Source organism: Bergeyella zoohelcum ATCC 43767 (assembly GCF_000301075.1).
Classification (GTDB): Bacteria; Bacteroidota; Bacteroidia; order Flavobacteriales; family Weeksellaceae; genus Bergeyella; species Bergeyella zoohelcum.
The window spans coordinates 973,426-1,088,768 of sequence record NZ_JH932293.1 but is presented as its reverse complement, the minus strand read 5'-3'; the positions used below and the strand labels follow the sequence as shown (position 1 = coordinate 1,088,768).

Sequence of the window (115,343 nt, the reverse complement as noted above, 5' to 3'; positions counted from 1 at the left end):
GAAATAAATAATAAAATCAATCTTCTATGCTAAAAAAAATCATGCCTAAAGCATTGGTATTGCTTTCGGGATTAGTAGTACTGAGCTGTGAGCCAGAAGTAGATCGGCTTGGGGAGCAATTTTTTCCTAAAACAGATGTTGAAGAAGCTCATTACGATATTGTCGGGTATAATATTAACAATAAAGATACACTGAGAGCCGATAATTTAGAGCTGGGGAACCTTATGCTAGGTGCCTTTAGAGAGCAGGTGTTTGGAACGCAAAAAGCAGCTTTCGTTTCTCAGGTTCGTTTAGAAAATTATGCACCGGATTTTGGAGAAAATCCGGTGGTAGATTCAGCAGTATTGGTGCTTAAACCGCTGTATGATGTTCGTAAGCCTGATGAATATGAAGATGGGGACTATGTTTTTCCTGATGGAGATGTGGCTGCAAAGAAAAAGGTAATTTCATATCCAGTACATAAATACGGTAAGGAAACTCTACCCAATGGAGAATTTACCATTAATGTTCAAGAAGTTACAGATTATTTAGGAATGGTCTCTTCTCCTAAATTTTCTAATAAGGTGGTTGGGCTAAACTCTACTCTTATTGGTACTAAGAAGTTTAAAGGAACCGTAAATGAAGTTAATATTACCAAAGATGAGGATAATTCTACACTCTATTCTCATGATGCTTCTTTGAGAATTCCTTTGGATAAGGCGTTTATCCAATCAAAAATCATTGACAAAGAAGGTACTTCAGTACTTGCAGATGCAGCGAGTTTTATCCGTCATTTTAGAGGGGTAAGAGTTTCTGTAGAGGAAAATGATGGTTATCTGATGAGTCTAGATTATAGTGCCATGCACATCATGGTTTATTATAAAAATGATAAAACGGAAAACGGAACTACTACTCGTGTAAGACAGAATTTTAAGATGTCTTTAGGGGCTGGGAATGTGCGTTTTGGTCAGTATGAATATGATAGAGCGGGTTCAGCCGTGGCTACAGCAATGTCTAATATCAATACCGTTTATGGAGATAATCAGCTTTATCTTCAAGGAATGGGAGGACCTAGCGTAGGACTTAGAGTTCCAGCATCAGCCATTAGTGATTTAAAACAGAAATTCCAAAATGACAAAGTAGGGATTATGGGGGCAAAAATAAGATTGTACCTAGATGACTCTTGGGAGAATGATTATGAATTGCCAACTCGTTTTGTTTTCTATCAGAAGGATAAAAATGACTTTATTCCTGATATGAAGGTTTTCTCTTCCATTGAAGATTTTTCGATCTTTGCATTTCAAAATAAAACTCCGAAATATTATGATATCGTAGTAACGGAGACATTAAAGAGAATCGTGGAAAAAGAAGCAAAGAATCAAGATTTTATTCTTGAAATAGGAAACTGGAGAGTAAATACTCAAATAGGTCAATTGTATGGCTTTCAGTATGATACTAGAGCATACACACCTCACCGAATGGTTTTTACGGGTACTCAGCCAGGAAATGATAAAAAAGTTCAACTTATAGTAACTTACGCTAAAAACTAAATACATTATATAAAATATGTGCGGAATTGTAGGATATACAGGTTTTAGAGATGCTTATGATATTGTTATCAATGGGCTTAGAAGATTAGAATATAGAGGATATGACAGTGCGGGAATAGTTACTGCTGAGAATAATGGTCATTTTAATGTGGTAAAAACCAAAGGGAAAGTAGATGATTTGGTAGGTATTTCCGAAAATATGAAGGGAAGAGCTTCTTTCGGAATAGGACATACTAGGTGGGCTACACATGGCGTGCCTAGTGATACTAATTCACACCCTCATGTTTCTAATAATGGGAAAATAGCTTTGGTACATAATGGAATCATTGAAAATTATGATACCATAAAGACTATGCTCATTTCTAAAGGATATACATTCCAGTCAGAAACAGATACAGAAGTATTGGTCAATCTGATTCAATACATTATGGAAACACAGACGGAAATTGATTTTCCTACTGCTGTTCGTTATGCACTCAATGAAGTGTATGGTGCTTATGCTATTTCTGTAATGCATGAAGACTATCCAGGAATCATGGTAGTAGCTCGTTTGGGTTCTCCTTTGGCAATAGGACTAGGGGAAAAAGAGTATTTTATTGCTTCGGATGCATCACCGTTCGTGGAATTTACTAAAGAGGCTATTTATCTAGAAGAAGGGCATATGGCAACCATTAGCCTAAAAGATGGGGTAGATATTCGTGTCATTGTGGATAATACCAAAGTGGAAGCTCCTATACAAGAATTGAAATTGAGTTTAGAGCAGATAGAAAAAGGAGGATATGAGCATTTTATGCTGAAAGAAATTTTTGAACAGCCTAAATCTATTCAAGATACGCTTAGAGGAAGACTCTTAGTAAATGAAGGAGTTATTAAGATGGCTGGGATATGGGACCACCTTGAAAGATTTAACAATGCAGGAAGAATCATTATCATTGCTTGTGGTACTTCTTGGCATGCAGGCTTGGTAGGAGAATACCTTATTGAAGAGTTTGCAAGAATTCCAGTAGAGGTGGAATATGCTTCGGAATTTAGATACAGAAACCCTATTATTACAGAGAAAGATGTGGTTATTGCTATTTCTCAGTCGGGAGAAACGGCAGATACTTTGGCAGCACTTCGTTTAGCAAAAGAAAAAGGAGCGTTCATCTATGGTATATGCAATGTGGTGGATTCTTCTATAGCTCGTATTACGGATGCAGGTTCTTATACGCATGCAGGACCCGAAATAGGAGTAGCATCTACCAAAGCATTTACTGCTCAGCTTACTATACTTTCTTTAATAGCATTAAAATTAGGAAAGCATAATGGTAAACTAGGTAATGCCGAATTTACTCAGCTCGCAGCAGAATTAGATGCAATTCCTAAAAAGATAGAAGAAGTACTTAAAAACAGTCACAATATCTGTAAAGAAATTGCTAAGCAGTATGTAGATGCTACCAATTTCTTATACTTAGGTAGAGGGTATAATTATCCTTCGGCTCTAGAAGGAGCTTTGAAGCTCAAAGAAATTTCCTATATTCATGCAGAAGGATATCCAGCAGCAGAGATGAAGCATGGACCTATAGCATTGATAGATGAAAATATGCCTATCGTAATTGTAGCTCCTAAGAGAGGACACTATGATAAGATAGTGAGCAATGTACAAGAGATTAAAGCGAGAAAAGGACAAATCATAGCTATTGTAAACCCAGGAGATGAACAGGTAAGTAGCATAGCAGATCATGTTATTGAAATTCCAGATACTTCCGAGTGTTTCTCTCCTATAGTAGCCGCTATTCCTATGCAAATATTGGCATATTATATAGCAGTATTCAGAGGAGCAAATGTAGATCAGCCGAGGAATTTGGCAAAATCAGTAACAGTGGAGTAAGGCTCAAAATATAAACGGAGTATTAAAAAATGTTAATGATTTTTTAATACTCCGTTTTACAATGTATATATTGATTAATATTTTGTAAATCAATAATATAAAATAGTATTAGTGGATTGTAAGTAAAAAAAATAAAACAATTATTTTTAGAAGTATTTATTTTTTTTAGAAAAATCTATTAATACATATCAGAAAAAATTATATATTTACAGCTAAATAAGAAAAATTAACATGAAAAGGATATTTCACATTGTAGCAGGAGCATCATTAGTTGCTGTTGTTTCATGCTCAGGTGGTGGCAGAGGATCCGCTGGTAAACCTGGTGTGAGAGGGGAACTTATCCCTCGAGAAAAATCAAAAAGTTTCGTGGCCGAAAGACCGTATGGAATGGTATCCATTCCGGGAGGATCTTTTGTAGTAGGACTTGCTGACCAAGATTTATCAGATACTCCAGAAAAAGCAAATTTAAAAACGGTTACCGTTTCTTCTTTCTTTATGGATGAAGCGGAAACTACTAATGGTGAATACCGAGAGTTTATTAAATATGTAAGAGACTCCATCGCAAGAACTTTATTAGCAGAAGCTGCTGGTGAAGGTGGTGAAGAAGCAGGAAATGGACAAAGTATAGGAGACTATGCATATCTGATTCGTGAAGAAGATGAAGAGCTAAGCCCTTACCAAGAGTGGCTAGAATCTCAAGGAGGGAGAGGAGATGACTCTGGCTACGATCCTAATAAAAAACTGAACTGGAGAGTACCACTTCATTGGAATACCAATAATTACCCAGATGTAGAATATGCAGAGGTAATAGAGTCTATGTACATTCCTGTGGCTCAAAGATACAGAGGAGAAAGAATGATAGATGCTTCTAAATTGAAGTATTCTTATGTATGGGAAGATCATAATACGGCAGTTCAAGAAAATTCTCGTTACGGAGGCTTCCTAAAAAGAGAAAGTTTGGCCATCTATCCAGATACTACGGTTTGGGTGAAAGATTTTAAATATACTTATAACGAACCATTGTTTGAACAATACTTCTGGCACAAAGCATACAAAGATTATCCTGTGGTAGGTGTAACTTGGGATCAAGCCAGAGCGTACTGTGATTTCAGAACGAAACTTAAATCGGACTATAATGAAAGTCTAAAGAAAAAGAAACAAAGACCAATGCGTTTTAGACTTCCTACCGAAGTAGAATGGGAGTATGCAGCAAAAGGTGGAAGACAAAATGCAAGCTATCCATGGGGAGGTCCTTATTTAGTGGACGATAGAGGATGCTATTTGGCTAACTTTAAGCCGAAAAGAGGAAACTATGTAGAAGATGAGAAAACAGGAACCTATACATTCACCGCACCAGTGAAAAAATTCCGTAAGAATGATTATGGACTTTTTGATATGGCAGGAAATGTAGCAGAATGGACTGATTCACAATATGATAATTCTTCATATCAGTTTACTAACTCATTGAATCCTACTACTAAAAGAAACAATGATACGCGTAAATCTGTGAGAGGTGGCTCATGGAAAGACATAGGCTATATGCTTATGACTGGAACTCGTGATTGGGAAAGAAAAGACTCTGCAAGAAGCTATATCGGTTTCAGAACAGTACAGGATATCCCTGAGGGAGCAGTAAAGTCTCGTAGAAGATAGATAAAAAACAAATACACTATTTCATAACAATTAAAACTCAAAACTATGTTCAAAACAAAAGAAGCTTGGATGAACTTTTTTTACTCCATGGGTGCTGCAGTAGTAATCTTAGGAGCATGGCTTAAAATTACACATATTAACTTGGGACCAATTACAGGTAATGCGGCATTAACCATTGGACTAGTAACAGAAGCTATTATTTTTATCATATTTGCTTTTGACCCTCCGAAATCCGAAGAATCTTACGCATGGGAAAATGTATATCCAGAACTTTTAGATAAAGATGCTACTCCTAATCCTGCACACTCTACATTGGGGGCAAGAAGTAGTAACAATACTTTGGTAGCAGAAATGAGAGATGGACTTTCAGAAAAACTAGATAAAATGCTGGAAGAAGCCAAGCTAGATGTAAGCCTTTTCGAAAGATTGCGTACAGGAATAGAAAAGTTCTCTGGTTCTGTAGATCAAATTAATCAAACGGTAGATGTATCTGCTTCTACACATAAATACAATGAGCAGCTGAACCGTGCAGCACAGCATATGGAAGGAATGAACCAGCTGTATGCACTTCAGTTAGAATACGGTCAAAAACAGGCGGAGTACAACCAAAAATATGTGGCTGACCTTGAAAAATCTGCAGCTCAATCTGAAAAATTCAATGAAGAATTGGCGGGGCTTACCCACAATCTTAATAATTTGAATAGAGTGTACGGTGGTATGCTTTCAGCAATGAAATCATAAATAGTCCTTGTTTCATTAATAAAATTGTAAAAATATGGCACAAGGAAAACAGACACCGCGTCAGAAGATGATTAACCTCATGTATTTGGTTTTCATCGCGATGATGGCACTCAATATTGATGCAGAGATTATCCGCTCTTATTATGAATCTACCAAATCTCTTAATGAAACTCGTCTATTGACAGAGGAAAAAAACACAGGGATTTTTGAAGAAACATTAAAAGCGAAAGCAGAAACAGTACCCGATACTTATGCTGAACCTTATGAGCAGTATAAAGTATTGAAAAATAAGATAGATGCTTTGGTAGGATATGTGGAAAATATTAAAACTACTCTAAAAAAAGAGTCTGAGTTTTCTGAAAAAACTGAAGATGGAAAACCGATAGATCTTTCTGAAAGTTTTTCTCAGCTGAATAATAATGAAATTCCTACAAGATATTTCTTTGCAAAGGGAGAAGAGGGGAAACCTACTGATAATGCTAAGAAAATGATGGCAATGATGGATGATGTAAGAAATTATATCAACAAAACTTTTGCTAATAACGGTAATCTAAAATCTTTGGTGGATAGAGCGAATAAATCACTCATCACAGAGTATAAACAGAAAAATCCTATTGAAGATAAGTCTTGGTTACAGAATAAATTTTACCATCAGTCATTAATCGCTACGCTTTCTAATCTTGAAATCATCCAGAATGATGCTAGAAATGTACAGTCAGATGCATTGGCATTAATGCTTAGAGAAAAAGTAGATGCTACCATTAAGTTTAATAATTATGACGCTGTGGTAAAAGCCCCAGTAGATGTGGTGCAAGGTACTAAGGCAGAAGCTACTGTATATCTGGCATCTTACTCTAATAGTGATAAAATCAAAATTTCAGGAGTAAGCCAAACTGAAAATGGTAAAGGAATCATTGGATTGAATACAAGCGGATTGGGAACCAAAACACTTAGTGGTACCATTACGGTAAGTATGGCAGACGGAAAACCATTAGAAATTCCATACACGCATACTTATAATGTAATTGCAGGACAGAAAGAAGTACAATACGAAACAGGAGCAGTGGTAACTGCAGATAAGATGAATGTAATGTATCGTGGATTAGAAAACCCAATTTCGGGAGCTATCCTTGGAGTGGACAATTCTAGACTTTCATTAACTGCACAGGGAGCGAAGGTGAAAAGTACTGGACCAGGAAAATGGACGGTAGTTCCAGGAACTGGAAATTTAGTGAAAGTAACCATTTCAGGAACAGGACCAAGAGGAACAACGAGCAAAACTTTTGATTTTAGAATCAAAAATGTACCTCCACCAAATGGACAGATTCGTGGTAAAAATGTACTTAGTATGCCAGCATCTTCTATTGCAAATCAAATCGTAGCAGTAGCACTTCCAGATTTTGACTTCCCAGTTTCATTTAATGTAACCAGTTTCTTGCTGAAAGTTCCAGGAAGAGCTGCGATACCGGTAACCGGAAATTCACTGGAATCTGTAAGAGGTGCAGTAAGCAATCTAAGATCTGGAGATGTAGTATCCATCTATGCGATTAAATATACCGCTCAAGGTATTCCTGTAGCACCTGGTCGTGAGGCTTCAAGTATTCAAATTAATGTTCAATAATAATTAGGAATAAGAATTATGAAAAAATATGTAAGTACCCTAATGGTTTTTGTAGCAGGATGGGCTTTCTCTCAATCTATTCTCAATGCGAAATCTCCAGAAGAGTTTAGAAAACAAAGAGAAGAAAACTCTAAAGCTAAAGCAGATGGAAAATCAAATAGGATTACTCCATTGTCTTACGGCTATATAGATGAGAAGGATATTTTCAAAAGTGTATATGTATGGGAGGTAATAGATTTGAATGATAAAATTAATCAGCCTTTCTATTACAACATGGAAAATAGCTTTTCTAGGCAAAATAAATCATTGTATAATGTACTTTTAGATGCCGCACTTAGCGGAGAAATAAAAGAGGTATATGATGATGAAGATTTTACTATGAAGCTTTCCCCAGAGGGTATCCGTCAGCGTTTGGTGTACGAAAGATTAGATGATGCAGCATTGGATATCTTGGAATCTGGGAGACAATTGACTCCAGAGGAAGTGCGTCAGTACACTGATATCAGCGAAACTAAAACGGATAAGGTGAAGATGATTAAAATCTTCGGAATGTGGTTCATAGATACCAGAGATGGACAGATGAAATACAGACCACTTGGTATTGCTGCAATGGGACCAGACCCTACAATTCAAGGAAGAGTAGGTCCTGACGGACAACCATTGGCTGGGGCAAATGAACTTATTGACCTTTTCTGGATTTATTATCCAAGTGCGAGGGAAGTGCTTGCCAATAATATGATTTACAATGGTAAAAATGCTTCCGCAGATATTAGTTTTGATGATGTAATCAATGCAAGGAGGTTTTCTTCCGTTATTTATAAATCATCTATCGGTGTGGGAGATGGTAAAATAGAGGATTATGTGCCGAGAAATGCAGAAGAGCAAATAGAGGAAAGTAACAGAATCCGTGAAGCTATTCTCGCTATGGAAAATGAAATGTGGAATTATTAACATCTTATAATAAACCACTTATCTAAGAGAATATACCATTCAATAATAAAAACAGTACAAATTCTAATATTTGTACTGTTTTTATGTTTTTTAGAGGGGATAAATAATTGAGAAGTTAGAGATTTGTTTTCTTATACGATGTACAAAGTAAAAAGTATAATGATTCAGGGATTTGAAAAAGTGATAAATTAGAAATGGTGGAGAGACGATTTCCTGTCCTAGAAAAAACAATATTAGACACCGGATGTTGGAAATTAGAAACAGTCCCAACAAGTAATTCGCTAACAGCCAATAGATTCCTATGGTAAAACTAAATTATCTCCTTTTTTGTATCCAAATGGTATAATCGGGAAATAATTTTTGAAGTCTTCTCCTTTCTTTGGGATTGGTGAGCATCAGCGTGGTGCTAAGGAAATTTGCAATGACAGCATCTTTGCCTTTTACCGAAACACTACTGACTTCCGTGGAGGGCATTCCCGTTTTGGGGTGAATGATATGTCCATACTTTTTATTTCCGATAAGTGCGAATTTTTCATAATCTCCACTGGTTACTATGGCTTCATTTTTAAGATGGATTTTTTTGTATTTTCTTTTTCTATAAGGACGGAAAATACCCACTGTCCATGCTTTTTTCTTTGGTGGATTTCCTATTGCCATGATATCGCCACTGCCATTTACTAAAGCACTTTCTATTCCGAAACGCCCTAATACTTCCATGGCTTTTTGTACCGAATACGCCTTTCCAATAGACCCAAAGCTTATTCTTGTTTTAGGATGCGTGAGAAATACGGTTTTATTGGATTTGTTGAGTTGTAAATATTGACTTCCTACTCCTTCTAAGGCTTTTTTGATTTGAGTATCAGTAGGGATTTGAGACATGGAGCCATCGTACTTCCATATCCTTTCCATTCCGGCGTAAGTAATATCAAAAATTCCTTCCGAAGTTTCACTATATTTTTTAGCTATTACCAAAAGATGAAACAGTTCATCATTAACTGCGATGGCTTTTTTTCCAGCGTACCGATTGATTTCGGATACGGGAGTATTGGGTTGCCACTCTGAAATGAGATTTTCTATCCGAATGATTTCTTTGATGGATTCATGTATGGCCATTTTTCCATAATTCTCATCTTCATGATACACTACTATATGAAACGGAGACCCCATCAAAATAGTGTCCACGTTGACTTTCTTCTGCCCGAAAATGGTATGGAAGCACATTAGAGAAAAGAGGAATATCCCCCTATTCCCCAAAACAGAAATAGAAAATGTTCTTTTCATGATAATGATTTGGGTATTGAATTTAATAACAATCGGCTTTCAATACTTTCCTAAGATATAAATCTTCTATAGTGATAGTGCTTTTTTGTTTTTTTAATTCATTAGAAATAAGTGTTTCTACTTCATTTTTTAGTTCTAACGCTCCACAAATCATCACGGGATACCCCTTGCAGAGGTGGGAGATAATGGACGCTATATCTTTTTCAATGAAGGCGGTGATTCTTTGCTGTTGCTCATCTCGTGAGTAGGTCCAGTAGAGTGAAGAAAGAAGCCCGTCTTTTTGTTGATTTACCAGTCTTTGGCGTAGTTTTTCCGTGCTTTCTTCTTTAAATCGGAAACCAGCATACAGCGTAATAGGTATTTTTTGGAGATTATGTGCAATCATTCCAATGAATGGAGCGATGCCAGTACCATTGCAAATCATAATGGTAGGCACATTTTCAAAATGAAATGTATCATTTTTTTCTATGGCTACTGATAATGTTGCTCCTTGAGATAATGATTTGAAATATTCAGAACATAAACCATTTGGAATGTATTTGGTTACTAAGTCAATGGTATTTTTATTCTCGGATTGGCTGATGGAATAATATCTAAATAGCTCTGAGTTTGGGAGCTGTACTCTCAATAAATCACCGCTTTTAAATTTCTTGTCCGTTTGTATATTTAGCATCGTGTATCCATTTCGTTCAGAAATATCGGTTTTACCTATGAGTTTTGCATCATGGTATTGAATTTCTATTTCTTCTTTTGTATTAGAAATCACCGCAAGGTCTAAATGTCTTCTGATTTTTTCTTCAGCCGCTTGGATTTCCGCTGTATTTTTATCATTGATGGCATCAAAAAATACAATTTCTCCTTTATTCTGAATTTGGCTAAAAATAGTTTTTGCAAAAGCATTATAATGTTCGTAATCCTTAGAACCAAAACCTATGATACCTATTTTTACAGCTTTATTCGGTGCCTGTTGTTCTAACTTTTGTAAAAAAGAATCGGCACTGCTCGGAGCTTCTCCATTACCGTAAGTAGAAGTGAGTAGGAGTATTTTTTCAGCATTGGGGAAGACTGTCCATTCATTGAGCGTTCCCAGAAATACTTTATTTCCTTGTTGGTGGATTTGTTCAGCATACTGGTAGGCGATTTCCCTTGTGCTACCGTTTTCAGAGCCGTAGAGAAGGATGACTTTTGCCTCTTGAGAAGTAGAGAAGCGTTTTGTAGTAGGTTTTCTTTTCTGTGCAAAAAGCATAAACCCTGTGATGATAAATCCTGGAATACTCAGTGCAGCAAGGGAAATGACCCACGCCCAAATATTGCTTGATTTTCCTGTATGCAAATTAAAAGAAAGCGTTTTCCACTGCGTAGCTGGGGTATTCACTTCTTGGCTTACTACTGCTCCAGAATGGTAGTCTAATTCGTACTTTCCTTCGGTAGTTTCTATTCTATAATTTTCAGATTCATCAAAAGGTAAATCAAAAGATACTAACTGATTTACAGTGGTTTTTTGCAGGAAGTCAAAATCTTTTACGCTTTTGTTTTTTGTTTTTTCAATGGTAAGTTTTTGCTCTGATGCAGGGGTTTCTTGGAGGATATTGAATCGGAAGAAAAAAAGCACAGCCCCCGTAATTCCTATGATGAAGAGCGGAATGAAAACCAATCGAGATACGGAATGATGGAAAGTCATAGGGAAAGAGCCATAGTTCCACTTGGTAAAGAGATGTTTTTTCTTTGGAATGATTCTTAGCATGTAGAAAAAACCTGTAATCATCTCGATTACAAATAGTAGAGTAAGTATTCCTACCAGCATCCTACCCTGATTGTCTAGAAATAAGGAACGATGGAGGACTGTAATCCACTCTATAAATTTATTTTTTTCTATTTTTCCCTCGGTGATTTTTCCTGTCTGTGGGTTAATAATTCCCTTTATTTCGTCATAATCTTCATTATACGCCTGAATTTCCAACTGATGTTCTCCATTTTTCTTTATGGAAATTATTTCAGCATAGTTTTCTTGTGCCTTTTCAATTACCGTACTGATAGGGAAATCCTGAAATTTATCCGAAGGTTTCAATGCCTCGTGTACACCTAAAATAGCGCCTGTAATAGACGCTATAAATAAGTAAATAAAAATGATAACAGCCACAGCAAGGTGGCTGTATCTCCATATTTTCTTTGTCATTAAATACTATTTATTTTTACAAAACGGATGTATCCTTTGCCATCTACTTTTTCTTCAATAGTAGCTTTATCCAAAGGAATCTCTAATTCAGAAGCCACATATTCTCCATGTTCCACTGCACTTTCAAAACGGATTTTATTCCCCTTATTCATCAGGCTTTCATCTATTTGAATGGTGAATATATTTCTTTTTCCACCTGAAACGGAAGCTCCTGTAATGGCATCTAGTTTTTCTGCTTTTTTATTTTGTGCATTATGCCATGTTTTGAGGCTATCATACCATCTTTCGTCATCACCCATCACTTGTAAGGTTTTTACAAATTGTCCTTTACCATTTACAATGTAGGCCGCAATGTAAGCCCCTTGTCCTGGGTAATTTTTCATTTGTACTAAGCATTTGTATTTATTCTGTCCGAAGGCAATACTTGCCATTAACAATGCACCAACTGCGAAAATTTTCTTGATATTCATTATAATTATTTTAAAAAGCTAAGATTGATATTTTTAGATTGTAAAATTTCATTTTCAGAAGCCAGAGCATGAGCAGTTTCTCCAAATTCATTTTCTATTTGGGTATTGGCTCCTGCTTCTATGAGTAGTTTCATAATATTTTCAGAGGTGGCTACCATTGCATTATTCATCAGTGCGGTATTGCCTTGGCTATTTTGGGCATTGACCTCTTGAGAGAATTGCAAGGCTATTTTCATCAGCTCTATATTGTCCGTTTCTGCTATCAAATGAAGAAGTGTATTTTCATTTGCATTTTTTGTTCCAAATTGGAAATGATTCTTTTTCAGGAGAGTTAGTTTTTGTGAGATATGCTGTACACTTTCTTTTCTTCTTGGAGAATAACTTTGTGTAATATAGTACAATAATCCATTTCCTTTATTGTCTTTTACATCGGTTTTCGCTCCGTTTAGGATGAGGTACTCCATCATTTCTGGGGTAGAATATTGGGCGGCCATCATCAGTGGGGTTTGAGCGAGGTTATTTCCCGTATTGATGAGGTTTTTATTCCTTTCGGATTTAAGTAATGCCGTGATATTTTTTAAATTTTTGCTTTTAGCTGCCGAAAGAAATGGAGAAGCTCCTTCAGTGTCTATCTTTCCTGTATTTATTTTTTTGCTCAGTAGAAAAGCTACTTGTTCTTCACTATTGTCTTTTCCTGCAAGGTAGTGGAGTGCATTTTTACCCTCTTTATCCGTAGTATCAGGGTTAATTTTTAATGTTTCTATCAGATAAGTAAAAATAGGGAGACTATTGGTGGCTCTTATTCCCATAGCAGCCATGATCAGAGCTTGGTCTGTATAGGGATAGCCTTTTTTTACCATTGCCTCTACGGTTTTTACATTTCCTGCTCTGGTAGCATAATCCACAATGGTTCTTCCGAACTTATCTTTGTCTTTTACGCTAAGTCCTTTAGAAATGAGATACTCCGTGGTTTCTAGTTTTTCATTATCCCTTGCAGCGGCTATCATCAAGGCATTTGCACCATTGTTATCTAATTTTTTTACAGGATAACCTGCGTTAAAATATTTTTCAAAAGTAGCTTTGGTCATTCCTCCAAGTGCTCCAAAATCAAAGGGCGTCCTTCCACCTGTATCTTTTGCGTAGAGGTCAGAGCCTGCTTTGATGAGGTATTCTACCAGTTCGGTACGGTTTCTAAATGATGCCCAGTGAAGATAAATTCTACCATCATGAGTTACTTTATTCACCGCGTTCCCGTCTTGAGACAGGAGATAAATAATAGTTTCATAAGGTGCATCATTATTGATGGCAAGGGTTACAGGGTCAAATAGCCCATCATTAAATTCAGAAGGTGAATGTCCTGCAGATATATCTGCTTTGATTGTTTCTACCGTAGGCTTTGCTTTCCAGTAATTTTGATTCAGAAATTTATTTTGCCCTAATAAAAAGGCATTGACGAATAGTCCACTGAGTATGAAAATTCTTTTCATAGATTATACTTTATTTTTTATTGAAACAGCGATTTTGCTTTGGCTGAAAATCTATTTTTTAGATTAAATTTAAATAATGGGGCAAATGTACTTTTTTTTATTTAATCGGCAATGGTTAATTATAATAATTCTAAATAACATGCATTCATTTAGATGAATTTAACTTTGTACAGTTTATATTATCAAAGATAATGCAACTGGAATGAATTCGTTTTTTGATTGTCAAAGAAATCATAAAAGTAGCATCATTATAAAAACAAATTAAGAATGAGAAAACATTTGGTGTTATTAGCTACTGTGGTAAGCACATTCGCTATTGCTCAAACGGGAAAAATAACTATTTCTATATATGATGATTTTTCTAAACAGCCACTTGCTGCAAAAGTACAAGTACTGAACTCCGAAAAGGAAGTGATGGGAGTAGGAAGTGTGGAAATAGATGGCTTAGAGGCAGGAGATTATTCATTTATCATTTCGGCAGAGGGATATGAAGTAGGCACACTGAATGATATTTCTGTGTTACCTGAGCAGAATATCTTGCATTCCATTGGGCTTAAGAAAAATAATACCAGAGCCATAGGAGAAGTAGTCATTTCCAGAAAAGTATATAAAACTACTCCTGAAAGTCCTGTCTCTCTTAGAAATATTTCTAGTGAAGAGGTGCAGAAAAATCCAGGTTCTAATCGTGATGTTTCCAAAGCAATGCTTTCTCTGCCAGGTGTAGGAACTACGGCAACTTTTAGAAATGATTTATTCATCCGTGGAGGTGCCTCATCAGAGAATACATTTTTTGTAGATGGAATAGAGGTCCCTGTGATTAATCACTTTCAAACCCAAGGAGCAAGTGGTGGGCCAAGAGGTATTCTTACCGTAGATTTTATTAAAGATGTGGATTTTTATAGCGGTGCTTTTCCTGCCAAAAGAAATAGAACACTGTCTTCTCTTTTTGAGTTTAATCTTAAAAATGCCCGAAAAGATAAGATGGGCTATAAAGTGATTTTAGGGCTGGATGATATGCAAATCATGGCAGATGGTCCTTTGTCTAAAGATCAAAGCTGGACAGGACTTTTCTCAGTAAGAAAATCTAATTTACAGCTTCTTTTTAAAGCCATCGGTTTGCCATTTTTGCCTTCGTATTATGATACGAATATTAAGATTGCTAAGAAATACCAAAGCGGAGATGAACTTTATTTCATCGGTATAGGGGCAATAGATGAGTTTACTTTTAACCAAAATGCAAAAAATACGCCTTATAATCTCTCTTTGATAGAAAGACTGCCCGTTACACCCCAATGGAATTATACCATAGGAGCAGGATATAGACACCTTACAGAGAATGGAAACTGGCTCTTTACCATGAGTAGAAATATGCTGGATAATAAAGCAAAAAAATACTACCGAAATAGAGAAACTCCTGAAAATCTTTTGTTAGATTATGATTCGCAAGAGGTGGAAAATAAAATGCGTATAGATAGAAATTTCCGTCTCGGAGATTATCAGATGAGTACAGGGACGAATGTTAATTTCGCCAATTATAGAAATACTTCTTTGGTCAATAGGGTAACTGCTACGGGGGTCTTAAAAGATGAATATCAAACCGATGTAGAATTGGTGGAGTACGGGGCTTACTTTCAGGGGAATACTAAATTGTTAGATGATCAGTTGCAGGTTTCCGTAGGGTTAAGGGTAGATGGGAATTCATATTCACGGATGATGAATAATCCTTTGAAACAGTTTTCACCAAGGCTTTCCTTAAGATACGCACTTTCTCCGAAATGGAGCCTGAACTTTAATGCAGGGCAGTATTTTATGAAACCTGCATATACCGCCATGGGATTCATGCAAAAGGGTGTTTTGGTGAACCAAAATACATTGAAATACATCCAAAATGCTCAAGTGGTAGCAGGGCTAGAGTACAAGGGGAAGAACCAGCTGAGAATTACGGCAGAGACTTATTATAAAAAATATAAAAACTATCCTTTCTCACTTAGAAATGGTGTCTCTATGGCAAATTTAGGCTCTGATTTTGGGGTCATTGGTGCCGAAGCATTGGATAGCCGAGGAGTGGGAGAAACCTATGGAGTGGAGATTTTAGCACAAAAAAGAACGGTAAATAATTTTTATGGTATTGCGGCCTATACTTTTGGCTATTCTAAGTTTAGCGATGCTGTGGGGAATTTATTGCCATCGAGCTGGGATACAAGGCATATCGTATCTTTAACGGCAGGAAAGTATTTAGGTAGAAATTGGAACTTAGGTGCCCGATTTAGAATGCAATCAGGATTTCCACAAACGCCTTATGATATCATGACCAGTGGACTGGTGAATATTTGGAATATCAATAATGCTCCTGTATATGACTACTCTAGACAAAATTCTTTGAGAGGAAACGCCGTGCATCAATTGGATATTCGTGCTGAAAAAAAATGGATATTTTCCAAGTGGCAACTGACAGCTTATATGGACATTGTGAATGTATATGGCTCTAAAAATCCAAGTATATTACCTGTAGTTTCATTAGAACGAGATACACAAGGGAATGGTATTATTGCCAATCCTTCTGCATTACCTTCCCAGCAACGCTATCAGCTGAATATGGATACACCAGATCGTACCACACCTTTGCCTTATTTTGGGATAATTGTGGAATTTTAATTATTCCACAATTTCGGTGTAGTTTTCAATTACCTCTTGGATGAGTTCTTTCATATCCGTAAGGGTATCTATTTCTAAGAATCTTTTTTTGTATGCTTTAAAATGAGGAATCCCACGGAAGTAATTACTATAATGCTGACGCATTTCCAGTAATCCTGTTCTTTCGCCTTTCCATTCGGTGCTCCACTCTGCGTGCTGTTGTACGGCGAGAAGTCGGTCTGCCAATGTAGGTTTAGGGAGGAGAGTTTGGTCTTTGAAAAACTGTTTTATTTCATTAAATATCCATGGATAACCTATGGCAGCTCTTCCTATCATGATGCCATCGCATGCGTATTTTTCACGGTATTCTTGAGCTTTTTGGGGGGAATCTATATCGCCATTCCCGAAAATAGGAATTTCAATATTCGGGTTTTGTTTAATGCGGGAAATATGCTCCCAGTCGGCTTCTCCTTTATACATTTGAGCTCTGGTTCGGGCATGGATGGTGAGTGCTTTGATGCCTGTTTCTTGTAGTCTTTCAGCCACTTCATCTATATTAATAGAGGCAGTATCCCAGCCCAATCTTGTTTTTACGGTTACAGGCAAATCGGTAGAGTTTACCACAGCTTTGGTCAGTCTCACCATCAGGTCAATATCTTTCAGTACGCCTGCACCAGCACCTTTACATACTACTTTTTTTACGGGACATCCGAAGTTAATGTCCACAAGGTCTGGCTGTACGGTATCTACTATTTTTGCAGACATTGCCATAGCCTCTTCATCTCCCCCAAAAATTTGTATGCCGATGGGTCTTTCATAGTCAAAAATGTCTAATTTTTTTCTAGATTTTATTGCATCTCTGATGAGTCCTTCTGAAGAGATAAATTCAGAATACATAAGGTCTGCACCGTGCATTTTACATAATTTTCTGAATGGAGGATCGCTCACATCTTCCATCGGAGCGAGGAGAAGTGGAAACTCTGGAAGTGAGATATTACCTATTTTTACCATGTTGCAAAAATACGATATTATCTCTTGTGATGAAATTCGTAAATTTGCAAATTCTTAGATGATTTAAAATGACCAAAACTGCTGCTTATCATACACTCGGTTGTAAACTTAATTTTGCGGAAACATCTACCATAGCTCGTACGCTGACAGAAGCGGGGTATGAAAAGGTGAGCTTTGATGAAAAGGCTACCGTATATGTGATTAATACCTGCTCTGTAACGGATAATGCAGATAAGGAATGTAAATTTCATATTAAACGGGCCATGAAAGCCAATCCAGATGGTTTGGTGGTTATCGTGGGATGCTATGCCCAGCTAAAGCCCGAGGAGATTTCTAAGATAGAGGGAGTGGATTTAGTTTTAGGAGCAAAGGAGAAATTTAATATTTTGTCTTACCTAGATGATTTGCGTAAATCTGAAAATCAAGGAACGGTTCATTCTTGTGAAATAGAAGAGACAGATTTTTTCATTGGTTCTTATTCTATTGGGGATAGAACGAGGGCTTTTCTGAAAGTTCAAGATGGTTGTGATTATAAATGTACCTATTGTACCATTCCTTTGGCAAGAGGGATATCTCGTTCGGATACCATTGAAAATATTGTGAAAAATGCGAAAGAAATTGCTCAGAAAGACATTAAAGAAATCGTGCTTACAGGAGTAAATATTGGGGATTATGGTAAGGGAGAGTTTGGTAATAAAAAACATGAACACACTTTTCTTGATTTAATCAAGGAATTAGATAAAGTAGAAGGTATAGAGCGAATTAGGATTTCTTCCATTGAGCCTAATCTTCTAAAGGATGAAAGTATAGAGTTGGTATCGAGGAGTCATCGCTTTGTGCCTCATTTTCATATTCCATTGCAGTCTGGGAGTGATGATTTGCTCAAAAAAATGAAACGCCGTTATCTCACAAAATTATATACGGATAGAGTAATGAAAATTCGTGAAGTGATGCCCGATGCTGCTATTGGGGTAGATGTCATTGTGGGGTTCCCAGGAGAGACGGAAGAAAAATTTTTAGAAACTTACCATTTTTTGAATGATTTGCCTATCTCTTATCTTCATGTGTTTACTTATTCTGAAAGAGAAAATACAGAAGCGGTAAAGATGGACGGTGTAGTGCCTGTGCCCGAGAGAAAGAAAAGAAATAAAATGCTGAGAATTTTGTCCGAAAAAAAGAAAATGGCATTCTATGAAAAACAGCTGGGCAAATCTCTGCCTATTCTTTGGGAACATGAGAATAAAGATGGGAAAATGTACGGATTTACAGAGAATTATGTGAGAGTGCAGAAACCTTTTGATAGTAATTCGGTGAATAAAGTAGAAGTATTGAAACTGAATAGAATAGAAGAAGATGGCAGTGTGTCTGTTCATGCAGATTTTGACCTTTTTTTAGAAAAAATATAAATTAATATTAGAACTCATCTTGACTTTTTATTTTACTCAATTCTCACTATTTCAAAGCAGTTCGCCAAAGTTTAAAACATCGATAAAGTATCAAAAAATAATGAAATTCATTGGGCTAAACATTTCTCATAATCCCATTTATAGATTTTTAATAAAAAGATTATTATACTTAATTTTCTTTACTTGTTAATGATTATTGTTATCAAATAAGTCGAGATAGCTTCTTAGTAACAATTTTATAATCAATTATTCGTAACATTATGAGGAAACAATTTCTTGTACTGGGTCCCATTGTTATTGCTTTTACTTTGGCAATAGCATGGCTTATCAAGGCGCATTATTGGATACCGATATTGCTCACTTGTGTTTATATTTTGGGACTGTATAATGCTTTTCAGGCCAAGCATGCCATACTGAGGAATTTCCCAGTTTTAGGCTATTTTCGTTATTTCTTTGAGAGTATTTCTCCAGAAATTCAGCAGTATTTTATAGAAAGAGAAACCGATGGAAAGCCTTTCCCTAGGCATCAGCGTTCTGCAGCGTACAGAAGAGCGAAAAACATTAGCGATACGGTAGCGTTTGGTACTCAGCTGGACATTAACCATAGAAAATATGAAGGGATAAAACATTCTATCTATCCTAAAATTCCTAAAAAAGAATTACCGAGAATCATGGTAGGAAATGAGCAATGCTCAAAGCCTTATAGTGCATCATTGTTTAATATTTCTGCTATGAGTTTTGGTTCTTTGAGTGATCGGGCACAGATTTCACTAAACAGAGGGGCTAAAAAAGGGAATTTTTACCATAACACGGGGGAAGGAGGTATTTCTCCGTATCACCTTAATGGAGGAGATTTATGTTGGCAAATTGGTACCGGCTACTTTGGTTGTAGAGATGATGAAGGTAATTTTGCCCCTAAAACTTTCGCGGAAAATGCCCAAAAAGAAAGCGTAAAAATGATTGAGATAAAAATATCTCAGGGAGCTAAACCAGGGCATGGAGGAGTACTTCCAGGACAGAAAAATACGCCAGAAATTGCTAAAATAAGACATGTACAACCAGGGAAAACGATTCTTTCTCCACCTGGACACAGTGCTTTCTCGGATGCAGCAGGATTGCTCCGATTTGTGCAACAATTGCGTGAGCTCTCTGGGGGTAAGCCCGTTGGGTTTAAGCTATGTGTGGGCGATACTAAAGAGTTTGAAGATATCTGTAATCAGATGAATGTACTGAAAATTTATCCCGACTTTATTACCGTAGATGGTGCCGAAGGAGGAACAGGGGCTGCACCGCCTGAATTTTCTGATGGAGTAGGGATGCCATTAGAGCCTGCATTAATCTTTGTAAATAGAACTTTGACCAACTATGGCTTGAGGGATAAAATGAAAATTATTGCCAGCGGTAAGGTGCTTACAGCATTGGATATCCTCAGAGCTATAGCTATGGGAGCGGATATTTGTAACAATGCTAGAGGATTTATGTTCTCTTTGGGATGTATCCAAGCACTGAGATGTAATAATAACACATGCCCTACGGGAGTGGCCACACAAGATAAAAAACTCATCAAAGGATTAGATATAACTGATAAAACAGAACGAGTGTACCATTTCCATAAGAATACCCTTAAGATGTGTAATGAATTAATAGCAGCTGCAGGTAAAGATAGCTATGACCAAGTAGATGCGGATATGTTTATGCGTGGAGATGAATTTGACCATCTTTCAGATCAATATTTCCCAGATATTTTAAATAATGTGAAAACAAAAAGAGGGTAAACATAATTTTATTTCTGCCTTTAACCTTATTACCCCTTTCAGAGGAATGCCTCTGAAAGGGGGTTTTTTGTGTTGAAAAATTAAATGTGAATAATATGGTATAGTTATAAAAAATCCATATTTTCATTATTCTAATGATACTAATGAAAGTACTGTTATAAATAGTGTATGTAATCGTGTTAATTTGTTATGAAAATTTGAATTTAAGCAAGTGATTTGTCTCATACATTAAACTCAAATGAAATTTAGTATATATTCTATTTTTGCCTTATTTTAGGCGTTATTTGATGATTATTGATATGGTATTAAAGTTTTTTATTTGATATTTTTTATATTTATTTTTGAATAAAATTTTGCTGATATGAAATAAATCTATATATTCGTATCAAGTTAAAATTAAAACATTATGAAAAGAATTTTATTATCTGGGCTTTTACTAGGCTCTGTGTGTGCTTCAGCACAAATTTTAGTGAACGAAAGTTTTGAAGGGACTACTTTACCAGCTGGCTTTTCTAGTTTTAGAAATGAAAATCATACTTCCACTCGGAGTCCATTGTATGGAGACAAAGCTGGTACACCGTGTGATGGTACAAAAGCAGTTTACATGAATATTTATGGAGTATATTCTGGACAATGGTATTTTGTTTATTCATCTAATTTATCAAACGGAACAGATTTAAATTACTCATTCAAGTATTTAGCAAAAAAATTCAACTCTTCAAAAGTAGTAAATGGTACACTTTCTGTGGAATATTCATCAGATGGAGGAAATACATGGATGGTATCTGTGCCAGATATTTCTCTTACAGATGATATAGCATGTACAGCTGTAACAGGAACGATACCAGCAGCAAATATTCCTGTGGGAGCAGATTTTAAAATGAGAATAGTTTCTAAGGTAATTGGTTCAGGGGATTACTACATGGGAATAGATGAGTTTTCCCTACAGCAAGAGGTTGTTGTTCCTCCTAGTTGTACTACTATTACAGCTCCTACAGATGGACAAGTGGTTAATATTGCAACGCCTGTTATTTCTTATAACGCGGTGGGAGGGGCTACTGCCTACAAGATTTCTATTGGTACTACACCAGGTGGTACGGATATCATTGATAACGAGATTAGTAATTTTTTAAGCTATCAAGTGCCTAGCTCTGCGAACTTGCAACATAATACTACTTATTATGCTACTGTGGTTCCGACTAATGCCATTGGAGATGCAACAGGATGTACCAGTATAAGTTTTAATACGGGAGTTCCATTTAATGATGACTGCACTGATGCTTTAGTTGTGTCTAATTTTCCATACACTTATGTACAAACCAATGCAGTACAATCCACCAATAATGCAGGTTTTTTAAATAATATTTGTAGCGATGGAATGAATGATGGATTATGGTATAGGTTTGTAGGAGATGGCACTCAACATGAAGTGGATATTACTGATGTTCAGGATAATTTTGATGTTGAAGTGCAGGTGTACTCTGGAAGTTGTGGTGCGTTTACTTGCGTGGCAAGAGCCGATAGTAGAGGCGAGGGAGGAAATGAAAAGGTAAGTTTTGCTACTACTGCGGGTACGGAATATTTCATCAATGTAGGACATTTTAGCTCTACTCAAGATAATCCAGAAGGAGATTTTACTATTCATATCACAAGAGAACAATTGTCTACAAGTGAAGTAAACACTAAAGTGAAAGGAATCACTATAGCTCCGAATCCTTTTGTGGATGTGGTGAGATTTGATGGAGCGGATGTAAAATCAGTTGTAGCAACGGATGTTACAGGAAGAAAAGTGGCAGAGTTACCGGTAGAAGGGAATGTAGCAAATCTGGGAGGGCTTACTCCAGGAATGTATGTTCTTGTACTGAAACATAAAGATGGCTCTACATCTTCTGTAAAAGCAATTAAAAAATAATAGATTTTTAATTAGTTGTGATAAAATCGTCTCACCTGTGAGGCGATTTTTTATTATGTATCTTTTCTTTATGTTTTGTGGAAAGATTTTGGACTTCAAATTACTTTGAACCAAAACTAAGCGTTTTTTTTAAAAATCATGCTAAGCAGTACAAATACATAGTGTTTTACTATCTTATGAGTTTTTATTTTTTATGGTAAATATATTGAAAATAGATTATTTATAAACAATAATGGAAATACCTGAAAAATTAAGACAATCTCTTGATAATAATATATATAGGAAGATGGGTGAAATTGACAATAAAAAAGATGTTAAGCGATTTTTCGGACTGTGTGATTATCAAACTATAAGGCTTAAAATTTTAAGCTTACCCTTGGTGAGAGTTTCAAACTTTGGAAAACAGAGGTAGTAAATCCAAAATATAAATGATATAAAATTCCATTAGAAATGAATAAAAAATAAAAAGCTGTCCTTTTTCGGACAGCTTTTTTAGAATATGAGAGCGTTATATTATTTTTCGGTTTTCTTAAATACATTTTTCTTCTTTTTCAGCAAATCATAAGACGCTGCTGATGCTACGAAGATAGACGAATAAGTACCAAAACCTATTCCTAATAAGAGTGCAAAGATAAAACCTTTTAGCCCGTCTCCTCCGAAGAAGAAAATAGCCAATAATACCAAAATAGTAGTAAATGAGGTATTAAATGTTCTTCCTAGGGTACTAGAAATAGCTCCATTAAATAACTCTTCTAAGTTCATCGCTTTTCTCTCACGGAGGAATTCTCTAATTCTATCAAAGATAATCACGGTATCATTAATAGAATACCCTACTACAGTAAGTATGGCCGCAATGAAATCTTGATTGATTTCCATATTAAACGGCATAAAATTATGAAGCAATGAATATGCACCCAATACAATGGAAGCATCATGGAAAAGAGATAAAACCGCACCCGCTGAAAATTGCCATCTGCTAAATCTGAAAAGAATATAGATAAAAATTCCAATCAAAGCACCTAATACCGCCAATGAACCTCCTGTTTTGATGTCATCTGCCACAGTAGGTCCTACTTTTGTGGATTGAATGACACCATAGTTATTATCTTGAGAGGACTTGAAAGACTGTACGGTAGCATCTTTCGGAAGCCAAGTTTTTAACCCTTCAAATACTTTTGCTTCTACCTCTTGATCCGCCTCTATAGATTCGTCATTGATTTTATAGTCAGTAGTAATTTTCAGTTGAGATGGATTACCATAGGTTTTCACATCTACAGACTGATTAATTCCATTGGCCGTTTTAAACAGTGGCTCTAACTTCACTTTTGCCGTTTCTGCCTGTACTGGTGTCGTCAGTTTCACGATATAGTTTCTTCCCCCTTCAAAATCTACCCCAAACTTAAATCCTTTGGTAAAAATAGAAACAAGAGAAATCACTGTAAGGGCAATAGAGAAAATGTAAGCATACTTTCTCTTCCCAATAAAATCTATCTTTACATTTCTAAATAAATTTTTAGAGAAAGAAGTAGATACAGTAAGATTTTTCCCTTTTTGCAATCTAGAGAAAATCATGGTTTTAGAAAGTACTACGGCAGTAAAAAATGCCATGAGAATACCAATGATAAGCGTTACCGCAAAACCTTTGATAGGCCCCGTACCGAATACATAAAGTACCACTGCCGTAAGAATGGTAGTAAGCTGTCCATCTACAATAGCAGAGAGAGCATGCTTAAATCCATCAGAATACGCTTGCTGAATATTCTTCCCGAGTGCAAGTTCTTCTTTGGTTCTTTCATAGATAATTACATTCGCATCTATCGCCATTGCCATGGAAAGCACTATCCCTGCAATCCCTGGAAGGGTAAGCGTAGCATCTATAGAGTCCATCACCCCAAAAATGTAGAAGAGATTAATGGTCATCGCGATTACAGCATATATCCCAGCACCGCCATAGTAGGCAATCATATAAATAATGATGAGCAAGAAAGCTACAGCAAAAGACCAAAGCCCTGCATTAATAGACGCTGCTCCCAAAGAAGGCCCTACTACTTCAGACTGTACCACTTTAGCACTTGCTGGGAGTTTCCCTGCCCCCAATACATCCACTAAGTCTTGTGCTTCTTGCTGTGTAAAAGTTCCTGAAATTTGCGTTCTTCCATTAGGAATGACTTCGTTCACATTAGGAGCGGTATAAACGATGTTATCCAAAGAAACTGCAACAGGTTTGCCTACATTCTTCTCGGTCATGGTTTTCCATTCCTTTGCACCTTTAGAGTCCATCTGCATATCTACCACTACTCTACCCAGCTGGTCATAACCGATGTTTGCAGATTCCACCGCTCCATCTACAGGTGCTTTATTAGCGGCATTACTACGAATAGCATAGAGGGTAAGTGCATCAGGTGTTCGGGTTTCAGGTTTATATGCCCACATGAACTGTGTATGCTGTAAGTTAGTAGGTCTTGCTTTTTTAGCAATAGTACTATTAATAATTTTATTCACCACAGCAGTATCAGAAAGTTTCACATTTCCTACCGCTGTATTGCCCATTTCACCAGGGTTTAATAGTTTCTCTAAATTAATATTCTTAGCGATGCCAATGGAATCACTTTTAAGCTGAACAATGGTATTCAGCTGCTGAATATAAGGATATACCTCATCCAGTTGCTGCACTTCCCAGAACTGTAATTTTGCCGAAGACTGGAGCATTTTCTTCGCTCTATCCACATCTTGAAGTCCTGGCATTTCCACAGAAATTCTTCCTGTTCCTGGCACACGCTGAACATTCGGCTGGGTAACCCCCATTTTGTCAATACGAGTACGAATCACCTCATAAGCAGACCCTGTAGAAAGCTCTATTCTGTTTCTTACGATTTCTTTCACCTGCTCATCGGTAGAGTTGTATTTAATTTCTGAAAGATTGGTATTACCAAAAATTTCAGGATCAGCAAGTTTCAGATTGGCTCCTTTTTGTTTATTGATGATAGCAAACTGGTCAAAGAAATTATCAATGTAATTTCTTGTAGAGTTCTTTTGCACTTCATCTGTCTTATCGAGTGCTTCGATGAGAATAGGGTGCGTAGAATAGTTGGTAAGATTGTTTACCAAATCTCTTTGATTGATTTCCAAAAGTACATTGATCCCCCCTTTTAAATCCAATCCCAGCTTCATTTCCTTCTCCTTGGCTTTAGAATAATACAGTTTAGTAAAGCCCAGATTCAGCGTGTCTTTGGATAATTTAGCGATTTCTTTTTGGTACTTTTCTGTGTTCTCACCAGCTAAGGCTCTTGCCTCTTTCTCTATCTTGCTGGCATACCAACTTGGGAGCAATTCATTCAAGCAAATCAGCCCGAGTACAATGGCTACCAAGGTAACAAATCCTTTTCCTTGCATTGTTTACACTATTAAATTAATGGGCAAATATAGTGATTTCATGGATAATACGAACGCATTTTTTTCATTGTTTTTTGTTTGATTTCTTATCTTCGCCCAATGAAAATAAAAATTGCCTACATAGAACTAGACACCCACGCAGAAATAGCCGATGCTTTCTACTCAATAGCTCAAAAATCAGAGCTATTTTCAGTGGATTTTCTTTTCTCCCCAAAAATTCAGCAAAGAATTCCTCATATCCCCTCTACCTTAGTAGAAAACCCTAAAGCAATTTTTAGTATTTTAAAAAATAATCATTATCAACATATTATCATCGGGACAGCTCACCGATATTTTCATATTTGGAACAAAATTGTTTCACATTACTCTACTTCTATCATCGTTCATAATCAAAATTTTGCTGGACTCAATTCATTTCAGTTATTGACCAAAATTTTCAAAGAAGATTGGAAATACCGACTCAAATTATTACTAAAAGAAAACTTACTTTCCGCTCCTAAAATACATTCATTGGCAAAAAGGAAATGGGTATTAGACCGAGGTTTAGAACAGAAAGATTTTAGCTACTTGCCTATTTTCTGCACCAATGAAAAGAGCAAAATAGATAAAAATTTTAAAAATAAAAAGCACAAAAATGAAGAAAATGAAGAAAAAAACATCATTGTGATTCCAGGGGCGGTACAACAAACGAGAAGAGATTATGGAAAAATTTTAGATGCCCTCAAATATTTCACTCATCCTACAGAAGTGGTTTTACTAGGCAAAGCCGAAGGAAGTGAATTACAAGGCATCTTCAGCGCTCTTCCTTTTCTCCCAGAGCATATTGATTTAAAATATTTTACAGAGAAAATCTCCAAGGAAATTTTTGATAATTACCTCTCTAAAGCCACTGTTCTATGGTGTCCCATTCAGGAAAAAACTTCTTTTTTCAGCAATGAAGAATACTATGGCAAGACCAAAATGTCGGGCAATATTTTGGATGCCATTCGTTCTGAAAAGCCTATCATCATACCTCAGCATCACCCATGTACACATAATTTTATGTTCCATGAAAAGGAAAATATAGAAACGCAAATTTCATCCCTCCAGCAAAAACAATTTGATTTTTCGGAATTTACCATAGAAAGAAAAGTAAAAGATTGGGAACTAGCGATCATGGGTTTGGTAAACACTTCACTCAAAACGATAAACCCTATATAATAACTTGAATATAATATGAAAATTATTTTGAACTCCTATTAAACTTTGTGAGTTTTTTTCAAAGCATTTTGCTTTTTTTAATACTTCAGCAAAGCCAGAGACACTAAACTCATTTATAGATTTTTAACATAAAAATAATTATACTTCATTTTTTACTCCCTATTAGATATTTTATCAAATAAGCCGAAGTAACTTATTTATTATCAACTTTACTAAAATTCCCTATTTCCAAATCACTTATTAGGATACGCCACTTTGAAATCCATGTGGATAGGATTTTGTTTTCTCAATCTATTTCTAATCATTTCTTCGCTTGATTTGAAATTCTCCTTGGTCAGTAGTGTGCCATCTTCCAAACGAATAGGCTGATAACTATTTCTCAAACCTTTAGTGATGTTTCCAAAAGGGTCATTATAATTTTGAAGAAGCAACTTCTTAAACTTATCAATGGAAATAGCTACCGAATTTGTTTCTAATGTGGTTAAAAAATCAATCGTTTGAGTTGTAGAGAAGTTTTGAACATCAATTAATTCAAAATGGAAATGATTTTGTGTATCCTTCAGCTCTACTATAAGCCCAGGCAAACCACCAAAAAGATAAGGTCCTATGTCAAGAGGAAAATCATAATTCCACCAAGCTTCCCAATATCTTCCTCCATAATTTATCATTGCTTTTTGCAGTTTCCTATTGCCTTCTATCCGAATATCTTTTGTTATATTCCAATTTTTTGATTTTTCTATATTGATTTTAAAAACATCTACATTCAGCGTTTTATATTCTTCCGCATCATGATTGTTATCTAAATTGACTTTTACAAAATCGGTCATTTTAAAGTCTGAAAAACCAAACATTCCTGTCTTTTTAAATATAGAATCATTTACAAAATAGTTCCTATTATAATAAATTGCAGTTTTCTTATTGGTATCTACATCAAGATAGTAAATATCATCCACTCTTTCAGAATCAGCTACTGATGACACCTTGTACACTAACCTCGTAGTCTGAGCATGAATGAAAATACTGGAAAAAAAAATAAGGGCATATAAATATTTCATATTTACTCTTTTCTTTATATCACGAATATATGTTTTTTTTCAATATATTCTCAAAATAATAAAAATAAGACCATAACTATATCTCTTTAACATAAATCACTCACCTTTCTCGTAATACATTAGCTGATAGAGGGATATACTTAATTCATTTCACTTTCATATATTGAATAAGAAATTGTTTTTCGGCTTCTTCATTAGGTATTACTTGTACTCTCACTCTAGCATCGGGGAATAAAAAGGGAGTACTTGGATTTTTTGCCCGATGAATTCCCTTTTGTACCATTTCATCCAAAATGAATAATCCTATCTTGGTTCTCCTTGCATTGATTCTGGCAAAATTTTGTATAATTTTTTCATTTTGTTCGGGGGATCTATTTTCTGGATAATAAAATTTATTGATATAGCAACATTCTAAATGCTCCACTTTCTCACCCAAAACTACATGATGGGTTTTAGATCTCAAATCATGAGCATCGGTAATAAAAAAATTAGTACCATTATTCAAATCCATTAAAAAAGTAGCATATTCTGGTATAATTTTCCCTTCGTTCAATGCTTTCTGCAAGTAAGGAAAAAAATTTACCCGCTGCGGACTATAAGCGTTTCCTGCAGATTGATGCCAAATAATAAAATAAAACTTATGCAAAAACTTAGGTCTTATACCCGCTAATCCTATCTCATATTCCGTTGGAAAACCATATTTTTCAATGAGCTCCAGAAGACGCGTAGAAGCAATACTATCTCCTAAGGTCATTTCTTTTTGTACTTTTTTATAATCCCCTTTGGAAAGTAAACGATATTTTTGATCAAGTTCAAACAAACTATCCAATTTTACTATAAGCGCTGCATTGAGTTTATTTTTACATTTCTTATTTTTAGGTGCTATAATTCCTTTATTTTTTGCTAAAAAATCTTCCTCAAACGGGTATTGAAAACATCTCATAACTTCATATTGCTTATTAGCAAAATCTTTGTCCTTCAACTCAATAGCTACATGCATACTATTATAAATATCCTTTGCGGGAGGCTTAGCATTCATCTTAAAAGCTGTTTTGTACTGACTAAGTGCTTCTCTCATTTCATTTTGGATAATATGTTTCTCAGCACTATGAATGGTTTGGTAATACAAGAGAAGCTTATCGTTATCCAATGTAGGATAAGTCTGTCCCGAAAAAAAATAAGATAATAAGCCAAAAACTAAAAAAATCAATGCTTTCATTATCAGTAACAATTTTACAAAACAAAAAAGGAATCCCCTACAAGTATATAAATAATTTCCCAACTATCAAGAAAAAAAAGAAGCTTTGCGTTTCTATTATCGCATAGCTTCTTTTCTATTAAAAACCCATTTTATTTTTTCTACATTATCAAAAGAGATGAGGTTTCAGTCTTCACTCGGTTTCTAAATCCCCTATATCTTTAGCCATTTTTATTGGCCAATTGCCCACAGGCTGCATCAATATCCCCTCCTCTACTTCTTCGGACGAGTACCGTGATTCCCGCTTGCTCTAATGCCTGAATATACCTTTGTTCTGCCTCTTCTGAGCGGTGATCAAATTTTCCTTCACCTATGGGGTTGTATTGGATGAGATTTACCTTAGAAGGCACTTGTCGGCAATATTTTATAAGTGCTTTAATATGGGCTTCATCATCATTAATCCCCTTCCAAACACAATATTCAAAAGTAATTTCGGATTTGGTTTTTCTGTACCAATATTGGAGTGCTTCCATAATATCGGTCAATGGAAATTTAGTAGAAAAAGGCATGATTTCGTTCCGAGATTTTTCTACCGCAGAGTGTAAAGAAAGTGCCAGTTTCACTTTCAGCTCTTCATCTGCCAGCATCTTAATCATCTTAGGAATCCCAGAGGTAGAAACGGTAATTCTCCTTGGCGACATGCCCAGTCCCTCGGGCTGAGTAATCTTCTTAATGGTTTCCACCACATTGGGGTAGTTCATCATAGGTTCTCCCATGCCCATAAAAACGATGTTAGACAGCGGTCGGTCAAAAAATTCTTTACTTTGTCTATCAATTAGTGCCACCTGATCTACAATTTCCGCCACTTCTAAATTCCTCATTCTTTTCAGTTTTGCGGTTGCACAAAACTCACAGTTCAGTGAGCAGCCTACCTGCGAAGACACACAGGCGGTGGTTCGGGTTTCGGTAGGAATAAGTACCGACTCCACCATGAGCCCATCATGGAGCTTCACGCCATTTTTTATGGTACCATCTTTGGAGTGCTGTACCACATGAGCCGACACGGGGAGAATGGTAAAGTCAGATGCCAACTGCGTTCTCATTTTCTTAGAAAGATTGGTCATCTCCTCGAAGGTGTGTAGGTTTTTAGACCAAATCCAGTCATAGACTTGCTTGGCACGGAAAGATTTCTCGCCATGTTTTTCAAAATAGGCAATGAGCTCTTCTAAGGATAGCGTTCTGATGTCTTTCATCAATATTTTTAGAGGTTATAAATTTGTAAAAAGTACTAAGTACAAAGTATAATGACAGAAATTAGAAAGCTAAAAGGTGATAAAGCTAATTGCTATCAGCGAATCATCAGACACCAACAGCCTCCTGCTTCCTGCTTATTGAAATTTTGATATGAATAAAAGGCTTTAAACGACTTTCTCATCGCTTAAAGCCTATTTTCTTATGCTGATTTTCTCTGCTTACAAGATGAGCATGGCATCTCCATAAGAGTAAAATTTATATTTCTCCTTAATGGCTTCTTCATAAGCATGCATCACGAAATCTTTTCCTGCAAAAGCCGCAATCATCATAATAAGTGTAGATTTTGGGGTATGGAAATTGGTAATCATAGCATTGGCTACACCAAATTCATGCGGTGGATAGATAAATTTATTCGTCCAGCCAGAGTATGCAGAGATTTTTCTATTAGAAGAAACAGAAGTTTCCAAAGCCCTCATAGTAGTGGTTCCCACGGCACATATTCTCTTTCCTGCCTCCGATGCTGCATTGATTTTTTCTGCATTAACCAAATCAATAATAGCCTCCTCACTTTCCATTTTATGTTTAGAGAGGTCTTCCACCTCTATAGGATTAAAAGTACCCAACCCTACATGTAATGTAACTTCTGCGAAATCTATTCCTTTTATCTCTAATCTCTTCATCAGATGCTTAGAGAAGTGAAGCCCTGCGGTAGGTGCTGCCACCGCTCCTTCTACTTTGGCATAGATGGTCTGATATCTTTCTGCATCTTCTGGTTCCACAGCTCTTTTTATATACTTAGGCAATGGAGTTTCTCCCAGCTCTTTCAGTTTGGCACGAAACTCTTCGTAAGAACCATCAAATAAGAACCTAAGGGTACGCCCACGGCTGGTGGTGTTATCTATCACCTCTGCCACCAAAGATTCATCTTCTGTAAAGAAAAGTTTATTCCCTATACGGATTTTTCTTGCGGGGTCCACCAATACATCCCACACTCTGGTCTCTGCATCCAGTTCTCTGAGGAGGAAGACCTCTATTTTAGCTCCTGTTTTTTCTTTATTTCCATAAAGACGAGCTGGAAAAACTTTGGTATTGTTAAAAACGAATAAATCTCCATCATCAAAATAGTCTATCACATCTTTAAACAATCTATGCTCAATGGTTTCATTTTTTCTGTTAAGTACCATAAGCCTTGCTTCGTCACGATGCTCTGATGGGTGTTCTGCTAACAATTCATCAGGAAGATGAAAGTTAAAATCGGATGTTTTCATAAAATTTACGGATTTTATTTAAAAATGGGGTGCAATATCGGCAAAAAAAAACAAATTTCAAAGTTTATTTTTCAGTCCTCTGGAAATTTTGATTTCCTGTACAAAGTTTTACGATTAACAATTGGCGTATTCTTTAAATCTTTGAAATATTTCCGATTTTTTATTTCTACAATCTTTCTTTTTCTTCCTCATTACTTTGGTTTACTTTTTTTGTATCGAAAGATTTTCCAAAACTATAAGTAACGGAAAGCCTTATTTTTTGACTATCACGATAGTCAAAATTCTCTTGCTTGATGCCATTTACAGTTTGGGTAAAGGTAACCTTATTGGTTCTGAAAATATCCATACCATTGAGGGATACATTCAGTTTTTTATCAAACATAGAATAACGAATTCCTGCATCTACATAATACCATACTGTAGTGGTATAGCTTCCTGCAACAGAAGGAGCATGATAGTAAAATCCTAATTCCGCTCTTAGCGTTTTGGCATCATTAAGCACAAAACTATTATTAGAAGAAAAATAAGCGGTTATTTTGTCCAGTATTGGAAGGGAGGTGTTTTCTAGCTGTGGTGTAGTTTTCACATATTTCACATTCAGCATATTGCTGCTTTCCCACCATTTCCAAGGCTTTAATGTATAGTGATGCACTGTGCCTAATGCAAACTGTTTATAAAAATTAAAAGGAATTACCCTCTGCACGGTATCATCGGGAGATACAAAAGTTACTTGGTCAGACCCGTTTTTGATAAGTGATACATCTACCGAAGCGAAATAATTTTTATAACTCCAATTGATTTCAAAGTTATCAATGAAATAAGGCTGTAAAAATGGATTCCCTTCAGAATAATTAAACTGTGAAGAGTAGAGTCTAAAAGGATTTAGGTCACTATAGCTTGGGCGGTGGATTCTTCTGCTATAGTTCATTCCATACTGCCTATTTTCTGTAGCATCATAAGTAAGATAAAGCGTGGGGAATAGTTGGGTATAATTGTTTTTATGTGTTTTCTGTAGCGTCTCAGAATAACCTTTGGTCTGGGTAGTTTCTAATCTTAGTCCCAATTTCATCTTCCATTTCTCTGACCAATTTTTATTTCCCGAAATGTACAAGGCTTGGGTATTTTCTTTGTAATCAAAAACATTACTCCTCGTAGGGTCCATAATTGGATTTTGAGCTGATGTATCAAAATAAGCTACATTACTACCATTGTCTATGAATGAGACTTTTCCTCCTAAGGAAAACTGTGCCCATTCTAAAGGCAATTCATAATCAGCACTTGCTGAGTAGATATGTACACGCTGGCCACTGATATTATCTGCCGATTGGTAACTTCCCCCAAAAGGCATTCCATCTGGTAAATACTTTTGGGTACTGAACTTATTATTCCCACCAGACTGGTATTTAAAATAATTCGCATTGATAGAAAGCTGCTCCCCTTTATCATTGATTTTGGTAAAACTATACAAATTTACCGCATCAGATTGTATATCTCTTTCCACTCGGTTAGGGGTTATGATATAATAATCCATCTCTCCATTAGGTAGAGTAATAGTAGGACGAAATTCTCCTTTTGCCAATACCTCAGCATCAGAAGCAGCGTATTCCACGCCCATTGTAGTCTTAGGGCTTACTTGGTAATCTATCCCTACTTTTCCACTTACGCTATTCTGAAAAACACGCCTTTTATTAGTTTCTGACCAAATAAAATTAGGATAAAATAAAGTGTATTCTTGGTAAGGTGCATAGCTTCCATTCGTATAATTGAGATTAGAGGTAATCGTCCATTTATCTTTCTGAAAATTTAAAGCACCACCCCAATTTCCCAATAAATGCGTGGCTTGGGTATAACTATTTGTAATATTTCCGCCCCAGCTATTTCGTTTAGCCTTTTTCAGTTGAATATTGATAATTCCGCTATCTCCCTCCGCATCATATTTGGCAGGAGGTGCAGTAATGACTTCTATTTTCTGAATATCCTCAGATTTTATTGTTTTTAGAAAATTGGCAAGTTCATCACCAGATAATCTCAAGAGTTTATCATTGACCATGATAGATGCTCCATTTTTTCCTACCATAGAAATACTTTCATTCTGAACTATTACGCCTGGAGTTACTCTCAGGGCATCCAAGGCATCTCCTCCTTGTGTAGATACAGATTCTCCTACATTAAACACTAATCTATCTACCTTTCTTTCTACCAATTTTTTCTTCGCCACCAGCTCCACAGCTTCTATTTGTTTTTCTACCGTTTGAGGGATGCTGTCCGTTTTTTGTGCGAAAAGGATACCGGTACAAAGCACCGATAATGTTACGAATTGTTTTTTCATGGTATCTCTTTTATTACTTACTCAAATGTAAGTATTAAAATTAAACTTTTACCAAGTAATTCCAAAAAAAAATCCCCAAAACTGGGGATTTAATTATTTTATAATCGGAGCGTAAGCAAACTGGTGAAAAAATAAATCGGGGAAGATTCCTAAAATAATAATGGTAAGAATAATCACCACGCCCACGATATTATAAGTGATAGATACTGTCTCTGAAGTCTTAAAGCTAGACTCTTGGAAGAAATACATGGAAATAATAAGCCTCAAATAATAGGCAATGGATATTGCCGAGCCAATAATCGCCATGAGTACCAAGAAAATACTTCCATTGATTGCCTGAGCAAAGAGGCTAAACTTAGCAATGAACCCTGCTGTAATAGGAATTCCCGCCATAGACAACAAAGACACTGTAGATACCAATGCCAACACAGGCGAAGTTTTTGCCAGTCCCTTGAACGCATTGTATGAAGTTTCTCTCTTAATTTTCTCTACATAAATCATCGTCATAAACACCCCTATGGTGCTTAGCGAATAAGCAAATAGGTAAAATGCCAATACATTAGTAGAGTTTTCATTCACTCCAAAGAAAATTAATGCCAAATATCCTGCATGAGAAACAGAAGAGAAAGCAAGCATTCTTTTCGCATTGCTCTGTGCCAATCCCATGGTATTGGCAATTAAGAAAGTAAGGATAATGAGTACCCCCACAATGTTTTGCCAACTTCCCATGATACTACCAAAAACCTGCGTCATCATCACGAAAAAAGCATATACCGCAGAAGTTTTTACCACACTCGCCATGAATGCCGTAATAATAGTAGGTGCCCCTTGATACACATCAGGACTCCAAGTATGAAATGGTGCTAAAGATACTTTAAAAGAAAAAGCACTAAGCATCATAATCATTCCGAGAATGATCATCGGTTTACTTTGATGAAGAGTAACAAATTCTCTGATTTGTGCCAAATCAAAACTTCCTGCTGCACCATAAATCATTGCAATACCAAAAAGCAAAAACCCTGTAGCAAAAGCACCCATCAAAAAATATTTTAATGATGCTTCATTGGAACGCAAGTCATTTTTATTCGCCCCTGCCAATACATATAGGGGAATGGAAAGGATCTCAATCCCTAGAAATAGCGTAATAAGATTTTGGAACCCAAAAAGTACGAAGCCACCACAAAGTGCGAATAGCATTAGAGCATACAGTTCTGACTGATGATTACGATGATTAGAAAACGCAAAACCACCCAAAAAGAAAATCAAAAGCGTAGTCATAATGGCTATTCTAGAAAACAAAACAGCCGATGCACTTAACGCATACATAGAGTGATATTGCTCAAAGAATACAGGCTCTGGCTGAAAACTCAATGCTAATGCCAAAAGTAATCCCGCAATTCCAGTGTATCTCGCATATTTACCTTGGTTAAAAACGCCCGTAAATAATACAATTATGGCAGTGATAAAAACAGTTATTAAAACAATCATGAGGTTATCTTTATAAAAATAAGATTAAAAATTTAGTGAGCCAAAGCATTATAAATAAACGATAACGATGGGGTTACCATATCAATAATCGGCTGAGGATACACTCCAAATACCAAGACTAAAGCGGCAATGCTTCCCAAAACGATGAATTCACTGGTAGAGACATCTTTCATACCGTCTAATTGCTCTGTATTTCCTTCCGTAAACATGGTTTTTCCGTACATTCTTAGTAGGTATCCCGCCGCTAAGATGATAGAAACTCCCGCAATGATAGCTGCCAAAGTATCATATCCGAATACAGATTTTAACAAAATAAATTCACCGATGAAGCCATTGGTCAAAGGAACTCCTAAAGAACCTAATAAGACAATGAGAAAAACCACTGCAAAAATAGGAGCTACCCTTGCCAGTCCACCCATATTCCGAATATCTCTGGTACCGAATTTTCTCTCTAAAATTTCTGCACATATGAAAAGCCCTACCACATTAAAGCCATGAGCAAATGCCTGAACCATGGCTCCCTGTCCTCCCTCAATGGTAAAAGTACCATTCAGTGTTACCATAGCAGAAGCAAAAATCCCCGCCACCATGAGTCCTACATGCGAAAATGAGGAATATGCTAAAATTCTTTTGATATCATTTTGAATCAAAGCGATTAACGCTCCATGTAGCACCCCTACAATAGCTAAAATAAGTACGATAAATCCTGAAATACCTACAATAGCCATTGGTGTAATAGGTAACAACCATCTTAATACTCCAAAAACCGCCATTTTTAGCATGATTCCTGAGAGTAACATCGTTCCCTGAGCAGGAGCATAAGTATAAGTATCTGGCTGCCAAGTGTGAAAAGGAAAAACAGGTAATTTCACTGCAAAGGCAAAGAAAATAAACCAAAATACAATGATTTGTTGCGTTTCTGTAAGATTCGCATTGTACATATCTGTCAATGAAAAAGAAGCCGCATGGCTGTACACGAAGATGAACGCACCAAGCATAAATAATGAACCTACAAAAGTATAAACAAAGAACTTGGTAGTAAACTGAAATCGCTTATTCTCTTGTCCCCAAATCCCACAGATGAGCCAAATAGGAATAAGAGTAACTTCCCAGAAAATATAAAATAAAAGTCCGTCTAATGCGGTAAACACCCCAATAAGTCCGAACTGCATGAGGAGTGCCAAAGCATAAAAAGTATGCGTATAATGCTGCGTACTTTTAATAGAAGATATTAAAATAAGCGGCACCAAGATATTAGTAAGTAATACCATGAGCATACTCATTCCATCCACTCCAAAATGTATGGTAGAATTGATTCCTTGCATCCAAGGATAATTAATCTCATACTGAAGGGCACTATCCACGGTAGCTGTGCTATCAAAATTACATAGCATACACAAAGTAATGACCAACTGCACCAATGAGAATCCTATCGCTATATTTCGGCTAAAAGCACCTTTCGCAAAGAACAATACCAATGCACCGAACGGTGGCAATAATAGTAATGATAATAATTCTATAGACATTATGAAGCAAAATAAAATTTAACAATCAATATAATTCCAATCGCCAAAGAAAGAAGAAGTACATAGTTTTCTACATTTCCATTCTGTAATCTCTTCAGTAGATTACCACTCTCTTCAGCACCATCTCCTACAAATTCCACCGTGTTGTCTAGTACATTTTTATCAAATGCTTTTCCTCCACGGCCCAATCCTTCTGCCGTACGAACAAAAAGTGCATGGTACAGTTCATCGATATACAATTTTTTGGCTGATAATTTCTCCCATCCTTTCAGTTCCTCTTCCGCCTTTGGAAGTTTCCCTTTTGTTCCATAGATGTTTTTCACTACCATCCATACTACAAAAAACATTGCAATAGTAATTGCCAAAAGGATGTATTCCGTAGTAGGGCTAATGCTCATCATTGCAGCTTCTGCCTTAGCATATGCCTGTTCTGTAAGCACGGGCTTAATCCAATGAGCAAGGAAAGCGTAATGCCCATGCCCTATAAAATGGGGTAAATTAAAAAATCCTCCAAATACGGATAACACTGCTAATACCATAAGAGGTAAAGTCATATTCAATGGACTTTCATGAAGATGATGTCTCTGTTCCTCTGTTCCTCTAAACTGTCCATGGAAAGTAAGATAGTACATTCTGAACATATAAGTAGCCGTCATTGCTGCCACGATGAAAAGTATTCCCCAAATCAGAGGGCTTTTCACAAAAGTAACCACCAAAATTTCGTCCTTAGAAATCATCCCTGAGAACAATGGCATCCCCGCAATAGCAAAAGTACCAATGAGGAAAGTGATATGAGTAATTTTTATTTTATCTTTCAGCCCTCCCATAAAACGCATATCTTGCTCACCACTCATCGCGTGAATTACAGAACCAGAGCCTAGGAACAATAATGCTTTAAAGAAAGCATGGGTCATGAGGTGGAACATCGCTGTAGTATAAGCCCCCACACCTAAAGCTACGAACATAAACCCAAGCTGAGAAACCGTAGAATATGCCAATACTTTTTTAATATCATTCTGTCTCAGTGCATAGAAAGCAGCTAAAATAGCCGTAAGCAATCCAATGAAAAGAATGCCATCTAACACAGTAGGTGCTAAATCAAATAAGAAATTGGAACGAACTACAAGGTAAATACCCGCCGTTACCATGGTAGCAGCGTGAATTAATGCAGATACAGGTGTAGGCCCCGCCATAGCATCTGGAAGCCAAGTGTACAATGGAACTTGTGCTGATTTACCTACTGCTCCTATAAAAAGTGCTGCACAAATAAAGATAATGATGCTACCATCTATCTCAAATTGTCCTACATTTTGTTTTACAGAAAGATAATCCACTGCATTGGTATGATAAGCAATCATGAAAATCCCCAAAAGAAGACCTAAATCTCCTATCCTATTCATGATAAATGCTTTCCTAGCTGCCTTACCATATTCTTTATTTTTGAACCAAAAACCGATGAGTAGATAAGAGCAAAGCCCTACGCCTTCCCATCCGATAAAAAGAATCAGATAATTGCTTCCCAATACTAAAAGTAACATGGAGAAAACAAACAGATTGAGATAAGCAAAAAATCTAGCAAACCCTGGATCATGATGCATATATCCAATAGAGTACAAATGAATCAGCGTACCTATTCCCGTGATAATGAGTACCATCATCAGAGAAAGCTGGTCTATCTGAAATGCAAAGTTTACGGGAACACCATTCACTCTGAACCATTCAAATGCTTTTACCACAACAGGCGGTGCATCTTCGGAAAAATTAAAAAACAAATTAAGGCCAATAACGAAACTCGATAATACTACAATAGTACCGATGGCTCCCACAATGTTCACTGGCAATTTTTTCCCAAAAATACCATTGATACAAAATCCTAATAGAGGTAATACTACCAATAAAAATACTAAATTCTCCATATCTTACCCCTTCAATTTATTGAACAAACTAATATCTACAGACCTTGTGTTACGGTAGAGCATGGCGATGATAGCAAGTCCTACTGCCACTTCTGCTGCTGCTACTACCATGATGAAAAATACCAAAAGCTGCCCATTTCCATCTCCTTTATAAGCTGAAAACGATGCTAAAAGTAAATTTACTGAATTGAGCATCAGCTCTACACACCCTAAAATGATAATGGCATTTTTACGAATCAAAACACCGATTACTCCTAAGCAAAACAGTACAACACTCAGAATGATGAAATAACTCTGAGGAATGGCACTGATGAAAGAATTTATATCTGTCATATCTCTATAAATCTTTTTTTCCTATTAATACTGCACCTACAATTCCCGCAATGATGAGAATGGAAGCCAATTCAAAAGGCAATACATACTCATTAAACAAAAGACGACCGAGGTTTTTAGTAAGCCCTACGCTATAATCTATATTGGTGGTATCTACGGCCTCCGTATGAATCCCCTTTAGTGCTCCCAAAATACCGATGAATAGTAGTCCACCAGAGATTACTCCGGCAAATTTTAAATATACATTCTTTTTTCCTTCATCTTCCTTATTGAGATTGAGCATCATTAAGATATAAAGGAATAATACCATGATAGCACCAGCATAGACAATGATTTGTACCACACCGAGAAATTGTGCATTCAATACAATGTACAATCCCGCAATGGAAAACATGGTAATAATAAGTGAAAGAATAGAATAAAGCGGGTTTTTGGAAAAAACAAAATACGCCGCACTCGCCAATGCAAAGGCTGAAATAATAAAAAATATAATTTGTTCCATTTTATTTTACGGCTTTTTTCTGTTTGTCAGTTTGTCTAGGCTGAATATCAATTCGAGCCTCCATTTTCTCTACCAATTTATCTTTTCCATATACAAAATCCAAACGATGCGTCTCCACATCTACCAATCTATCAGTAAGATAAATTGCAGATTTAGGGCAAGCCTCTTCGCACATACCACAGAAAATACATCTGAGCATATTAATCTCATAAGTAGAAGCGTATTTTTCCTCTCTGTACAGATGTTTTTCTTCTGGTTTTCTCTCCGCAGAAGTCATGGTAATAGCTTCTGCAGGGCATGCTACGGCACATAGTCCACAGGCTGTACATCTTTCTCTTCCTTCTTCATCTCTTTTCAGTACATGTCTTCCTCTCCATATTTGAGCACGAGGTTTTTCCACCTCAGGATAGGCATACACCTTCCCTTTAGAGCCTTTAAAAATCATCTCAAGGGCATGTTTACCTGTAATTCCCATCCCTTTAATGATGGAAGGAAGGTATAGTTTTTCCATAAAGGTCATTTCCTTATTGGAAACTACTTTGGATCTGTTCGTTAGTTTCATTATTTACATTTAATTAATGTGCCGTATGCCGTAAGGATAGGCAGTACGCTTTTTTCAACTTTTAATGCTTCACTATTTACTTTTTCAAATGGCAAACAGTCATGAGCCTTATGCTACAAAAATAATAAATGCACCTGTAATTAATAAATTAATCAATGCCAAAGGAATTAAGCTCTTCCATCCCAGATGCATCAGCTGGTCATAACGGAATCTCGGAATCGTCCAACGAATCCACATAAATACGATGATTCCAAAAACAGCTTTCCCTAAAATAGAGAGAATACTCAGAATTCCTGCTACATTTTCTCCCCAATTTTGGGTTACCCATTCTATCCCTGGGTAATTAAACCCTCCAAAGAACAGGGTAGCAATGAGTGCATTAGAGATGAACATATTCACATATTCCCCAAACATATACATCCCGAAACTCATGGAAGAATACTCCGTCATATATCCATTGACCAACTCCGATTCACATTCAGGTAAATCAAAAGGGTGTCTATTAGTTTCTGCCAAAGCAGCAACCACAAAAATTATAAACGCCAAGGGCTGATAAAGAATATTCCAGTTCCAGCCATCTACTTCAAAAAGTCCCCAAAGTTTACCTCCACCTTGCTCTGCTACAATGGTATTGAGATCTAAACTTCCGCTCATCATAATGATAGAGAGCAAAGAAAGTCCCATTGCCAATTCATAAGAAATCATTTGAGAAGAAGCCCTAATCGCACCAATGAGGGAATACTTATTATTAGAAGCCCAGCCTCCAATCATCATTCCATAAACACCCACAGATACCATAGCGATGAGGAAAAGCACCCCTACATCAATATTAGCAATTTGTAAATCATAAGAAGTTCCATCTATCTGTAAAGATTTCCCCCAAGGAATCACCGCACCTGTAACTAATGAAATCCCCATGGTTATTGCAGGGCCAAGGATAAATAAGAATTTCTCCGCATTAGAAGGGATAAAACCTTCCTTGAAGAATAATTTACCTCCATCTGCCAAAGGTTGTAATAAACCGAAAGGTCCTGCCCTATTCGGTCCTACCCTATCTTGTAATGCAGCAGCCACTTTTCTTTCTCCCCAAGTGGAATAAGCAGCCACCCCTAATGATATAGCAAATAAGCTGATAACCAATATAATATCAAACACTAATGCATCCATAATATTCTCTTGTTCGTTACTGGCTTATCGCCCATTATCTTCTATTTGTTTTTGTTCCAAAACTTGAGTAGTATTTACCAAATTTTGTTCAACTTTTTCATTCTCATAGTGGTTCAAGGAAATCACCGAATGCCTATCAATATGTCTTGGGCCTTCCACATTCCAATATTTGAGGTCTTTCTTCTCAAATCTACATTCATTACAAATCCATTCTTCGGCTTCTCCATATTCATCCTGTCTCGTGGTTACACGAATAACCTCTTCCCCTTTCATCCAAAGCACCGCCTTACCAGAACATTTGTCGCATTTACAAGTGGCATTCACAGGCTTAGTAAACCATACTCTACTTGCAAAACGGGAGGTTCTATCGGTCAAAGCACCTACAGGACATACATCGATGACATTGCCATAAAACTCACTGGTCAGTGCTTTATTCAGATAAGTAGAAATTTCGGCATGATCCCCACGGAATAAAATACCATGCTCTCTGTTCCCCGTAAGTTGATTGGCTGCCAAAACACATCTGGCACAAAGGATACAGCGGTTCATGTGCAACTTAATATATGGCCCGATGTCTTCCGGCTCATAGGTTCTTCTCTCGAATTCCGTTCTGGTACTGGAAACGCCATGCTCATAGCCCAAATCTTGAAGGTGACATTCTCCCGCTTGGTCACAAACTGGGCAATCTAAAGGGTGATTTACCAATAAAAACTCGGTTACGGCCTTTCTTGCTTCCTGAGTTCTCTCTGAAGTCAGGTTTTTAATTTCCATACCATCCATCACCGTAGTTCGGCAACTCGCTACCAATTTTGGCATCGGTCTAGGATCGGCATCCGAACCTTTAGAGACTTCTACCAAGCAGGTTCTACAACGCCCACCACTGGTTTCCAAAGGTTTATAATAACACATTGCTGGTGGTACAGATTTTCCTCCGATTTGTCTTGCAGCCTCCAAAATTGTGGTTCCAGGAGCTACTTCTACGGTCTGCCCATCAACGGTTACTTTAAATTTTTTAACTTCTTCGCTCATTTTTATATTCGCTTTTAGATAGTTGAAATATATTTCAACCCTACATCATTTTGAATCTCCAATCCTATTTCATCTATTCATGCGGCTGAAATATACCTCCATCCTATCATTAAACGGTTAAGATGTATCTCAACCCTACATAATATTGTGAATTTCTAACTTTCAATTTTCTCCACTACGGGAATCGGGTCTGCGTAATTTGCTAGTCCATAATTTTGTTTCTGGGATAGTTCTGGGTTTTTCACATACCACTCAAATTCATCACGGAAATGGCGAATGGCTGCCGCTACTGGCCACGCCGCGGCATCTCCCAGCGGACAAATGGTATTACCTTCTATTTTTCTCTGAATATCCCATAGCAAATCAATATCTTCCATGGTTCCTTGTCCACTATGAATTTTCTTCAAAATCTTGTACATCCAAGGTGTTCCCTCACGGCACGGCGTGCATTGACCGCAACTTTCATGGGCATAAAATCTTGCCAAAGTCATGGTATGTTCTACGATAGACTGGTCTTCATCAAGAACGATAAAGCCACCTGAACCCATCATGGTTCCCGTAGCAAAGCCACCTTCCGATAGAGATTCATAGTTCATATAACGAGGTTCCCCATTAATGGTTCTCAGCAGAAGATTGGCTGGAACAATGGGTACGGAGCTTCCCCCTGGAATACAAGCCTTTAATCTTTTTCCATTGGGAATACCACCACAATATTCATCAGAATAAATAAACTCCTCCACCGTAATGGTCATATCGATTTCATACACCCCTGGCTTATTGATATTTCCACAAGCAGAAATCAGTTTAGTTCCAGTAGAACGCCCTACTCCTATTTTGGCGTACTCTGCTCCTGTAATATTGATAATCGGAACCACCGCTGCGATAGATTCTACATTGTTCACTACCGTTGGTCTTTCCCAAAGTCCTTTTACTGCTGGGAAAGGTGGTTTTAATCTTGGGTTTCCTCTTCTTCCTTCTAAGGACTCCAACAATGCGGTTTCCTCACCACAAATATAAGCTCCTGCTCCTCTCTGAACATAAATTTCCAAATCGAAACCTGTCCCTAATATATTTTTACCCAAAAATCCATTTTTCTTTGCTTCCTCTATAGCTTCCTCTAGTATATCAGGAATCCAAGAATATTCCCCACGGATATAGATATACGAAGCATTAGAACCCAAACAATACGAAGCGATAATCATCCCTTCAATCAAAAGATGAGGAATATACTCCATGAGGTATCGGTCTTTGAAAGTACCAGGTTCAGATTCATCGGCATTGACCACCAAGTGTCTCGGCACACCTTCTGGTTTTGCCAAGAAGCTCCACTTCATTCCAGTAGGGAACCCTGCTCCTCCACGCCCTCTAAGTCCTGAAGTTTTTACTTCTTCAAGAATTTGTTCGGGAGTCATTTTTAGGGCTTTTTCCGCTGCTTCGTATCCGCCTTGCTTGCGGTAAACATCAAAGTAACGAATTCCCTCTATATGTGCGTCTTTAAGTAAAAGTTTTTTACTCATATTTTTATACTTTTGGCCGTTAGCAGTGAGCCATTAGCCTTTTGTTTCCAATTTATTTTTAATTCTTATCATTTCCCTTCTCAAGGGTATCATTTGATGAACTGCTATATTATAAATCACATCATAATCTACCCTAAAATATTCATGAGATAGAAAATTTCTTAAACCAATAATACTCCTCCAAGGCGTTGCATTTTCCTCATCAAATAATACTTCTTCATCTATATGGTTACTCGCTTCACCTATGATGCTCAACAAGCGTTCTATCGCTAATCTCTTCTCAAAATCATTAATGAAAGATTCAAAACTAACATCTTCCATTATGATTTCTATTTTATCTATTGCATCTACAATATGCTGAACTCTAGCTAAATTTCCAACTTTATGCCTCATAAATCAGTGTTTTATCTTTATGAACATAATCTTGAATCAATGGTGATAAATATTTTAAAGAAACAAAATCCACCTCTCTGTGTAGAAGTTCCTTCATATCCATCCACCATTGTATATATTCTAATCCGATATGGTGTGAATAATCCCAATCTATTAACAAGTCTACATCGCTATTTATATCAGCATCTCCCCTAGCGAACGAACCGAAGAGATAGACTTTCTTTACAGGTTTATCCTTAAAGAAATTTTGAATTTTTTCTATTTCTATCGGTGTCAATTTCATTGTTAATTATGCTTATGGTTTAATCACTTATTATTAATCTAAAGCAATGGAGCCCTGACGACAAAGCTCAAGGATTTCATCTACTTTTTCTATGGTTAGATTTTCATGATAAAACTTGCCCAATTGCAACATAGGGGCGTAGCCACACGCTCCGAGACATTCGGCAGGTTTCAATGTAAATAAGCCATCGGCGGTGGTTTCACCATCCTTAATATTGAGCGTAGTACGGATATGATCCAAGATTTTTTCACTTCCTCTCAGCATACAAGGCCCTGTTCTACAAACTTCTAAAACATATTTACCTACAGGTTTCATATTGAACATCGTGTAGAAAGTTGCCACTTCATACACCTCAATAGGTTTAATGCTTAGAAGCTGTGCCACATAATCCATCACTGGAACATCCAGCCAACCTCCGAATTCCTTTTGAGCCAAATGCAACACAGGAATAAGTGCCGACTTTTGTCGCCCCTCAGGATATCTCGCGATAATTTTATGTACCTGCTCTAAAACTTCAGGTTTAAAAGCTATTGTTTCGCTCATTTTAATATAAATCTAAATGATTCAAAAATTTAAATAATCGAAAATATCAAATGATTGATTTTTTTAATTATAATCTTTAAATTTTTTCTTTTTTAATCTTTCAATTTTTTAATCTTTCAATCAAAAAACTTACGCATCCAGTTCCCCAGCAATGATATTCATACTACACATGGTAACAATGGCATCGGAAATCATCGCTCCTTTAATCATTTCAGGATAAGCCTGATAATAAATAAAACTTGGTCTTCTGAAATGCAATCTATATGGACTTCTACCGCCATCGCTTACCAAATAAAAACCTACTTCTCCGTTTCCTCCTTCTACCGAATGATAGACCTCTCCTACTGGAACTTCTGTTTCTCCCATCACGATTTTAAAGTGGTAAATAAGGGCTTCCATTTTCGTATAAACATCGGCTTTTTCTGGAAGATAAAACTCTGGAACATCGGCATGGAAATCACCTTCTGGTAAGTTTTTATAGGCTTGTTCAATGATTTTCAAACTCTCCCAAACTTCCTGCTGTCTTACCATAAATCTATCATAAGTATCTCCAGAAGTTCCTACTGGGATAATAAAATCAAAATCCTCATAAGACGAGTATGGCTGTGCCACACGCACATCATAATCTACTCCTGATGCACGGAGATTTGGCCCAGTAAAAGAATAACTTAACGCTCTCTCTGCAGAGATGGTTCCCGCATCAATACATCTGTCCATGAAGATTCTATTTCTCTCATTCAGCGTACAGAACTCCCCCCATACTTTCGGGAATTTTTTAAGGAAATTCTGCAATAACTCATGAAATTTTGGGGTAAAATCTCTTTCAAAACCACCAATTCTTCCCATATTGGTAGTCATTCTCGCTCCGCATATTTGCTCATACATCTCGTAGATGGCCTCTCTCTCGCGGAAAAGCCAAGTGAGTCCCGTGATGGCTCCAGCATCCATACAAGTAACGCCATTGCAAATCAAGTGGTCTGCAATACGAGCGAGCTCCATCATAATCACGCGCATATAGTCCACACGCTTAGGCACCTGACAACCGATGAGTTTTTCCACCGTCATGTGCCAACCCATATTATTAATCGGTGCCGAACAATAGTTGAGCCGGTCTGTAAGCGTAGTAATTTGGGCAAAGTTTCTTCGTTCCGCTATTTTCTCAAAAGCACGATGAATGTACCCTACCGTTTGTTCAGAATGAAGAATTCTCTCACCATCCATGGTGAGGACATTTTCAAAAATCCCGTGTGTAGCAGGGTGAGTAGGACCAAGATTAAGCGTATAGAGCTGCCCATCTATTTGCTCTTTAGCATCGTACCCTTGAAGTATATTAGATAATGCGTTGTCTTTCATAATTGCTTTTAGCTTTTAGCTATTAACCATTGGCAAAATACCAGGTAGGATAATAATTATCTTCCGAACATTTTATCGTCTTTATCTTGTCTGGTACCATCCTCCAGTCTATATTCTTTTAATAGTGGGTGGTAATCCATATCCTCTACATTGAGTATTCTTCTGAGGTCTGGATGACCTTTAAATTTGATACCGTAGAAATCAAAAGTTTCTCTTTCCATCCAATTGGCTCCTGAAAAAAGGTCAGTCAGTGTTTCGAACTCCACATTTTCTCTGGTAGTAAATGCCTTTATTCTCAATCTAAAATTCTCTATTAGATTATGTAAATGATATACTACACCAATTTCTTTTTCTTTATTTTCAGGATAATGAATACCACAAAGATCCGTTAAGAACATAAAGTTTAAACTGGAATCTTTAAGGTAATGAATCACTTTTTTTACTGCATCTTTTTTCACTTCCACCGTGAGCATACCATAAGGCTCAGTATAGCTGAGAATTTCATCTGGAAATTCTCTTTGTAAAGCAGTAAGTACAAATTCGTTTGTCATAATGTTAATCAGAGTAATTAGATAATCGGATAATTTGTTGATTTAAGATTTAAAATTGCTTCCTACCTAAAATCTACTACTTAATAGTTTTTTTATCTTTCAATCTTTTTAATTAATAATAATATTATTCTAAAATTTATTTTTCAAATTACCTCATTATCAAATTCATTAAATTCCGTAAGATTCCAATAATGCTTTATATTCTGGCAAATCTCTTCTGCGGATGCTTTCACTTTCTACTAAAGTCTGAAGCTGCATTACACCCTCTATAATCTGCTCAGGTCTAGGTGGGCATCCAGGAACATATACATCTACTGGAATAATCTTGTCTATCCCTTGAAGTACAGAGTAGGTATCAAAAATCCCTCCGCTACATGCACACGCTCCTACTGAAATCACCCATCTTGGCTCTGCCATTTGGAGATAAACCTGCTTAAGCACGGGGGCTAATTTTTTAGAAATCGTTCCACAGACCATCATCATATCCGCATGTCTTGGAGAGAAAGAGTTTCTTTCCATACCAAAACGAGAAGCATCATAAGTAGGGTTGAGTGTCGCCATAAACTCAATTCCACAGCATGAAGTAGCAAAAGGCAATGGCCATAACGAGTGCTTTCTAGCCAAACCTATTACACTACTGAGTTTGGTTACGAAAAACCCCTCGCCTTCCATTCCTTCGGGAGCAGGACCATCCATTCTTACTATCGTAGATTCTTTTTCTAAACTCATTTCTGTTGTCTTTATTATTATTTATCCCAATCTAATGCTCCTCTTTTCCACACATAGATGAATGCCAGTGCAAAGATGGCTACAAATACACTTACTGCAATGAATCCTTGAACACCAAATTCACGAATGTTCACAGCATAAGGATAGAAAAAAACGATTTCTATATCAAACAAAACAAAAAGAATTGCAGTGAGAAAATATTTCACCGAAAAAGGGGTTCTTGCATTCCCCTCTACTGGAACACCACATTCAAAACTTTCATTTTTCAGCTCTGCTTCCTTCTTTTGTTTCGGACCCAAAAAATGCGTCCCCGCTAAAGAAACCGCCACAAATCCAATAGCTACAGCAGATTGGATAAGTATCGGTAGATAATCGTTCGGGATATTCATATGTATTTATTTACTCAATCTGCAAATTTAAAAAATTAAAAACAAACTAACAGAATGATTCCCCCATTATAGCAACTATGTTATAGTGTTTTTGTTAATTTATACTCATTCTAAACAATGTGTTTTTTGACATTTTAAACTCATCCTATTCTTTAAGATGTATCCCCGCATAAATTCTTTTCCTATATTTGCATATATGGAATACAACACAGATAGAACACCGCTTTATATGCCTGAGTATGGACGCATCATTCAGCAACTCGTAGAACACTGTAAATCCCTCCCTTCCAAAGAAGAAAGAAACGAAATGGCCACAGCTATCGTGGATTTTATGGGACAAAGGAATCCACAGCTCAGAGACGAAGAAAACTATAAACATAAACTTTGGGAACACCTTAATATTCTATCTAATTTCCAACTGGATGTAGATGCTCCTTTCCCACTCCAGTCTAAGGAGGAACTCCAAGCAAAGCCCAAAAGAATGGAATATCCTGCCTTGCAAGGCGACTATAAATTCTATGGGAAAAGCATACTCCAGCTGATAGAAATGGCCATTCAACGAGAGGAAGGCGAAGAAAAAATGGCACTCATAGAAGTGATTGCCAACAATATGAAGAAGTCTTATAACATCTATAATAAGGAACATGTTACCGATGATGTAATCTTTAGACATCTAAAAGAACTTTCTGAAAACCGACTAGACCTCACAGGAATTGACACTCTAGAAAAATCTAAAATCTACCATTCTAATAATAGAAATAGAGCTCATAACCATAGGAATCAAGGCAATAACAAAAAGAAGTTTTATCATCATAAAAACAAAAAGTAATGAGCGGAGCTTTCCAAATAAGAGGTGGTAAAAGATTACAAGGCGAAATCACGCCACAAGGAGCAAAAAATGAAGCACTCCAAATTCTGTGTGCAGTATTACTTACAGATGACGAAGTAAGGATAAAAAATATCCCTGATATTCATGATGTCAATAGACTGATAGAAATTTTGGGAGACTTGGGCGTACGAATTACCAAAAACGGACATGGTGATTATACTTTTAAGGCAGATAATATTCATTTTGAATATATTAAGTCCAATGAGTTTAAAAAAGATGGAGCCAAGCTGAGAGGTTCCGTGATGCTCCTCGGACCGATGCTTGCAAGATTCGGGGAGGCCTATATGCCCACCCCTGGTGGAGACAAGATAGGCAGAAGAAGATTAGACACCCACTTCCAAGGCTTTGTAGAACTGGGAGCAGAGTTCCATTATGACGAAATACACCATTTCTATACCCTAAAAGCTAAAGAACTTAAAGGAAAATTCATTCTCTTAGAAGAAGCTTCCGTTACAGGAACAGCCAATATCATCATGGCTGCCGTACTAGCAAAAGGGAAAACTAGAATTTATAATGCCGCCTGCGAACCTTATCTTCAGCAACTGTGCAAGATGCTCAATAGAATGGGGGCAAATATTTCAGGTATCGGCTCTAATCTCCTCACCATAGAGGGAGTTACACATCTTCATGGTACAGAACATACGCTACTCCCTGATATGATAGAGATAGGCTCATGGATAGGGCTCGCTGCCATGACAAAATCTGAGATTACCATTAAAAATGTTAATTGGAATCAACTCGGAGTTATTCCTGATGTATTCAGAAAATTGGGTATTCAGCTGGAGCAAATGGGCGATGATATATACATCCCTTCTCAAGACCATTACCGCATACAAAAATTTATAGACGGCTCTATACTTACCGTTTCAGATGCACCATGGCCAGGGTTTACACCAGACCTGCTATCCATAGTCCTAGTGGTTGCTACCCAAGCGAAAGGCACTGTACTCATTCACCAAAAAATGTTTGAAAGCCGATTGTTCTTTGTGGACAAACTGATAGACATGGGGGCACAAATCATCCTTTGCGACCCTCACAGAGCTACCGTGGTGGGACTCAACCATGAATCTCCACTCCGAGGTACGGTAATGACCTCTCCAGACATTCGTGCAGGGAATGCACTACTCATCGCTGCCCTCTCTGCGGAAGGAAAATCCATCATCCATAACATTGAACAAATTGATCGTGGATATGAAAATATCGATGGTAGATTAAGAGCTTTAGGAGCGGATATTGAAAGAATATGACTTCCATAACTACCATTTCTAAGCCCGTTATTGATGTTTTGATCAAGGAAAAAGGATCAAAATTCATCGGTTTTGCTTTTCCGGTAAGTTCAGAATCGGAGGCAAATCTTCGTCTGCAGGAAATAAGAAATCTTCATCCTAAAGCTACGCACCACTGCTACGCTTATAGGATAGGATTAACGGGAAATATTTACAGAGCCAATGACGATGGAGAACCTAATGGTAGTGCTGGACTTCCTATCTACAACCAACTTCTGGCACATGAAGTTACCAATGTTTTGGTCATCGTGGTACGGTATTATGGTGGAACCAAATTAGGCGTCTCTGGCCTAGTGAAAACCTATAAAGAAACAGCTAAGGAAACGCTTACAATGGCGGATATTACCCAAGAGGAACTCTATGAAAGTATCGCCATCACTTTTCCATTTGAGATTCAAAACCAGATTTTTACGCTACTGAATAAACATCATGCCAAAAATATTGATTTTTCTACTTCAGAAAAATGCCATATTACCGCTCGTATCCCTTTGGCACAAAAAGAAAATATCTCGAACCAACTGTCCGAGATATATACCGTTTCATTTCAGTTCGAGGAATAAAGTAGCTAAACTATAGATGTACAAAAATCTAATCTGTAAGCTCCAAAGGATTAGCAAATTTTCTATTCTCTTTTCTTTGTTTATCTCTTTCTCTCATCTGTTGCATTGCCTCAGCTTTATTGGTAATAGTGGTTCCCATACTTTCCAGCATCTGTATCCTATTATCCTCAAACTCTTCTCTAAGTCTCCTCATTTCTTTCTGCGTGGTCAGAGTAGCTTTTTGGTAATGCCTCTTCCTTATTGCCACCTTTTTATCTGTCAATGCCTTATTGGGTGTAGATTTAATCAGCTCAAAATCATAATCTCCTGTAGCATCTGTAATTTTTACTATCAATCCTGGCAAGCCACCAAATTTATACGGTCCATAAGGAAAAGGAATTTCAGGAGCATACCAAGCCGTCCATTTTCTCCCTCTGTACTCTACTTCGGCTTTTTTACATAAAAAAGAATGAATTTCCTTGGTTTCATCGAGCAGCTTCCAATGGGTAATTCCCTCCTGAACATATTTATACTTAGTCATAAAAACAGAAGAATAGTAATTAATTTTTCCATTTTCTTGAATAATCAAAAAATTTGAATCCGTCTTTGGAAGATATTTATTTCTCATATCAATCATCAAAGGCTTCCCTGAATTTTTAAATTTTTCAAAATCACTCCTTATCTCTTTATCATAAATATTTTCAATCAGAGAATCTCTTTCTAATAGGATTTCACTGATGAAAAATGACCTATCTTCTGTAATTTGCAATGAAAAAATTTCATTATAAATAAAATCAGGTTTTAATTTAGTGGGTTTATTCGTCAGTAAATAACTAAATTTTCCTAAAAGCTTATCATTGGAATAATCTTGAGAATGAAGACGAGATACAAATCCCAAGAGTAAGAATAAAACAAAAATGTTTTTTTTCATGTATGGCTATTTAATTTCCCGTAAATATATAAAAATTTTCTATCTACATTTTTATCCAATTTCATAAAAGCCCAAAAAAGCTGTCCTTTAGTGAACAGCTCTATAATATTGGAAATCCTATAATTTCTTAATCATCATTCCTACCACCAAAAAGCATCATAGCAAAGTAAATCAGCTGTGCCAAAGAACCCAATGCTGCCACCACATAAGTTCTCGCAGCCCATTTAAGACTATCTTCTGCTCCCTTATACTCCTCTTGATTGGCCAAAGAACCAGAAGATTTTAGCCAAGCCAATGCTCTATTACTGGCATCGTATTCCACAGGAAGAGTAATAAACGCAAAAAGCGTAGTAACAGCAAATAACGCTACGCCTATCGCTAAAACAATTTTAATATTGCTCATTGCCATCAGTATTACCCCCGCAAAGAGTACAAACTGAGAAAGCCGAGAAGCAATGCTTACCGCAGGCACCATTTTTGACCTAAACTGTAGCATAGAATAGCCTACTGCATGCTGTACTGCGTGTCCTGTTTCGTGTGCTGCCACTGCCGCTGCAGCCGCATTTCTCTGCATATATACCCCTTCTGAAAGGTTAATGGTTTTATTCAATGGATTATAATGGTCTGTAAGCATCCCTGGAGTGGAAATTACTTGTACATCATGGATGCCATTATCTCTAAGCATCTTTTCGGCAATTTCTTTACCAGACATGCCATTCTGAAGTCTTACCTTAGAATAGTGTTCAAACTTTGATTTTAATTTGCTCTGAACAAACATGCTAATCAAGAAAATAGCCCCAACAATAATATAATAAGTCATAAATATATTTTTTTCCTTGAGATGAAAAAATTATGCCAAGAAAAAAAGTGGACAAAATTGACAACATTACATTATATTTGCAGGAAATCAACAGGAAATGCATCAGGAAATTATTATAAAAGAAGTAAACAGCACGAAAGAACTGAACATCTTCATTCGGTTTGCTATGAAGCTCTATGCCCAAAACGCTCATTTCGTCCCTCCCATTCTATCCGACGAAAAAGCTTTTTGGAATCCTGAGAAAAATCCCTCACTGAAAAACGCACATTACCGCCTTGCCATTGCTTATAAAAACAATAAAGCTGTAGGAAGAATAGCGATACTCATTCGTACAGAAACCCCAGAAGAAGCGAGATTCGGATGGTTTGATACCATAGAAGATGAAGCTATAGCCAAAGCATTACTAGATTTTGCTAAAAATTTCGCCCAAAAAAAAGGAGCTAAAAGTATAGAAGGGCCATTAGGCTTTAGCAATTTAGACCAAGCAGGAATGCTCACTTTTGGATTTCAAGAAAAAGCAACTCCCATAGGACTTTACAATGCCCCTTACTATGAGAAAATGGTATTAGCAAACGGTTTCCATCAGGAGAAAGAATGGGTAGAATATACACTGGATGTTCCTGAAAGCCTTTCGCCCAAGGTAGAAAAATTCAACCGACTCATACAAGAAAAATACAAACTAAAACCCATTGAGTTTAAAAACCAAAAAGAACTTCAAAAATATGTTCCTGCAATGTTTCAGCTTCTGGAAGACACTTATAAGTCCTTAGCTACATTCACTCCACTGACACAGGCTCAAAAAGATTTTTATATCCAAAAATATGGCAAATTATTAAACCCTAAATACCTCACCTGCATCGCCGATGAAAATAATGAACTCATCGCTTTTGCCGTTACCATGCCTGCCTATGGAGAGGCTCTCCAAAAAGCCAATGGCAAACTTTTCCCTTTCGGGTGGTGGCATCTGCTCCAAGCGACAAGAAAAAACGATACTGCCAATTTTTACCTCATCGGTATTCACCCAGATTACCAAAGAAGAGGGGTTACCTCCATTATTTTTTATGAAATGTTTGAGAAATATAAAAAAATGGGCATCCAACACATTGAAACCAATCCTGAATTGGCAGACAACAAAAGTATTCAGGCACTTTGGCAAGACTATCAGCCGAGATTACACAAAAGAAGAAAAACCTTTAAAGCCACACTTCCATGAAAAAACATCTAATCATTTACGGTATTTTAGTTACGCTCTTCATCGTATATAATGCTTTTTTCCAAGTAAAAGACGAGGTACTCAACGAGATACTGAATATTATTTTTTCCAGTATCCTATTTCTATACATTGCCATTATGGCTTGGGTTTTACTAAAAAAAATAAAGAAAGTGAAATAAAAAAGAAATACATCAAAATCAAACTACGAAATTCTTGCCCAAGTATTTTTTTGCTGGAGATACTGCTGGTAATAGCGTTTGATTACCTTATTATCAGGATGTTCTAAGAAAGGGTCTTTCTCTAAAATCTTTTCCACCGCATCTTTCGCCGCCTTAATCACGGCTCCATCTACCACCAAATCTAATTTTTTAAAGTCCACTACACCACTCTGTTGCGTCCCCAAGATATCTCCAGGACCACGAAGTTCCATATCTACCTCGGAAATTTTAAAGCCATCATTGGTCTCCACCATGGTTTTAATTCTCTTTCGGCTTTCATAAGAAAGTGTATCTTTTGTCATTAGAATACAATAACTCTGCTCAGCTCCTCGCCCTACTCTACCTCTGAGCTGATGAAGCTGTGAAAGTCCAAACCTCTCGGCACTTTCTATCACCATCACCGAAGCATTCGGTACATTTACCCCTACTTCTATCACCGTAGTAGCCACCATGATTCGGTATTCTCCATTCGCAAATTTTTGCATTGCCTTATCTTTTTCGGCGGGGGACATTTTCCCATGAAGCATCGTTACCTTCTCTCTACCATAATAATCCGCTATAATATCAAAAGCCTCTGTAAGATTTTTATAATCCAGCACTTCACTTTCTTCAATGAGTGGATAAACGAAATAAATTTGTCTGCCCTTTCTCAATTCCTCCTTACAAAAAAGAAAAACACTCATCTTATCTTCTTCCTTTCTATGTGCCGTGATAATGGGTTTTCTACCTGTAGGCAATTCATCTATTACAGATACATCCAAATCACTATAAAAGCTCATTGCCAAAGTTCTTGGGATAGGTGTAGCCGTCATAATGAGAATATGAGGCGGAATTTGATTTTTTTTCCAAAGTTTAGAGCGTTGTGCCACTCCAAAGCGGTGCTGTTCATCAATAATAGCCAATCCTAAATTTTTAAACTGAACAATGTCTTCCAAAACGGCATGCGTACCGATGAGAATAGAAAGTTTTCCCGATAATAAATCCTCATGAATGCTTTTTCTTTCCCTTTTAGGAGTAGAGCCTGTGAGTAGCTTCACCTCAATATCCGTGTTTTTTAACAGCTCAGAAATTCCTATAAAATGTTGCTGAGCAAGAATCTCCGTAGGTGCCATGAGACAACTTTGGAAACCGTTATCCATCGCTAAAAGCATAGAAAGTAATGCCACCATCGTTTTTCCCGAGCCTACATCGCCCTGTAAAAGCCTATTCATCTGAATAGGTCTTTTCATATCATTTCGGATTTCTTTCAGTACTCTTTTTTGTGCCGAGGTAAGTTCAAAAGGCAAATGGTTCTGGTAAAAATCATGAAAATAATCCCCTACAATAGGAAAAGGATTACCAATAGCTGTGCGAAGATGATTTTGTTTCTTCAGTGCATACGCCAGCTGAAAGAAAAAGGCTTCTTCAAATTTCAAGCGTCTATTTGCAGCATCTATTGCCTCTGTGCTGGTAGGAAAATGAATATTTCTCAATGCATTTTCCTTAGACTCCAAGCGGTAGGCATTCAGTAAATAATTAGGCAAATTCTCCTCCACCAAAGTAGGCAATTGCTGAACAAGCATTTTCATCACTTGCAAAAAAAAACGCTGATGGATTCCTCTTTTGGTTAATTTTTCAGATGAAGAATACATAGGGAGGAAATAATCAGAATGTGCTTTTTTCTCACTGATTTCTATTTCAGGATGAGACATAGAAAACTGACTCCCAAACCGATTCACTTTTCCAAAAATGAAAATCTCTTTATTGAGTGGCAACTGCTCCAGCATCCAATTAGAATACTGAAACCACACCAAATCCATAGTTCCAGTTGCATCACGAAATTTCGCTGTGAGTCTTTTTTTTCGTTTTTCACCTACTTCTTTCAGTTCGTAGATTTTCCCTTTAAGTTGTAGTTCTGGCAAATCTTCTTTCAACTCTGCAATGGTATATACCTTAGATTTATCAATGTACCTGTAAGGGTAAAAGTTTAGAAAGTCGCCCACTGTTTTAATACCCAATACCTCCCGAATGAGTTTTGCTCTTTCAGGTCCAATATTTTTTATAAACTCTATGGAAGTATCGGTGGTCATCTCTTCTATAAATCCAACTGTAAACTTTATTTGTTACCTCTTTCAGTGTAATGTTTTTTCTTTACCAATCTTTTTAGTGGCAAAAACAAAAATAAATAAAAAAAGATAACCACCCCAAATGAGTGGTTACTGATTCTATTTTAAGTATGGAATATTACCTTGCCAATACCCTTTTTACAGCTTTTTTTACCGCTTCGGCATCTATACCGTATTTTTTCATCAGCTCGGCAGGTGTTGCTGATTCTCCGAAGCTATCATTTACTGCTACAAACTCCTGTGGTGTAGGTCTTTTTCTTGCCAAAAGCCCCGCTACAGATTCTCCTAAACCTCCCAGATAGTTATGCTCTTCAGCGGTAACGATTCTTCCTGTTTTCTCTACAGATTTTAGAATAATTTCCTCATCCAAAGGTTTAATGGTATGAATATTAATCACTTCACAAGAGATTCCTTCTTTTTCCAATTCATCAGCTGCTACTAATGATTCCCATACCAAATGCCCCGTTGCCACAATGGTAACATCCTTGCCTTCTTGCAGCATAATTCCTTTCCCGATTTCAAAAGGCATATCCTCTGGAATAAACACAGGCACAGCAGGTCTTCCGAATCTTAAATAAACAGGTCCTTGATAATCTGCAATGGCTATGGTAGCTGCCTTAGTTTGGTTATAATCACAAGGGTTAATCACCACCATTCCTGGGAGCATTTTCATCATCCCTATATCTTCTAACACCTGATGCGTAGCCCCGTCTTCGCCTAAGGTAAGTCCAGCGTGAGAGGCACATATTTTCACATTTTTCTCAGAATATGCCACCGATTGACGGATTTGGTCATACACTCTGGAAGTAGAAAAATTAGCAAAAGTTCCAGTAAACGGAATTTTTCCATTAATAGAAAGTCCCGCAGCAATGCCAATCATATTCGCTTCCGCAATGCCCACTTGGTAAAACCTTTCAGGGGCTTTTGCGATGAAGTCCTCCATTTTTAATGACCCAATAAGGTCTGCACAAAGGGCTACTACATTAGGATTCGTTTCTGCCAAAACGGCTAACCCTGCACCAAAACCACTACGGGTATCTTTTTTTTCTGTATATGTGTATTTCATTATATTTTCAGTATATAAAATTTGATATTATAATAGTTACCAAAAGCTTCCTACTTATAGCCTAAGGCTTATTAATAATCCCCCACTGTTTCAGGATTTTGCTCTAGGGCTTTTGCCAGCTGGTCATCATTTGGTGCTTTACCATGCCAAGCGTGCGTTCCCATCATAAAATCTACACCATTCCCCATCTCAGTATGGAGTACGATGGCAATTGGTTTTCCATTGCCTGTCATTGATTTTGCTTTCTCCAAAATAGTGATAACCGCCTCTAAATCATTTCCATTTTTCTCCTCAAGTACTTCCCATCCGAATGCTTTGAGCTTTTCTGAAAGATTACCAAGGCTAAGCACTTGCTCCACATCACCGTCAATTTGTCTATTATTAAAATCAATTGTAGCAATGAGATTATCTACCTTATTGTGAGCTGCAAACATTAGTGCCTCCCATATTTGTCCTTCTTGTAACTCGCCATCCCCATGAAGGGAAAATACCAACCCTTTATCACTATCTAATTTTTTACCTAAAGCCGCTCCTACCGCTACGGATAGCCCTTGCCCTAAGGAACCAGAAGCTATTCTTACCCCTGGTAAATGGTCGTGGGTAGTAGGGTGCCCCTGAAGTCTGGAATTCAGCTTTCTGAAAGTGGCCAATTCCTCCACTGGAAAAAAGTTAAATCTTGCCAAAGTACTGTAATAAACAGGAGAAATATGCCCATTGGAAAGGAAGAAAAGATCTTCATTTTTACCTTCCATCGTAAAAGGCAAATTGTAGTTCATCACTTTGCCATAAAGTGCAGTGAAATATTCTACACATCCTAGACTTCCCCCAGGGTGTCCAGAATTTACGGCATGTACCATTCTCAAAATATCTCTTCGGATTTGTGTAGTAAGCTGTTTTAGGGCTTCAGTATTCGTGCTCATTATTGAATATTAGTGTTCTCGCAAAGGTACGATTTTTTATCCATCAATGAAAAGCATTGTACAAATTTTCAATAAAAAAATTGATTTTTTTAACGCATTACAATTGACAATAATTATGTATTTTTGCAGGCTATTACTAAATGTTTTAACAAAACATGAAAACACAGAAAATAGGCATTACCTTCTCTGCGTTCGATTTACTACATGCAGGGCATATTAAGATGCTGGAAGAGGCTAAAACAGTTTGTGATTACTTAATCGTGGGTTTACAAATAGATCCATCTATGGAAAGGGCTCATAAAAATAAACCTACCCAAAGCATCGTAGAACGCTATATCCAGTTAAAAGCATGTAGAGATGTGGATGAAATAGTCCCTTATGTTACCGAACAAGATTTGGAAGACATTCTTCGTTCTTTTGTCATCGATGTGAGAATTATTGGAGACGACTATAGAGATAAAGAATTCACAGGAAAAAAATATTGTGAAGAAAAAGGAATAGAAATCTACTATAATAAAAGAGACCACCGTTTTTCAAGTTCTGGGCTGAAAAAAGCGGTGTATGAACAAGAATTGGAAAAACTAAACAAATAACAATATGACCATAGAAAATACACCATTAAAAGATTGCTTCATCCTTCATCCTACTGTTTTTGAAGATGAAAGAGGTTATTTTTATGAAAAGTTTAATGAACAGAAATTCCATGAACTTACTGGAATGAATGGACATTTTGTTCAGGATAATATTTCTAAATCCTCGTATGGTGTATTAAGAGGGCTCCATCTGCAAAAAGGAGAACACGCACAGGCAAAACTCGTTTCTTGCTTAGAAGGAAAAGTGTGGGATGTAGCTGTAGATCTTCGTCCTGATTCTCCGAGTTTCGGTGCGTGGTATGGTGTAGAACTCACAGGAGAAAACAAAGTTCAGTTTTATATTCCAAGAGGTTTCGCACATGGATTTGCAGTGCTCAGTGAAACGGCTATCTTCGCTTATAAATGCGATAATTTTTATAATAAAACCTCTGAGGGAGGTATCCTTTGGAATGATCCTGATTTAGCAATCGATTGGAAATTACCTTTGGATAAAATCATCCTCTCAGAAAAAGATAAAATTCAAAAAACATTCAAGGAAAAAGATTTTTAATTTTCCCCAAACTCTCTTACAAAACTCAACGATAAAAACATTTCCCCCTCCATTATGCGTACAAAATCAATAGGAAAAAAGAAAATTAACATCGTAACGCTAGGTTGTTCTAAAAATATTTATGACTCGGAAGTGCTTATGGGGCAACTTCAAGCCAATGGCAAAGAAGTAGTTCATGAAGAAAAAGGAGACATTGTAGTAATTAACACTTGTGGATTCATTGATAATGCAAAAGAAGAGTCTATCAATACGATTTTGGATTTTGTAGAAGCAAAGAAAAATGGAGAAGTGGAAAAAGTATTCGTAACAGGATGCTTATCAGAAAGGTACATGCCAGATTTAGTCAAAGAAATTCCTGATGTAGATCAATATTTCGGGACGAGAGATTTGCCTATCTTACTTAAACATCTGGGAGCAGACTATAAACACGAACTGGTAGGAGAAAGGCTTACCACTACTCCAAAACACTATGCTTATCTGAAAATTTCTGAGGGCTGTGACAGACCTTGCTCTTTCTGTGCCATTCCGCTCATGAGAGGAAAAAACATCTCTACCCCCATAGAAAATTTAGTAAAAGAAGCCGAAAAATTAGCCCGAAAAGGAACTAAAGAACTCATCCTCATCGCTCAAGATTTGACTTACTATGGGCTGGATTTGTACAAAAAAAGAGCATTAGCACATTTACTGAAAGAATTGGTAAAAGTAGAAGGAATAGAGTGGATTCGTCTGCACTATGCATTTCCTTCAGGATTCCCAGAAGAAGTGCTGGATTTAGTGAGAGATGAACCAAAAATTTGCAACTATATAGACATTCCGTTACAACATATTAATACGGAAATTCTTACCTCCATGAAGAGAGGTACTACCCATGAAAAAACCACACGACTTCTAGACAAATTCCGCGAAAAGGTGCCCGATATGGCCATAAGAACTACCCTCATTGTAGGATATCCTGGGGAAACGGAAGAAATTTTCCAAGAACTGAAAGAATTTGTCCGTACCCAAAGGTTTGATAGATTGGGCTGTTTCACCTACTCTCACGAAGAAAATACTACTGCCTATCAGTTGGTAGATGATGTACCACAAGAAGTAAAGGAGAAAAGAGTGGAAGAAATCATGGAACTACAGTCTCAAATATCTTGGGAGAAAAACCAAGAACGCGTAGGGAATACTTACAAATGTATCTTTGATAGAAAAGAAGGAAATTATTTCGTGGGAAGAACAGAGTTTGATTCCCCTGATGTGGACAATACGGTTTTGGTAGATGCCACTACGCATTATATTCCTCTTGGTGAATTTACTACCATCAAAATCACTTCCGCAGAGGAATTTGACTTGTACGGAGAACCTGTTTAAAATAAGCAACCATCAAATCCAAAGAATATAAAAAAACATTAAAAATCAATAACTTATATTTTAAAATTAGAATATTGTTAATTTTATTAATAAAATCACTTACATTTTAACACTTTTTAATAGTTGTTATAATCAATTGATAAATAACAATTTAATCTTTAAAACAGACATTTTGCATCATCTCAATAGATGAAACGAAAAAAAATAATCCGCTCTAATAAAAGATGAATGTAACTTTGCTCCATCAAAAATCAGAAAAAAAATGAAAGCAATAGCATCCGTTCTGTTTTTCGTTTCTGTATTGAACTGCATGTCTTTTTCTACATCTAAAACAGATGATGAAAAGAAAACCAGCAAAGCTTCTTACTACCATGATAAGTTTAATGGAAGACGCACTGCCAGTGGGGAAATATTCCAAAATACCAAATTTACTGCTGCCCACAGAACATTACCATTTGGCACCAAAGTTTTGGTAAAAAATATTAAAAATGGAAAGGAGGTCATCGTAGAGATTAATGATAGAGGGCCTTTTCATAAATCAAGAGCATTAGACCTTTCTAAGGCAGCCTTTACAGAAATAGCTGATATCCGAAGTGGAGTGGTCAGTATAGAATACGAAATCATTGAAGATTAAATTTTCCTATCTTTTTAATTTAAAAGGCAATGTGGTAAAAAATGGTACTTTTATAATTGATAAAAAATGCTTATATTTCGCACATTGATTGGAAGAGGAAACAAGCTCTGCTGAGGAATAAGCGAGAAAAAGCGAATAGCTTTTACGAAGGTTACGAACATAGTTCATTGTCAGCAATACAATCAATGTTCAAAACGATAGTTTTAGGGGTGAGTTTTTCTCACCCTTTTTTATTAAAACTATCGGATGAACCCTATGGCTAAAAAAACCTTATCCCCCTTGATTTTTAAAATATAAATACCATTTTATAAAGTTCTTTTTAGCCTCAAAACGAAGTCCTCTATGCAAGGTTAATTTCTCTTTCAAATGCGTAAAATAGGCTTCTAAACGATTGGTAGTATAAGGGATTTCACTATCTTTCAGATATGCAAACATATTGGGTAAGGCATTGATAATATGATAAGTAGCTAAGTGTAGATTTTTATGTTTAAACCACTGAAATCCAGATTCTTCATTCATTGATTTTTCTTCTATAAAATATTGATTTTCAACATACCACTGGTAAAATCTATTTACCCAATCGTTAGCCTGTTCATTGGTTTTTAGATGCGTAATTTCTTTGGATAAACACAAAAGCTGTTGGCTAATAAAATGTTTTGGGCTACCACTTAAATAGTTCTTAATCTGTCGTTTAATATGCACTAAACATCTTTGGATAATCACCTCTGGAAACACCTTTTTTACCGCTCCTAAAATAGATTTATGCCCATCGCAGGTTACACTGTAAACTGCCACATTCAGCTTCTTTAAGTTTTCCAAATCTTGCTTTATATCACGAAGTTTTTCCTTGTTGGTTTGGCGGTAAAGTTGCACATATCGAATGTCATAATCGTAGTAGAGTATCAGGCATAATCCATTGGAAAAGTAGGTGCCATCAATCAAGAGATGAACCTTTGTCTTGCTTTTGATGCTGAGGGTAGGAACTTGTGAAAGGTAATGTTTAAAGAGGTTTTGAAGGGTAGATTGGCTCATTGAGCTATCCCTCGAAAGGGTTTTATAGACTTGCCTTTCCATTATCCATTTTCTGAACCAAATGAATTGATTTTTTCTTTTTACACCAATGTTTTTAATCGTAAAATTTGCCTGACAATCTCCACATTGAAAGCGTTGTTTTCCATTTCTTTTTCCTTTTTTGATGATGTGATTAGAATCACAAACTGGACATTTTTTATTCGTTTTGGACATAAAATAAGAGTTATAATGAAACCACTTTCATTATAACTCTTATAAGTCTATAAAAGACAATGCTTTACAAGGTTTTTAAGCACCATTTTTTGTTATATTGTCATTTAAAAAATCCAGTAGTTGAATAAAAACTACTGGATTATTGCTTTTTCAGGATGTTTTTATAGACTTTCAAATCTAAAAATATAATTTTTTGTCTCATTTCAATAGAAAATCCAGCTTTACATTAAAAAACCTCCCTGTGAGATTAACTGGTACGGGATACATGAGCTGATTGGTAACATCAGTAATCCATTGGTTGGCAACGGTATTATAGATATTAAACGCGTTAAATACCTGAACTCCTAAAGAGACATCTCGGAAATTACTCCAAAACCCCCATCGTTTTTGCTTGTCTTTGGCATCAATAAAAACATAAGCTAAACCAATATCCACCCGTTTATACGATGGCAGCGTGGACTGCACCTGATAGCGGGAAAACATATCAGGATGATTATTGGCATCGAAAATCAAAGGGCTTCCCGTAGGTAATCCCATGGCATAAATTCCCGTGAGATTAACACGCATTTTAGGGAAATTCGGCATATAGTCTTGATAGAAAAGAGCAAATCTAAGGCGTTGGTCTGTTGCCCTCGGAATATTGCCTCTACCCTCTAAATTTTCAAAAGCTCTGGCATAGCTTAAAGAAAGCCAAGAATCTACCCCAGGGACAAACTCGCCAAATAATCTTGTATCTATTCCATAGGCTACTCCCGTAGCATTATTTACACCTGCATACCGTATTCTTACATTATCCATAAAATATGGAATCAATCTGTCCATTTTTTTATAATACAATTCAGTGGTGAGTTTAAATGGTCGGTCTTGCCATTCGTATTCATAGTCCATTCCGAGTATTGCCTGAATGGAGCGTTGGGACTGAATATTGGCATTAAAACCTCCTGTCAAATCTTTTATTTCCCTATAGTTGGGCTGTTGGTAGTAAATTCCTCCTGCCAATCTAAAAAGCATATCGGCATTCCAATCAGGTTTGAGGGCAAACTGAACCCTTGGAGAAACGATGGTTTCATTATTAAAAGACCAATTGGCCACCCTCACACCACCATTGAACTGAGCTTTACTCGTCCCGAGCATGAATTTTTGAGCGTACTGAGCGTAGGCAGACATTCGGGTAGGGCGGATTTTATTATCCCCATAGATATGATAATATAGACTGAGCGGACTGTTATCTAGCACCCCTGGAATTACTATTCTTGGGATATTATAGCCTTGGTCTTCTATCAGTCGCCATTCGTTGGTATGGTCTTGTAAAAACTCTTTATCATATCTCAATCCTGCTTCTATATCGGTATTCGAGTTGGGAGAGAAACGAACTCTTACATTGGTTCCCATGATTTTTTGCATCAAATCATTCCTTGCGTGGTCTATCTGTGCACCTAAGTCATAGGAAGCTACAGGGTCTCCCGTAATCGGGTCAAACCTTTCTATTTGATAGCCTGATGCAATAGAGAAATATTCTCTCTCTCTATTTTGGTATGCATAAGCGTCTAAAGAAATACGCCATTGTCTGTTCGGTTTATAGAGGGCGGTTACGGTACCCATCATATTTCGGTAGCGGTCATTCTCTCTACCTGCATAGCCTATATTTACATTGACAGGTCTTAAGAGTGTCCCAAATTCTACGGTTTTTTCTTTGGGAACCATATCAAAAGTATTGTGAGCCAGATAGCCTAAAAATGAAATAGAAAATTGAGGAGAAATATGATAATTAAGGTATGCCTGAAGATCACTGTACACGGGATTAAAATTGGTATTTTCCCTTAAAGTATTGAGGATAAGATTGGTATTTCTGTATCTTGCGGAGACTAAGGTGGTTAATTGTTTATTTTTAGATGCCCAGCCTGTGGTGAGTCTTCCACCGATGAGGCTTGCCTCTCCCTGAAGTTCAAATTTTTGAGGCTCACGATAGTAAATATTGAGTGATGAAGACATTCTATCGCCGTATTTGGCCTCAAAACCACCTGCAGAAAAATTAACTGCAGCCACCATGTCTGGATTAATGATGCTCAGCCCCTCCTGCACAGAATTTCTCACTAGAAAAGGTCTATATACTTCCACATCATTAATATAGATGAGGTTTTCATCAAAATTTCCTCCTCTTACCATGTATTGTGAAGAGAGTTCAGTATTAGAATTCACGGAAGGAAGTGTTTTTATAAGTCCTTCTATCCCTCCAGAAACAGAGGCAATCTGTGCCGCCTCTCTTGCTTTTACTGAAACTTTGGTAATATCATTGCTACGCCGTACGCCCTTTTTTTGGAAAACAATTTCCTCTATCTGTCTGGTTTTTATTGAATCTTTTTTTTGTGCCGAAAGCATGAAAGACCCCAGTGTTGCGATGAAAATACTTATTCTTCTCATGGTAGTGGTTTTGTATAAAATTGGTGAACATCATAAAATGATAAGTCCAAAGATATAAAATTAACTTCCTCACTCCAACTGATTTTTTCCCACTCCCTTTCCATCATGTGAAACTCCGAAAGGATTATTCAGTTCAATGATAGGTTTTTGAGAAAATAGGAGCATCGTATAGTACAGTATGATGCATTAATATAATGCAGTACGATTTGGGCAAATAAAAAACTTTGCCAAAATCTATTGGCAAAGTTTTAGTAAATGAGGAGGAACCCCTCTATTGAATGCTGATATTCACGCCCAAGATATCTGTCCGAGGTTCTTTGATGGTAACCTTATTGTTGCTGAACTGCGTGGTAATGCTCAGTTCGTAAGTTCCAGTGGTGAGCGTGGCAGGGACTAAAATCATTAGTTTAGATGGATCATTGATAACGATGTCCGAAGCCTCTACTTTGGTTTTCTCTTGAGTGTCTATATTGGTGAAATAGATACCGTTATCTGGATGTTCTCCTGCGATTTTGATATAAGTGCCTTTGATTTCAGCGTTTTTGCCTTTAGTCAGAGTACCATCGGTCTTTCCAGTGGCTTTGTCTATGATGCTGAAGATACTCATAGGAGAGGCTTGTTCGCCCAAAATCTCCACTTTGGTGTCCTGAATTTGCTTTCTCAGTGCTGTTCCTTGGTTGATGTTCACATACACCGAGTGTTTTTCCTTGTCCCAAGTTTTGTCATAGAAAACGCCCTTAATGGCAGGTCTCATCACTACCAGCCCTGTATTCACGCTGTAGCCATTGAGTACCATTTCGGATGTTTTTCGGTTGAAGCGTTTGATGATATCTTCGGCGGTTTCTGGCTTTATTTCCATTCCCTCCTTGATGAGTTCTTTGATGATGTCTTCTATGCCTACACTCCCCTTAATACAATTAATACTTAGATTCAACTTATAAAAGCAACTTTCCGTTATTATTAATTGTTTTCAAATACACCTCTTTTGGACATAAACACCAATCGCTAAACGCCTATTGTTTACAGTCTTTTTGTTATTTCTTTCTTTCTTTTAGCTTTACTTTTTGCCTTGGCTTGGGCCCTGTTGGCACCTGGTTTAGATTTGGGTTTATACCGTTTTTTAGGACCTCCAAGGTTAATTTTCTTATTCTTTGCTTTCTTCTCATGGAAAGCTCCCCCTCCTTCATCTAGTTTGATGATATTTGGGTTTTTCATCTTCACTTCCTCTTGCTCTGAAAAGATTTTCTTAGGATTAATGGCTACCTCTTGTGGAAAATCTACTTGCTCCACATCAGTATCCATAAGCATTTCTATTTCCAAAAAAGCCAATTCTTCCTTTTCGGTCATCATTGAGATGGCTATTCCCGCTTTATCTGCTCTTCCTGTTCTACCTATTCTATGGATATACTGCTCAGCGATTTCTGGAATTTCAAAGTTTATCACATGGGTAACATCAGAAATATCTAGCCCCCTTGCCATAATATCTGTGGTAATAAGTCCTCTAAGCGTATTGTCTTCAAATTTTCGCCAAGCTTTCAGACGATAGTTTTGAGATTTATTAGAATGGATGACATCAAATTTTTCTGGAAACAGTTCCTCTATTTTAGTGAAAAGAAGGTCGGCATGTCTTTTATTATTTGTGAAAATTAAAATTTTTGACATATCAGGATTTTCATCTAAAAGATGCTGAAGAAGATTAATTTTGGTATTAAAATTCTTCGCTTTATATACTGATTGCTGAATTTTCTCTAGCGGTGTTCCCGATTTTGCCAAAGAAATTTCCACTGGAGATGCAAAATATTCGTGCAGCATTTCATCCACAGCATCGGTCATCGTGGCAGAGAAAAGAATATTCTGTCTTCTTACTCTCATCATTTCAAAAATATGGGTAAGCTGCGGTCTAAAACCGAGATTCAGCATTTCATCAAATTCATCGATGATGAGTTTTTGGACTTCTTTGAGAGAAATGGCGTTATCTATGGCTAAGTCCATCACCCTACCCGGTGTTCCTACTAAGACATCGCACCCCTCATCAAAAAGTAATTTTTGCGTATTGATATTCGTTCCGCCATAAACAGCTACCACTCTTGTAGTGAGATATTGTGTAAGTGCTCTCACAAAATCAGCCACTTGAACTACCAATTCTCGAGTAGGGACAAGAATGAGAATGGAAGGATTTCCACTTTTAGAGTATTTATATGATTTAAGTGTAGGCAGGGCATAAGCGAGGGTTTTCCCCGTTCCTGTTTGGGCTATTCCCATAACATCTCTCCCCGAAAGAATAGGCTTAAAACTTTTCTCCTGAATAGGAGTAGGGACAAAAAGGTTCATGTCTGCCAGTGCATCGAGGATTTTTTCTGGGATATCAAAATCAGCAAAAGTGCGTGTTTCCATGGTGCGAAGATAAGGCTTTTGGAATAAAAAAAGACCACACAAAAAAGCATGGTCTCAAATGGTAAGTATTACTTGCTTATTTTTTTCTCTGATGTACTGATGAAACACAGCCCTATAAAAGTGATAAATCCATTAATGATTAAAAGCTCAAGCCCGATATTAAAATCTCCTAAAAAAGAAGACTGGTATTTGTCTAAGAGAAAGGATAGTATAGGTGAAAGTACACAGATGTATGGAACTAAAGCGTCCTTTACTTTTCGTTTGGTAAAAATACCAAAGGCAAATAACCCTAATAGTGGCCCATAAGTAAACCCTGCGAGTTTAAGAATAAGCCCAATCATAGATGGGTCATTGATTTCTTTAAATAGCAATACCATGAGCAGGAATACTGCTGCTACGATGAGGTGTATTCTTTTTCTGAATTTTTCTTTTCTTCCGGCATCCCATTTCTTTTCTTTCAAGTCCAGAACATCTATACATAAAGATGCGGTAAGTGCAGTCATGGCACCATCAGCACTTGGAAAAAGAGCCGAAATAAGCGCAATGATGAAAATAATGGAAATCACAGGAGGCATATAATTAAGTGCCACAGCTGGGAAAAGCTGATCTCCCTCGGCAGTGATATTGTTTTCTGCTGCGAAAAGATGCAATAGTCCTCCTAAATACAAAAATAACCCAATGACTACTAATAAAATAAAGCCTAATGTTACCATATTCTTTTGGCTATCCTTTAGCTTGGTTACTGAAAGAGATTTCTGCATCATCTCTTGGTCTATCCCCGTCATGGTAATGGTAATAAAAGCCCCTGCTAATATTTGTTTCACGAAGAAAGCTTTGTCATTTACATCGGTATTAAACACTTTAAGTAACCCTTGATTTTGCATTGCCACTAAACTTTCTCCAAAGTTTAAATCAAGTTGGGACAAAATAAAATAAGAGCATATAATAAGCCCTGCAAGCATGGCAGTGGTCTGTAAAGTATCCGTCCAAACGATGGTTTTTACTCCACCTTCATAGGTATAAAGAATAATCATCAGTAAAATAACCAAAGCCGTAATGATAAATGGTACTCCCAATGAATTTAAAATAGATACTTGTAAAATATTCACTACTAAATACAAACGAGCTGTAGCCCCTACCAATCTGGAAACAATGAAAAACCACGCTCCCGATTTATAGGATAGTCTCCCCATTCTGTGCTGAAGATAGCCATAAATAGAGGTAAGCTGAAGCCGATAGTAAAGCGGTAATAAAATAAAAGCAACTACTATATACCCGATGAGGTAGCCAATGGTAATTTGTAGGTATTGAAAATGATCTTTCCCTACTGCACCAGGAACCGAAACAAAAGTAACCCCCGAGAGAGAAGTACCTATCATTCCGAATGCCACTAGCATCCAGTTAGATTTTCTATTTCCAATGAAGAAACTATCATTATTGGAACCTTTTCCTGTACGAAGTGCTACCCAAAGGAGCAAAACAAAATACAATACAATTACTGATAATAATACTGTGGAATTCATTAATTTTAAATTTTGAGCTAAAAAAGAATAAAAACCGCACTTGGGCGGTTTATGATTTTACCATTTTCTTGGACGATGTTCAAAATCCGTCCAAGGACCTCCATCTACTTTATAGCGTGCTAAGATGAATTTTTTAAAGTCTAAAGTTTTGTATTCTATATTACTATTTCCTATTTCAAAAGGTCTTATATAGTAGAACTCTGCATCACTTTTTACTTTTTTATCTCCTCTTCTTACCTGGGTAGGTGCCATATCTTCTGGGAATACATAATCTGGAATCACACTTCTGATATCTGCAAAGAAATCTTCATTTATTTTATTTTCCTCTGGGAAGATATTTACTACATGATAATTGTTTTTATCATCCATCCAAAGATAATTAAGTTTTCTTTCATTCTCTTTGGTATTGATAGTCCCGAATGCAAATACTTTTTTAGGAAGCAGTATGGTTACTCTTTCAGGATCTACCTTGGTGTGATATTGTAAATTTTCAGGATCCACATAGGTAAGTAGATTCAGTGATTTCACTGGATTGGTCCAGTCTTTTTTACTCAGATATTGGTCTAGGGAAAGCTGTGCTTCCTTACGCATAGCTCTATGTTCTTTAGAAAGTTTTTTGGTAGCAATAGGAGGGGTAATCTCTTTAACAAACTGATAAAGCACCGCAGGTTTTATTTCCTTTAAATTAGGATACTGTGCTAGATCTTCTACCAAAGAAAGACGATAATACTGCTGGTAGTAATCGTCTTTATCTTTGTCTTTTACCTTTTTTACCATTACACCTAATTTCTTAGTATTCAGTGTTTTTTCAAAAGGATTTTTCTGTGCATAAGAGAAATGACTCATCATTGCCAGACAAAAGAAAAAAATAGTTGCTCTCTTCATATAATTGTCATTGAAAAATTTCATCCCAAATATACTATTAAATATTTAAAGAAAAGTAGAAAAAATAGAAAAAATAAAAGGAAATATTCTATTCTTAAGTACAATTGGCTTTTAAATAAGAATTCATAAGAACTAAGCCAGTGGATTTCGTGTGCCTAATCTAATTCTCTTCTAGGGTAAACGCATCAAATTTATAATACATTAATAATCAAATACTTAATTCTTAAACTCTTTTTATAAAAGTGATTAAGGGCAAATTTTAATGTATTGATATTCAATTATTTTTTTATTGAGTACCCTATGAAAATAGGATTTCGTGCGTTTGACCTAATTCATTTCTCATCATATTCGCTATCTCAAAAAAAAACACGAAATTTACCCACAAATTTTTCTATTATGAAAATCGCATTAGTAGGCTATGGAAAAATGGGTAAAATTATTGATGAAATTGCTACCGCCCGTGGGCACGAGATAGTAGCAAGACTGAAAGAAACCCCAAATGCCGAAAACCTTAATCATCCTGACATTGTCATAGAGTTTTCACTTCCGGAAGTGGCTTTTAAAAATGTTCATAACTGCCTATCTCTAGGTATTCCAGTAGTATGTGGCACCACGGGATGGCTGAAAAAAAAGCCTGAAATAGAAACACTTGCTATGGAAAAAAATACAGGTTTTATCTATGGTTCTAATTTTTCATTAGGCGTTAATCTCTTTTTTGCACTTAATGAAAAACTTGCTCTAATGATGAAAAATTTTCCAGAATACACTCCCGCATTAGAAGAAATACATCATATTCATAAAAAAGACGCTCCCAGCGGCACAGCCATTTCTTTAGCAGAAGGTATTTTAAACCATTCCGCTATCTATAACGGATGGAAATTAGGTGAAACTACGGGGAATGAGTTAGGTATAGAAGCCATCAGAAAAGATGAAGTTCCTGGAACGCATTCTATCTTTTACCGAAGCGATGTAGATGAGATAGAAATTAAACACACGGCACACCATCGTTCAGGATTTGCACTGGGTGCTGTCATCGCTGCGGAGTGGCTACATGGGAAAAATGGCATCTTTACCATGAAAGATGTTTTAGGATTGTAACTTTTTTTATTTCATACCGACAGATTAAACACTATTATTTATCACCAGACTTATGAATTATTTTGTACTATACACTATCGGAGTTCTATTTTTATCTGTATTAATGGGGCTTTCTACATGGAAATTGTTTAAGAAAATGGGATATAGCCCATTCTTAGCCTTTATCCCTTTTTACAATTATTTCATCATTTTAAAGGAAACCCAAAGACCGCTATGGTGGGTAATTTTCACTTATTTCCCTATCGTAGGAACTATTATGATGTCTGTATTCCATATTCTTTTGATGGAAAAATTCGGTAAAAATCTGATACAGCATAAGCTCCTTACCATTTTTCTACCGTTCATCTATATGGCAACGGTAAATTATAGTAAAAACACAGAACTGGATGACACTGCTGAAATAGAGTACTATACGAATACGGATGCTGAAGTAACTCCTAAAAAGGAAAGTCTCATAGGTTCACTTACCTTTGCTGCGGTGTTTGCTACCATTGTTCATGTATTTATTACTCAGCCTTTTACCATACCTACAGGGTCTATGGAAAGGACACTCATGGTAGGGGACTTTATGTTCGTGGATAAACTAAGTTACGGTTACCGAATGCCGATGCGTCCTATAGCTATTCCTTTTCTTCAAGGAACCATCATGGATACTGGTGTAAAGGGAAATCCGAAAGATGACCCTAAATCTTATGTAGATGCTGTACAGCTTCCTTATTTCCGATTCCCAGGATGGTCTAAACCTGAAAAAAATGATATTGTAGTTTTTAACTATCCTCAAGACTCAGTGCATAATGCCATCGATAGAAAAGACCCGTATGTAAAAAGATTGGTTGCCGTAGGAGGAGACACAGTGGAAATGCGTGCAGGACGACTTTTCATCAATGGGAAACCTGAAAATAGATTAGGAGATGCAGAAGTAGAGTATTCTTATATATTACAAACTAGCTCAGAAATAGATGTCAATTCCCTTTTTGAAGCATACGGTGCTTTAAGTATTGAGCATATCGTCTTAGGAAAAAGTAGAGATTTTACGAATGAATATTTTCAACAATACAATATAAAACCCAATAGCACAGCTTACCGACTTCAGGCAACAGAAAAAATTGCCAACGAACTGAAGGAGCTTCCTGAGTTCCTCTCTATTACCGAAGAAGTAAAACCTAAAGGCGTGGCCAATGTACTTTACTTTGACCAAAACCAAACCAGAGCTTTCTTACCTTACTCCATTTTTCCTTATACCAGTGATTGGAATGAAGATTGGTATGGGCCACTCACCATTCCCAAAAAAGGAGATGTAATTACTTTGACCAAAGAAAATTTTCCTATTTACCAGAAACTCATCGCCGAGTATGAGGGGAATACACTGGAAGAAAAAGAGGGAAAATATTATATTAATGGTAATGAAACTAACCAATACACTGTAAAACTAGATTACTACTTTATGATGGGAGACAATAGAGACCAATCTCTAGATGCCAGATTCTTTGGCTTCGTTCCAGAAACCCACATTGTAGGAAAACCTATGTTTACATGGATGAGTATCCAAGGGCTTTTCTCTGACCAAGGGGCAGACTACCAAGCTCCTTTTAAAATCCGATGGGACAGAATGTTTAAAGCAACCAATACAGGAGACATGAATAAAACCTCTTATTGGTGGTTAGCTGCCATTGTTCTCATCCTTTTCTTCGGTTGGGATAGTATCATGAAAATCATTAAAAAGAAAAAAGAAGACTAATGGCTACTCTTACACTTCCAGCACTTTATCTTCCTCCTATTTCGTGGTTTCACTTTTTTTTAAATGATGAAAATGAAATCCACATAGAGCAATTTGAGAATCTCCCTAAACAGACCCTTAGAAATCGCTGCCACATTTTTGGTGCCAATGGAAAACTTAACCTCACCATTCCACTCAAAAAAAATGGTAAAAGAGCGATGAAGGATATTGAGATTTCATACAATGAAAATTGGCAAAAACTACATTGGAAATCCATAAAGAATGTCTATCAAAGTGCACCTTATTTTGAGTACTATGAAGACCAACTCAAAACTATTTATGAGGGTAATGAGTCTTCTCTTTTAGCGTTTAATCTCAAAGCCATTTCTATCATTTTAAAACTCTTAAAAACAGAAAAGGCATATTCTTTGACAGAGCAATATGAGGCTACTCCACAAGGCAAAGACCTTAGAAATGCTTTCAAAGCTAAAAAAGACTCTATATTCCCTGGAAAACCTTATTATCAGGTATTTTCAGATAAAATGGGCTTCCTTGCAGATTTATCTATCTTAGACCTTATCTGTAATTTGGGCCCAGAGACACAAGGATATTTAAAAAGTTTGAAAATTGGAGAAATTTAATGTCCTTTTTGAAGGTTTGAAAATTTATCACCTTGAAAAACTATAAGGAGAGAAGCCATTCTCCAAAAAGCTATTGCTCACTCTCGATAGTTTTATAGTAACAGGTTAAAAAATGGTTATTAAAAGCCTATTGCTTATAGCTTTCTGCCTACAGCCTAACAAAAAAATAATTAACATTGATATATGAGAAAAATCATTTTATCCGGACTTCTACTTGCCGGTACACTGGGCATCTACGCTCAAGAAAACAAAGACCTAATGACTTGGTATCATAAGGATTTCGCTACTACACAAGTGTACGGTGTGAATACACAAGGTGCTTATCACTTCTTGGAATCTAAAGGGCTACAGCCTAAAACCGTTGTAGTAGGAGTTTTAGACTCAGGAGTAGAAATAGATCATCCTGGACTCATGGGGAATATGTGGAAAAACCCGAATGAAATTCCAAACAATGGTAAAGATGATGATAATAATGGCTATGTAGATGATATCTACGGCTGGAATTTCATCGGTGGAAAAAACGGTGATGTAGATGGAGATACCTTAGAAGTAACCAGAATAGTTAAAAAATACAAACCTATTTTTGAAGGCGAAAACTCTGCAACCAATAAAGCGAACCAAGCCAAAATGGCTGATGAGTTTAAAATGTATATGGAAGCAAAAGCCATTTTCGATAAAAAATCTGCTTCTGCTCGTTTACAATATGCCGGAATACAGCCTGTAATAGAGGCAATTCCTGTAATGGTGAAACTTCTCAATGGTAAAAACTTTAATCAAGAAACATTAAAAGGAATTCAACCTGCTGCTCAAGAAGAAGCTCTAGCACTGAAGATAATGAGTAATTTTCTTGCTGAACCTTCTATGGTAAATAAAACTCCTGAAGAGTTCAAAAAAGCGGTGGAAGAAGAAATTGGAGAATATGGAAAGTATATTGCAACGCAAGCAACTCAACATTATAATCTTGACTTCGACCCAAGACCCATCGTAGGAGATAATTATGAAGACTATTCTGAAAGATTCTACGGAAATAATAGTTATGAAGGTCCAGATGCAGAGCACGGAACCCATGTAGCAGGAATCATCGCAGGGCTTCCGCAAGGAGAGAATCCTCAGTATGGCGTAGCTTACAAGGTAGCGAAAATCATGACTGTGCGTACCGTTCCTAATGGAGACGAAAGGGATAAAGATGTAGCAAACGCTATCCGTTATGCTGTGGACAATGGAGCTAAAATTCTTAATATGAGCTTTGGAAAAGCCTTTTCCCCAGGTAAAAAATATGTTTGGGATGCATACAAATACGCTGAAAGAAAAGGAGTTCTCTTAGTACATGCCGCAGGAAATGACAATAAAGATATAGAAAAAAACTCTAATTTCCCTACCGCATTCTATAAACCATCTGATGCTAAACCTTTTGTTACCAACCTCATCACCGTGGGGGCTTCTACAAAAGATACGGAAAAGCTTCGTGCAGGTTTCTCTAATTACAATGCCAAAATGGTAGATGTTTTCGCACCAGGAAATGAAATCTATTCTCCTGTACCAGATGGGAAATACAAATACCTCCAAGGGACTTCTATGGCAGCACCCGTAGTGGCAGGAGCCGCTGCAGTACTACTTTCATACATGCCAAGCCTTACGCCCGCTCAAATCATAGAGTCACTAGTAAATACGGTAAATAAATCCTCCGTAAATGCCAATATTAAGGAAGATGCCACCCTTACTTTTGAACAAGTATCTAGAGCAGGTGGAGTGATTGATGTAAAAAAAGCAGCAGAATATGCCTATAATAATTTCTATGGTAAATCTTCTGTGAAAAAAGTGAAAAAAGCAAGAAAAATAAGAAAAGTGAATAGATAATACTATCATATGCTCACAATCCCCTTTTGAAATGATTTCAAAAGGGGATTTTTTTACAAAAAAATCACAAAAACATCTAAAAATAATATAATATTACAAATAAATATTTGTATATTTGTTCCGATTGGTATATCCGATTAAAATAAATGGCGGAATCCCGAAAAGCCAAAAGAGTAGGGAATAAATTACAAATATATTTATATCTAATGAAAAAGGTATTTATTTTGGGCGTAGCATTTGCTACCGTATTAGGTGCAGTAACTTCTTGTGATAAAGTAAAAGAAGCTGCAAGTGCAGTACAAACCGCAGCAGAAGGTGGAAAAGAAATTGATTATCAATTCCTCTCAAAACCTGAGGAAGTAAAAAAATGGCTTGATGAGGTAAGAGCAAAAGCGGGTGAGCATGCCAAAGTGATGGACGAAGTAAAATTTTACATTAACAGACCCGCTTTAGAAGGAACTATCAAGAGAGAAGGCGAGAAAGACTTTCTTTATGTCGATATCGTGTATCAAGATCCTGCAGATAAAAGAAGAGTAGAAGAAATCAATTATTTCGGAAATACTTCTGGCTGGACGCAGCCTGAGAAAAAGGAAATTAATGTAGTAGGCATTGGGGCAGAAAATTTCAGATTAGAAGATGAACTGTTTGATTTTAATCAAGTTACAGACGAAACCATCAATAAAGTACTTCAAGACGCTTGGGCAAAATATAAAGACGAAGCCAAGTATGAGTATCAATATATTAAAGGCTTGAAAATCGATATAGAAGGAATAGAAGCAACTATTCATGGTAAACTAAAAGCTAATGGCGTAGAAAAAACAGAATACTATAAAACAGATTTTCAAGGAAATAGTAAAAAATAATTTTAAATGACTAAAACAAAGGCTGTCCAATATTTTTCGGACAGCCTTTTATTATATATATGCAACTCATCTTAACTTTTTGCTTAAACTTTCTGACTCTTGAGGTTATTTCAAAGCATTAAACAGAATAAACATTATACTTCATTTTTTCTACTTCTTAATGAACATTTTTATCAAATAAGTCTATATCATTTTTAAGCGAAAAGCATAGAATCATAATTAAAAGGTATTTTATGAGAATAAAAATTAATGTCCATTTTTTCACAATTGAAGTTGGTTTTGTTTTATAATAAATCACAAAAATATGAATTGTTAATTAATAATAATTTATAAAATTAACACATTCACATTATAAATCTCTTTTATTATTGTCTTTTTTTTAAATAAAACATTTATATTTGCACCCCAAAAAAAATAAGATGAAAAAAAGTACAATTTTATTACTAAGCACTATTTCCGCTTTGTCCTTTGGGCAACAAAATAAAGTGGGAATTAACACAAAAACACCTCATGCTACCTTGGAAATTCAACATTATAACCCAACGAGTAACACTGACACTTCCGTAGAAGGAATTCTTATCCCTCGTGTGTCTCGTCTTAGAGCTTTCCAAATGGGAGATAAGAGTAAGGTAAAAGAATCCACTTTAATATACATTGATAATGTTTCTACAGGTGCTAAGGCAGGAACTATGGCAGATGTAGATACTAAAGGATTTTATTATTTCAGCACAGATTTAAATAAGTGGGTAAAATTAAGCACTTCTTCTCAATCTTCTTTTGTAGATACCAATACACATATTTATAATAGCAATGGCACTCTACAAGGGGAGAGAACGGTAAATCATAATAATCATTACCTTACATTCAAAACAGGAACTGGTAAAGTGGTTGTAGAAGGTAAAACCTTAATTAAAGGAGAGTTTTATAGAGTTGCCAGCAACATCACTACTGAAGCCCAAAGAAATTATTATGTAAAATCTAGTACAGCAACTGAATACGGAGACCATGTAATTATTAATAGACTTTCTCATGGAGTTACCAATATCTATTTACCCACTACTCCTGAAAATATGTATGAAGGAAGAGAACTCTGCATCATAAATGTGGGAGGAGGTAGTGTGACTATTCATAATCTTTCCATAGGAGATGGTCAGCAAAAAACATTAGCTCCTAATATAGCAACTTGTATACTCTCTACAGGACAAAAATGGATAATGACATCAAGATATTAATTGATTCAATAATAAAAAAATCAAAAAACTCCTTATGATAAAACGCATAAGGGGTTTTTTGATGGAAAGTATATATCCCAAAAGAACTTTTGAAAGTTATATTATTTCAATTTATAAGTCAGCATAATCCCACCTCTATAAGGTAAAAACTCGCCACTCTTATTCCAAGTACTTGATTTTTCATAACGGGTAATAAATTTCCCAGAAAGCTGGTCATAACCTTTGTAAAAACTCTGTACCGTTCCCCCTCCTAAATAGAAGTCTAATCCCCAACGATAGGAAATATCCCACTGATAGCCTATTGTGCCTCCTACCATAAAGCTAAACCCGCGTTGAAATTTATTGGTGCCGCTATAATTCCATTTTGTGAGTTCGAAAACTCCTCCTCCTACATGGACACCTGCGTACCAACCGTCATATCTTTCTCTTAGATAGTAACGCCCTTCTATATGTCCCATTGCTACCAATGCATGATGATTAGCAATGCTTTTCCATGGGGAAATAAATACATCTCCCTGTACAGTAAATTGCGTAGAGAGTGGAAATTCCATTCCTGCGTTTATAATACCTATAGGAAGAAAAACAGTATTCACTTTGAATTGTTTTTCTTTCAGATTATCTTGTGCAGAAATGGATATCGTCAGAAGAAAAAACAAGAGTCTTATCATTTGGATATTAGAAGTTAAAAAAAATGTTCAAAATAAACTGTATTTGAAAGCTAAGTCTTAGCTAGTTATTTCTAGTATTCTACCTTTCCTTGAACATTGGGCTAAAATCTTTAAATGGAATAATAGACATCAAGGTCTATAAAAGATTTTAAATTATTTTACCCCTCAAAAACATGGCGAGGGCAAAGGTACGAAAAATCATCAAGTTTGCGTAATGATAGTGCTTCTAAAGTAATTTTGAATATGCATGCAATGACTCTGATTCGGTATGATAATCAAATAAAGATAACATAAAAAAGAAAGAAGGAAAGCATTTATGTTAGTAATTACAATGTATAATGATTTTAGAAGTTAGAAATGAGATGTTAGAGATCGTACAATGTACAAAGTATAATGTATAATGATTTTAGAAATTAGAAGCTAACTGCTATTCGCTAATAGCCAATAGCCATCTGCCAATAGCCATAAACTGATAAAAAAAGCCCTATCAGAACTACAACTCCGATAGGGCAAAATAAAATTTATTGGATGAGCTTCTCTAATCTTTCTAAACGAGATTCTAATGCTGCATTCTTAGCTTCAAGCTCTTGAATTTTAGATTCTTTAGCTTTTAATGCTTTGTCTTGCTCTATGCTGTGCAAATAAAGCTCTTCTATTTTCTCTACATTGGTCAGCTGGGTTTCCATTAAATCTACATATCCTTGTGCTTTAATGGTTGCCGCTGATTTATACCCTGGTAAGTGTCCATTCGCTTTTACGAAATCTTCTACTTGGCTTAGGGATTTGAAATTGTAATCTGCCTTGATAGAAGAAGTTCCTGTATAGTACTTTTGGAATACATAATCTGGGAAGATAGTGGCTCCGTTAACTCCTTGGAAAGAAGTAGCTCTTACCATTCCTTCATCTGTAATGCTTATTGGATGAGTAGTTCTATCTCCATTGGCAGATGTAATGGCAAGCTGCACAGAATTACTCGCTGTATCTGGAACCCATGCAGATCTGATAGTAGTAGAACTACCGATTACCAATTTACCTTCTGCATCTGCATATACTGGACGATTACCTGTTCCTGCTAAATTACGAATACGAGCATTTCCATTAACATCTAACGATTCAGTAGGTTCTGTTACATTTATACCTACACGACCATCTGTCAAGTCGATATTAAACGGTGTTTTAGTGTTAGCTCCTGACAATGTACCATCAGAAGAGCCTTGTACCCTGAAAAACAACTTATCATCACTTACCATTTTGTGTGTAACCACTCTAACCTCTCCATCGTATGATTTATCAGATTTAAAGTCAATATATCCTATATTTTTAGTAATTGTAGCTGTAGGATTTTTTCTAAAAATCTCAATACCACCACTTGTAAGCATTGTAAAACGATTTTCTCTATCATCTCCAATTATAGCATTTCCTACAACATCTAATTTAGCAGCTGGTTCCGTAGTTCCTATCCCTACATTACCATTTTCTCTAACAACCATATGAACGGAATTTCCATAGCCTAATCCCAGACCATTATAGCTACCGCCATTTTCTACTCCATGAATTCCGAAATCAATAAATCCCATTTTAGTAATATCTACTACCCTTTGCAAACGCTCTGTAGTACCATTCCAACCTCCATTAGTATCTAAGAATCGGTTCAGAGACAATGTTATTTTGCTATTATTTCCTGTATTATTGATACCTGTACCCTTTGCCATATTGAAATAGGTATAAGAACCTACATCATTAGAAGAAATTGCTTTTCTTGGTTGAAAGAAAAAACCTTGCTCATTAAACTTATAATGAGCATTATTATTTGAAAAAAGAGTTTCAGCCCCATCTAACTGAAAAAGAAATGTATTTCCATTGACAGTATCTACACTATTGATAACAAGCCTCTTATTCTTAACATCATCGTCTGGATTTGTGTTAGCTAGTAAGTCTTGACCTATAATTCTAATAGAATGATCCACATCATCAGACTTTCTCATATCGATATATCCCATATGAGTTTGATCGTCTTTATAATTAACAAGCTCTACGCCCGCTCCTCCGATGCCAGCATGAGATGTTACTTCCCTTGTTACTTTATCTACCGTATTCATAGATAAATGCCCAGAATAGTTATCAGAACTTTGGGAGTCTGATATATCAACTCTAGCTACATATTCCCCTTCCTTTAAAGAAGGAACTAAACCATATTCCTTTATTTTAGTACTATTGGTAGGAGCAAAAGAATATGTCTTTGTGTATTCTTTTACAAATTTCCAAAGCTGGTCATTAGCATCACTCCCCGCTTTCACCCACTCGGTGCCGTTATAGAAATAATACCCTTTTTCCGTAATCTTTGCTACTTTCGTATCTCCTCCTGTATAAGCAGAAATAGGCGAAGTAGTTTCATCCGTAGCATACACTAAAGTACCTTCTACGGGAGTTTCAATATTAGCAATTCTCGTTTTGCTTAGCTTCGGAGCAATAATCCCTTCATTCGTTTTTGCCTCTACTCGGGCGTTATCACTATTCGGCTGTACATCCATCGTAGCACTCGGCTCTATGGTGTTTACCCCTACTTTACCCTTGTAAGGGTCTTGCTGCTGTTGCTGTGCGTAGCCATAGGTCATAAAACCTAAGAACGCTAACACACTGATCTTGATTGTTGTTTTGTTCATAATTTTAAATTTAAAAACGATTGTTATTTATTATTAAATGATTCAAAGATTAAAGGATTGAAAAAATTAAAAGATTAAAAAATTCCGCTCGTTTCGATGATTTCGATTTTTTTAGATTCTTTAGTTTCTTTCCTTTTTTTAGATAATTCCTTATTAAATCCCTATCCTCCCAAAAAACAATTAGTGAACTGTACAAATTAGAAGGGAGACACTGATATCGTATTGATTTTTGTAAAAAGTTCTGGTGAAGGATAGGGAATGTACTGGTGCAGGTCTCTCCTCTATGGGGTAATGAATAACTATGATGATGACATAGACACAAACAAAATTGCCCCCTTCTCAATGAAGGAGGATATAAATTTAAATATCCGATATTTGCTCGCTCTAGATTTTTTTTATAGATTCCGCGTACACACGCATATTTATATATACTTAGCGAAGGTAAGTGTGTGTGTGTGTGTGTGTGTGTGTGTGTGTGTGTGTGTGTGTGTGTGTGTGTGTGTGTGTGTGTGTGTGTGTGTGTGTTTACACAATCATTTGAATTGACCAAATTTTTGGCCCACTTTTTTTCAGTATTTTTATATGTATTGATTGCGTGTAACATAACGAGGCAAAGATAGATAAAGTTTTCTAATATGCAAAAAGTTTTTTATAAGTTAATTTTAGATGTTGGAGATTGTACCGCGTACAAAGTAGAATGTATAATGATTTTAGAATTTGGAAGCTAGAAAGCTATTCGCTAGAAACCAGTCGCTCAAATTCTACTGCATGTATGACTACAGCGGGGTCAAATGTATATAGCAACAGCCACCGTTTTGTTATGAGACCTCTTCGGGGTCGTATGTTATATAGGAAAATATTCCACTATAAACATATGACCTCTACGAGGTCAGATCAAAAGCCTCCTGCCCATTGCTTCCTGCCTACTGCTTTTAGAAATTAGATGTTGGAGATTAGAATTTGGAAGTTAGAAAGCTAACTGCCAACCGCCATAAGCTATTCGCCATAAGCCTTTCAAAACAAGAAACCACTCTTCTTCTTTCTGTCTATTTTTTAGATTCCAATTGTTTTCCCCAGCGATGATAGAAAATCATCGTGAGTACGAAATAGAAAAGGCACAAAAGCCACATCTTGGTATAGAGCTCTTGTATTTCTGAAAGTTTGGCTCCGCTTTGGCTCAGGGCTACAAAGCCTTTTACGGCATGGGTACTGGGTACCAGTTCTGCCAGATAACGCAAGACCGAAGGAAAAGCTTCTACCGGCCAAGATACGCCACTGAGCATAGCTACAGGGATTGAGGTAAAAGAAATGGTAAGCACCACATCTTCTCGATGCTTGAAAAAGCGAACCAGCCACAAGCCTAAGAAAGACAAACTCAATAGATACGGCAATAGAAAACCGTAAATATCGGTGAGGTTGCCTCGTTGGGGTAGATTGAAACTTGGAATAACAATCCACAACACGATGCTGATGTACAAGAACCCTACGACTAAATAGCTCGAAGCTTTTCCTAATATGATATTTAGCGTTTCTAAGAGTGAACCATTGCCCGAGATAGCGATGCCTTTTTCTCTTTGCGTACCCCCCAAAAGTCCGATACCTGTGAGTAATAGCGTTTGGATGATAATCATAAAAACCATGGGCATTAGAAACATGCCGTAGCCCGCATTGGGATTAAAGAGCGTTACGCTTTCGGCTTTTATAGCAGACATGGTATCCGAGGCCTGAGCTTCCGACATGCCTTGTGCTGTGAGCCCTTTCAATTCGATACCGCCGTTGAGATACGCCACGGTAGTTGCCACGGCTTTGTACACCTGTTTGTAGTATGGGAAATAGGATACATCGTAATACCCCGAAACCGAGGGTTGCTCTTTTCTGTAAATTTTTTGTGAAAAATCTTTCGGAATAAGCACAATACCTTTTACTTCTTGGTTGTAAAAAAGTTTTTCCGCTGCTTTGAAATCCGCTGGAGATTCGGTTACTGCAACCTGTTCTGTAGCATCTAGCATACGAATGAGTTGTCGGCTTTCTGCTGTGCGACACTCATCTACCACCGCAATGGGCGTCTCTGTGGTTATTTCCCGAGAGTACACATACGAATAAAGCACGGCTACCAAAACCGAAAGCACAAAAAACGAAGCCAAGACGGCTCTGTCTGAAAACATTTTTTGAAACTCGTTTCTAAATACGCGTAGAATGGAATTATTGTTTTTCATAACCGTTGTTTTTTACAAGTTGTACAAATCGAGGATAGGCTGCCAAAGCAAGACTGATGAAAAATACAAATGCCAAAACATTGCCCCAATTGTAAGAAATCGGAAGCCCTTTTACGCCTATATGGATATAATTTTGCAAGAAATGCGTGAAAGGAAACACCCGCGTAAGGTACTGTATGCTCTCGGGCATGGATTCTATAGGGAAAGTATAGCCCGAAAAAGAAAAGGCAACTCCCGCCAAAGCCCCCCCGTAAGCCAATGCCGAACGAAGATCTCTGAGCATGGATACGAAGAATACCGCTACGGCTTGATTTACAATAATTAATGAGAAAACCACCAGTGCCATGGTCCAGCCGTTGCCTTTGTACGGAATGTCGATGATTTTAAACAAATAGATATTCATGATAAGCCCTAAAAAAAGGAACATCAAGGTATAAGGAAGGAGCTTGCCCAAGAGCAAACGCCAATAGCTACCCCCCGCTTGTTTTAGAAAGCGCTGTGCCTCTCGGTATTTGAACATCTGGCCCAAGGCAAAGATAGACATGGTCATGACTACCATCTGAAAGAGCATGGGAATCAAGGCTAAATTGAGGAAGTAATTGTAGTTCTTATAAGGGTTGTACAGTCCGTGATTATCCACTTTTACGGCTTGGACTTCTGCCAGAGCTTTTCCTTGAGGCGTATTTTTTTTGGTTCTTTTGTTGAGATTAATCCCCGCAGAAAAGGTTCCCACCGTACTCACAAACCCCGATTGTATAAAGCTGGAAGGCACCAGATAATTGCCATTGGTATAGCAAATTGCCTTGGTAGTTTTGCTCTGTAAAATATCTTTTTCAAAGTTTTTGGGAATCACAATATAGGCGTAGGCATCGGCTCTTTTGAGTAAAGGAGAAGCTTCGGTAGGACTTCCCACTTGCTGGGAAACCTGCATAATAGTGGTAGCATCTAAAAAGCGGATGAGCTGTCGGGACATGGCCGATTGGTCGTAATCCGTAACCACCACGGGCAAATCTTTTGGCGTGTCTTCGCGGAAGAGATAGCCAAAGAACCCGAAAATCAATAGAGGTAATCCCAAAGTCATCAGCAGACGCTTGGGAGAGAGGAACAACCGTTTGATTTCGGAAATGAATAAGTTTTTCATTAGAAAGCGTTTGAGGGTTTGAAGGTTTGAAATATTTGAAGAGTTTTAGGGTTTGAAAGATTCTATCCTTATCAAAATTTTATTTCATACCTATGAAGTGAAAATGGGAAACCTATGGACACTTTTTTTCATCTCGATGAAAATTTTACTCCGTCCTGATGAAAATTTTACTCCGTCCTGATGGAAATTTTGTTCCATCCTGATGTAATTTTTTTTCGTTAATGATGAAATATATTTTCATAAGAATTTCCCTATAAATCCTGCTATGCAATAGCTATACCCGTGTAAAGGTAAAATAATTGGTAATCAATTGAATATATTCATTATTTTGACTATATATCAATTTTTTTCTATCAATTGAATACCTCCTCTGGTATAGATTCCTGTTGCCATGACAATGCTAACAACAAGAATAACCAGAAGAATAGAAATAAATAATGAAACCATGTATAAGCTCAAATAAATTTCTATATTTTATTTAATCCTTCTTTACTAAAACCGACATTCCTGGGCGTAGTCCGCTGGTAGGCTCGGTAGGGTAGGCTTTGATTTCAAAAGTCTTGCGGTCAAAATCGCCTTGTGCTTTGGTGGCTGTCCAAGTGGCAAAATCTGCCATTGCCGAAATGTGGCGTACTTCCAATTCTATTTCCTTATTGCCCAATGCCGGTACTTTGGCTTTAAACTTGGCTCCTTTTTGGAAACGATTCATCATATCTTCGCGGATATTGAGTACCACCCATACATCCGACAAATCTACAAGGGTAATTACAGGATAGCCCGTATTGACCAATTCGCCTTCGTTTGGGATGATTTTCTGTACCTCAGCTGATGCAGGCGCGTAGAGGTTGGCCTCTTTTTTATAAGATTGCACTTCGTGTACCGCTCCTTGGGCTTGTTGTACCAAGGCTTGTGCTGCTAATTTGTCTTCCTGCTGGGCTCCTGCCAAAGCAAGGTCGTACTGGGCTTTTGCAGCATTGGCTTGCTGTACGGCTGCTTGGTATTTGGTATAGGCTTCGTCTCTTTTTTGAGCCGAAATCAGTTCGTCTTTGTAGAGATTTTCTACGCGTCCGAAAGTGGTTTTTGCAAAATCTGCAGCCGTTTGTGCCTGTTGCCATACACTGTAGGCGGCTTGTATTTGCTGACTTCTCGCTCCGGCGTTTGCCTTTGCTAGCTGGGCCTGAGCCGCGTTTTGTGCAGCTCCTGCTTGTTCTAATTTGGCGTTGATTTCCGGCGTTTCTATCGTGAGGAGCAAATCGCCTTTTTGGATGTTTTGTCCTTCTTTGATGTGGATTTTTTCCACACGCCCCGGAATTTTAGGTGCTACGCTAATTTGTTTTGCCTCGGCTTGTCCTTGCCAATAATCTTCGGTTTTCTTGTTTGAAAAAACCAACGCGATGATCACCAATACAGCGATGATCACAATCGGAACCAATTTTATTATTTTTTTCATTGTGAATTATAAATTAATGAATTAAAAAGATTAAAAGATTAAAAAAATAGGCTTTTAGCTCATGCTTATAGCTAATTGCTAGTAGCCAATTTCTAGTCGCTCATCACTAAAATTTGATTTTCCCTTGGGCTTTTGCCAGTTCTAGTGCTGCCTGTCTTTGTTGCTGAATACCTTGGGCTTGTTCTATCATCACTTTGTGGTAATCACTTTCTATCTGTAGGCGTTCGGAGATGTCTATAAGTCCTTCTTTAAATTGTTTCATAGCAATGTTGAGGTTGTTTTTTGCTACTTGTACTTTTTGCTCGTTCAGTTTCAGTTTTTCATTGGCTACTCTGTAATTTTCGCTGTTTTTATCGAGTAATAGCTGGAGCTTTTGTCTCGTATCCGAGAGGGTATTTTGTAGGCTTTCCATATCCATTTTTACTTGTTTCATCTTATGGCTTCGTTGGTTACCATTAAAGATATTCCAGTTGGCTCCCAATCCTACATAAGTAGTAGGCAATAGGGTAAGATGGTGAAGCCTCAAAGGCGGATTGCCCAGCGGAAGACGAGCGTCAAAAATATCGGTATAGCGTACCCCACCCATGAGAGCGATTTGTGGCAAAAGACTGCTTTTCTCTTTTTTGAGCAAAAATTCCTGAGCGTTTAAAAAAGATTTTAGTGCCTTTATTTCCGATTTTTCTTCGATGTTGGTGGTTTCTTCCGCCAAAACAAAAGGCTGAAAATCATTGACCACTTGTTCTATTTCTATTTCAGAAAGTCCCGTAAGGTAGGCTATTTTCTTACGAATGAGTCGTTGAGCTCCGTCTAATTCCACTTGTTTGGATTGTAGTTCTAGCTGTGCCAGTTTTATTTTATCCTTGTCTAGAGGAATGGCAAAGCCCTCTTCTATGCTTCGCTGTACGCGTTTTTCCTCTACTTCCAATCGTTTTTGACTTTCGTCTATGAGGGATTGAATGGCATTGAGTACCTCAATTTGGTCAAAACTTACTACCACTTCCTGAACGAGGTCTTCAGTAGCGTTTTCGTTGAGGTATTCCGTACCGATGCGTTTCTGTTCCAAAGCCTTTTGAGCGTAGGGAATTTGCATACCGCTGAAAAGCACCACCTGAGCATTAACTCCTGCAAAAGCACCATGAGCGTGTGTGGAAGAGTTTTTTACTCCTGTGAAAAGCGGTTTGGGAAAAAAAGGCGTCTGTGTAGGCTCTAAATCAATTGAACTTTTGCTGTGCATCACGAAATAGCCTCCCGTAGCGGTGAGGCTAGGCAGTCTTTTATCGCCTACTTCTTTTTGTTGAAGTTTTAGTTTTTCTATTTCTATCTGTTTGTTTTTTAGAGGTTCGCTTTTCTCTTTTGCCGAGCGAATGGCGTGTAGCATAGACTCGGAAAGGGTAATCTGTCCCTGTGCAACGGTAGCCGAGAGTGCCAAGCCTGTTCCCAAAAGGTATTTTAAAATTCGCATAATCAAAATGTTTATCTGTGAATTTGATAAGGCAAAGATATACAAAGTTTTTGGCAATTGCCTGACACATTTGTGTCAAAGTGAAAGTATTTAATAGGTAATGATTAGTTTGATTTCTGAGAAGTTTTGTGACATAGCGTTTTGTAATTTGTCCTCCAGTGAAGCTTTGGGCAAATGTTTGGAGATAGAAAAGTTTTATGGCGAAGCGATTTACTATAGTGAAAAGGTTGTTTTGTTTTCCTATAAAGATTTTATTTTGTGAGCAAAAAGAGAAATGTATCTTTGTGCGAGGACGACCTAATGAATCATTTTTAGTATATAACCTGTAAAATACAGAACACAAAATGCAAACCACCTTTGATTTTTTCACACTTTATGCCCATCCGCTGATTTCGAGTGAACAATTTTTTCGTTCTAACTGCTTATTTTTGCCCTCAATAATTAAAACGATAAAAAAATGGCAACAAAACTCAATCCGTATCTAAATTTTAATGGGAATTGCGAAGAAGCGTTTAATTTTTACAAAAAGGCTTTCGGGGGCGATTTTACAATGGTGGTTCGTTCTGATGAAACTCCAATGGAAGTGGCTGAAAATGAGAAAAACCGCGTGATGTACATTGAGCTTCCCATAGGGGAAAACGATAAACTAATGGGTTCGGACATTTTCGAATCGCTTGGGCAGAAACTTACTACGGGCAATCACAACTATGTGAGTATTTCCGTAGATAGCAAAGCCGAAGCCGACCGCCTTTTCCACGCACTTTCCGAAGGGGGCGAAATAGAAATGCCTATGGAAGAGCAGTTTTTTGGCTATTTCGGAGATTTTAAAGATAAATTCGGCATCTCTTGGATGATTATTTTTGAGGAAGGAAAATGATAAAAGCCATCATAAAGATGGCTTTTTTTGTGCTAAAAAACTTAGTATATTTGTCCTGTAGGCTATTGTGAAACAAAAAAGTGAGCATGGATGCACTGGTAAAAGACTATCTGAAATACATGAAAATGCGTTGTCCGAAGCTTACCGAAACGGATTTAGAATACATTGGTAAGAAGCTCTATCTCTCTGAAGTTCCTGCTAAGGCTTTTTATTTGGAGCAAAATGAAAATCAAACCCAAATCGGTTATGTTCTCAAAGGGCTCATCCGTACTTTTTATACCACGCCCGAGGGAGAGGAAATCACGGTGGCTTTTAATAAGGAGAATGGCCCCGTGGCCGATTATAAAATTTTGGAGCATCCATTGCCAAGTCGGTTTTCTTTTCAGGCAATAGAAGATAGTTTGGTGATTAATTTCCCCTACGAACATTTGATAGATTGTGCAGATAAAATCCCTGCTTTTGAACGCTTTATACGCTTGATTCTGGAGGAAACTTTCCTGCGTACTTCTACAAGGATGGAAGGCTTCCTTTTTTATGCTGCCGAAGAACGCTACTTGAAATTCATTGATGAAAATCCAGATTTGCTTAGTAGAATATCCGTGTCGCATCTCTGTTCCTTTCTGGGGATTACCCGACAAGCCCTTACCCGAATCCGAAAAAAAATCCTTGAGAATAAATAAGTCTCTTCAGAAAACTTATTAACTATTTGATATGTGATAAATATTTTGTGTATAAGGTAATCAAGGTTTTCAACCCCGCCCAAACCAATAAATTTTCGTCAAGCAACACACCTTTCTCCTGTAAAATACGGCATTTAGGAGTTTCAAATCGAGACGAAGAACACCCCCATTCTTCTGAAAAACAATCACTTGATCTAGCTTTAAACCCACTGACTACATTCTCAAATAATTCTGATTGATTCGATTTTAAGGACAAGAGAATAACTCACTAAATCCATAAAAACAAAAATATTAAATTTCGTGCGTTTGACTTAGGAGATTTATACCAAAATCTTCGGCATAAACTCAAGCATCGAAAACAACTCCTTCTCCTCCAAATAGGGCTGGGAAGAGGACGAAAACCAATTAGTTTACACTCTGAAATCGTTTTGACCGATGAAGAATTCGGACATTTTGAAGTAGATTTAATCGTGGGGAGGGGCTGTGCCTATTACCCATAATCAATATATAACTTTCATAATTCCATTATTCTTTTACATTATTTGCATATTACTAATGTTTTGGCAAGATATTTTCATTGAGCTTTGCTATCAAACTTATCGTTATGACAGTATCAAAACTAAAAAGATTAGCAGAAGAAAACAATCAAGTATGTGTTACTATTTCACTAAACACACACAGAACGCATCCTGACAACTTACAAGATGAAATCGTACTAAAAAATCTTATCTCTGATGCCAAAGAAAGAGTAACTAACGAATTTGGAAAAAGAGATGAAGCAGGTAAGGTGTTAGAAAAACTAGACGAACTAGATAAAAAAGTAGATATTAATCAACTTTTGGATAGTTTGCATATTTTTATCTCTGCTGAAACCATGGAAATAGTACGCTCTATCTGGTCGGTAGAGGAAAATTCTGTATTCGTAGATGAACAATTCATGATTAAACCACTCATCAAATTGTTTAATAGAAGTAGAGAGTACCTTATTTTACAATTGTCCCAAAATAAAACACAACTTTTCAAAGCGTATGATGAGAGCGTAGAAGAAGAAGTGCATAACCATGTGTTCCCTTTCGGAGAGTCTCCTCATGTGGCTACATCTAATATCAGAAAAAGTGACTCTGCCCATGTAGATAATCTTCTGAAAGAGCATTTTAGAGATATAGACAAGGCGTTGGTAGATTTTGTTTTATCAGAAGATAAAACCCTAAAAGTAGTGGTAGCAACTACTGAAGCGAACTATCATGCCCTTTTAGAAGCGAGTACAAGACCAGAAATGTACATTGGATTTATAGAAGTGAACCATAGTGGCAATGATAACGCTCCTTGGCATTTAGCAAAACAATCTTGGGAAGTGGTAAAAGAGAAACAAATAGAGTGGGTAAAAGAGGCCATAGAAGAAGTAAAAGCTGCATCTTCACAGTCTAAATTATCTACAGATTTATTAGAAATTTACCAAGCTGCGATTGATGGAAATGCAGAATTGCTCATCGTGAATAAACTCTATCAGCAACCTGTAAGGCTAGTGGGCGACAGAGATTTTGAACTCATAGAAGACGCCAATGAACATGGTGCATTAGATGACATCATTAGCCACATTGCTTACGAAGTAATTTCCAAAGGAGGAAAAACACTTTTTGTAGATGAAGAATGGATTTCTGATTTAGGAAACATCGCACTGAAAAAAAGATACTAAAATAGTATTCATAGGATTTTTTCAGGCTGTCCCAATAGGGACAGCTTTTTTTGTTTTAACCTATCAAAAAACTTCAATAGAAACAATAAAGTAATTCACTTATTTCTCTTTAAAACGCGACAATACCCCTCTATCTTCCTCCAATAAAAATTCTTTTATACAAAACTTTATTTTAACTTTATTAAAAAACTTTTTAATTATATTAAAATATAAAACATTTTTATCTATATTTATCTCCGAAAAATTAAACATTGTATTACAAATGACTGCTAAAATCCCTACCGTTTGTCCCAGTTGCGAAAGTCCGCTAAATGTGAGCCGGATGCGATGTGCAACCTGTGCAACCGAAGTTTCAGGCGAGTACGAACTCCCGCTGTACTTAAAACTCAACCGCGAAGAGCAAGCCTTTATCCTCAATTTTTTCCTATCCAGTGGAAGCATCAAAGAAATGGCAAAACAAGCCGAACTTTCCTACCCCACCATGCGGAACAAAATGGACGATTTAATCGAAAAAATAAAACAACTCAATCAAGAATCTTTAGAAAACAAGTAAAAAATGAAAAATTTCTTTAATCCTTTCGTCAAATATTCTGAACAGAAGTTACTCTTGATAGGCTTGGTCTCTTGGGGACTGATGAACTTGGCAATGTTCCTCTTCGATAGCCGAATGAATGGCCTACTACACATTGCCGACGGTGAAACCAATGTGCTCAAAAACCTACAAATTACCAACGGCATATTCTTCTTTAATGTCCTCTGCTTTTTTGTATTGGCAAAAATCATTAACCTCAAAACACGCTTCATCGATGTGCTCAATAGCTTTCTGGTAAGCTTGTTACCACTATCTATTCTTGTGTTTTTTACGAATATTCCTGCCATTCATCAGCTGAATAAAGCAGTTGTTGCTAGGGCAAGCCATCTGGAAAAATTGTTTTCTAATCTATTGGAAGTCATTAGTTTTGCAATTTCCACCCTCGTTGCGTTGTTTTTTGTGGTGTATGCCGTAACACTGATGTACAACGGCTTCAAAACCGCTACCCATCTGAAAAACGGAATCTATACCGCCGTGTTTTTTGTACTCCTATTTATATTAAATTCTATTACACAAGCTTATTTTTAATTTTTAATTCTAAAATATCATGTTGAAAAGATTTTTATTATTCCTTGTTACCTTGTGCTTTACACAAGGCGTATTTGGTCAAATTGTAGGAAGATGGAAAGGCGATTTGGATATTCAAGGTACAAAACTCCCTTTGGTATTTGAAATAAAAGCCACCGAAAACGGCTATAGCACCACGGCTTACAGTCCGAAACAAACTTCTATGGGTATTCCTACCAGCAAAACCGTTTTTGAAAACAATGCACTAACGGTAGAAATTTCAACACTACAAGCCTCGTTTAAAGGCGTTTTAAAAGACGGTAAAATCACAGGAACTTTCAAGCAAGGGAAAGATTTTCCTTTGGTATTGGAAAAAACCAACGAGGAAATAAAAGCAGTGGAAGACCCTGTTATTGCAGATTTGGGGAACCGTGCCATCAACACCCAAAAATTATCCGCTTATCTTGATTATTTGGTAGAAAAACAGAAGATAGCAGGGAGTATTTCTATCTTCCGAAAAGGGAAAGAAGTGTATAAAAAACACTTTGGGCAGGAGTTTTTGCCTACAAAAAACTACAACCAACAAACGGCGTATCAAATCGGGTCGATTACCAAGCTGTTTATGGCAACAATGCTGATGCAGGAAGTGGAAAAAGGCACGCTAAAACTCGATGACAAGTTGGCAAAATTCTTCCCCAAAATGCCCAATGCCCAAAACATTACGCTGCAACAGATGCTGAATCATACCAGTGGTCTGAAGGATTATGTTACTGGAGAATGGCTCACGGAAAAGGCTTTTGCACCTCAAGTAATTTACGATACCATTGTAAAACAGGGCGTGGACTTTCAACCTGGGGAAAAACAAAAATATTCCAACTCGGCATATTATCTATTGTGCAAAATTTTGGAACAAACCACCCAACAACCGTTTAATGTATTGCTCCGCGAACGAATTGCAAAACCTCTGAATTTAGACAATACTTTTTCTGCCTTAGACAGACCTACGAATATTTTTGCTTCGTACAACCTACACCAAACTCAGCTACAAGAGGTAAAGGATTTTAATTTTATAAATGCCTTAGGGGCAGGGGATATTACCGCCACTACAACCGATTTGAACCGATTTGTAGAAGCTCTTTTCAAAGGCAAGTTGCTAAAAAAAGAAACCCTACAACAGATGTTGCCAGAAGAAAAAACTTGGGGGCTGTGCGTGATGAAAGCTCCTTTTTACAACAAGACTTCTTACGGACACGGCGGCACTACTCTTGGCACGGACGCACTTATGACCTACAATCCCGAAGATGATTTGTCTATCAGCTTGTGTGTCAATGCACGGGGGATGTTTTCAAACAATGAAATTACCATTGGCATACTCAACATTCTTTACGAACTCCCGTTTGATTTTGAAAAGGAATAAAATTTGAAAACAATTAATAATAACGGAAAGTTACTTTTATAAGTTGAATCTAGGAGTATCCGTAAAAGGGGTTCCCTTATTTATCACAGCAAAAGTTCTACTTATGATTTTGTTTTTTACATTATTGATTACCAGCATTGAATGCTTTCCTTCTTTCTTTTTTATGTTATCTTTATTTGATTATCATACCGAATCAGAATCATTGCATACATATTCAAAATTACTTTAGAAGTAGGGTAAACGGATAAAATTTATAATACATTAATAATCAAATATTTAAATTTCAGACCCTTTTTGTAAAAGTGATTAAGAGCAAATTTAAATGTATTGATATTCAATTATTTTTTATTGAGTACCCTATAAAAATAGGATTTCGTGCGTTTAACCTAACCTTAGAAGATTAAATTTTGCAGAGTAATAAAAAAGTATTACATTTGCACCTCGAAATATTTAATACAAAAAATTATGAACAATTACGAGACTGTTTTCATTTTAACTCCCGTTCTATCTGACGCGCAGGTGGAGGAAGCAGTGAAAAAATTCGAAGACCTTTTGAAAGAAAAAGGATGTGAAATCGTTGCTAAAGAAAACTGGGGACTGAAAAAATTGGCGTACCCAATTCAGTTGAAAAAGAATGGATTCTATACCCTTATAGAATTCAAAGGTGAAGGAACCATCGTAGCAGAGCTAGAAACAGCATTCAAACGCGACGAGAGAGTAATCCGTTACTTGACTACTAAACTAGACAAGTACGCAGTAGAGTACGCAGTAACAAGAAGAGCTAAACTTAAAACTGCTAAAGCTTAATCTTTAATCCCCTAAAAACAAAAAATTATGGCAATAGATGAATTGGCACAACAGGCTGCCGCAGGTGGTGAATCAGAAGTAAAATTTCTTACCCCACTAGATATCAATACAAAATCTGAAAAGAAATACGACAGATTTAAGAAGTACGGAATTAAGTATGTAGATTACAAGGATGCTAACTTCCTATTACAATTTGTAAATGAGCAAGGTAAAATCCTTCCAAGAAGATACACAGGCACCTCTCTAAAATACCAAAGAAAAGTATCTGCAGCTATTAAGAGAGCAAGACACTTGGCACTTCTTCCATATGTAGCAGATATGCTAAAATAAAACGCAATAAGCTATACGCCATAAGCCCAAAGCCTATTGCAAATAGCCAAATAGTTGCTGAATTATTAAAATTAAAATTCTAACTGTTTTAGAAAATACAGCTTAAATTTCAATACAGCTGTTTTCTAAAATCTAAACAAGACAACAACAATGGATATCATTCTAAAAAAAGATGTAGAAAACTTAGGACTTGAGTTTGACACGGTAAGTGTAAAACCAGGATATGCTAGAAACTTCCTTATTCCTCAAGGATATGCAGTATTGGCAACGCCTAAAAACAGAGCCATCCTTGCAGAAACTTTGGAAGCAAGAAAAGAGGAAGAAGCTAAACTGGTAGCTGCAGCTAAAGAAATTGTAGAAAAATTAAAGAAAACTACCATTACTATTGCTGCAAAAGTAGGTACTGGTGACAGACTTTTCGGCTCTATCAATAACGCAAACCTTTCTGAAGAATTAGCAAACAAAGGCGTAGCAGTAGATAGAAAGTACATCAAAATCCCTGGAAATACTATTAAGAGAACAGGTAAATATACTGCCTTGGTAAGACTTCACAGAGATGTAGAGTACAACTATGAGTTCGAAGTGGTTTCTGATGCTCCAGCAGTAGAAGCTCCTAAAACTGAGAAAAAAGAAGAAAAAACAGAAGAAGAGAACGCTTAATCTGTTTTTGAAAATAGTAAAATGCCATCCGATAGGGTGGCATTTTTGTTATCTGTATAGCAATCACTATATTCTTTTTTTATCGGTTAGAAAAAATTTCTCCCAAAATAATCCCCGTTGCCATAGATACATTAAGGCTTTCCGTAGATTGTTTTTTCCCAAATCTAGGAATAGTAAGCATTTCATCAATGAATCTTTCCGTGGAAGCACATATACCATTGCCTTCATTCCCCATAATGAGATTCATCTTTTCCGGAAAATGCTTAGAATAAATACTCGTACCTTGCATATCTGTACCAAAAGTAGGCAGCGTATTTTTACTAAAAAAATCCTCTAAATCTGTATATACCATATTCATACGAGTAAAAGAGCCCATAGTCGCCTGAATTACCTTTGGATTATATACATCTACTGTCTCTTTGGAACAAATAATTTGCTCTATGCCGAACCAATCTGCCAATCGGATAATCGTTCCTAAATTCCCAGGGTCTTGAATGTTATCCAGCACCAAATTAATAGCTGTATCTACAATTTCAGAAAGCGGAAGAAGCTGACAAAGTGCCAAAGAATCCTTAGGGTTCTGAAGATGAGAAATCTTTCTGAGCTGCTGCTCCGTAATGGTGGTAATAGAAAATGGAGACTGGCTAAAAAAATCTGGCGTAGTGGTAAAAATTTTTTCTACTTTAAAAGCAGAATTTTCTAATTCTGAGATAATTTTATTACCTTCGACAATAAACAAATCGTATTTTTGTCGAAACTTCTTTTTATCTAAGCTTTGAATTTGTTTTATCGTATGGGCAGTAAGCATATCATCTATAAATATGGTCAAAAATATGGTTTAAAGACTGTATTTGCAAGTTTATTTTTCTTTTTGTGGGCTTGTAGCACCACCAAAAAAATTCCAGATGGCGAATACCTACTTACCCAAAATCATTTCGTCTATCCTGAACAAAAAATTCATGCCACAGAACTCCCCAATTATGTACAGCAAAAACCTAATAAAAAACAATTCTTTTTCCTCCCGATAGGGCTTTGGATGTACAATCTCGCTTCCCCTAAATATGACAGTCTCCTGACTGAATATAGGACTTATCCTACAGAAATGAGAAATCAAAAGCTCAAAGATTCCCTTTTCGTGAAATACAATATGCCCCAAGAGCAAGGGAAAAACCTTTTTATCCATCGTAATCTGCATAATCTGGGAGCCGCTCCTGTTATTTTAGACCAAGAAAAATCTAAAGTAAGTGCCGAATCTATCCGTAAAAGATTGGTATATAGAGGATACTGGGACGCTGAAACCCAATATAAACACCATCTGGACTCGCTCCGAAAAAAAGCACAAGTTACCTATACCATTCATCCTAAAACGCCTACCATCATAGATGGTTACTACTATCATATTTCTGACCCTAATATCAAAAGAATCTATGAAGAAGCCCTAGAAAAAAGCGAAATTCTTTCTGGACAAGTGCTAGACCAAACAAAATTAGAAGCCGAAGTAAAAAGAATCAATGAGCAGATGAAAGCCCATGGTTATTATAACTTTAATGCCAATAACCAAGAGATTTTCTTCACCGCAGATACCCTCCAAAGCCGTAAAAAAGTACCTCTCATTTTAGAAATTCATAAAGATTCGGCAAAAAGCCATTATAAAGTAGCCACCATAGGCAAAATAGATGTAGCAGTGGTAGAAGACGCAGATGACTATAAAGTAAAAACAAAAGAAGAGATACTCAGAGGGATTCATTTTCATAAAATAGATCACCAATACAAAACCAATGCACTATGGAGAGCTGTACTTCTTTCTCCAGGAAGCCGATATGACCAAAATCATTTGGATAACACTAGAAGAAACTTCCTCACGATGAACAATTTCTCCCTCATCAAAGCGGAAGATAAACTAAGAGAGAGCGATAATAATATTGCCAATGACAGCATAGTAGATGTGGTGTATCTACTCAAACCATTACCTAAATATGACCTTAAAATTGCTGGCGATATTAATTACTCTGAACTCCTTAACTTAGGCTTCACCCCTTCTGTTAATCTCACCACCCGAAATATTTTTGGAGGTGCCGAAAACCTTACTACCTCTCTCTCTTGGATGACGGGAACGGTACAAAACTCTAAAAACCTCGGCTCTAGAATTTGGGCTCATGAATTTTCTGCCAATGCAGCCCTCCATTTTCCTAGATTATTAATGCCTTTTAAAACCTATAAACTCATCCCGAAAAGATTTTCACCTACCACGGTGCTGAACTTAGGAGCTTCCTTACAAAAAAACATCGGTATGGACAGAATTAATTTTAATGCTGGACTTACCTACAATGCCACCGTAAATGATGTAGTTTCGCATCGTTTTTCCCTTTTCAATGCTCAGTTCTCTCTCACTGGAAATAAAGATGCCTACTATGAATATTTTCCTTTAGATGCCCAGTATAGAGACATGGTATTTGCACATTACTCTCCCACATTGTACCAAAATTACCTGAATGGTACTCTGAGCAGTGATGAATATTCTAATATCATCATCAAAGATGAACACTACCCTTCTACCCTTTCAGAAATAGAACTAGATAATTACAACTCTTTCAGACAATCTATCAGCAATAAAGATAGACAGACTCAAGATGTAGTCATCTCCTCACTTATCTATAACTTTACCTATAACGAAATAGGAAAAAAAGAATTTAACAACCCTGTTTTCTTTAATGGTAAACTGGAAATTGCAGGAAACCTCCTCGGTTTACTCACAAGTAACTTCGCCCAAAAAGGAATCACTACAGGTGAACAAAAAACGCTTTTCGGGATTCCCTATTCTCAGTTCATTAAAATGGATGCTGACCTAAGAAAATATTTTAACTTTGGTAAGCAGACCCTCGCTTTTAGGCAGTTTATAGGTGTGGGGATGCCTTATGGAAATTCTAATGCCATGCCCTTCGTTCGTGCTTATTTTAATGGAGGGTCTAATGACATCCGTGCATGGAGACCTTTCGGTGGTTTGGGACCTGCCGATTCTCAATTAGATGCCAAGGTAAGAACTTTCTCTATGGGAAATGTAAAACTGACAACGAGTGTAGAGTACCGCATCCCTATCAATGATATGTATGAAACCGCCATTTTTACCGATGCAGGAAATGTATGGAACCTCCATCATCATCTTGGCGATGGTTTTAAATTTAATAAATTTTATAAACAACTGGGCGTAGGAAGTGGTATAGGACTAAGAATCAATGTAGCCTATATCACCGTGAGAGTAGATTTGGCATACAAAATCTATGACCCCAATCAGCCTGAAGGAAAAAAATGGCAATTCAATAATTTTAATATCCTAAAACCTACGCTCAATTTAGCTTTTGGATATCCATTTTAAGCTTCGATATAAATAATTGGATTTTGGCAGATGGCTTTTTAACTTTACCTAACCTTTTAAGCAGTAAGTGATAAAAAGTAGGCTTTTAGCAAATTACTTTTAGTTTTATCACCTCTCCCTAACCCTTTGGCCATCCTCCTCCTTTTCTACCTCTCCAACTTATAGCTATCTTTGCACTGTTTTTTATGAGAAATATTGATTATTGTATTGTAGGTGGTGGCTACGCAGGACTTTTCTTCGCTCACCAATGTATCCTAAATGGAAAATCTTTCCTCCTTTTTGATAAAGGAATGCGTTCGGCATCTAAAATTTCTGCTGGAATGGTAAATCCCGTAGTGCTGAAGAAATTTAACACTTTCTGGCTGGCATCAGAACAGATAGAAATGCTTACCGCTACCATGCAAGAAATGAAATGCTATTTAGGAAAAACATTTTTCGTTCAAAATCCTATTTATCGAATTTTTCATGACCCCAATGAGGAACTATTGTGGCTGAAAAAAAGACAAAGAGCAGACCTTACTCCTTTTTTATCTGATGAAATTCATCACTTGGATGAGATTAATAATCCCTACCAATGTGGTAAAGTAATGCAGGGAGGATATCTTCATGTGGCGTCTTTCTTTGAAAGTTTTTATGATTATTTGTCCCAAAATGAGTATTGGGTACAAGAGCTTTTTGATTATCAAAAATTAGATACAGATACGCTTCAGTATAAGAATAATCAGTTTCAGCACATTGTTTTCTGTGAAGGAAATGCAGTACAGCACAATCCTTTTTTTTCGTTCATTCCCATAAAACCGAATAAAGGACATCAAATAGAAGTGAAAATAGAGGAATTAACGCTGCAAAATGTGGTCAAGAAAAAACATTTTTTGATTCCTTTAGAAAATGGAAACTTTTATTATGGCGGAACTTATGATAGAGAGGATACCCATCCGGAAATTAACCCACTTGCTGTACAAGAGCTTACAGAGGGCTTATCATGGATATGCAATCAAAATTTTGAAATCGTAGAGAAAAATACAGCTTTTCGTCCTACCGTAGCAGATAGAAGACCCATTATGGGGAAACATCCTCAGTATAATAATGTATTTGTTTTTAATGGCTTAGGAGCAAGAGGCGTATTAAATGGGGCTTATTTTTCTCGTCAGCTTTTTGCTTTTATAGAAAACGGCACACCTATAGATGACGAGGTGGCGATTGAACGGTTTTTATAGTATTTCACGCTGTATCGCGTGGAGCTGAATATGCTTTATGGGAAAGCCTTTTTTTAATATCTTTACACTTTATTATCATCTTATGAAAAATTATCTGGAGCTTTTAGAACATATTTTAGACCATGGAACCGATAAATCAGACCGAACAGGAACAGGGACGAGGAGCGTCTTTGGGTATCAGCTGAGGTATGATTTGTCTCAAGGTTTTCCTTTAGTAACCACCAAGAAAGTACACCTCCGCTCCATTATTCATGAATTACTTTGGTTCCTGAAAGGAGATACTAATATCACTTATTTAAAAGAAAATGGTGTGAGTATTTGGGACGAATGGGCAGATGAAAATGGAGATTTAGGCCCTGTATATGGTGCCCAATGGAGAAGCTGGCTGGGAGCAGATGGACAAACGATAGATCAAATTTCTGATGTCATTCAGCAAATTAAGACCAACCCAGATTCCCGAAGACTCATCGTCTCGGCATGGAATGCCTCCGAAATATCCAAAATGGCTCTGGCACCTTGCCATGCTATGTTTCAGTTTTATGTAGCCGATGGAAAACTCTCATTACAGCTTTACCAGCGTAGTGCCGATGTATTTCTAGGTGTGCCTTTTAATATTGCCAGCTATGCACTGCTTACCATGATGGTGGCACAGGTTTGTGGTTTACAAGTAGGGGAATATATTCATTCCTTTGGGGATGTACATATTTATCAGAACCATTTCGAACAAGTGAAAAAACAACTGTCTAGAACGCCTAGAGCCTTGCCTACCATGAAACTGAACTCTGATGTGAAAGATATCTTCTCTTTTACTTACGAAGATTTTACATTAGAAAACTATGACCCTCATCCTAGCATCAAAGCTCCCGTAGCGATATAGAAAACTTTTACCATAAAAAACGAAGCTGCCCGATCTTTTCAGGCAGCTTTTTTATTTTCGGAATAATTCCTTGCAAAGTTATTTACTTCAGTTGGGTTCACTCTTCCGCTTCGCTCAGTAGGATAATGTGGCGTATTTTATAATCTTCTCACAACAAGAGAAATGAAAAACATGCGTAAGTCTCTCCCAACTCTTAACTAAGTCTTTCCCAACTCTTAGCTAAGTCTTTGCTAACTCTTAACTAAGTCTTTGCTAACTCTTAGCCAAGTCTTTTCTAACTCTTGGCTAAGTTTTATTCATCATTCAGCCCAAGTGCTTTTTTCACTTCATTTATTTTTTGAGCCAATGCTTTGATTTGAGTTCGGAAATCTTCAGTAGAAGCAATGTTTTCTTTTACCGAAACATAAAACTTGATTTTCGGTTCGGTACCCGATGGGCGTACACATACTTTAGTACCCTCTTCCGTATAGAAGATTAATACATTAGATTTAGGAATGTCTGCCATGGCTTCCGTTTTATTTTCTGAAACCCATAGTTTGGTTTGCTCCTTATAATCACGGATTTCCGCTACTGGACTCCCTGCAATTTCTTTAGGTGGATTTTCACGGAAGTCTTTCATCATTTGCTGAATTTGCTCCGCACCTTCACGCCCTTTTCTTACTACATTGATAAGTCCTTCATAGTACAGTCCCACCTCTTTATAGATGTCTATCAGGTATTCATACGGTGTTTTGCCATTGGCCTTACACCATGCTGCTATTTCGCAGGCAGTGAGGATAGAGCCACATGAATCTTTGTCTCTCACGAAATCTCCTGTCATAAACCCGAAACTTTCTTCGCCTCCGCAGATGAATTTTTCCTTACCTTCTGCTTCACGAATCATCTTTCCTATCCATTTAAAACCAGTAAGACTCGCTTTACAACTTACACCAAATTTTTCAGCAATGTCAAAAAAGATATCAGAAGTTACGATGGTAGAACCGATGAACTCTTTTCCAGCGATTTTTCCTGCTTTTTTCCATTGGTCAAGGATATAGTAGGTAAGTAAAGTATTGCACTGATTTCCATTGAGCAGTTCCATTTCTCCATCCAAATTTCTCACCGCAATGCCCAATCTATCGCCATCAGGGTCTGTACCGATGACAATATCAGCATTCGTAATTTTTGCCAAATCCATTGCCATTTCTAGTGCGGCAGGTTCTTCAGGGTTTGGGCTTTCCACAGTAGGGAAATTACCACTCGGAATCATCTGTTCTGCTACCAAATCTATTTTCTTAAATCCTGCTTTTTGTAAGGCTTTAGGGATGGTGGTATAAGTGGTACCATGAATGGAAGTAAAGACAATATTCAAATCTTCATAACCGATTTTATCTTTTTGGTAAAGCGAATTCTCTATACAAGCATCAATATATACATCATCCTGCTCTTCCCCTATCCATTCTATTAAATCATCATTTCCATTAAACTTAATATCTTCAAACTGTGTAGCATATACCTCTTTAATGATATTTTCATCATTTGGGGGTACTACCTGAGCCCCATCATTCCAATAGACCTTGTATCCATTGTATTCAGGAGGGTTATGCGAAGCGGTAAGTACAATACCTGCATTACATTTTTTATCTCTTACGGTAAAAGAAAGCTCTGGCGTAGGACGATGTGCTTTAAATAAAAGTACTTGTATCCCATTGGCTGTGAGTACATCCGCCACTATTTTTCCAAACTCCTTGGAGTTGTGGCGAACATCATAAGCAATGGCCACTTTAATTTCTTCATTGGGAAACTGCTGATGCAAATAATTCGCTAAGCCTTGTGTGGCCTGCCCCAGTGTGTATTTATTGAGTCGGTTGGTTCCTACGCCCATAATACCACGCATTCCACCCGTCCCGAATTCTAATGCTTTATAGAAAGCATCTTCTAGCTCAGCAGGGTTATCATTCATTAAGGCTTGTACTTTTTCTTGGGTCTCTTTGTCAAAAGGTTCTGATAGCCAAAGTTTGGCCTTGTCTATTGTGTTCATATCGGTTTAAAAATTTTAATAATTAAAAAAAGGTTAGTATTTAGAGCGTAAACGCTTATTATGGTTTTTCTGATTTTTCTACTTTTACGCTTTTCTCTGCTTTAAAAGTGGCGATAGGCATTCCGTAATACACCAGTTTAGAGGTGTTCTGGAGGTTTCCTTTTAAAGTATCGGCTACATTAATTTCAGTATAAGCTCCGTTTTTTGTATCTAAACCAAAGACATTTACTGCCCAATAAGGTGCGATAACATTAGCCGTATCCTTTATTTTAAGGGTTGCATTTTTAGTTTTTCCTAGGAAGTTCGCTCGGCTTAGGTCTGCCATTTCTATTGCTGTCCTCTCCGTATGTAAAGCACCTATAAACTTCGCATTATTTTGTAAATTAAGCGTAAAATCATCGGTTTTTATTTCTCCCGAGACATTAAATTCCACTTGTTCTGATAGATGGATTTTTTTTACTTCCTGTTTTGCATAAATGGTAATATTATAAAAATCAATATACTCCGTAGCTCTTTTTTCAGAGATGCTTAGGGTATTATTATGTACATTAATTTTTAAATTATTGGCAATATTTTCATGCGTTTCTACATTCACGAAGTTTTCTGTACTACGGACAAAAAACACTCTGAAATTTCCTTTTAAATCCAGCGTTGTAAATTCCTCTACGGGAATGTCTTTGGCTACAATTTCTCCTTTGGGTGAAATTTTCCCACAAGAAATAAAAGCGAGCAATAAGAGATACAATACGATATAATTAAGTTTCATTTTTTTATGTTTTCAAATAAATCTTTTAATTTATGATAATCTTCGGAAGTAAAAACTCCTAAATTTCTTTTCTTATTATTATGAAGGATACTCACTTCATGTCTCCCGAAAATATTTTTTTTCACTTTAATTTCTGATATTTCTTTTGTGTAAATTGTTTTAGAAACATCTGTTCTTAATGAAATAAATAATTGGATAGCACACAACAAAATAAGTCCATAACGAATAAAATTGCCACTAAAATTATTATTTTCATACATTTTCAGCAGAGATAGGATAATCCATACCACAGGTAGAATAATAAAGATAATTCTATGTCTTTTCATTCCATCTTGTATTGTCATTTTCTCATCATCCACTGTTATTGAGATTCTATGATTAAAGAATGTTTTCATTTTTTATGTTTTATTCTTTTAAAGATTGTGGTAGCATCATTAGGAATGGTAAAGATTTTTCATAATCTAAAGCGTAATAATCCATACCTATATTTAGGTTTTTATAATATTCACTTTGGTGTGTTTTATAATATTTTTCAGCACTGATTTGCCAAAATTTTTCGCCCATTTTTTTCGCTAAGAACCATTTTTCTAAAAGCCGAGCTGCTCGTCCATTGCCATCTCTAAAAGGATGAATATGTGCCAATCTCAAATGAATCATGGAAGCAAAATAAAAAATTTCTATGGTATTTAAATCTGTATGAAGCAGTGTTTCTATTTCTTTAAACAAATTACTCATTTCCTGAGGCACCCACTGTTCTTCTACAGCTAAATAGACCAATCCTTCCGCACCAAAAACACCTACCTTTTCATTTCTGTATTTTCCTCTAAGTGATTTTATTAATAGTTCTTCTGAAAGCAATGAATGAGCCTTTAAAAAATTAGTCTCATGTAGCGGATTTTCCTTTGCAAACTGATAAGCCTTTACCAAATCATCAATCTCTTTCATCTCTTTTTCCTTACCAAAAATTTCTTTCGCCATTTTCCCATTCATATAAGAATTGAGGTCAATGGTATTTCCTTCTATATTAGACGAATATACCGCCGAGCTCATCAGCCTATACTCATCACCAGCTTCATGCTGAGCGAAAGAATAATTCGCCAATAACTCATCTAAAACGGAACTCCATTGGTTTTTATATTGCTTAAAACAAATCCTGTCTAATAATCTCATTGAAATTCTTATTGTTATTGATGCTGATGGAGAAAATCTACGGTTTGCTGTGCTTTTTGCTCAGTAGGTAGGGCTATTTTTCGTTTTTTATTGGAAGCATAGGCTATGGTTACTTCATAATTCATCCATCTTTTTCTATAAGAGACATTGGTGATGGTAGCTTTTTCTATTATTTTCTCCGCATTCAATCTGAACCAAAAAATTAAAACAAATACCCAAAATACAGCAGTAATACCATAAAAGTAAAGGTCGAAATCATTTCTATGGGAATTGAAAAACAAATGGTAAATGGCAACAAGGAGAAATAAAATAGCACCTATCATTCCAAAAGTTTTCCCCATTTTTTGATTATCCTTGATTTCAAAATGAGCGTCATGACTGATTATTTCCGCAGAGTGAATGATGAGTTTGTTCATTTTTAGACTAAATTTCTTCTTCGATATGGTAATTTTTATGCTCTCTATGGGTACGGATAATGAGTTCCCCGAGAAATCCGCCGATGAAAAGCAGTGTCCCAAGTATCATCATGGTAAGGGAGATGAAAAACCATGGATTTTCAGCAATGAGGTTACCATAGATTCCCTTAGAAACATCAATGAGTTTAGAAATACCCAGCCATACAGCGGATAAAAAACCAATCATAAACATGAGTGTTCCTACCGCCCCGAAAAAGTGCATAGGTCTTCCACCGAATCTGCTGACGAACCATAGCGTTATCAAATCTAAGAAACCACGGATAAACCTTTCCGTCCCGAATTTAGAGGTTCCAAACGGGCGTGCCTGATGCTGAACGGGCTTTTCGGTAATTCTTCTAAAACCTGCATTGGCAGCTAAAACGGGGATATAACGGTGCATATCTCCATAAACATCAATAGATTTTACTACTTGTTTTCGGTAGGCTTTTAGTCCGCAATTGAAATCATGGAGTGCAACGCCTGAAACCTTTCTTGCTGCGGCATTAAAAAGTTTAGAGGGTAAATTCTTCGTCATGACATTATCATAACGTTTTTTTTTCCAACCACTTACGATATCATAATTTTCAGTAATGATTTTATTATAAAGCTCAGGAATTTCCTCAGGAAAATCTTGTAAATCAGCATCCATAGTAATGATTACTTCCCCAGTTGCTCTAGCAAAAGCCGCATGAAGTGCTTGAGATTTTCCATAGTTTCTAGAAAACTTAATTCCCTTGATATTAGGATTTTGAGCTTTTAGAAATTCTATGGTTCCCCAAGAGTTATCAGTACTTCCATCATCCACAAACCAAACTTCATAGGTATAGTGGTGGGCATCACATACATTTTTAATGCGTTGGTAAAGCTGTTCTAGGCTTTCCTCCTCATTGAGCAGAGGAATGATGATGGATAAATCTATGGTATTGTTCAATTTTTTGTAAGTTTAATGATACAAATATAGTGAAATAATAGAGGATCAATTAATAGACTCTTCGGCTTCTAAAGAAACTTGCAAAAAACAAAGAAAGAATGAGGAAGAATGCACAATATCCCGCATAGATGTACATAAAATATTGGGCAGAAAACATATCTTCATTTTTAGATACCTTATCCGCTATTCTCACTTTGGCTTGGGCATATTTTTCTTCTAGTTCCTTGTCCTCATCACTATTAGGTTTTACTATTTTTTTTGCAGAGGCGTATTCATCTTCTAAAGCGTTTTTGTAGCTCTCTATATACTGCTGGTTCAGTAATGCTTTGGTTGCTTGGTCTCCGTAATTGAGAAATGCAAAAATAAAAAAGAGAGACAAGGTTCCTCCCACGAAAATAGGGACAAAAGCCTGTTTATAAATCATTTTAAAGGTAAGAAATCCGCCATTTCGGGTCAGTTGCCTCACGGATAAAAATGCACCTAACCCTAAAATAAGGGGAACAGCAAAAGCATTAAGGAGAATAGAGGTTTTATAATAGCCATCGTCTTTTAAAAAAAAGTAAGCGATGAAAAATAAAACAATGATAACCAATGCGATATAAATTCCTTTTATAAATAAATTCTTTGTCATGATGATTTTTTTTAATAATAATTTTGAGTTTATGATATTTTTCTTACTTTTGCACTGGCAAGTCCTACACAACCAGCTCCTGAAAATCCTCCAGGGTGGGAACGCAGCAAAGGTAATCGGTTGTAGCGGTGTGATGTAGGTCGCTTGCCATTTTTTTATTTTTCATATTTCCCCTTTATTTTTTTAGTTTTCATTTCTGCAAAGATACTTTATTTTGTGGGTTCTTCCATGAAGAAAGAAGGTATTTAAATATTTTTTCAGATTTTTTTTTGATTCAAATATTTTGTTTCATTTTGCACATCAAAAACAACACATAAAACCATCTAAATTACTCTTTTTTGGCAACGGTTTTACTCTTAGGCTGTAGAGCAGAAGAGCAGTGGTTGGAAACCCAGCGAAGCCAATATTTTAGAACTTTAGGATAAACGCACAAAGAAAGTTTTCCGTATGGGAGCAAGTTCAGAGATTTATTCCAAAGGAGAGACTCTATTCAGCGTACTGAAAATAAAAAGTTTACTCCCTTAGTGCTTGGCAAGGATGCTAAGTTGGGGCAAAATACGCCTTATATAGAGAGACCTTTGCACGGTAAAAAACGGAAAAATAATTTAAACAATTGATTGTTAGTTGATTATTTTGTATATTTGCTTTATGAAACGTACCAAAACCCTATCCGCTATATCCTTTACTGCTTACGATGTAGAAAAAAACCTTACGATGGACTCCTGCTGTTCAAAATGCGACTCATCGGGATGTGGAATAACCTCTCGGATGTCAAGGTAGAAGAACATGTAAACGACAGCCTATCGGCAATGAAATTCTGCGGTATGCAGCTGGAAGACTCTGTCCCGAGCTATAGTGTTTTAAGTCGATTTCGTACTGAGCTTACCGAAAAGAAAGCTTTTGATTCTTTGCTTTCTGAAATCAACCATCAGTTGGAAAAACACAGGAATATCATTCATCAAGGCGTAAAGGTAGATGCCAGTATTACGCAGAATTCGTTTCATTCGAAAAAGCCGAAAACTTTTGAAATTACCCAAGACCGAAAAGAAGACGAATTGCCCGAGGAAGAAGTTGGAAAACAAGAGCATCTTTTCAAGGAAGTGGCTGAAGATGGGGTAGATAAGGAAGCGAGATGACTCAAAAAAAGCACAAAAACTTATTTCGGATACAAGAAGTAAATTGCGGTGGATAGTAATGGTTTGGTATTGGCGTCACACAGCTCCAAAGGCTTGGGCAAGGTACACACACAACATATTTTGGAAGCCATTGCCTACAATCTGAAGCGAAGTCCGAAGATGGAGATACTTCCTGCCTTTTAATGAAAAAAGGCTCAAAAAAGGGAGATTTTGCTTAAAATCGTCCCGAAAAAGTGAGAAAAAACGATGAAAAAGAACACAGCTTTGAATTTTCAAACCCCCATTTTCTAAAAAAATCATCCGAATATGAGAAAAATAGAGGGTGAACGGTTCTCGCAAAGGTCTCAAAATTTAACTTATAGAAAGATAATTTTTTAGAAATTTAAAGACAGTTACGGCATATTCAAATGTTTATAGACAAGTGTAAAAAAAATCGACCCCGATGGGGTCGAATATCAAATAAAAATCTTTTTTCTATAAACCTTTGTCCTTAAAATGAGGACTGCTGTTTTTTTTAATGATTCATTGTTAATTAACATTATTTCTTTTCCAGTAGCGGTAAATAGGCTTCGTAACCTTTTGCTTGCATTTCTTCTTTTGGGATGAATTTTAGCGAAGCACTATTAATGCAGTAGCGAAGACCGCCTTTATCGGTAGGGCCATCGGTAAATACATGTCCGAGGTGAGCATCGCCTGTTTTGCTTCTCACCTCTGTGCGTATCATTCCGTGCGACTTGTCCAGTACTTCGGCGATGAGTTTTTTGTCAATCGGTTTTGAAAAACTGGGCCATCCACATCCTGATTCAAATTTATCAGTAGATATAAAGAGGGGTTCGCCGGTGGTAATATCCACATAAATTCCCTCACGAAATTCGTCCCAATATTCGTTGTCAAACGGTCTTTCGGTAGCACTATTTTGAGTTACCTCGTACTGAATTTTGGTCAAGTTTTTTTTCAGTGTAGCATCATCTTGTTTTTGGTATTTGTTTTCTTTCTTGGGATTGGCGTTTTTTGCTCGTTCAAAAAGTTGTGGATTGATGTGGCAATAGCCCCCAGGGTTTTTGTCCAAATAATTTTGGTGGTATTCTTCGGCATCATAAAAATTTTCGAGCGGAAGATGTTCTACCACAATGGGCGTTGAGTATTTTTTCGCCAATTGGTCCAGTGCTTTTCCTATGGTGGCCACATCGGCTTGATCGGTATGATAAATTCCGGTGCGGTAGCGTGTACCTTTATCATTGCCTTGTTTATTGAGACTGGTAGGGTCTATGGTTTCAAAAAACAATTCTAGGAGTAGCTCTAGAGAAACTTCGGCGGGGTCATACACTACTTTTACTGTCTCGGTAAAGCCTGTTTTATCCGTATAGACTTCTTCATAAGTAGGATTTTGGGTACTTCCGTTGGCATAGCCTACTTGGGTGGCTACCACACCTCTCACTTGCTTAAAGAAATGTTCTGTACCCCAGAAACATCCTCCTGCGAAGTAAATTTCTTTTGTATTTTTCATCTTATCATTACTATTTTCTATGGTTTCACTTGCGGTATGCGGTGTAGGAGTGCTTTGGCATCCCTTTGCTGACAAAAATATAAAAAGAGGCAATACAGTGCTAAAAATGTGTGTAACTTTCATAGTATTTACTGTTTTTTAATGGGTTTTATTGGGAGTAGTGTTTCCTAAAAGCATGATTCCAAATCCTAATAAAAGGAGGTCTTTCAGGATGAAAAAATCGGTAATAGGGACACCATCTACTACTCGCCACATTTTAGGAGTGGTAAATAGATAGCTCAGCGTGATGAGGAAGGTAAGTATCATTGCCCAAGCTATGTATTTACGCAAGGGAATTACCCAAATGGAAGCTACTAGCCCCAATGCTGTACCAATTTCTATCAGCCCAATGACATTAGAAACGGCTTGTAAGCTAAAAAAATCATACACCCAAAAGGTAAGCGGATGATGTGCTACCAAATCTTCTATGGCTTTTGCTTCTGAAGGAGTAAATTTAAAAATACCTATCCAGAGGAGGATAAGCACTGCTCCAAATAGAGATACGCAATACCCCATTTTGAAGATGAGCAGGTTTTCAGTTGCTTTTTGTCTTAACATATCTATTATTTTTTGTTTAATATGTTAGTCTGCACGGAGAGTAAAACCTGACAAAAAAAATGCTATTTTTTCATTTTTTCTTTCATTCTTTGTTTAAAGTCCTGAATTTCAATCTCCTCAAACCCCTCTTTTTTTTCGTCATTGGTATGTTTGCTGAGGAGCTGGTCTATCAAAGTGGCCTTTTTTTGGTACGCTCTACACATTTTACAAACATTTATATGTGCTTTTAATCGTATTTTTTCCAAAAAAGTAATTTGATTGGCATTTTTTTTCTCTATGAGCATGGAAATCTCCGAACATGGAAGTATCCAAAAATGAATCCATCGGTTAATCATCCTACAAAACGGTTATTTTCTAAACATTCTCTCAATTGTAAACGGCTTCTTTGAAGTATTTTCCAAAGATTTGTCGGAGTAATTCCCACTTCCTGACACACCACTTCGTTTTTTTTCTCTTTAAGATAATAGAGTTTTACGGGAATTTTCCATCGTGGGGGCAATTTTTCTATACATTCGTGCAGGCTTTGTTCCCATTCTTCGGGTGTGTCTTCCCAGGGCTGAATGATACTTTCATCTTTCCAATTGCCATTAGAGTCAAAAAAATGAGAGAGGTTATTTTCAATAGGGTTTTTGTATTTTTTTCGATAAAAATCTGCCACTTTGTTGTGCAAAATGGCATAAAGCCAAGTGAGAGGATTGCTTTTGTTTTGGAAGGAATCAAAAGCAATAAACGATGCCGTAAACACTTCCTGCACCATATCTTCTGCCTCTTCCTTATCTGAAACCATGTACAAAGCCCTACGAAGCAGTGGTGCTGAGTAAGCATCAATCCATTCTTCTATGATAGCATATTTACCTTTCATCAATAATAATTCTCAGCATAAAACTACTGCATGTTATCGGTTTGTTTTTTATTCGGATTGGGTCTATAGCCTTCTATCAGTTGATTATTTTCAAAGATAAAAGGTGCGGCTGTAGGTTGGTTCCATTCCACATCGTAACGGTTCATGAGGTAATCATTAAGTTCCGTTCGGTTGCTGAATTTCAGTGCTTGATAAGGCTCTTGGAAAGATAATTTTTCAATGAAAATAAGTTTTCCATTTTCAGAAGGTACCAATACCCCGATATGCCCGATAAACAAATGATTGTCTTCCTTACTAAAAAACGAATGAAAAAATACCGAAATTAAAGAAGCTTTGGTCTTATCATTATTATGAATAAATGAAATTCCTTTCTTTTGCCAATCTTTTTGCACCATATCTATATGTTTTGAGATATCCTTGCTCTCTACGGTAGGAATTTGCGAAAAGAAAGCCATAAAAAGGTCTCTCTCTTTACTAGAAAATACTTTTTTAGGGTTGTTTTCTAGAGCATCTTCATCTACAAATAGATTTTTAGCATTTTCTAAAATCGGGTTTTCAATGTGAACAAAATCTCTTAACATATCAAACGAAGTAATACGGCAGTTATAGCCTACAAAGACAGGATTTTTTTCTTCCCATTTTTCTTGTATTTTTACTTTATCATATTCAGGAGTTAAATTTTGTGAGGTAGCAAATCCTTCTTTTACCATTCCTACTTCGCCAACGGTCTGGTTAAAAGTACTTACATTGTCCAAAAAAGTTTGGATATTTTCCTCCTTGATTCCTGCAGCAGAGAGTGCCTTTTTTACTTCTTCTTGACTGGCTTTATCTACCAAATTAGAATATTCTATACTCGAAATAAAAGGCTGTGGGATATTTTCTAATGCCGTCTGTGGGGTTTCGGTCTTGGGCGTGGTAGTTTTATTACAACTGCATAGCACCGCTAAAGATAATGCAGTAATCAATATGTTTTTTTTCATCATGTTCTATTTTATTTGAAGCAAAGGTACGAAATGAATAGCGTTCTTAATAAACGCATACAAAAGAAATGATTGGAAAAAATTCCAATCACTTCATAAATTTAAAAAAGTCCTTCTACCGACCAATATCTTTCACCAGTGTCATAGTTTATGGTGAGAATGGTGGCGTTTTCAGGCAACTCATCTATTTTTTGTGCAATGGCTGCGAGAGATGCTCCTGTGGAAATTCCGGCTAAAATACCTTCTTCTTGGGCTAGTCTTTGGGTATAAGCAAATGCATTTTCTTTACTCACCTGAAAGGTTCCATCTAAAATTTCAGTATTGAGAACTTTGGGTACAAACCCTGCACCGATGCCTTGTATAGGGTGAGGCCCAGGATTTCCGCCACTTAGAACTGGGGAAAGCTCTGGCTCTACAGCAAAAGATTTTAACTCAGAAAATTTCTGTTTTATAATCTCCGAAATTCCTGTAATATGTCCACCTGTTCCTACGCCCGTGATGAGGTAATCAATTCCCTCTGGAAAATCATTAAGAATCTCTTGAGCAGTTGTATTACGATGAATTTCAGGGTTTGAGATGTTTTCAAACTGCTGTGGTATCCAAGTGTTTTCGTTTTGCTGTGCCAATTCCTGAGCTTTTTCAATGGCTCCTTTCATACCTAATTCTCTTGGTGTTAATACGATATTGGCACCATAGGCAGTCATAAGTTTTCTTCTTTCAACACTCATACTTTCAGGCATTACCAATGTTAAATGATAACCTTTTACTGCCGAAACCATAGCTAATCCTACTCCTGTATTCCCCGAAGTAGGTTCTATGATTTGGGTATTTCTATTGATTTTTCCTTCCTTTTCAGCGGTTTCTATCATTGCTAAAGCAATTCTATCTTTGATGCTTCCCCCTGGATTGCTTCGTTCTAATTTTATCCAAACATTATGCTTAGGAAAAATTTTACTCAATTTGACTACTGGCGTTTTCCCAATAGTTTCTAATACATTATTGAATTTCATGTTTTATATGACTTTAAATATTAAGAATGGCTTTGTTATATTTTTTCCTTTTTTAGAAGAAAATCTATCGGTGTATCCATATCATTTAATAGGTTTATATGGAAAAATTAATCGGTTCGGATGAATTTCCTTGACTTCTGATGATGGTTTTATCTTTGTAATAAACCAAGCTATGTGGCTCTATACTTTCTGTAATCCAAACATTTCCTCCAATAGTAGCCCCCTTACCAATAGTGGTTTTTCCGCCCAAAATAGTAGCTCCTGCATAGATGGTTACTTCATCTTCTATAGTAGGATGCCTTTTGGTATTGGCAATGCTTTTAGATACTGCCAATGCCCCTAATGTTACATTCTGATAAATTTTTACACGGTTTCCTATTTGGGTGGTTTCTCCTATTACAATTCCTGTGCCGTGATCAATAAAGAAATATTCCCCAATATTTGCCCCTGGATGAATATCTATTCCCGTTTTGCTATGGGCAAGCTCTGTCCAAATTCTTGGAATTAGTGGGATTTTTTGAAGGTGCAGCTGATTTGCAAATCTATAAATTGCAATGGCATAAAATCCTGGGTATGAAACTTTAATCTCTTCTATATGCGTAGCAGCAGGATCACTTTCTAAGAAAAACTGAGCGTCTTTTCCCAATGTTTCATAAATACTAGGAATCTCATTAAAAAAAGTTTCGCATACCTGTACGGTATTTTCTTGTTTTATATCGTTTATTATGTCTTTAAACTGATTTTTAAAACTGACAAATCGGCTTTCAATCTCCGTTTGAGAATCACATCTTTGAGGCTCTAAGAAAAATATAAACCGAAAAAAAGAATCTATAAATTGTTCTATTTTCTGTTTGTTTAAGTCATATTTTCTATCACAATAGCCTGTTTTTAAGCACTCTAAAAAATTGTTTTTCATAATATCAGATGTGAAATAAAAATGTTTTTTTAACGAAAGGAGTATTTTCCAAGATTTTTTCAAATAGGTTTTAACTTAAAAAACGCCCCAATTAAAGGGCGTTTCGTTTTGATTTTATTTATTTTAATCCCACTGATTATTAGTGGATAGAGCGTATTTCCCACCGCCCGTAAAGGCTAATGCCAAGGCTCCGAAGAGGAACAATCCTGCAAGTTCTGCTACCCAACCGCCGTGCTGCGTGAGGGCAAAAAGGTTGTCGTATCCTAAGAACAGAATCATTAAACCTGTGGCTGCCAATACCAATGCCGAGATACGCGTACGGAAACCAATTACGATGAGTAGCGGTGCAATAATTTCTCCCACAAAAACACCATAGCTGATAAACGCTGGTAATCCTTTGGCTTCCAAAAGCGACTGAATGTACCCCAACGCTCCTGAATTTAGTAATTTATGGATTCCGTGTGGAATCATTAGCAATCCTACGGATAGACGAAGAATTAAAAGTCCTAAATCTTTGTTTTGAAATATGCTCATCGTAACTTAATTTTTATGGTAATTGCATTGGTACTTCCATCAACAGAATTTGTGAATCCTCAAGAGCTTGTAAATTAAATTCTGAAGTATCATAAATTCCGTAACCGTCTCTTTGGTCTAATACTTGGTCGCCTATTTTTGCTTTTCCTTTAATAACGAATACATAAACTCCGTTACCTTCTTTGTTTAGCTTGTATGTTTTTGAGTTTCCGGCGGTAAAGTTAGCCATATTGAACCACGCATCTTGGTGAATCCATACACCTGCATCATCAGGGTTAGGGGATAGGATTTGCTGGAAATCGTTGATTTTCTTATTTTTTTCGATTTCAATTTGGTCATAACGAGGAGTAACTCCCATTTTACGAGGTAAAATCCAAATTTGCAAGAATTTCACGGTTTCTCCTTGATTGCCGTTCATTTCGCTGTGCATAATTCCTGTTCCAGCACTCATTACTTGGATTTCTCCTTTACGGATGATACCTTCATTACCCATACTATCGCCGTGTTTTAGGTCGCCCTCCAAAGGAATACTGATGATTTCCATATCTCGGTGTGGGTGTGTTCCGAAGCCCATTCCACCTTTTACGGTATCGTCATTTAATACACGAAGAACACCGAAGTTCATTCTCTGTGGGTTGTAATATTCTGCAAAGCTAAAAGTGTGGTAACTATTTAACCATCCGTGGTTTGCGTGTCCTCTGCTATCTGCTTTATGATAAACTGCTTTCATTTGTTTGTTATTTTTATTGTTTGAATTTGTTTTTTGTCCGAAACCGCAACTGCTCAAAAGTGCTGCACTTAAAAATAGTAAAATTTTTCGCATCGATTTAAATTGTTTAATACTTCGTTATTGATGATGCAAAGATACTACGGACATCCACCGCTAAACATTGATATAAATCAAGAAAGAATATCTTCTGAAATAACTTATTCCCTCAGTACTCTAATACATTGAAATATAAATAGTTAATCATTCACTCCAAAAGAACAAAATCTGTATAGACAAGGCAAATGTAGAAGTTTTATTGATTATATGCAAGGGGTTAAAAAATTGAGCATATAAAAAATGGAATCATATGGAAATATGCAAGGACTATACTATTGTATTAACTTAATCATTTGATTTTTAATCAAAGTAATTAAGGCATATTAACTCATAAAGAAACCTTTGCAAGAACCGTCCACTCTCTGATTTTTTTGTATTCGGATATTTTTTTAGAAAATGTGTTTCTGAAAATTCGAAATTGTGTTCTTTTTCATCATTTTTTGTCCTTTTTTCGGGACGATTTTAACCAAAATCACCCTCTTTTGAGCCTTTTTTCATTAAAAGGCAGGAAAGTATCTCCATCTTCAGCCATTTCCTTGAAAAAATGGTCTTGTTTTTCAACTTCTCCCTCGGGCAATTCGTCTTCTTTTCGGTCTTGGGCGATTTCAAAAGTTTTCAGCTTTTTCGAATGAAACGAATTCTGCGTAATACTGGCATCTACCTTTACGCCTTGATGGATGATAATCCTATGTTTTTCCAACTGATGGTTGATTTCCGAAAGCGACAAATCAAAGGCTTTCTTTTCGGTAAGCTCGGTGCGAAATCGGCTTAAAACACTGTAGCTCGGAACATTATCCTCCAATTGCATACCGCAGAATTTCATTGCCGATAGACTGTCGTTTACATGCTCTTCTACCTTGACATCCGATAGGTTGTTC

Annotated in this window: 102 protein-coding genes and 1 other RNA gene (2 of these 103 only partly in view); 41 read left to right on the top strand and 62 right to left on the bottom strand. The window is 36.7% G+C overall.

Features of this window, described 5'->3' with window-relative positions; all coding sequences use genetic code 11:
* The 7 genes from HMPREF9699_RS04985 to porN all read left to right on the top strand — a co-directional run.
* A protein-coding gene (locus HMPREF9699_RS04985; RefSeq protein ID WP_002662929.1) for a glycogen/starch synthase crosses the window boundary here: on the top strand, window positions 1-11 show its 3' end. Its footprint begins 775 nt before the window's first position; only the last 11 of its 786 coding nucleotides appear in the window; the start codon falls outside the window, past its left edge; it ends in the stop codon at window positions 9-11.
* A gap of 15 nt (window positions 12-26) precedes the next feature.
* Window positions 27-1,529: a DUF4270 domain-containing protein gene (locus HMPREF9699_RS04980; protein WP_245946055.1), complete on the top strand. Its 1,503-nt coding sequence runs from the start codon at window positions 27-29 to the stop codon at window positions 1,527-1,529.
* A 16-nt stretch (window positions 1,530-1,545) separates the two neighbouring features.
* Window positions 1,546-3,399 carry a glutamine--fructose-6-phosphate transaminase (isomerizing) gene (glmS, locus tag HMPREF9699_RS04975; protein WP_002662926.1) on the top strand — a complete coding sequence of 618 codons (1,854 nt, stop codon included), beginning with the start codon at window positions 1,546-1,548 and terminating at the stop codon, window positions 3,397-3,399.
* Window positions 3,400-3,630: 231 nt separating this feature from the next.
* Window positions 3,631-5,052, top strand: coding sequence for a T9SS ring complex lipoprotein PorK/GldK (porK, locus tag HMPREF9699_RS04970; protein ID WP_002662925.1), 1,422 nt, complete (start codon window positions 3,631-3,633; stop codon window positions 5,050-5,052).
* Between the two features lie 45 nt (window positions 5,053-5,097).
* Window positions 5,098-5,793 carry a type IX secretion system motor protein PorL/GldL gene (gene porL / locus HMPREF9699_RS04965; protein ID WP_002662923.1) on the top strand — a complete coding sequence of 232 codons (696 nt, stop codon included), beginning with the start codon at window positions 5,098-5,100 and terminating at the stop codon, window positions 5,791-5,793.
* Window positions 5,794-5,827: 34 nt separating this feature from the next.
* Window positions 5,828-7,414 (top strand): type IX secretion system motor protein PorM/GldM, encoded by a 1,587-nt coding sequence (gene porM / locus HMPREF9699_RS04960; protein WP_002662920.1) that lies wholly within the window; start codon window positions 5,828-5,830, stop codon window positions 7,412-7,414.
* An 18-nt stretch (window positions 7,415-7,432) separates the two neighbouring features.
* Window positions 7,433-8,365: a type IX secretion system ring subunit PorN/GldN gene (gene porN, locus HMPREF9699_RS04955; RefSeq protein WP_002662919.1), complete on the top strand. Its 933-nt coding sequence runs from the start codon at window positions 7,433-7,435 to the stop codon at window positions 8,363-8,365.
* A gap of 315 nt (window positions 8,366-8,680) precedes the next feature.
* Here the strand turns inward: porN and HMPREF9699_RS04950 are convergent, their stop codons facing one another.
* The 4 genes from HMPREF9699_RS04950 to HMPREF9699_RS04935 are packed head-to-tail and all read right to left on the bottom strand — an operon-like array spanning window position 8,681 to window position 13,779.
* Window positions 8,681-9,646 (bottom strand): FAD:protein FMN transferase, encoded by a 966-nt coding sequence (locus HMPREF9699_RS04950; protein ID WP_002662917.1) that lies wholly within the window; start codon window positions 9,644-9,646, stop codon window positions 8,681-8,683.
* 22 nt (window positions 9,647-9,668) lie between these two features.
* Complete coding sequence (locus tag HMPREF9699_RS04945; RefSeq protein WP_002662914.1) at window positions 9,669-11,822, bottom strand: PepSY domain-containing protein; 2,154 nt, start codon at window positions 11,820-11,822, stop codon at window positions 9,669-9,671.
* On the bottom strand, window positions 11,822-12,292 hold the full coding sequence (locus tag HMPREF9699_RS04940; protein ID WP_002662912.1) for a DUF2271 domain-containing protein: 471 nt from the start codon (window positions 12,290-12,292) through the stop codon (window positions 11,822-11,824). Before HMPREF9699_RS04940 ends, HMPREF9699_RS04945 begins: the two co-directional genes overlap by 1 nt.
* Window positions 12,293-12,297: 5 nt before the next feature.
* Window positions 12,298-13,779: an ankyrin repeat domain-containing protein gene (locus tag HMPREF9699_RS04935; protein WP_002662910.1), complete on the bottom strand. Its 1,482-nt coding sequence runs from the start codon at window positions 13,777-13,779 to the stop codon at window positions 12,298-12,300.
* Between the two features lie 267 nt (window positions 13,780-14,046).
* Between HMPREF9699_RS04935 and HMPREF9699_RS04930 the strand changes: the two genes are divergently transcribed.
* On the top strand, window positions 14,047-16,434 hold the full coding sequence (locus HMPREF9699_RS04930) for a TonB-dependent receptor (protein WP_002662907.1): 2,388 nt from the start codon (window positions 14,047-14,049) through the stop codon (window positions 16,432-16,434).
* Here HMPREF9699_RS04930 and dusB read toward each other — a convergent pair whose 3' ends face one another.
* Entirely contained in the window at window positions 16,435-17,424 is a 990-nt protein-coding gene (dusB, locus tag HMPREF9699_RS04925) for a tRNA dihydrouridine synthase DusB (RefSeq protein WP_002662905.1), read from the bottom strand.
* Window positions 17,425-17,492: 68 nt separating this feature from the next.
* On the opposite strand from dusB, the gene mtaB reads away from it, so the two are divergent.
* The 3 genes from mtaB to HMPREF9699_RS04910 all read left to right on the top strand — a co-directional run bounded on the left by mtaB (window position 17,493) and on the right by HMPREF9699_RS04910 (window position 22,517).
* Window positions 17,493-18,830: a tRNA (N(6)-L-threonylcarbamoyladenosine(37)-C(2))-methylthiotransferase MtaB gene (mtaB, locus tag HMPREF9699_RS04920; protein WP_002662904.1), complete on the top strand. Its 1,338-nt coding sequence runs from the start codon at window positions 17,493-17,495 to the stop codon at window positions 18,828-18,830.
* A 260-nt stretch (window positions 18,831-19,090) separates the two neighbouring features.
* Window positions 19,091-20,605: an FMN-binding glutamate synthase family protein gene (locus HMPREF9699_RS04915; protein WP_002662903.1), complete on the top strand. Its 1,515-nt coding sequence runs from the start codon at window positions 19,091-19,093 to the stop codon at window positions 20,603-20,605.
* Between the two features lie 406 nt (window positions 20,606-21,011).
* A complete protein-coding gene (locus tag HMPREF9699_RS04910) occupies window positions 21,012-22,517 on the top strand; it encodes a T9SS type A sorting domain-containing protein (protein WP_002662902.1) in 1,506 nt (501 codons plus the stop codon).
* Between the two features lie 513 nt (window positions 22,518-23,030).
* Here HMPREF9699_RS04910 and secD read toward each other — a convergent pair.
* Window positions 23,031-25,910, bottom strand: coding sequence for a protein translocase subunit SecD (secD, locus tag HMPREF9699_RS04900; RefSeq protein ID WP_002662898.1), 2,880 nt, complete (start codon window positions 25,908-25,910; stop codon window positions 23,031-23,033).
* A gap of 99 nt (window positions 25,911-26,009) precedes the next feature.
* Here secD and HMPREF9699_RS04895 point away from each other — a divergent pair, with 99 nt between their 5' ends.
* A complete protein-coding gene (locus HMPREF9699_RS04895) occupies window positions 26,010-27,110 on the top strand; it encodes a hypothetical protein (RefSeq protein ID WP_002662896.1) in 1,101 nt (366 codons plus the stop codon).
* A 233-nt stretch (window positions 27,111-27,343) separates the two neighbouring features.
* Here the strand turns inward: HMPREF9699_RS04895 and HMPREF9699_RS04890 are convergent, their stop codons facing one another.
* From HMPREF9699_RS04890 to HMPREF9699_RS04790, 21 genes are all read right to left on the bottom strand, one after another.
* A complete protein-coding gene (locus tag HMPREF9699_RS04890) occupies window positions 27,344-28,165 on the bottom strand; it encodes a GLPGLI family protein (protein ID WP_002662894.1) in 822 nt (273 codons plus the stop codon).
* A 145-nt stretch (window positions 28,166-28,310) separates the two neighbouring features.
* The gene (locus HMPREF9699_RS04885; protein WP_002662892.1) at window positions 28,311-29,384 is read right to left on the bottom strand and encodes a hypothetical protein; all 1,074 of its coding nucleotides are present in this window, start codon (window positions 29,382-29,384) and stop codon (window positions 28,311-28,313) included.
* Between the two features lie 200 nt (window positions 29,385-29,584).
* Complete coding sequence (gene rlmN, locus HMPREF9699_RS04880) at window positions 29,585-30,616, bottom strand: 23S rRNA (adenine(2503)-C(2))-methyltransferase RlmN (RefSeq protein WP_002662890.1); 1,032 nt, start codon at window positions 30,614-30,616, stop codon at window positions 29,585-29,587.
* A gap of 219 nt (window positions 30,617-30,835) precedes the next feature.
* Window positions 30,836-31,885: a tRNA preQ1(34) S-adenosylmethionine ribosyltransferase-isomerase QueA gene (gene queA, locus HMPREF9699_RS04875; protein WP_002662889.1), complete on the bottom strand. Its 1,050-nt coding sequence runs from the start codon at window positions 31,883-31,885 to the stop codon at window positions 30,836-30,838.
* Window positions 31,886-32,051: 166 nt separating this feature from the next.
* Window positions 32,052-34,214 carry an outer membrane beta-barrel family protein gene (locus tag HMPREF9699_RS04870; protein WP_002662887.1) on the bottom strand — a complete coding sequence of 721 codons (2,163 nt, stop codon included), beginning with the start codon at window positions 34,212-34,214 and terminating at the stop codon, window positions 32,052-32,054.
* 93 nt (window positions 34,215-34,307) lie between these two features.
* Window positions 34,308-35,702, bottom strand: coding sequence for an NADH-quinone oxidoreductase subunit N (locus HMPREF9699_RS04865; protein WP_002662886.1), 1,395 nt, complete (start codon window positions 35,700-35,702; stop codon window positions 34,308-34,310).
* 32 nt (window positions 35,703-35,734) lie between these two features.
* A complete protein-coding gene (locus HMPREF9699_RS04860; RefSeq protein ID WP_002662885.1) occupies window positions 35,735-37,228 on the bottom strand; it encodes a complex I subunit 4 family protein in 1,494 nt (497 codons plus the stop codon).
* Window positions 37,228-39,144, bottom strand: a complete 1,917-nt coding sequence (gene nuoL / locus HMPREF9699_RS04855; RefSeq protein ID WP_002662884.1) for an NADH-quinone oxidoreductase subunit L — start codon at window positions 39,142-39,144, stop codon at window positions 37,228-37,230. The genes HMPREF9699_RS04860 and nuoL overlap by 1 nt, the downstream gene beginning before the upstream one ends.
* 3 nt (window positions 39,145-39,147) lie before the next feature.
* Window positions 39,148-39,477 (bottom strand): NADH-quinone oxidoreductase subunit NuoK, encoded by a 330-nt coding sequence (gene nuoK / locus HMPREF9699_RS04850; RefSeq protein ID WP_002662883.1) that lies wholly within the window; start codon window positions 39,475-39,477, stop codon window positions 39,148-39,150.
* A gap of 4 nt (window positions 39,478-39,481) precedes the next feature.
* Window positions 39,482-39,979 carry an NADH-quinone oxidoreductase subunit J family protein gene (locus tag HMPREF9699_RS04845; protein ID WP_002662882.1) on the bottom strand — a complete coding sequence of 166 codons (498 nt, stop codon included), beginning with the start codon at window positions 39,977-39,979 and terminating at the stop codon, window positions 39,482-39,484.
* Window position 39,980: 1 nt separating this feature from the next.
* Window positions 39,981-40,541, bottom strand: a complete 561-nt coding sequence (locus HMPREF9699_RS04840; protein ID WP_002687757.1) for a NuoI/complex I 23 kDa subunit family protein — start codon at window positions 40,539-40,541, stop codon at window positions 39,981-39,983.
* A 108-nt stretch (window positions 40,542-40,649) separates the two neighbouring features.
* On the bottom strand, window positions 40,650-41,708 hold the full coding sequence (gene nuoH, locus HMPREF9699_RS04835) for an NADH-quinone oxidoreductase subunit NuoH (RefSeq protein WP_002662880.1): 1,059 nt from the start codon (window positions 41,706-41,708) through the stop codon (window positions 40,650-40,652).
* A 24-nt stretch (window positions 41,709-41,732) separates the two neighbouring features.
* Window positions 41,733-42,737: a 2Fe-2S iron-sulfur cluster-binding protein gene (locus tag HMPREF9699_RS04830; RefSeq protein WP_002662878.1), complete on the bottom strand. Its 1,005-nt coding sequence runs from the start codon at window positions 42,735-42,737 to the stop codon at window positions 41,733-41,735.
* Window positions 42,738-42,892: 155 nt separating this feature from the next.
* Window positions 42,893-44,254, bottom strand: coding sequence for an NADH-quinone oxidoreductase subunit NuoF (nuoF, locus tag HMPREF9699_RS04825; protein WP_002662877.1), 1,362 nt, complete (start codon window positions 44,252-44,254; stop codon window positions 42,893-42,895).
* Window positions 44,255-44,287: 33 nt separating this feature from the next.
* Window positions 44,288-44,647, bottom strand: coding sequence for a HepT-like ribonuclease domain-containing protein (locus HMPREF9699_RS04820; protein WP_002662875.1), 360 nt, complete (start codon window positions 44,645-44,647; stop codon window positions 44,288-44,290).
* Window positions 44,637-44,930 carry a nucleotidyltransferase family protein gene (locus HMPREF9699_RS04815; RefSeq protein WP_002662874.1) on the bottom strand — a complete coding sequence of 98 codons (294 nt, stop codon included), beginning with the start codon at window positions 44,928-44,930 and terminating at the stop codon, window positions 44,637-44,639. The genes HMPREF9699_RS04820 and HMPREF9699_RS04815 overlap by 11 nt, the downstream gene beginning before the upstream one ends.
* 33 nt (window positions 44,931-44,963) lie before the next feature.
* Window positions 44,964-45,473, bottom strand: a complete 510-nt coding sequence (locus HMPREF9699_RS04810; RefSeq protein ID WP_002662872.1) for an NADH-quinone oxidoreductase subunit NuoE family protein — start codon at window positions 45,471-45,473, stop codon at window positions 44,964-44,966.
* Between the two features lie 129 nt (window positions 45,474-45,602).
* A complete protein-coding gene (locus tag HMPREF9699_RS04805; protein WP_002662871.1) occupies window positions 45,603-46,826 on the bottom strand; it encodes an NADH-quinone oxidoreductase subunit D in 1,224 nt (407 codons plus the stop codon).
* Window positions 46,827-46,882: 56 nt separating this feature from the next.
* Complete coding sequence (locus HMPREF9699_RS04800) at window positions 46,883-47,377, bottom strand: NADH-quinone oxidoreductase subunit C (RefSeq protein ID WP_002662868.1); 495 nt, start codon at window positions 47,375-47,377, stop codon at window positions 46,883-46,885.
* A gap of 168 nt (window positions 47,378-47,545) precedes the next feature.
* A complete protein-coding gene (locus tag HMPREF9699_RS04795) occupies window positions 47,546-48,106 on the bottom strand; it encodes an NADH-quinone oxidoreductase subunit B (protein ID WP_002662867.1) in 561 nt (186 codons plus the stop codon).
* Window positions 48,107-48,123: 17 nt separating this feature from the next.
* Window positions 48,124-48,495 (bottom strand): NADH-quinone oxidoreductase subunit A, encoded by a 372-nt coding sequence (locus HMPREF9699_RS04790; protein WP_002662865.1) that lies wholly within the window; start codon window positions 48,493-48,495, stop codon window positions 48,124-48,126.
* Between the two features lie 196 nt (window positions 48,496-48,691).
* Here HMPREF9699_RS04790 and HMPREF9699_RS04785 point away from each other — a divergent pair, with 196 nt between their 5' ends.
* From HMPREF9699_RS04785 to HMPREF9699_RS04775, 3 genes are read left to right on the top strand one after another with little or no spacing between them, the layout of a single operon-like run.
* Window positions 48,692-49,324: a DUF4290 domain-containing protein gene (locus tag HMPREF9699_RS04785; RefSeq protein ID WP_002687746.1), complete on the top strand. Its 633-nt coding sequence runs from the start codon at window positions 48,692-48,694 to the stop codon at window positions 49,322-49,324.
* Window positions 49,324-50,631: a UDP-N-acetylglucosamine 1-carboxyvinyltransferase gene (gene murA, locus HMPREF9699_RS04780; RefSeq protein ID WP_002662861.1), complete on the top strand. Its 1,308-nt coding sequence runs from the start codon at window positions 49,324-49,326 to the stop codon at window positions 50,629-50,631. Before HMPREF9699_RS04785 ends, murA begins: the two co-directional genes overlap by 1 nt.
* A complete protein-coding gene (locus tag HMPREF9699_RS04775; protein ID WP_002662860.1) occupies window positions 50,628-51,230 on the top strand; it encodes an IMPACT family protein in 603 nt (200 codons plus the stop codon). Before murA ends, HMPREF9699_RS04775 begins: the two co-directional genes overlap by 4 nt.
* Window positions 51,231-51,258: 28 nt before the next feature.
* Here HMPREF9699_RS04775 and HMPREF9699_RS04770 read toward each other — a convergent pair whose 3' ends face one another.
* Complete coding sequence (locus HMPREF9699_RS04770; protein ID WP_002662857.1) at window positions 51,259-52,140, bottom strand: GLPGLI family protein; 882 nt, start codon at window positions 52,138-52,140, stop codon at window positions 51,259-51,261.
* 127 nt (window positions 52,141-52,267) lie between these two features.
* Window positions 52,268-52,960: a zinc metallopeptidase gene (locus tag HMPREF9699_RS04765; protein WP_002662856.1), complete on the bottom strand. Its 693-nt coding sequence runs from the start codon at window positions 52,958-52,960 to the stop codon at window positions 52,268-52,270.
* 97 nt (window positions 52,961-53,057) lie between these two features.
* Between HMPREF9699_RS04765 and HMPREF9699_RS04760 the strand changes: the two genes are divergently transcribed.
* Window positions 53,058-54,173, top strand: coding sequence for a GNAT family N-acetyltransferase (locus HMPREF9699_RS04760; protein WP_002662855.1), 1,116 nt, complete (start codon window positions 53,058-53,060; stop codon window positions 54,171-54,173).
* On the top strand, window positions 54,170-54,352 hold the full coding sequence (locus HMPREF9699_RS04755; RefSeq protein ID WP_002662854.1) for a hypothetical protein: 183 nt from the start codon (window positions 54,170-54,172) through the stop codon (window positions 54,350-54,352). Before HMPREF9699_RS04760 ends, HMPREF9699_RS04755 begins: the two co-directional genes overlap by 4 nt.
* 23 nt (window positions 54,353-54,375) lie before the next feature.
* Here HMPREF9699_RS04755 and recG read toward each other — a convergent pair whose 3' ends face one another.
* The 3 genes from recG to HMPREF9699_RS04740 all read right to left on the bottom strand — a co-directional run bounded on the left by recG (window position 54,376) and on the right by HMPREF9699_RS04740 (window position 58,482).
* Window positions 54,376-56,460, bottom strand: a complete 2,085-nt coding sequence (recG, locus tag HMPREF9699_RS04750) for an ATP-dependent DNA helicase RecG (protein ID WP_002662853.1) — start codon at window positions 56,458-56,460, stop codon at window positions 54,376-54,378.
* A 154-nt stretch (window positions 56,461-56,614) separates the two neighbouring features.
* Complete coding sequence (locus tag HMPREF9699_RS04745) at window positions 56,615-57,562, bottom strand: transketolase family protein (RefSeq protein WP_002662852.1); 948 nt, start codon at window positions 57,560-57,562, stop codon at window positions 56,615-56,617.
* Window positions 57,563-57,633: 71 nt separating this feature from the next.
* Window positions 57,634-58,482, bottom strand: coding sequence for a transketolase (locus HMPREF9699_RS04740; protein ID WP_002662850.1), 849 nt, complete (start codon window positions 58,480-58,482; stop codon window positions 57,634-57,636).
* Between the two features lie 155 nt (window positions 58,483-58,637).
* Between HMPREF9699_RS04740 and HMPREF9699_RS04735 the strand changes: the two genes are divergently transcribed.
* The 4 genes from HMPREF9699_RS04735 (at window position 58,638) to HMPREF9699_RS04720 (ending at window position 61,615) form a co-directional block, all read left to right on the top strand.
* A complete protein-coding gene (locus tag HMPREF9699_RS04735) occupies window positions 58,638-59,075 on the top strand; it encodes an adenylyltransferase/cytidyltransferase family protein (RefSeq protein ID WP_002662848.1) in 438 nt (145 codons plus the stop codon).
* A 4-nt stretch (window positions 59,076-59,079) separates the two neighbouring features.
* Window positions 59,080-59,625, top strand: a complete 546-nt coding sequence (rfbC, locus tag HMPREF9699_RS04730) for a dTDP-4-dehydrorhamnose 3,5-epimerase (protein ID WP_002662847.1) — start codon at window positions 59,080-59,082, stop codon at window positions 59,623-59,625.
* Window positions 59,626-59,679: 54 nt separating this feature from the next.
* Complete coding sequence (gene rimO / locus HMPREF9699_RS04725; RefSeq protein WP_002662846.1) at window positions 59,680-60,981, top strand: 30S ribosomal protein S12 methylthiotransferase RimO; 1,302 nt, start codon at window positions 59,680-59,682, stop codon at window positions 60,979-60,981.
* A gap of 262 nt (window positions 60,982-61,243) precedes the next feature.
* The gene (locus tag HMPREF9699_RS04720; RefSeq protein WP_002662845.1) at window positions 61,244-61,615 is read left to right on the top strand and encodes a septal ring lytic transglycosylase RlpA family protein; all 372 of its coding nucleotides are present in this window, start codon (window positions 61,244-61,246) and stop codon (window positions 61,613-61,615) included.
* 270 nt (window positions 61,616-61,885) lie between these two features.
* On the opposite strand, the gene HMPREF9699_RS04715 is transcribed toward HMPREF9699_RS04720, so the two are convergent.
* The 6 genes from HMPREF9699_RS04715 to HMPREF9699_RS04690 all read right to left on the bottom strand — a co-directional run bounded on the left by HMPREF9699_RS04715 (window position 61,886) and on the right by HMPREF9699_RS04690 (window position 70,083).
* The gene (locus HMPREF9699_RS04715; protein WP_002661810.1) at window positions 61,886-62,860 is read right to left on the bottom strand and encodes an IS256 family transposase, variant Zn-binding type; all 975 of its coding nucleotides are present in this window, start codon (window positions 62,858-62,860) and stop codon (window positions 61,886-61,888) included.
* A gap of 198 nt (window positions 62,861-63,058) precedes the next feature.
* Entirely contained in the window at window positions 63,059-65,281 is a 2,223-nt protein-coding gene (locus tag HMPREF9699_RS04710; protein ID WP_002662844.1) for a TonB-dependent receptor plug domain-containing protein, read from the bottom strand.
* Window positions 65,282-65,552: 271 nt separating this feature from the next.
* Entirely contained in the window at window positions 65,553-66,215 is a 663-nt protein-coding gene (locus tag HMPREF9699_RS04705) for a DNA-binding domain-containing protein (protein WP_002662843.1), read from the bottom strand.
* 86 nt (window positions 66,216-66,301) lie between these two features.
* Window positions 66,302-67,675, bottom strand: coding sequence for a DEAD/DEAH box helicase (locus tag HMPREF9699_RS04700; RefSeq protein WP_002662841.1), 1,374 nt, complete (start codon window positions 67,673-67,675; stop codon window positions 66,302-66,304).
* 68 nt (window positions 67,676-67,743) lie between these two features.
* Window positions 67,744-69,198 carry a sodium:solute symporter gene (locus tag HMPREF9699_RS04695; protein WP_002662840.1) on the bottom strand — a complete coding sequence of 485 codons (1,455 nt, stop codon included), beginning with the start codon at window positions 69,196-69,198 and terminating at the stop codon, window positions 67,744-67,746.
* A gap of 57 nt (window positions 69,199-69,255) precedes the next feature.
* Window positions 69,256-70,083: a hypothetical protein gene (locus HMPREF9699_RS04690; protein ID WP_245946057.1), complete on the bottom strand. Its 828-nt coding sequence runs from the start codon at window positions 70,081-70,083 to the stop codon at window positions 69,256-69,258.
* A 396-nt stretch (window positions 70,084-70,479) separates the two neighbouring features.
* Here HMPREF9699_RS04690 and dapB point away from each other — a divergent pair, with 396 nt between their 5' ends.
* The 6 genes from dapB to HMPREF9699_RS10800 all read left to right on the top strand — a co-directional run bounded on the left by dapB (window position 70,480) and on the right by HMPREF9699_RS10800 (window position 77,491).
* Complete coding sequence (gene dapB / locus HMPREF9699_RS04685) at window positions 70,480-71,181, top strand: 4-hydroxy-tetrahydrodipicolinate reductase (protein WP_034985604.1); 702 nt, start codon at window positions 70,480-70,482, stop codon at window positions 71,179-71,181.
* Between the two features lie 52 nt (window positions 71,182-71,233).
* Entirely contained in the window at window positions 71,234-72,919 is a 1,686-nt protein-coding gene (lepB, locus tag HMPREF9699_RS04680; protein ID WP_002662837.1) for a signal peptidase I, read from the top strand.
* Window positions 72,919-73,539: a WbqC family protein gene (locus tag HMPREF9699_RS04675; RefSeq protein ID WP_002662836.1), complete on the top strand. Its 621-nt coding sequence runs from the start codon at window positions 72,919-72,921 to the stop codon at window positions 73,537-73,539. Before lepB ends, HMPREF9699_RS04675 begins: the two co-directional genes overlap by 1 nt.
* Window positions 73,540-73,722: 183 nt before the next feature.
* Window positions 73,723-75,396 (top strand): S8 family serine peptidase, encoded by a 1,674-nt coding sequence (locus tag HMPREF9699_RS04670; RefSeq protein ID WP_002662835.1) that lies wholly within the window; start codon window positions 73,723-73,725, stop codon window positions 75,394-75,396.
* A gap of 206 nt (window positions 75,397-75,602) precedes the next feature.
* Window positions 75,603-76,259, top strand: a complete 657-nt coding sequence (locus HMPREF9699_RS04665) for a hypothetical protein (RefSeq protein WP_245946059.1) — start codon at window positions 75,603-75,605, stop codon at window positions 76,257-76,259.
* A gap of 419 nt (window positions 76,260-76,678) precedes the next feature.
* Window positions 76,679-77,491, top strand: coding sequence for a hypothetical protein (locus HMPREF9699_RS10800; RefSeq protein WP_051008200.1), 813 nt, complete (start codon window positions 76,679-76,681; stop codon window positions 77,489-77,491).
* Between the two features lie 101 nt (window positions 77,492-77,592).
* Here the strand turns inward: HMPREF9699_RS10800 and HMPREF9699_RS04655 are convergent, their stop codons facing one another.
* The 6 genes from HMPREF9699_RS04655 to HMPREF9699_RS04630 all read right to left on the bottom strand — a co-directional run bounded on the left by HMPREF9699_RS04655 (window position 77,593) and on the right by HMPREF9699_RS04630 (window position 87,091).
* Window positions 77,593-78,159 carry a DUF3575 domain-containing protein gene (locus tag HMPREF9699_RS04655; protein ID WP_002662832.1) on the bottom strand — a complete coding sequence of 189 codons (567 nt, stop codon included), beginning with the start codon at window positions 78,157-78,159 and terminating at the stop codon, window positions 77,593-77,595.
* Window positions 78,160-78,680: 521 nt separating this feature from the next.
* Window positions 78,681-80,822: a hypothetical protein gene (locus HMPREF9699_RS10795; protein ID WP_002662831.1), complete on the bottom strand. Its 2,142-nt coding sequence runs from the start codon at window positions 80,820-80,822 to the stop codon at window positions 78,681-78,683.
* Window positions 80,823-81,868: 1,046 nt separating this feature from the next.
* Complete coding sequence (locus HMPREF9699_RS04645; RefSeq protein WP_002662827.1) at window positions 81,869-83,038, bottom strand: ABC transporter permease; 1,170 nt, start codon at window positions 83,036-83,038, stop codon at window positions 81,869-81,871.
* Window positions 83,025-84,179, bottom strand: a complete 1,155-nt coding sequence (locus HMPREF9699_RS04640; protein ID WP_002662825.1) for an ABC transporter permease — start codon at window positions 84,177-84,179, stop codon at window positions 83,025-83,027. The genes HMPREF9699_RS04645 and HMPREF9699_RS04640 overlap by 14 nt, the downstream gene beginning before the upstream one ends.
* 478 nt (window positions 84,180-84,657) lie before the next feature.
* Window positions 84,658-85,629 (bottom strand): HlyD family secretion protein, encoded by a 972-nt coding sequence (locus HMPREF9699_RS04635; protein ID WP_002662824.1) that lies wholly within the window; start codon window positions 85,627-85,629, stop codon window positions 84,658-84,660.
* A gap of 106 nt (window positions 85,630-85,735) precedes the next feature.
* Window positions 85,736-87,091, bottom strand: a complete 1,356-nt coding sequence (locus HMPREF9699_RS04630; protein WP_002662822.1) for a TolC family protein — start codon at window positions 87,089-87,091, stop codon at window positions 85,736-85,738.
* Window positions 87,092-87,548: 457 nt separating this feature from the next.
* Between HMPREF9699_RS04630 and HMPREF9699_RS04625 the strand changes: the two genes are divergently transcribed.
* From HMPREF9699_RS04625 to rplI, 9 genes are all read left to right on the top strand, one after another.
* On the top strand, window positions 87,549-87,968 hold the full coding sequence (locus HMPREF9699_RS04625) for a VOC family protein (protein ID WP_002662820.1): 420 nt from the start codon (window positions 87,549-87,551) through the stop codon (window positions 87,966-87,968).
* An 86-nt stretch (window positions 87,969-88,054) separates the two neighbouring features.
* Complete coding sequence (locus HMPREF9699_RS04620; protein ID WP_002662819.1) at window positions 88,055-88,648, top strand: Crp/Fnr family transcriptional regulator; 594 nt, start codon at window positions 88,055-88,057, stop codon at window positions 88,646-88,648.
* Window positions 88,649-89,252: 604 nt separating this feature from the next.
* Window positions 89,253-90,344, top strand: coding sequence for a baeRF3 domain-containing protein (locus HMPREF9699_RS04615; protein ID WP_002662816.1), 1,092 nt, complete (start codon window positions 89,253-89,255; stop codon window positions 90,342-90,344).
* A gap of 262 nt (window positions 90,345-90,606) precedes the next feature.
* Entirely contained in the window at window positions 90,607-90,897 is a 291-nt protein-coding gene (locus HMPREF9699_RS04610) for a DUF2089 family protein (protein ID WP_002662815.1), read from the top strand.
* A gap of 3 nt (window positions 90,898-90,900) precedes the next feature.
* A complete protein-coding gene (locus HMPREF9699_RS04605; protein WP_002662813.1) occupies window positions 90,901-91,464 on the top strand; it encodes a hypothetical protein in 564 nt (187 codons plus the stop codon).
* Window positions 91,465-91,483: 19 nt separating this feature from the next.
* Window positions 91,484-92,860, top strand: a complete 1,377-nt coding sequence (locus HMPREF9699_RS04600; protein ID WP_002662811.1) for a serine hydrolase domain-containing protein — start codon at window positions 91,484-91,486, stop codon at window positions 92,858-92,860.
* A gap of 465 nt (window positions 92,861-93,325) precedes the next feature.
* Window positions 93,326-93,667 carry a 30S ribosomal protein S6 gene (gene rpsF, locus HMPREF9699_RS04595; RefSeq protein ID WP_002662809.1) on the top strand — a complete coding sequence of 114 codons (342 nt, stop codon included), beginning with the start codon at window positions 93,326-93,328 and terminating at the stop codon, window positions 93,665-93,667.
* A 27-nt stretch (window positions 93,668-93,694) separates the two neighbouring features.
* Window positions 93,695-93,997, top strand: coding sequence for a 30S ribosomal protein S18 (rpsR, locus tag HMPREF9699_RS04590; RefSeq protein ID WP_002662807.1), 303 nt, complete (start codon window positions 93,695-93,697; stop codon window positions 93,995-93,997).
* 150 nt (window positions 93,998-94,147) lie between these two features.
* A complete protein-coding gene (gene rplI / locus HMPREF9699_RS04585; protein WP_002662805.1) occupies window positions 94,148-94,657 on the top strand; it encodes a 50S ribosomal protein L9 in 510 nt (169 codons plus the stop codon).
* A gap of 79 nt (window positions 94,658-94,736) precedes the next feature.
* Here the strand turns inward: rplI and HMPREF9699_RS04580 are convergent, their stop codons facing one another.
* A complete protein-coding gene (locus tag HMPREF9699_RS04580; protein WP_172539691.1) occupies window positions 94,737-95,465 on the bottom strand; it encodes an RNA methyltransferase in 729 nt (242 codons plus the stop codon).
* Between HMPREF9699_RS04580 and tamL the strand changes: the two genes are divergently transcribed.
* The 3 genes from tamL to HMPREF9699_RS04565 all read left to right on the top strand — a co-directional run bounded on the left by tamL (window position 95,451) and on the right by HMPREF9699_RS04565 (window position 100,124).
* Entirely contained in the window at window positions 95,451-98,030 is a 2,580-nt protein-coding gene (tamL, locus tag HMPREF9699_RS04575) for a translocation and assembly module lipoprotein TamL (RefSeq protein WP_245946060.1), read from the top strand. The genes HMPREF9699_RS04580 and tamL overlap by 15 nt on opposite strands.
* Before the next feature lie 185 nt (window positions 98,031-98,215).
* Window positions 98,216-99,247 carry an NAD(P)/FAD-dependent oxidoreductase gene (locus HMPREF9699_RS04570; protein ID WP_002662798.1) on the top strand — a complete coding sequence of 344 codons (1,032 nt, stop codon included), beginning with the start codon at window positions 98,216-98,218 and terminating at the stop codon, window positions 99,245-99,247.
* Window positions 99,248-99,329: 82 nt separating this feature from the next.
* Window positions 99,330-100,124, top strand: a complete 795-nt coding sequence (locus HMPREF9699_RS04565) for a thymidylate synthase (RefSeq protein ID WP_034986093.1) — start codon at window positions 99,330-99,332, stop codon at window positions 100,122-100,124.
* Window positions 100,125-100,416: 292 nt separating this feature from the next.
* Here the strand turns inward: HMPREF9699_RS04565 and HMPREF9699_RS04560 are convergent, their stop codons facing one another.
* The 7 genes from HMPREF9699_RS04560 to HMPREF9699_RS04530 form a co-directional block, all read right to left on the bottom strand.
* Complete coding sequence (locus HMPREF9699_RS04560; protein ID WP_002662795.1) at window positions 100,417-102,144, bottom strand: phospho-sugar mutase; 1,728 nt, start codon at window positions 102,142-102,144, stop codon at window positions 100,417-100,419.
* 58 nt (window positions 102,145-102,202) lie between these two features.
* A complete protein-coding gene (locus HMPREF9699_RS04555; protein WP_002662793.1) occupies window positions 102,203-102,910 on the bottom strand; it encodes a GIN domain-containing protein in 708 nt (235 codons plus the stop codon).
* Window positions 102,907-103,305 (bottom strand): hypothetical protein, encoded by a 399-nt coding sequence (locus tag HMPREF9699_RS04550; protein ID WP_002662791.1) that lies wholly within the window; start codon window positions 103,303-103,305, stop codon window positions 102,907-102,909. The genes HMPREF9699_RS04555 and HMPREF9699_RS04550 overlap by 4 nt, the downstream gene beginning before the upstream one ends.
* A 10-nt stretch (window positions 103,306-103,315) precedes the next feature.
* On the bottom strand, window positions 103,316-104,080 hold the full coding sequence (locus HMPREF9699_RS04545; RefSeq protein ID WP_002662790.1) for a Fic family protein: 765 nt from the start codon (window positions 104,078-104,080) through the stop codon (window positions 103,316-103,318).
* Between the two features lie 14 nt (window positions 104,081-104,094).
* The gene (locus HMPREF9699_RS04540) at window positions 104,095-104,496 is read right to left on the bottom strand and encodes a hypothetical protein (protein ID WP_002662788.1); all 402 of its coding nucleotides are present in this window, start codon (window positions 104,494-104,496) and stop codon (window positions 104,095-104,097) included.
* 7 nt (window positions 104,497-104,503) lie between these two features.
* On the bottom strand, window positions 104,504-105,454 hold the full coding sequence (locus HMPREF9699_RS04535) for a glycosyltransferase family 2 protein (RefSeq protein WP_034986090.1): 951 nt from the start codon (window positions 105,452-105,454) through the stop codon (window positions 104,504-104,506).
* A 61-nt stretch (window positions 105,455-105,515) separates the two neighbouring features.
* Window positions 105,516-106,097, bottom strand: coding sequence for a DUF4199 domain-containing protein (locus HMPREF9699_RS04530; RefSeq protein WP_002662785.1), 582 nt, complete (start codon window positions 106,095-106,097; stop codon window positions 105,516-105,518).
* Window positions 106,098-106,152: 55 nt separating this feature from the next.
* On the opposite strand from HMPREF9699_RS04530, the gene ffs reads away from it, so the two are divergent.
* Window positions 106,153-106,250: signal recognition particle sRNA small type (gene ffs / locus HMPREF9699_RS10995), an RNA gene on the top strand.
* 464 nt (window positions 106,251-106,714) lie between these two features.
* Entirely contained in the window at window positions 106,715-107,233 is a 519-nt protein-coding gene (locus tag HMPREF9699_RS04525) for a transposase (RefSeq protein WP_115599241.1), read from the top strand.
* A 538-nt stretch (window positions 107,234-107,771) separates the two neighbouring features.
* Here HMPREF9699_RS04525 and msrB read toward each other — a convergent pair.
* The 10 genes from msrB to HMPREF9699_RS04475 form a co-directional block, all read right to left on the bottom strand.
* Window positions 107,772-108,863 carry a peptide-methionine (R)-S-oxide reductase MsrB gene (gene msrB, locus HMPREF9699_RS04520; protein ID WP_002662780.1) on the bottom strand — a complete coding sequence of 364 codons (1,092 nt, stop codon included), beginning with the start codon at window positions 108,861-108,863 and terminating at the stop codon, window positions 107,772-107,774.
* Between the two features lie 15 nt (window positions 108,864-108,878).
* Window positions 108,879-109,337, bottom strand: coding sequence for a DUF417 family protein (locus HMPREF9699_RS04515; RefSeq protein ID WP_002662779.1), 459 nt, complete (start codon window positions 109,335-109,337; stop codon window positions 108,879-108,881).
* Window positions 109,338-109,399: 62 nt separating this feature from the next.
* Window positions 109,400-109,672 carry a hypothetical protein gene (locus HMPREF9699_RS04510; RefSeq protein WP_002662777.1) on the bottom strand — a complete coding sequence of 91 codons (273 nt, stop codon included), beginning with the start codon at window positions 109,670-109,672 and terminating at the stop codon, window positions 109,400-109,402.
* Entirely contained in the window at window positions 109,669-110,199 is a 531-nt protein-coding gene (locus HMPREF9699_RS04505) for an RNA polymerase sigma factor (protein WP_002662775.1), read from the bottom strand. The genes HMPREF9699_RS04510 and HMPREF9699_RS04505 overlap by 4 nt, the downstream gene beginning before the upstream one ends.
* A 23-nt stretch (window positions 110,200-110,222) precedes the next feature.
* Window positions 110,223-111,179 carry a DUF4300 family protein gene (locus HMPREF9699_RS04500; protein WP_002662773.1) on the bottom strand — a complete coding sequence of 319 codons (957 nt, stop codon included), beginning with the start codon at window positions 111,177-111,179 and terminating at the stop codon, window positions 110,223-110,225.
* A gap of 101 nt (window positions 111,180-111,280) precedes the next feature.
* Window positions 111,281-112,189 (bottom strand): cysteine synthase A, encoded by a 909-nt coding sequence (gene cysK, locus HMPREF9699_RS04495; RefSeq protein WP_002662771.1) that lies wholly within the window; start codon window positions 112,187-112,189, stop codon window positions 111,281-111,283.
* A gap of 94 nt (window positions 112,190-112,283) precedes the next feature.
* Window positions 112,284-113,105 (bottom strand): serine O-acetyltransferase EpsC, encoded by an 822-nt coding sequence (epsC, locus tag HMPREF9699_RS04490; protein ID WP_002662770.1) that lies wholly within the window; start codon window positions 113,103-113,105, stop codon window positions 112,284-112,286.
* Between the two features lie 123 nt (window positions 113,106-113,228).
* Complete coding sequence (locus tag HMPREF9699_RS04485; protein ID WP_002662768.1) at window positions 113,229-113,639, bottom strand: DoxX family protein; 411 nt, start codon at window positions 113,637-113,639, stop codon at window positions 113,229-113,231.
* Between the two features lie 13 nt (window positions 113,640-113,652).
* Window positions 113,653-114,369, bottom strand: a complete 717-nt coding sequence (locus HMPREF9699_RS04480) for a pirin family protein (protein ID WP_002662766.1) — start codon at window positions 114,367-114,369, stop codon at window positions 113,653-113,655.
* A gap of 568 nt (window positions 114,370-114,937) precedes the next feature.
* Window positions 114,938-115,343, bottom strand: the 3' portion of a protein-coding gene (locus HMPREF9699_RS04475; RefSeq protein WP_002662764.1) for a transposase. The gene runs 191 nt beyond the window's last position; the window shows 406 of its 597 coding nt (coding positions 192-597); its start codon lies off the right edge, out of view; its stop codon occupies window positions 114,938-114,940.

Bases quoted from the DNA above. Each gene is read 5' to 3' on its own strand.
- HMPREF9699_RS04485 (WP_002662768.1), bottom strand. From the start codon at position 113,639: ATGAGCATATTTCAAAACAAAGATTTAGGACTTTTAATTCTTCGTCTA.
- HMPREF9699_RS04665 (WP_245946059.1), top strand. From the start codon at position 75,603: ATGAAAAAGGTATTTATTTTGGGCGTAGCATTTGCTACCGTATTAGGT.
- queA (WP_002662889.1), bottom strand. From the start codon at position 31,885: ATGAAAACATCCGATTTTAACTTTCATCTTCCTGATGAATTGTTAGCA.
- HMPREF9699_RS04670 (WP_002662835.1), top strand. From the start codon at position 73,723: ATGAGAAAAATCATTTTATCCGGACTTCTACTTGCCGGTACACTGGGC.
- tamL (WP_245946060.1), top strand. From the start codon at position 95,451: ATGGGCAGTAAGCATATCATCTATAAATATGGTCAAAAATATGGTTTA.
- HMPREF9699_RS04930 (WP_002662907.1), top strand. From the start codon at position 14,047: ATGAGAAAACATTTGGTGTTATTAGCTACTGTGGTAAGCACATTCGCT.
- msrB (WP_002662780.1), bottom strand. From the start codon at position 108,863: ATGAAAGTTACACACATTTTTAGCACTGTATTGCCTCTTTTTATATTT.
- HMPREF9699_RS04630 (WP_002662822.1), bottom strand. From the start codon at position 87,091: ATGCGAATTTTAAAATACCTTTTGGGAACAGGCTTGGCACTCTCGGCT.
- recG (WP_002662853.1), bottom strand. From the start codon at position 56,460: ATGACCACCGATACTTCCATAGAGTTTATAAAAAATATTGGACCTGAA.
- murA (WP_002662861.1), top strand. From the start codon at position 49,324: ATGAGCGGAGCTTTCCAAATAAGAGGTGGTAAAAGATTACAAGGCGAA.
- HMPREF9699_RS04600 (WP_002662811.1), top strand. From the start codon at position 91,484: ATGTTGAAAAGATTTTTATTATTCCTTGTTACCTTGTGCTTTACACAA.
- HMPREF9699_RS04890 (WP_002662894.1), bottom strand. From the start codon at position 28,165: ATGAAATATTTATATGCCCTTATTTTTTTTTCCAGTATTTTCATTCAT.
- nuoK (WP_002662883.1), bottom strand. From the start codon at position 39,477: ATGACAGATATAAATTCTTTCATCAGTGCCATTCCTCAGAGTTATTTC.
- HMPREF9699_RS04735 (WP_002662848.1), top strand. From the start codon at position 58,638: ATGAAAACACAGAAAATAGGCATTACCTTCTCTGCGTTCGATTTACTA.
- nuoF (WP_002662877.1), bottom strand. From the start codon at position 44,254: ATGAGTAAAAAACTTTTACTTAAAGACGCACATATAGAGGGAATTCGT.
- HMPREF9699_RS04910 (WP_002662902.1), top strand. From the start codon at position 21,012: ATGAAAAGAATTTTATTATCTGGGCTTTTACTAGGCTCTGTGTGTGCT.
- HMPREF9699_RS04635 (WP_002662824.1), bottom strand. From the start codon at position 85,629: ATGAAAAAAATAATAAAATTGGTTCCGATTGTGATCATCGCTGTATTG.
- HMPREF9699_RS04505 (WP_002662775.1), bottom strand. From the start codon at position 110,199: ATGAAAGGTAAATATGCTATCATAGAAGAATGGATTGATGCTTACTCA.
- HMPREF9699_RS04860 (WP_002662885.1), bottom strand. From the start codon at position 37,228: ATGTCTATAGAATTATTATCATTACTATTATTGCCACCGTTCGGTGCA.
- HMPREF9699_RS04755 (WP_002662854.1), top strand. From the start codon at position 54,170: ATGAAAAAACATCTAATCATTTACGGTATTTTAGTTACGCTCTTCATC.
- HMPREF9699_RS04605 (WP_002662813.1), top strand. From the start codon at position 90,901: ATGAAAAATTTCTTTAATCCTTTCGTCAAATATTCTGAACAGAAGTTA.
- HMPREF9699_RS04570 (WP_002662798.1), top strand. From the start codon at position 98,216: ATGAGAAATATTGATTATTGTATTGTAGGTGGTGGCTACGCAGGACTT.
- HMPREF9699_RS04695 (WP_002662840.1), bottom strand. From the start codon at position 69,198: ATGAATTCCACAGTATTATTATCAGTAATTGTATTGTATTTTGTTTTG.
- HMPREF9699_RS04715 (WP_002661810.1), bottom strand. From the start codon at position 62,860: ATGTCCAAAACGAATAAAAAATGTCCAGTTTGTGATTCTAATCACATC.
- HMPREF9699_RS04720 (WP_002662845.1), top strand. From the start codon at position 61,244: ATGAAAGCAATAGCATCCGTTCTGTTTTTCGTTTCTGTATTGAACTGC.
- HMPREF9699_RS04940 (WP_002662912.1), bottom strand. From the start codon at position 12,292: ATGAATATCAAGAAAATTTTCGCAGTTGGTGCATTGTTAATGGCAAGT.
- HMPREF9699_RS04740 (WP_002662850.1), bottom strand. From the start codon at position 58,482: ATGAGCACGAATACTGAAGCCCTAAAACAGCTTACTACACAAATCCGA.
- mtaB (WP_002662904.1), top strand. From the start codon at position 17,493: ATGACCAAAACTGCTGCTTATCATACACTCGGTTGTAAACTTAATTTT.
- HMPREF9699_RS04830 (WP_002662878.1), bottom strand. From the start codon at position 42,737: ATGAGCGAAGAAGTTAAAAAATTTAAAGTAACCGTTGATGGGCAGACC.
- porM (WP_002662920.1), top strand. From the start codon at position 5,828: ATGGCACAAGGAAAACAGACACCGCGTCAGAAGATGATTAACCTCATG.
- HMPREF9699_RS04950 (WP_002662917.1), bottom strand. From the start codon at position 9,646: ATGAAAAGAACATTTTCTATTTCTGTTTTGGGGAATAGGGGGATATTC.
- HMPREF9699_RS04845 (WP_002662882.1), bottom strand. From the start codon at position 39,979: ATGGAACAAATTATATTTTTTATTATTTCAGCCTTTGCATTGGCGAGT.
- HMPREF9699_RS04810 (WP_002662872.1), bottom strand. From the start codon at position 45,473: ATGAGCGAAACAATAGCTTTTAAACCTGAAGTTTTAGAGCAGGTACAT.
- HMPREF9699_RS04655 (WP_002662832.1), bottom strand. From the start codon at position 78,159: ATGATAAGACTCTTGTTTTTTCTTCTGACGATATCCATTTCTGCACAA.
- HMPREF9699_RS04790 (WP_002662865.1), bottom strand. From the start codon at position 48,495: ATGAATATCCCGAACGATTATCTACCGATACTTATCCAATCTGCTGTA.
- HMPREF9699_RS04820 (WP_002662875.1), bottom strand. From the start codon at position 44,647: ATGAGGCATAAAGTTGGAAATTTAGCTAGAGTTCAGCATATTGTAGAT.
- HMPREF9699_RS04805 (WP_002662871.1), bottom strand. From the start codon at position 46,826: ATGAAAGACAACGCATTATCTAATATACTTCAAGGGTACGATGCTAAA.
- glmS (WP_002662926.1), top strand. From the start codon at position 1,546: ATGTGCGGAATTGTAGGATATACAGGTTTTAGAGATGCTTATGATATT.
- porL (WP_002662923.1), top strand. From the start codon at position 5,098: ATGTTCAAAACAAAAGAAGCTTGGATGAACTTTTTTTACTCCATGGGT.
- HMPREF9699_RS04785 (WP_002687746.1), top strand. From the start codon at position 48,692: ATGGAATACAACACAGATAGAACACCGCTTTATATGCCTGAGTATGGA.
- HMPREF9699_RS04870 (WP_002662887.1), bottom strand. From the start codon at position 34,214: ATGAAAAAACAATTCGTAACATTATCGGTGCTTTGTACCGGTATCCTT.
- rimO (WP_002662846.1), top strand. From the start codon at position 59,680: ATGCGTACAAAATCAATAGGAAAAAAGAAAATTAACATCGTAACGCTA.
- HMPREF9699_RS04710 (WP_002662844.1), bottom strand. From the start codon at position 65,281: ATGAGAAGAATAAGTATTTTCATCGCAACACTGGGGTCTTTCATGCTT.
- HMPREF9699_RS04560 (WP_002662795.1), bottom strand. From the start codon at position 102,144: ATGAACACAATAGACAAGGCCAAACTTTGGCTATCAGAACCTTTTGAC.
- HMPREF9699_RS04945 (WP_002662914.1), bottom strand. From the start codon at position 11,822: ATGACAAAGAAAATATGGAGATACAGCCACCTTGCTGTGGCTGTTATC.
- HMPREF9699_RS04500 (WP_002662773.1), bottom strand. From the start codon at position 111,179: ATGAAAAAAAACATATTGATTACTGCATTATCTTTAGCGGTGCTATGC.
- dapB (WP_034985604.1), top strand. From the start codon at position 70,480: ATGAAAATCGCATTAGTAGGCTATGGAAAAATGGGTAAAATTATTGAT.
- HMPREF9699_RS04675 (WP_002662836.1), top strand. From the start codon at position 72,919: ATGGCTACTCTTACACTTCCAGCACTTTATCTTCCTCCTATTTCGTGG.
- HMPREF9699_RS04815 (WP_002662874.1), bottom strand. From the start codon at position 44,930: ATGAAATTGACACCGATAGAAATAGAAAAAATTCAAAATTTCTTTAAG.
- nuoL (WP_002662884.1), bottom strand. From the start codon at position 39,144: ATGGAGAATTTAGTATTTTTATTGGTAGTATTACCTCTATTAGGATTT.
- rfbC (WP_002662847.1), top strand. From the start codon at position 59,080: ATGACCATAGAAAATACACCATTAAAAGATTGCTTCATCCTTCATCCT.
- rpsR (WP_002662807.1), top strand. From the start codon at position 93,695: ATGGCAATAGATGAATTGGCACAACAGGCTGCCGCAGGTGGTGAATCA.
- HMPREF9699_RS04645 (WP_002662827.1), bottom strand. From the start codon at position 83,038: ATGAAAAACAATAATTCCATTCTACGCGTATTTAGAAACGAGTTTCAA.
- HMPREF9699_RS04885 (WP_002662892.1), bottom strand. From the start codon at position 29,384: ATGAAAGCATTGATTTTTTTAGTTTTTGGCTTATTATCTTATTTTTTT.
- dusB (WP_002662905.1), bottom strand. From the start codon at position 17,424: ATGGTAAAAATAGGTAATATCTCACTTCCAGAGTTTCCACTTCTCCTC.
- HMPREF9699_RS04515 (WP_002662779.1), bottom strand. From the start codon at position 109,337: ATGTTAAGACAAAAAGCAACTGAAAACCTGCTCATCTTCAAAATGGGG.
- HMPREF9699_RS04480 (WP_002662766.1), bottom strand. From the start codon at position 114,369: ATGAAAGCAGTTTATCATAAAGCAGATAGCAGAGGACACGCAAACCAC.
- HMPREF9699_RS04625 (WP_002662820.1), top strand. From the start codon at position 87,549: ATGGCAACAAAACTCAATCCGTATCTAAATTTTAATGGGAATTGCGAA.
- HMPREF9699_RS04865 (WP_002662886.1), bottom strand. From the start codon at position 35,702: ATGATTGTTTTAATAACTGTTTTTATCACTGCCATAATTGTATTATTT.
- HMPREF9699_RS10795 (WP_002662831.1), bottom strand. From the start codon at position 80,822: ATGAACAAAACAACAATCAAGATCAGTGTGTTAGCGTTCTTAGGTTTT.
- HMPREF9699_RS04540 (WP_002662788.1), bottom strand. From the start codon at position 104,496: ATGAACAAACTCATCATTCACTCTGCGGAAATAATCAGTCATGACGCT.
- HMPREF9699_RS04545 (WP_002662790.1), bottom strand. From the start codon at position 104,080: ATGAGATTATTAGACAGGATTTGTTTTAAGCAATATAAAAACCAATGG.
- cysK (WP_002662771.1), bottom strand. From the start codon at position 112,189: ATGAAATTCAATAATGTATTAGAAACTATTGGGAAAACGCCAGTAGTC.
- epsC (WP_002662770.1), bottom strand. From the start codon at position 113,105: ATGAAAAACAATTTTTTAGAGTGCTTAAAAACAGGCTATTGTGATAGA.
- HMPREF9699_RS04555 (WP_002662793.1), bottom strand. From the start codon at position 102,910: ATGAAACTTAATTATATCGTATTGTATCTCTTATTGCTCGCTTTTATT.
- HMPREF9699_RS04640 (WP_002662825.1), bottom strand. From the start codon at position 84,179: ATGAAAAACTTATTCATTTCCGAAATCAAACGGTTGTTCCTCTCTCCC.
- HMPREF9699_RS04915 (WP_002662903.1), top strand. From the start codon at position 19,091: ATGAGGAAACAATTTCTTGTACTGGGTCCCATTGTTATTGCTTTTACT.
- HMPREF9699_RS04760 (WP_002662855.1), top strand. From the start codon at position 53,058: ATGCATCAGGAAATTATTATAAAAGAAGTAAACAGCACGAAAGAACTG.
- HMPREF9699_RS04565 (WP_034986093.1), top strand. From the start codon at position 99,330: ATGAAAAATTATCTGGAGCTTTTAGAACATATTTTAGACCATGGAACC.
- nuoH (WP_002662880.1), bottom strand. From the start codon at position 41,708: ATGGATGCATTAGTGTTTGATATTATATTGGTTATCAGCTTATTTGCT.
- HMPREF9699_RS04690 (WP_245946057.1), bottom strand. From the start codon at position 70,083: ATGAAGAGAGCAACTATTTTTTTCTTTTGTCTGGCAATGATGAGTCAT.
- HMPREF9699_RS10800 (WP_051008200.1), top strand. From the start codon at position 76,679: ATGAAAAAAAGTACAATTTTATTACTAAGCACTATTTCCGCTTTGTCC.
- rpsF (WP_002662809.1), top strand. From the start codon at position 93,326: ATGAACAATTACGAGACTGTTTTCATTTTAACTCCCGTTCTATCTGAC.
- HMPREF9699_RS04800 (WP_002662868.1), bottom strand. From the start codon at position 47,377: ATGACAAACGAATTTGTACTTACTGCTTTACAAAGAGAATTTCCAGAT.
- HMPREF9699_RS04700 (WP_002662841.1), bottom strand. From the start codon at position 67,675: ATGGAAACACGCACTTTTGCTGATTTTGATATCCCAGAAAAAATCCTC.
- HMPREF9699_RS04745 (WP_002662852.1), bottom strand. From the start codon at position 57,562: ATGAAATACACATATACAGAAAAAAAAGATACCCGTAGTGGTTTTGGT.
- HMPREF9699_RS04530 (WP_002662785.1), bottom strand. From the start codon at position 106,097: ATGACAAAGAATTTATTTATAAAAGGAATTTATATCGCATTGGTTATC.
- HMPREF9699_RS04620 (WP_002662819.1), top strand. From the start codon at position 88,055: ATGGATGCACTGGTAAAAGACTATCTGAAATACATGAAAATGCGTTGT.
- HMPREF9699_RS04980 (WP_245946055.1), top strand. From the start codon at position 27: ATGCTAAAAAAAATCATGCCTAAAGCATTGGTATTGCTTTCGGGATTA.
- rplI (WP_002662805.1), top strand. From the start codon at position 94,148: ATGGATATCATTCTAAAAAAAGATGTAGAAAACTTAGGACTTGAGTTT.
- HMPREF9699_RS04580 (WP_172539691.1), bottom strand. From the start codon at position 95,465: ATGCTTACTGCCCATACGATAAAACAAATTCAAAGCTTAGATAAAAAG.
- HMPREF9699_RS04770 (WP_002662857.1), bottom strand. From the start codon at position 52,140: ATGAAAAAAAACATTTTTGTTTTATTCTTACTCTTGGGATTTGTATCT.
- porK (WP_002662925.1), top strand. From the start codon at position 3,631: ATGAAAAGGATATTTCACATTGTAGCAGGAGCATCATTAGTTGCTGTT.
- HMPREF9699_RS04615 (WP_002662816.1), top strand. From the start codon at position 89,253: ATGACAGTATCAAAACTAAAAAGATTAGCAGAAGAAAACAATCAAGTA.
- HMPREF9699_RS04510 (WP_002662777.1), bottom strand. From the start codon at position 109,672: ATGATTAACCGATGGATTCATTTTTGGATACTTCCATGTTCGGAGATT.
- HMPREF9699_RS04935 (WP_002662910.1), bottom strand. From the start codon at position 13,779: ATGAAAAGAATTTTCATACTCAGTGGACTATTCGTCAATGCCTTTTTA.
- HMPREF9699_RS04795 (WP_002662867.1), bottom strand. From the start codon at position 48,106: ATGAGTTTAGAAAAAGAATCTACGATAGTAAGAATGGATGGTCCTGCT.
- HMPREF9699_RS04765 (WP_002662856.1), bottom strand. From the start codon at position 52,960: ATGACTTATTATATTATTGTTGGGGCTATTTTCTTGATTAGCATGTTT.
- HMPREF9699_RS04550 (WP_002662791.1), bottom strand. From the start codon at position 103,305: ATGAAAACATTCTTTAATCATAGAATCTCAATAACAGTGGATGATGAG.
- lepB (WP_002662837.1), top strand. From the start codon at position 71,234: ATGAATTATTTTGTACTATACACTATCGGAGTTCTATTTTTATCTGTA.
- HMPREF9699_RS04840 (WP_002687757.1), bottom strand. From the start codon at position 40,541: ATGAAACTAACGAACAGATCCAAAGTAGTTTCCAATAAGGAAATGACC.
- rlmN (WP_002662890.1), bottom strand. From the start codon at position 30,616: ATGAAAGACATCAGAACGCTATCCTTAGAAGAGCTCATTGCCTATTTT.
- porN (WP_002662919.1), top strand. From the start codon at position 7,433: ATGAAAAAATATGTAAGTACCCTAATGGTTTTTGTAGCAGGATGGGCT.
- secD (WP_002662898.1), bottom strand. From the start codon at position 25,910: ATGCAAGGAAAAGGATTTGTTACCTTGGTAGCCATTGTACTCGGGCTG.
- HMPREF9699_RS04610 (WP_002662815.1), top strand. From the start codon at position 90,607: ATGACTGCTAAAATCCCTACCGTTTGTCCCAGTTGCGAAAGTCCGCTA.
- HMPREF9699_RS04775 (WP_002662860.1), top strand. From the start codon at position 50,628: ATGACTTCCATAACTACCATTTCTAAGCCCGTTATTGATGTTTTGATC.
- HMPREF9699_RS04895 (WP_002662896.1), top strand. From the start codon at position 26,010: ATGAAAATAAAAATTGCCTACATAGAACTAGACACCCACGCAGAAATA.